This is a genomic window from Streptomyces sp. NPDC052773, assembly GCF_044547145.1.
Classification (GTDB): Bacteria; Actinomycetota; Actinomycetes; order Streptomycetales; family Streptomycetaceae; genus Streptomyces.
On the sequence record NZ_JBITZX010000001.1, the window covers coordinates 621869 to 735413 of the forward strand.

Genomic DNA, 113545 nt, shown 5'->3' on the forward strand with positions numbered 1-113545 from the left:
ACTTCAACCGCGACTTCATCCGCAAGACCCGCGACCAGCTCGACGAGCTGGGCGTGCGGGTGCGCTGGGTGGGGCGGATGCCCAAGCTGTGGAAGTCGGTCGCCAAGGAGCTCCAGATCGCCCAGGAGCAGACCAAGGACAACGACCGGCTCACCCTGTACTTCTGCATGAACTACGGCGGCCGGGCCGAGATCGCCGACGCGGCGCAGGCCATCGCCGAGGACGTGAAGGCCGGACGGCTCGACCCGTCGAAGGTGACCGAGAAGACCGTCCAGAAGTACCTGTACTACCCGGACATGCCGGACGTCGACCTGTTCCTGCGCCCGAGCGGCGAGCAGCGCACCTCCAACTACCTGCTGTGGCAGAGCGCGTACGCCGAGATGGTCTTCCAGGACGTGCTGTGGCCCGACTTCGACCGCCGTGACCTGTGGCGCGCCTGCCTGGAGTTCGCCTCCCGCGACCGCCGCTTCGGCGGAGCCATCCCGAACGAGGAGCTGCTGGCCATGGAGGGCAAGCAGAGTTGAGCCAGGACGTGCACGGCGCAGGCACCGTCGTCGAGCTGGCCTACCGGCCCACCCGGTCCGACATCGTCGTGGGTATCCGTACGCGCGACCGGGTGCGGAGGATCGCGCTGGTGCGCGGGGTGTTCACCGCGCTGTTCGCCGTCGTCGTGGTGCTCGGCGCGGTCGGCGGCGCCGGTGCGCTCTCGCTGGTGCTGTACACCGTCTGTGCGGCGGTGATCTGGGGTACTCCGTACCTTCAGGCCAACCATGTCTTCCGCACGGTGTCCTGGCAGGGCGAGTACCGCGCCACGGTCGGCGCCGAGGGCGTCACGACGCGCAGCGATCATGCCTCGCTGGAGCAGCGGTGGTCCATGTTCCGCGGGTTCCGCGAGCGCCGGGACCACTTCGTGCTGCTCAGCCGGGACCCGGGCATCCTCGTCGTGGAGATGCTGCCCAAGCGGGGGCTGGGCTCCGAGGCCGACGTGGACCGGCTGCGCGCCCTGCTCGCGCGGCATCTGCCGGCCGTATGAGGGTGGCCCGCGGGTGCGCGGCGGCCGTCGTGTTCGCGTTCGCCGCGCTGGTCGTGCTGTTCTCCTTCGGCGGCACGGTGGAGATGGAGTCGTTCCCGGGGCTGCACGACAACATGGCCCCGGTGGTCGTCGGGATGCTGGTGTTCGCCGCGCTGGTCGCCGCGGGCGGCGTCGCACTGGCCGGCGTGCGGTCGTACGCGGGATGGATCGCCGCCGCCTGTCTTCTGGCCCTCATGGCGCTGCGGATGTGGACGCTCGCGCCGATGCTGCACTGCTGGTCCTACGACAGTGTGGGACGCCACGACGGCGCCTATCACTGCGTCAACCGCAACGCCATGCGGTTCTGAGGGTCACTCCTCGTCGGCCGCGTGGGCGCAGTCGGCGCAGGTGCCGAAGATCTCCACCGTGTGCGCCACGTTCACATAGCCGTGCTCGGCCGCGATCGCGTCCGCCCACTTCTCCACGGCCGGACCCTCGACCTCGACCGCCTTGCCGCAGACGCGGCAGACCAGGTGGTGGTGGTGCTCGCCGGTGGAGCAGCGGCGGTAGACGGCCTCGCCGTCGGAGGTGCGCAGCACGTCGACCTCGCCGGCCTCGGCGAGGGACTGGAGGGTGCGGTAGACCGTGGTGAGTCCGACGGAGTCGCCCTTGTGCTTGAGCATGTCGTGCAGGTCCTGCGCGCTGCGGAACTCGTCGACTTCGTCGAGGGCTGCCGCCACGGCGGCACGCTGCCTGGTGGCGCGGCCCTTCACGGGCGGTCCAGCGGTCGTCACCGGTTGCCTCCTCACGTCTTGCTGCGGTCCGGGCCATTGTGCCAGCCCGGACCGACAGCGGTCAGACGCCGACCTCGTCGTCGGTCCGGCGGCCGGCCGGAATCGCGCACTCCACCGGGTCCCCCGAGGGCTGCGCGGCGGCCAGCGCCCGGGCCCGGCGCCGGGCCAGCGGGGTCGCCAGCGCGGTCAGCACCACGAACGCGCCGATGGTCAGCAGCACGATCGTCGCGCCGGGCGGAACGTCCTGGTAGTACGAGGTCACCGTGCCGCCGAGGGTCACGGCCACCCCGATCGCCACCGCGATCGCGAAGGTCGCGGCGAAGCTGCGGGTGAGCTGCTGGGCGGCGGCCACCGGGACCACCATCAGCGCGGACACCAGCAGCAGGCCGACCACGCGCATCGCGACCGTGACGGTCACGGCCGCGGTGATCGCCGTCAGCAGGTTCAGGACCCGCACCGGCAGGCCGGTGACCCGGGCGAACTCCTCGTCCTGGCTGACCGCGAAGAGCTGGCGGCGCAGCCCCAGGGTGACCAGCATCACGAACGCCGCCAGGAGGCAGATCGCCGTCACGTCCGACTCCGAGACCGTCGACAGCGAACCGAAGAGGTACGAGGTCAGGTTGGCGTTGGAGCCCGTCGGCGCGAGGTTGATGAACATCACACCACCGGCCATGCCGCCGTAGAACAGCATCGCGAGCGCGATGTCGCCGCGGGTCTTGCCGTACCAGCGGATCAGCTCCATCAGGACCGCGCCGAGGACGGAGACCAGGGTCGCCATCCACACCGGGGACCAGGACAGCAGGAAGCCGAGGCCGACGCCGGTCATCGCCACGTGGCCGATGCCGTCGCCCATCAGGGCCTGGCGGCGCTGCACCAGGTAGATGCCGACCGCGGGCGCCGTGATTCCGACCAGGACGGCGGCGAGCAGGGCTCGCTGCATGAAGTCGTAGTTCAGGATTTCCATCAGCTCAGCAGTCCCGTCCGGATCGGTTCGGCGTCGTGAGCCGCGTGCGGATGGACGTGGTCGTGGCCGGGCAGCGCGTGCTGGCCGACCGCCTTCGGGGGCGGGCCGTCGTGCAGCACACAGCCGTCGCGCAGGACGACCGCCCGGTCGATCAGGGGCTCCAGCGGGCCCAGTTCGTGCAGCACGAGCAGCACGGTCGCGCCCTGGGCGACCTGCTCGCGCAGCGTCGCGGCCAGCACTTCCTGGCTGGCGAGGTCCACGCCCGCCATCGGCTCGTCCATGATCAGCAGCTCCGGGTCGGCGGCGAGCGCGCGGGCGATCAGCACCCGCTGGTGCTGGCCGCCGGAGAGCGCGTTCACCGAGTCCCCGGCCCGGTCCGCCATGCCGACCAGCTCCAGCGCCCGGCGGACGGCGTCGCGGTCGGCCTTGCGGAAGACGCCGAAGCGGGTGCGGGACAGGCGGCCGGAGGAGACCACCTCCTGCACGGTGGCGGGCACCCCGCCCGCGGCGGTCGTGCGCTGCGGGACGTAGCCGACCCGCGCCCAGTCCTTGAAGCGCCGGCGCTCCGTGCCGAACAGCTCGATCTCGCCGGCGCTCACCGGCACCTGACCGATGACGGTGCGCACGGCCGTCGACTTGCCGGAGCCGTTCGCGCCGAGCAGCGCGACGACCTCACCGCGGGACACGGTGAGGTCGATACCGCGCAGGACGGGGCGCGAGCCCAGCTCGGCGCGTACGCCGCGCAGGGATATGACGGGCTCGCTCACAATGTGGCCTCCGTAACGATCAGTTCGCGATCACTTGGCGCCGAGGGCCGTCTTCAGCGCGGTGAGGTTGGACTCCATGACCTGGAAGTAGTCGTCGCCCTTGGACCTGTCGGTGATGCCCTCGAGCGGGTCGAGCACGTCGGTCTTCAGGCCGGCGTCCTTCGCGAGTGTCTTCGCGGTCTTGTCACTCACCAGTGTCTCGTAGAAGACGGTGGTCACGCCGTCGGCCTTGGCCTCCTCCTGGAGCTCCTTGATCCGGGCGGGGCTCGGCTCGGAGTCCGGGTCGAGGCCGTTGATGGCCTCCTGGGTCAGGCCGTAGCGCTCGGCGAGGTAGCCGAAGGCGGCGTGGTTGGTGAAGAAGACCTTGGTCTTGGTGTCCTTCAGTCCGTCCTCGAACTTCGTGTCGAGGCCGTTGAGCTTGGCGACCAGCGCGTCGGTGTTCTTCTTGTAGTCGGCGGCGTGGTCCGGGTCGGCCTTCTCGAAGGCGGCGCCGACGCCCTTGGCGACCTCGGCGTACTTCACCGGGTCGAGCCAGAGGTGCGGGTCGAGGGCGTGCTCCTCCTCCTCGGAGTGCTCGCCGGAGGGTTCCTCGGAGTGCGCCTCTTCCCCGGCGTGCTCCTCGCCCTCGTGACCGTGCTCGTGGTCGTGCTCGACGCTGCCGTGGTCCTCCAGCTTCGTGAGGGTGGTGGCGTCGATCTTGGTCTTCACGCCGGCCTGGGCGACGGCCTCGTCGACGGCGGGCTGGAGGGTCTTGAGGTAGAGGACCGCGTCGGCTTCCTGGAGCTGGGCCGTCTGCTTGGTGGAGAGCTCCAGGTCGTGCGGTTCCTGACCGGGCTCGGTGAGGGTGGTGACGTTCACGTGGTCCCCGCCGATCTGCTCGGCGAGGAACTGCATCGGGTAGAACGACGCGACGACATCGAACTTGTCCGTGTTGCCCGCGTTCGCGGAGTCGCTGGAGCAGGCGGTCAGGGCAGCGAGACCCAGGGCGGTCACCGCTGCGGTGGGTATGAGGTGTCGTCGTACGTTCATGAGAGTCATTTTCAACAAAAGTGGAAACCGTTGTCAACAAACGGCCGCCTGCGGCATGAGGGGATCCCGATTTGGTTCAGGGGGAGTGCACGCCGGTAACCTGAAGCATTCGCTGGAAGCATCTCGCTTCGTCGCCCGTCGTCGTAATGAAGAGAGCACCGTGGCCGCCGACAAGATCGACACCATCGTCAGCCTGAGCAAGCGCCGTGGCTTCGTTTTCCCGTGTAGTGAGATCTACGGCGGCCAGCGTGCCGCCTGGGACTACGGGCCGCTGGGTGTCGAGCTCAAGGAGAACATCAAGCGCCAGTGGTGGCGCTACATGGTGACGTCGCGCGAGGACGTCGTCGGTATCGACTCGTCCGTGATCCTCGCCCCCGAGGTCTGGGTCGCCTCCGGCCATGTCGCCACCTTCACCGACCCGCTCACCGAGTGCACCTCCTGCCACAAGCGGTACCGCGCGGACCACCTGGAGGAGGCGTACGAGGAGAAGAAGGGCCGGGTCCCGGAGAACGGCCTCGCCGACATCAACTGCCCGAACTGCGGCACCAAGGGCCAGTTCACCGAGCCCAAGCAGTTCTCGGGTCTCCTCTCCACCCACCTCGGCCCGACCCAGGACTCCGGCTCCGTCGCCTACCTGCGTCCCGAGACCGCCCAGGGCATCTTCACCAACTTCGCCCTGGTGCACACCGCTTCGCGCAAGAAGCCGCCGTTCGGCATCGCCCAGATGGGCAAGTCGTTCCGCAACGAGATCACGCCGGGCAACTTCATCTTCCGCACCCGCGAGTTCGAGCAGATGGAGATGGAGTTCTTCGTCAAGCCCGGCGAGGACGAGAAGTGGCACGAGTACTGGATGGAGCAGCGCTGGAACTGGTACACCGGCCTGGGTCTCCGTGAGGAGAACATGCGCTGGTACGAGCACCCCAAGGAGAAGCTCTCCCACTACTCCAAGCGCACCGCCGACATCGAGTACCGCTTCCAGTTCGGCGGCAGCGAGTGGGGCGAGCTCGAGGGTGTCGCCAACCGCACCGACTACGACCTCACCGCGCACTCCAAGGCCTCCGGCCAGGACCTGGCCTACTACGACCAGGAGGCCGGCGAGCGCTGGACGCCGTACGTCATCGAGCCCGCGGCCGGTGTCGGCCGCACCATGCTGGCCTTCCTCCTCGACGCGTACGTCGAGGACGAGGCGCCCAACGCCAAGGGCAAGATGGAGAAGCGCACCGTGCTGCGCCTGGACCACCGCCTCGCCCCGGTGAAGGCGGCCGTCCTCCCGCTGTCCCGCAACGCGGAGCTGTCCCCGAAGGCCAAGGGCCTCGCCCAGGCGCTGCGCCAGCACTGGAACATCGAGTTCGACGACGCCGGCGCCATCGGCCGCCGCTACCGCCGCCAGGACGAGATCGGTACGCCGTACTGCGTGACCGTCGACTTCGACACGCTGGACGACAACGCGGTGACCGTCCGTGAGCGGGACTCGATGAAGCAGGAGCGGGTCTCCCTGGACCAGATCGAGGGCTACCTGGCGGCTCGCCTGATCGGCTGCTAGTCGTCGCCTGAATCGCCGCACAGTTCCCCGCGCCCCTGGAGGGCGCGGGGAACTTTTGTTTTTCCGCGCCGGGATACGAGGTCGGCGCAGGTGAGGGCTGGGGCAAGGAGCTGCGGTGACCGTTCTGCGGTGACGGTTGACAGCTGACAGATATTGAAATCTGTCAGCTGTCATGTCACTCTTGGGTGCATGACGACGAACCAGACCCGCACCCTCGGAACCACCGGCCCCCAGGTCTCCGCCCTCGGTCTCGGCTGCATGGGCATGTCCGCGCTGTACGGCGAAGCCGACCGCGCCGAGTCGATCGCGACCATCCACGCGGCCCTCGAAGCGGGCGTCACCCTGCTCGACACCGGCGACTTCTACGGCATGGGCCACAACGAGCTGCTGATCGGCGAGGCGCTGCGCTCCGCGCCCCCGGCCCGCCGCGAACAGGCCCTGGTCAGCGTGAAGTTCGGCGCCCTGCGCGGCCCGGACGGCGACTGGCTCGGCTACGACGGCCGGCCCGAGGCCGTGAAGAACTTCGCCGCGTACTCGCTCCAGCGCCTCGGCGTCGACCACATCGACATCTACCGACCCGCCCGGCTCGACCCGAACGTCCCCATCGAGGAGACGGTCGGCGCGATCGCCGAACTCGTCGAGCAGGGGTACGTCCGGCACATCGGCCTCAGCGAGGTCGGCGCCGACACCCTGCGCAAGGCCGCCGCCACCGCGCCGATCACGGACCTCCAGATCGAGTACGCCCTGATCACGCGGGGCATCGAGAAGGAGATCCTGCCGACCGCCCGGGAACTGGGCATCGGCATCACCGCGTACGGTGTCCTCTCGCGCGGCCTGATCTCCGGCCACTTCACCGCCGACCGGCAGCTCGCCGGGAACGACTTCCGCGCCCACTCGCCCCGCTTCCAGGGCGACAACCTCCGGCACAACCTGCGGCTGGTGGACGAGCTGAGGAAGATCGCCGAACGCAAGGACGTGTCCGTGGCGCAGATCGCCATCGCCTGGGTGCTGTCGCGGGGCGAGGACATCGTGCCGCTCGTCGGCGCCCGCCGCCGCGACCGGCTGGCGGAGGCCCTCGGCGCGCTCGACGTGACGCTGGACGCGGCCGACCTCGCGGCGATCGAGGACGCCGTACCGGCGGACGCGGCGGCCGGCGACCGCTATGCCGCGGCCCAGATGGCACACCTCGACAGCGAGCGGTGATCCGCCCGCCCGGTACCGTCTAGGACATGGCCCCGACCAGCGAGACCCTGACCGCCGAGCGCATCCTCGAAGCGACCGAGGAGGTGCTGCGCCGCCACGGCCCGGCGAAGGCCACCGTGGTCGACGTGGCCCGCGCGCTCGGCGTCAGCCACGGCAGCGTGTACCGGCACTTCCGCACCAAGGCGGCCCTGCGCGAAGCCGTGACGAAACGCTGGCTGGACCGCACGTCGGAGGAGCTGGCCGGCATCGTCGCCGAGCGGGACCGCGACCCGGAGCAGCGGCTGCGCGCCTGGCTGCGGACCCTGTTCGACGCCAAGCGCCGCAAGGCGGGCCACGACCCGGAGCTGTTCGCCACGTACATGGTCCTCACCCGGGAGAGCGGCGAGGCGGTCCCCGAGCACATCGCCGACCTCACCGGCCAGCTGACGGACATCGTCCGCGCCGGCCTCGACGCGGGCACCTTCACCGCCGCCGACCCGGCCGCCACCGCCCGCGCGGTCTTCCAGGCCACCGGCCGCTTCCACGACCCCTGCTACGCCAAGGAATGGGAGCAGCCCGGCGTCGAGGAGGAGTTCGAGGCGGTGGTGGAGCTGGTGGTGCGGGGGCTGCGGGCGCGGACCTGAGCCCCCCGGGTCCCGGGAGCCCGGCTACGGCACGAGCCGGACCCGGATGTCCTTCTCGTACGGCAGCACGATCGTCGCGTCCCGGCCGCGCCGCCACTCGGGCGGCACCAGGAACAGCCGCCCGCCGGACGCCAGCAGCAGCCGGAACCCCCGGTAGCGGTGACGGTACGTCCGCGCCTCCTCCCCGGACGTGCCGAGCCGGGACGCGGTCACCCCCCTGGGCGGGTCGTCCAGCGGCTCCTTCGTCTCGACGACGACCTCGGGGCGGTCCTCCAGACCGGCCGCGTCCTCCTCGCCCCGGCCCGTGCCGTACGCCCAGGCCAGCTGCGTGGACGCCCAGACCAGCCCGGCGACGAAGAGGGCGATGACGCCCATCGCGCCGTTCCGGGCCAGCCGCTGCGGGAGCAGCGGGTGCCCGCGTCGCTGCCCGTGGATCCAGACGCCGTACGCCACCGCCGCCGGGCCGAACGCCAGCGACAGCGGGGTGGCGCCGATGACCACACTGACCTCGGGGCCCTGCACGAAGATGCCGATGAGCGCCCTGGCGATCAGCAGGACGCCGACCAGCACGAAGCCGTACGCGACGAAGGCCGTCACGTCCGACGCGCCGTCCCCCTGGCCGGGCCGGTCGCGGGAGAGCAGCCACAGGACGAGGGAGTGGATCGCGACGATCGCGAGCAGGCCGAGGAAGAGCATCGCCGCGGGCACGAAGACGACCTCCAGGCCGTCCAGCATCATGTCCTGGTTGGTCCGGCCGGTCATGTCCACCGGGACGCCGAAGTACTCGTACCGGGCGCGGGTGGCGACGTACCCGAAGTAGATCAGCAACGCGGTCGCCAGCGTGGCCGGCCCCAACGCCTCGGCGACCTGCCGGACACGGGTGGAGACGGCCGGGGTGGACTCGGTGGTCATTCCAGGCCCGGGGAGAGGGACGAGGGTGGGCTGACGGGGGAGGTGTCCGGGGAGGTCTCGGGCTGGGGGTCGTCGCCCCGGTGGTCGTACGCCGTGGGGAGTGGCTCGGACTTTCCATAGATCACGACGGGATCCTGTGGCGTGGGCGGCCGGTCGCCCCAGGCGGCCCGTGGGTCGTTGCATGGATCGATCTCGGCGTTGTCGCACAGGAAGCTGTAGTGAGCCACTGCCTCGATCGTGTACAGCCCGGTGGGGGCGCCGGGAGCGGCGACGGCCCCGGCCGTGCACCGCCCGTCCGCGGCCAGCCGGCGGCCGACGCAGGCCGGATCCGACACACCCGGACCGCCCTGGTCGTTGCCCTTGAAGCAGTGCGCGGTGTCGGGCGAGATCGCCGGCGTCGTTGTCACCGGTGTCTCGACCGGCTCGAACTGCGCCACGGTGAAGGTGACGTTCTCGATGGTCACGGGGATGGTTCTGTCGTTCATGATCGTGACACAGCCGAAGCCGCGGGCGTCGCCGTCGATGCGCAGGCCCCCCAGCTCGATGGACCGCCGGCCGCCGCCGTCCCCGCCGTCTCCGCCGCCGTCCCCACCGCCGTCCCCGCCGTCCCCGCCGTCTCCGCCACCGTCCCCACCGCCGTCCCCGCCGCCGTCTCCGCCCCCGTCGCCACCGCCGTCTCCGCCCCCGTCGCCACCGCCGTCGCCGTTCCCGGTGCGACCGCCGTCGGCTCCCGTCTCGCCCCCCGTACCGCCGCCGTCCGTGCCGGTCTCCCTGCCGTTCCCCGTCTCGGCGGCGCCGTTCGTCCGCTCGCCCGCCGTCCGCTCGCCGGACGTGCTCTCCCCGCCGGTGGTGGCGCTGCGCACCAACCAGACGATGCCGAGCACCGCCACCAGGCCGAGGACCGCCGCGAGGACGCCGATGCGGATACGTGAAGGGGGCATATTCGGAGGATATGGGGATCTTTCGCCCGCTACCTCCCGGGTTACTCCCCCCTCAGCCGCGCACCGCCTCGCGGACCTCCCCGGCCTCCAGTCGCGCGGCCGTGTGCTCGGCGGTGCGCCGGGCCCAGGGGCCGGTGGTCAGCAGGCCGAGCACCAGGACCGCCGCCCCGCACCCCACGAGGATCCACCACCCGGGAACGGCCGCGGAGACGAAGGTGTCCCGGTAGCCGGCGGAGCCGATCCCCGCCGCCAGGACCGCGCCGACGACCGCGACGCCCAGCGTCTGCCCGAGCTGCCGGCTGGTGGAGGCCACCGCCGCGGCCACCCCGGCCTGGGCGCGCGGCATCCCGGAGACCGCCGTGTTGGTGATCGGCGCGTTGACCATGCCGAAGCCGACGCCGAAGAGCACGTATCCGGTGAGGAGCCCCGCGTTGGAGGTCTCCGCCTCGAACGCGGCGAACAGCACCGCGCTCGCGGTCATCGCGACCCCCGCGAGGAGGAGCGGAAGACGCGGACCCCGGCTGCCGACCAGGCGGCCGGACAGGGGCGCGCACAGGAACGTCGGTACGGCCATGGGCAGCATCCACAGGCCCGCGTGCAGGGCGTCGAGGCCGCGCACGTTCTGGAGGTACAGCGTGGAGAGGAACAGGAAGCCGCCCAGCGCGGCGAACGCGGCGATCGCGATCACCGTGGCCCCGCTGAACGGTGCCGACCGGAAGAAGCGCAGGTCGATCAGCGGTTCGGTGCGCCGGGGCTCGTAGACCAGCAGGCCCAGCAGCGCCGCTGCCGCCACCGCCGCGAACGGCAGGACCGCCGCGAGCCCGGCCGCGGGCGCCTCGATGATGGCGTACGTCAGGCCGCCGAAGAGGAGGATGACCAGCAACTGGCCGAGGGGGTCGGCGCGGCGGGCCTTGGCGGCGCGGGACTCGGGGACGTACCGGAAGGTGAGCAGCAGGGCGGCCAGTCCCACCGGCAGGTTGATCCAGAAGATGGCCCGCCAGCCGACCGACTCGACGAGGAGTCCGCCCACCAGGGGACCCGCGGCCATCGAGATGCCGACCACCGCGCCCCAGACGCCGATCGCTCGGGCCCGCTCCCGGGGGTCCGTGAAGGTGTTGGTGATGATCGACATGGCGACCGGGTTCAGCATCGAGCCGCCCACCGCCTGGACCATGCGGAAGATCACCAGAGTGTCCAGGTCCGGCGCCACCGAGCAGAGCGCCGAGCCGATGGTGAAGACGATCAGGCCCGCCATGAAGACGCGCTTGCGGCCGATCCGGTCGGCCGTGGAGCCCGCGAGCATCAGCAGGGACGCGAGGACGAGGGTGTAGGCGTCGATCGTCCACTGGAGTCCGGACGTGGTGGCGTCCAGGTCGTCCTGCATGGAGGGGAGCGCCACGTTCAGCACGGTGTTGTCGAGGCTCACGATCAGCAGGCTCATGCAGCAGATCGCGAGGACGAGCAGACGTCGGCGAGGGCTGAGCTCGGGCATGGGCCCATCGTACTCGATTTCGATAGTGCGGCTAACTAATGAATTTTACCCGTTCATTGCGCTGCACAATGGAGGAATGTCCACGCCCACACAGCCGCCCGCGCAGCCGCTCCGGATCGGTCCCCACACCGTCCAGCCGCCCGTCGTCCTGGCCCCCATGGCCGGCATCACCAACGCGCCCTTCCGCACCCTGTGCCGGGAGTTCAGCGGCGGCAAGGGACTGTTCGTCAGCGAGATGATCACCACCCGGGCACTGGTCGAACGCAACGAGAAGACCATGCAGCTGGTCACCTTCGACCCCACCGAGCAGCCCCGCTCCATCCAGCTGTACGGCGTGGACCCGGTCACCGTCGGCAAGGCCGTCCGCATGATCGCGGAGGAGGACCTGGCCGACCACATCGACCTCAACTTCGGCTGCCCCGTCCCCAAGGTGACCAGGAAGGGCGGCGGCTCGGCCCTGCCCTACAAGCGCAACCTGCTGCGCGCCATCCTCCGCGAGGCCGTCGCCGGTGCCGGGGACCTGCCCGTCACCATGAAGATGCGCAAGGGCATCGACGACGACCACATCACCTACCTCGACGCCGGCCGGATCGCCGTCGAGGAGGGCGTCACCGCCATCGCCCTGCACGGCCGCACCGCCGCCCAGCACTACGGCGGCACCGCCGACTGGGACGCCATCGCCCGGCTGAAGGAGCACGTCCCGGAGATCCCGGTGCTCGGCAACGGCGACATCTGGTCCGCCCAGGACGCGGTGCGGATGGTTCGCGAGACCGGCTGCGACGGCGTCGTCGTCGGGCGCGGCTGCCTGGGCCGGCCGTGGCTGTTCTCCGACCTCGTCGCCGCCTTCGAGGGCCGCCCCGAGGACATCGCCCGCCCCACCCTGCGCGAGGTCGCCGACGTCATGGTCCGGCACGCCCGGCTGCTCGGCGAGTGGATCGGCGACGAGTCGAAGGGCGTCGTCGACTTCCGCAAGCACGTCGCCTGGTACCTCAAGGGCTTCGCCGTCGGCTCCGAGATGCGCAAGCGGCTCGCCGTCACCTCCTCCCTGGAGGAGCTGCGCGCCGGGCTCGACGAGCTGGACCTCGACCAGCCCTGGCCGGCCGGCGCCGACGGCCCGCGCGGGCGTACGTCCGGCAACAACCGGGTCGTGCTGCCCGACGGCTGGCTGAAGGACCCGTACGACTGCGCGGGGATCGGCGAGGACGCGGAGCTGGACACCTCCGGCGGCTGACCGGCCTTCCTCCCCGACCCGCTGGTCAGCCCTTCTTCCGCGAGGGCGTGGAGCCGTACGCGGTGAGGAAGCGGTCCCGGAACGCGTCCATCTTCCACACGGGCGCGTCCCGGGCGGGCTCCAGCCCGTCCGACCAGCCCCAGCCGTCGATCCTCCCCAGCACCTCCGGGTCCTTGGCGACGATCGTCACCGGCACGTCCCGGCTCGCGCCCTCGCCGCTGACCCGGGCGATCGGCTGGTGGTCGCCGAGGAAGACGAGCACGGTGTCCTCGCCGCCGTAGCGCCGCAGCCACTGGGCGAGGCTGGTCACCGAGTACTCCACCGACTTGCCGTACTCCTCCTTCGAGCGGGCCGGACTGGCCACCACGTCCGCCGGATCGGCACCCCGCTCCTCGATCTCCTCGAAGATCCGCCCGTCGCCCAGCTCGTCCCAGCCGACCAGCTCCGGGATCGGCGCCCACGGCTGGTGGCTGGAGGTGAGGATGACCTCCGCCATCAGCGGCTTGTCCCCCTCCTTGCCGTGCTCCAGCCGCTGGAACGCCTCCAGCGCGTACTGGTCCGGCATCGTCGACCAGCTGAACTTCGGCCCGCGATAGCCGAGTCGGAAGGCGTCGTAGACCTTGTCGAGTCCGTAGAACTCCGCCTCCGGCCAGGCCTTCTGCACGCCCGGCATGACCCCGACCGTCCGCCACGCGCCCGTCTTGCGGAACGCCTTCGTCAGGCTGAGATGGTCGCCGGAGGTGACCGTGCGATACCGCTGCTGGTTGTCGATCCACAGGCCCGACAGGAACGTGGAGTGGCCGAGCCAGCTGCTGCCCCCGTACGTCGCCGAGGTCAGCCAGCCGCTCTTCGCCCGGAACCCCGCCTTCTCCAGCGCCCGCGTCTCCCTCTCCAGGGTGCGGTGGACGCCCGGGCGGATCGCCGGGTCCTCGATGGCGCTGCGGCCGTAGCTCTCGATGAACGTGAAGATGACGTCCTTGCCGCGCAGGTCGGGGACCAGCTGTCCGGGCGGTGTCGCGCCGAACGCGTCCGCCTTCGCCTCCCGCGCGAACGCCGCCTCGTCCCGCAGGGTGGCCCGCACCCGCTCCGTCTGGGTCCGCACCGCCGCCGACGCGTGATCCGCGGCCACCGGCACCCCCGCCACCTGCACGCCCAGCGCCGCGGTCGTCGTCCACACGACGGCCGCGGCGAGCGTCGACCGGACGGCGACCGTGCGATGCCGGGCCAGCACCTCGCCCAGCCGGACCGCGGCCAGCGCGAGCAGCGCGCCCAGCAGCAGCACCAGGACGACCGCCCCGGCCGTCAGCCCGAACGCGCCCGCCCGGCCCATCGTGTCCCCGGCGTACGACTGGGCGTCGTCGAGGAGTTCCCAGTCCAGGACCAGGTTGAAGCCCCGGCCCAGATACTCGTGGAACCCCATGTCGAGCAGGTTCAGCACCGTCAGCGCGGCCAGCGCCAGCCCACCCAGGGCCGCCACCACCACCCGGGGCCGCCGCGGCAGCGCCAGCAGCAGCGCCGCCCCGACGACCGCCTCCACCGGTATCCGTACGAACGTCCCCGCCCTCACCGCGCCCACCGTGTTCGGCAGCAGCAGGGCGGCGAGGACCAGCACGGCGGACAACACGGTGAGCGTCCGGCTCAGCACACGCACGGCCGTGGGAGACACCGGGGTCCTTCCGTACGGAACACATCTGACGGCGGACCCGGCGTGGGGGAACGGGTCCGCCGCCGTTACATACGGCCGGACCCGGCCCCTTGTTCAACCCAGGGCGCGGACAGGTCTTTTCAGGGGTGCGGGGCCGTATCGATATGCGGCTCCGCCGCGTGGGCGCGACCAGCCCCCACCAGCCCGCAGTCGCCCAACGACCTTCGCGCCCCCTCCCTAGGCGCCCCCGACCGCGGTCAGCAACGCAAGCGGCGCCGCCGCGGACCGCGACTCCCGCACACACGCATGCGGATACGGCACCGGCTCCCCATGGGTGCCACGGGCGTACCCCGCCAGCACCTCAGGCAACCGATCGCCGAAGGCCCCCGCCGCGTCCACCAGCGCATGCGCCACCGCCCGCGCCTCGTCGTGCAGCCCGTACCGAGCCAGCCCCAGCGCGATCAGCGCGTTGTCGTGCGGCCACACCGAACCGCGGTGGTACGACAGCGGGTGATACGCCGGCTGCCCGGCCGCCAGCGTCCGCACGCCCCACCCGGAGAAGAAGTCCGGCTCGACCAGACGCCGGCCGACGACCTCCCCGTACTCCTTGTCCAGCAGCCCCGACCACAGCAGATGCCCGGCGTCCGAGGCGAGCGCGTCCACCTGGCGGCCCTCGCCGTCCAGCGCGAGCGCCGGGAAGGACCGCTCCGGCATCCAGAAGTCCCGCTGGAACCGGTCCCGCAGATCCCCGGCGGCCTGCTCCAGCAGCGCGGCGTAGGTCTCGTCCGACCACACCGTGCGGGCCAGGTGCGCGGTGCGGCGCAGTGCGTCGTACGCGTACCCCTGCGCGCCCGCCGCCATCACCGGGCCGGTCGGGCGGGTGCCGTCGGCCCAGCAGATCGCGCCGGGGGAGTCCTTCCAGTTCTGGTTGGCGAGACCGCCCTGGTCGGCGCGGTAGACGAGATAGCCGCGTGAGGTCAGCCCGCCGTGGTCCAGCATCCAGCCGACCGCCGCGCGGGCGTGCGGTTCGAGCCGGCGGGCCATGGCCGTGTCGCCGGTCTGCTCGACGTACGCGCCGAGCAGCACGAGGAAGAGCGGGGTGGCGTCCACCGAGCCGTAGTAGCGGCCGAAGGGCACCTGACCGAAGTGGGCCAGCTCCCCGTGCCGCACCTCGTGCACGATCTTGCCGGGCTGCGCCACCGAACCGGGGTGCGCCTCGGCGGCCTGGGTCGCGGCGAGCGCGGGGAGGGTGTGGGCGGCCAGCTGCGGCCGGTACGGCAGCGTGAACAGGGCGGTGAGCAGGGCGTCCCGGCCCAGCAGCGCCAGGAACCAGGGCGCGCCGCCCGCCGGGACGCGCAGATCCTCGCCGTCCGGGCCGGTCGCCGGGATCTGGAGCGAGGCGAGGTCGGCGAGGCCGCGGGCGCAGGCCGCCGCCAGCTCCGGCCAGCCGGTCGGGAAGGCCACGCCCTCCATGAAGCGGCCCTCGCGCGCCTGCCGCTGCTCGCTCACGGCGGCGGGGGAGCGGGGCACCCGCAGCGCCCGGCGCTCACCGTGCGGGCGGGCGATCACCCGCAGGGTCAGCTCCCGCGTGCCGTGCGGCTCCAGCGTGAGGGTCCACACCAGCCGCCGGGCGCCGGTGCCGGTCTCCTCGACGGCGTCCGGGGCGGGCTCGGCGGTGACCGTCGTGCACGAACGCCACTCGCCGCGCTGATAGGTGAACTCCAGCCCGTGGTCGAGGATCTGGCGGCGGCGCACGGCGCCGGGCTTGTCGTAGGTGCGGTGGTCGGAGCGCAGTTCGAACTGGTCGGTGAAGTCGGCGTCGACGGTGATGGCGAGCCGGACCGTGGTCGGCACCGGGCGGTTGCCGGTCACCCGCAGCCGCTCCACGAACGAGCTGTCGCCGACGGCCTGCTCGCGGAAGATCGTGTACGCGGGCGGCTCCTGCCGTCCGCCGCGCGGGACGCGCACACAGCGCGCGGTGTCCCCGTCGGCCACCGGCGACAGCGTCTCGGGCACCGCGCCGTCGACGGTGAGCTGCCAGCGGCTCAGATGCCGGGCATCGCGTACGAAGAGCCCGTCGGGCAGGCCCGGTCGCCCCGCCCCGCCGGCCCGCACCCCGCTGATGTCGCCGCCGTCTCCCACGGCGGCGAACGTCCCGCCGTGCACGAGCGGATGATGCCGGTCCGTCATCCCCGGTCCCCTCCCCTGAGTTCACTGCTGGCGGTGGTCTGGTCGTGCGACAGCTGTTCTTCCGGCTGGTCGTGCAGGTCGTACGACAGGTCGAGGGCGAGCGCGGCGGTCCAGCCGAAGCCGGTCGCGCCGCAGGCCTCGCCGGTGTACGGATCGACGTACTCCGCGAACCCGGAGGCGTCCGCGAGGTCGAGGACCGCCGTGCGCAGCGCGTCCGCCCGCTCCCGCTCCCCGTGCGTGCGCAGCCCGCGCTCCACCAGCCAGCTCGTGTTGAACCAGGCCGGGCCCCGCCAGTACCGGTGCCGGTCGAAGGACTCGCCGAGCAGGTCGTAGCTCGGGACCAGGCGGGTGGTGTCGCCGAGGCCGAAGTGCGGGCCGGCGAGGGTGCGCACCAGGGCGTCGGCGATCGCGCGGGGGAGGGCGGGCAGCAGCAGCGGGATCAGACCGGAGACGCCGCGCTCGGGGATCAGCTCGCCGGAGCGCACGTCACGGCAGAGGAAGATCCCCCGGCGCGCGTCGTACAGGCGGTCGATCAGCACGCCCGTCAGCCGTTCCGCGCGGGCGTGGCGGGCCGTGCCGGTGGCGCCCAGCTCGCGGGCGATCCGGGCGAGCGCGTGCTCGGAGGCGATGAGCAGGGCGTTGAACGCGGGGTCCTCGACGGCGAAGTCGCCGGGGCCGTCGGCGTACCCCCGGTCCCGGTAGTCGGCGGCCAGCCGCACATAGCGGCCGTAGTCCAGGTCCGTCGGACGGTCCTCGGCGGCGCCGTGGTCGAGGTCGGCGCGGCGGAAGGAGCGGGCCGGGGCGGGGGTGACGCGGGCGAGCGGGGCGTCCCAGCAGGGGCTGTTGTCCATGCCCTGCTCCCACGGGTGGACGACCGAGGCGAGGCCGGCGCCGCCCAGGTCGCGCCGGTGCAGCAGGTAGCGGTGCCAGGCGGCCAGCCGCGGATACACCCCGGCGAGGAAGCCGCGCGCCCGGGACAGCACGGGATCCGCGCGGTGCACCAGCCAGGCGGCGAGCGCGTGCACCGGTGGCTGCACGATCCCCGAGGTCTGTACGGTGCGCGGGGCGCCCGCGGTGCGCCCGGCGGTGGAGGAGCGCCAGAAGTCGGGGCTCGGGAAGTAGGCGTCGAGCGGCACGGAGGGGTTGAAGACGATGTGCGGGATCCGCCCGTCGCCCCACTGCGCGGCGAGCAGTGTCTCCAGCTCCGTCTGGGCCCGTAACGGCGACAGACGCCGCAGGCCGATCGCGATGAACGCGGAGTCCCAGGACCACTGGTGCGGATACAGGCCGCGGGAGGGCACGGTGGAGGCGCCCGTCCAGTTGTCCTCCAGGACCCGGACGGCCCTGGCCTGCGGCCCGTCGGGGCCGTGCGGCGGATCGTATGCGATGGCGCGGTCCGCGCCGGGCACGGTCAGTTGGGCAGTGCGATCCACTCGGGGCTCCCCGAAAGGCGTCCGGCCGACCGGTTCGGTCATGGCCACCGTAGAGTTACGTCTATTTAACACGCAAAACTCAATATGTAATGCAAGCTTGAGAAACACAAGGGGGTGCGCATGAGCGGACGGCCGGGAAGGACCGGAAAGGGTGCGAGCCAGGCGAGCGCCGGCGAACTGCTCGAACTGGTGCGCAGTGGCCGCGCGACGACACGGGGCGCGCTCCAGCAGGTCACCGGGTTGTCCCGGGCCACCGTCGGCCAGCGCCTGGACCGTCTCTTCCGTGCCGGCTGGCTGCGCGAGGGCGCCGGCGGACCGGTCGACTCGCCGCTGGGCGGCCGGCCCTCGATCACCCTGGAGTTCGACGACGAGCACGCGGTGGTCCTCGCCGCCGACCTGGACACCCGCCACGCGCGGGCGGCCGTGCTGTCGCTGACCGGCGAGATCCACGCCGAGCACTCCGGCACCCTCGTCGTCGAGGACGGCCCCGACGCGGTCCTCGGGGAGCTGGGCCGCTGGTTCGCCGAGCTGCTGGAGAAGGCCGGCCACCGCGCCGAGGAGGTCTGCGGTATCGGCCTCGCCGTGCCGGGCCCGGTGGACAACGGCACCGGCCGGGTCGTCCAGCCGCCGATCATGCCCGGCTGGGACGGCTACGACATAAGGGGCCGCCTCGCCCGCGCCTTCACCGAGCACACGGGCGCCGCCGAGGTGCCGGTCCTGGTCGACAACGACGCCAACCTCATGGCGTACGGCGAGCAGCGCACCTCCTACCCGGACTGCTCGGCGTTCGTGCTGGTGAAGGTGTCCACCGGCATCGGCGCGGGGGTGGTGGTCGACGGCTCGGTCTACCGGGGCATCGACGGCGGCGCCGGGGACATCGGCCACATCCGTGTTCCGGAGGGCTCGGGCGCGCTGTGCCGGTGCGGTTCCTACGGCTGTCTGGCCGCCGTCGCCAGCGGCGGCGCCGTGGCCCGGCGGCTCGCCGAGAGCGGGGTGCCGGCGGCCTCCGGCTCGGATGTGCGGGACCTGCTCGCGGCCGGGCATCCGGAGGCGGTGGGGCTGGCCCGGGAGGCCGGGCGCCGGGTCGGTGACGTCCTGGCGACGGTGGTGACCCTGCTGAATCCGGGGGTGCTGATGATCGCCGGGGATCTGGCCGGAACCCCCTTCCTCACGGGCGTGCGCGAGCTGCTGTACCAGCGGGCGCTGCCGCGCTCCACCGCCCGGCTGGAGGTCGTGACCTCGCGGCTGGGGGAGCGGGCGGGGCTGGTGGGGGCCGGGGCGCTGGTGGTGGAGCACCTGTACGCGCCGGAGCGGGTGGAGGAGCGGCTGCGGGCGATGGGGGTGTGAGGGGTGTCCGCACGGGTGTCCGCAGGCGTGCGGGAGGGGCTGTGTGACGGCCGTATTTCCATCTCGGGGCCCGTCCGGATGGTGAAATCCGGCAGCTCGTGGCAGCGTGATTCTCGCCACCCTTGATAAGGGTTGCGCTCAGATGAGCGGATCATGGGCGACTGCACTTCTCCAAGGGGTGGCACTCAGTGCCACCCCTTGATCGTTCAGCGACCGAAATCAAGCGTGCTAGAGGCCGCTCATATGAGCGCTAAATCCGGTCTACGGGCGTTGCTGCGTTCAAGAAGTGAAAACATAAGCCGCCGGCGACTTACCAAGCCTTGACTTTCGATCCGCTGGCGGACGAGTGGTTACAGGCGTATGACGCGCAAGTGGACGTACCCAGCAGCCTTCGATCTGGGTATGTTCCTCGCCGTCAGGGCAGCCACCGCGTCCTCGAGGAGTCGAGACCCGTGTCGGAAAACAAAGATCAGCAGGCAGCCGCGCCGGCCGGCAGCGTTGAGGGCGTGAAGTTCGTCTACGACTTCACGGAGGGCAACAAGGACCTCAAGGACCTCCTCGGCGGCAAGGGCGCGAACCTCGCCGAGATGACCAACCTGGGCCTTCCCGTCCCCCCGGGCTTCACCATCACCACGGAGGCCTGCAAGGTCTACCTGGAGAGCGGCGAGGAGCCGGCGGCACTGCGTGACGAGGTGAGTGCGCACCTCGAAGCGCTGGAGCAGCGGATGGGCAAGAAGCTGGGCCAGCCCGACAACCCCCTCCTCGTGTCGGTCCGCTCCGGCGCCAAGTTCTCCATGCCCGGCATGATGGACACCGTCCTCAACATCGGTCTGTCCGACAAGTCGGTGCAGGGCCTGGCCAAGCAGGCCGGCGACGAGCGGTTCGCCTGGGACTCCTACCGCCGCCTCATCCAGATGTTCGGCAAGACCGTCCTCGGAGTCGATGGCGACCTCTTCGAGGAGGCGCTGGAGAAGGCCAAGGAGGCCAAGGGCGTCACGGTCGACACCGAGCTGGAGGCCGCCGACCTCAAGAAGCTCGTCACCGCCTTCAAGAAGATCGTCAAGAAGGAGGCGGGCCGGGACTTCCCGCAGGACCCGCGCGAGCAGATGGACCTCGCCATCAAGGCGGTCTTCGACTCCTGGAACGGCGACCGCGCCAAGCTGTACCGCCGCCAGGAGCGCATCCCGCACGACCTCGGCACCGCGGTCAACGTCTGCTCCATGGTCTTCGGCAACCTCGGCCCGGACTCCGGCACCGGTGTCGCCTTCACCCGCGACCCCGCCTCCGGCCACCAGGGTGTCTACGGCGACTACCTCCAGAACGCCCAGGGCGAGGACGTGGTGGCGGGCATCCGCAACACCGTCCCGCTGGCGGAGCTGGAGAAGATCGACAAGAAGTCGTACGACCAGCTCATGCAGATCATGGAGACCCTGGAGAACCACTACAAGGATCTCTGTGACATCGAGTTCACCATCGAGCGCGGCAAGCTGTGGATGCTCCAGACCCGCGTCGGCAAGCGCACCGCCGCCGCGGCGTTCCGCATCGCCACGCAGCTGGTGGACCAGGGCCTGATCGACGAGGCCGAGGCCCTCCAGCGCGTCACCGGCGCCCAGCTCGCCCAGCTGATGTTCCCGCGCTTCGACGAGAAGGCGCAGGTCCAGCAGGTCGCCCGCGGAATCGCGGCCTCGCCGGGCGCGGCGGTCGGCAAGGCGGTCTTCGACTCGTACACCGCGGTGAAGTGGTCCCGCTCCGGCGAGAAGGTCATCCTCATCCGCCGCGAGACCAACCCCGACGACCTGGACGGCATGATCGCCGCCGAGGGCATCCTCACCTCGCGCGGCGGCAAGACCTCCCACGCGGCCGTCGTCGCCCGCGGCATGGGCAAGACCTGTGTCTGCGGCGCGGAGGAGCTGGAGGTCGACACCAAGCGCCGCCGGATGAAGGTGCCGGGCGGCCACGTCGTCGAGGAAGGCGACCTGATCTCCATCGACGGCTCGACCGGCAAGGTCTACCTGGGCGAGGTCCCGGTCGTCCCGTCCCCGGTCGTCGAGTACTTCGAGGGCCGGATGCACGCCGGCGCCGACGACGCCGACGAGCTGGTCGCGGCGGTCCACCGCATCATGGCCTTCGCCGACCGCAAGCGCCGCCTGCGGGTGCGCGCCAACGCCGACAACGCCGAGGACGCGCTGCGCGCCCGCCGCTTCGGCGCCCAGGGCATCGGCCTGTGCCGTACCGAGCACATGTTCCTCGGCGACCGGCGTGAGCTGGTCGAGCGGCTGATCCTGGCCGACACCGAGGAGGAGCGCGAGGAGTCGCTGAAGGAGCTGCTGCCGCTCCAGAAGCAGGACTTCGTCGAGCTGTTCGAGGCGATGGACGGCCTCCCGGTCACGGTCCGTCTCCTCGACCCGCCGCTGCACGAGTTCCTGCCCGACATCACGGAGCTCTCCGTCCGGGTGGCGCTCGCGGAGTCCCGCCAGGAGCCGCACGAGAACGACCTGCGCCTCCTCCAGGCGGTCCACCGCCTGCACGAGCAGAACCCGATGCTGGGCCTGCGCGGCGTACGCCTCGGCCTCGTCATCCCGGGCCTGTTCACCATGCAGGTACGGGCCATCGCCGAGGCCGCGGCCGAGCGCAAGAACGCCAAGGGCGACCCGCGCGCCGAGATCATGATCCCGCTCGTCGGCACCGTCCAGGAGCTGGAGATCGTCCGCGAGGAGGCCGACCAGGTCATCGCGGAGGTCCAGGAGGCGACCGGCACCGAGCTGAAGCTGGCGATCGGCACGATGATCGAGCTGCCGCGCGCCGCGCTCACCGCGGGCCAGATCGCGGAGGCGGCCGAGTTCTTCTCCTTCGGCACGAACGACCTGACCCAGACGGTGTGGGGCTTCTCCCGCGACGACGTGGAGGCCTCGTTCTTCACGGCGTACCTGGAGAAGGGCATCTTCGGCGTCAGCCCGTTCGAGACGATCGACAAGGACGGCGTCGGCTCCCTCGTCGCCGCGGCGGCGAAGGCGGGCCGCGAGACCCGTCCGGACCTGAAGCTCGGCGTCTGCGGCGAGCACGGCGGCGACCCCGAGTCCGTCCACTTCTTCCACGAGGTGGGCCTGGACTACGTCTCCTGCTCCCCGTTCCGCATCCCGGTCGCCCGCCTCGAGGCCGGCCGCGCGGCGTCCACCTCGGAGGGCAGCGACCACCGCTGAGCCCAGCGGAACTCGATGCTCCGGAGCCGCCGCTTGTCACCCGACCCTCACCGATCGGCGGCGGCTCCGGCCTCGTGAAAAGAGGGGCGGCACCCTGTGCGGGGGTGCCGCCCCTTCGGCGTGCGCGGGGTCAGATGGGCACGGCCACCGCGTTGAACGTGGTCTCCGGGGTCTGCGGGCTGGTGAAGCGGGCGTTGACCAGGTAGAGGCGGTTGCCGTAGCGGGCGGCGGTGGTGGGGACGTCGAAGCGGGGGTCGGTGATCGTGGCGGTGAGGGTGGCGCTGGTGCCGGTGGCGTTCAGATGCCAGACCGAGACCTTGTTCAGACGGTTCTGGACGACGTACAGCGTGCGGCCGACGCGGTGGAGGCCGTCACCGTTGAGGACGGTGTCCTGGCCGGACAGGGCGATCTCGACCGCCTTCCCCGTCTTCAACGAGACCCGGTACAGCGTGCCCGGTGTGCTCTTCACGACGATCAGGTCCCGGCCGTCGGGGGTGGCGACGATCCCGTTGGCGTTGATGACGTCGGGGAGCTGCTCCCAGGCGCCGGTGAGGGGGAGTTCGCGTACTTTGCCGACGCCGTGGCGCGGGACGCCGTAGAGGACGGGTGCGCGGGAGTCGGTGAACCAGGCGCGGTCCTCGTGCAGGATCACGTCGTTGACGAACTGGCCGGTCGGGGAAGTCAGTTGGTACGTGTGGACCAGGTCGCCGGTGTGCGCGTCCACGATCCTCGCCGTGCCGCCGCCTCCGCCCGCCACGTACAGCAGGCCGTCCCGGTCCAGTTTCAGGCCGATGGACGCGGTGCCCGGGGCGCCCGGGTGGAGGATTCCGCTCGCTCCGGTGCGCAGATCGGTGCGGAGGATGCCGCCGTGGGCGCGGGAGCCCAGGTAGGCGTACGGCTTCGCGCCGATGGTGATGCCTTCGGGGAGCCAGCCGTCGGGGAGGGGGAACTCGGTCGGCCAGCTGGGCCGCGGGGTGGCGGCCCGGGCCGGGGCGGTGCCGGTGGCCGCCGTGAGCGCGGTGACGGCGGCGGCGCCGAGGAGCGCGCGCCGGGACGGCCGGGGACGGTTCCGGGTCATGGTGGTGGCCTCCGTGAGGAGTGAGGCGTACAGGGGTGGTGGGACTCGAGGAAACGTCATTGCGCCGGCCGGATCGACCGATGCGGGGAAGTCGACAGCAAGTCGACAGCCCATGCCGGTTCTCCCGGGTCCCACCTTGCCCGCGTCCGGGCGCCTAGGCGCGGAACGGCCCCGTCACCTCATAGGTGATTCCGCCGGACGAGGTGCCCGTGGTGCCGCGCTGGCTGGAGAAGTACAGGCGCCGGCCGTCGGGGGAGAACGCCGGGCCGGTGATCTCCGAGCCGGACTGGTTGTCGATGCGGAGGAAGGGGGCGATGACGTCGTCGGGGGTGATGACGCAGATCTCCATGTTGCCGCCGTCCTCGGCGACGTAGAGGTCACCGGAGGAGGCACCGGTGACGTTGTCGACCCCGGTCAGCGGGGCGGTGCCGGACGTGACGAGCGAGTCGTCGTAGGCCAGCTCGATCGTCTGGGCCGCCGCGTTGTACTGCCAGACGCGGTTGTCGCCCTTGGTGGTGAACCAGCAGGTGTCGTCGGCGTAGTAGCAGCCCTCGCCGCCGTTGAAGCGCTTGGCGCCGGAGACCTGGTTGCGGGTCGCGGTGGCGCCGGTCGGGTCGGGGACGCGGGCCCAGGTGACCGGGCCGGAGGTGCCGGTGCCGGCGACCATCACCTCCAGGGTGCCGGAGGAGAGGTTGCCCCAGGTGGTGGGCCGGAAGCGGTAGAAGCAGCCGTCGGAGACGTCCTCGGTCATGTAGATGACCTGGCGGACCGGGTCGGCTGCGGCGGCCTCGTGCTTGAAGCGGCCCATCGCGTCGCGGCGGACGGCCGCCTTGGCGCCCCACGGGTCCGTCTCGTACACGTACCCGCGGTCGACCTCCTCGCAGGACAGCCAGGTGTTCCACGGGGTCTTGCCGCCCGCGCAGTTGGTGCGGGTGTTGGACAGGATGCGGTACGCGCCCGTGATCGCGCCGGTGGACGAGAACTTCACGGCGCTCGCGCCGCCGCCCGGGTTGATCTCCGAGTTGGAGACGTAGATCCAGCCGGTGCCGTCGGCGTAACAGGCGCCGCCGTCCGGGGCGTTGTGCCAGGTGTACGAGGTGCCGGGGACCGTCTGCCCGGAGCGGGCGACGACCCGGCTGGTGAAGCCGCTGGGAAGTCTGATGCCGTTGGCGTCCGGGCTGCCCAGCGGCCCGTACGGGCCGGCCCCGGGCTGCGCGGGCGCCGCGTACGCGGCCCCACGCCACAACGTCCCGCCGAGCGCGGCCGAAGAGCCGCCGATCAGCGCCGCACGCAGAAGGCTACGACGTTCCACTCTCACTCCAGAGGTGCCGTGTCCGCCCCGCCACCGGTCGACGACGGGGTCGCGCGATCCGGGACCCTAGGGGAGCCGGATGGATTGTCCATGGACAGACAATGACGGCTGGGCGGCGGGTTCGGAGTGTTCGAAGCCGGCCACTCTCAGCCCGCGTGCGGGGACCAGGTGGTGCCGCCGGATTTCCGGTGGCCGGAAGGAGGAGCGATGGGCGGGGTGCCTGCTTATCGGGTCGTGGTCGGGAGCGAGGGGCTCGGCGGGCCCGCGCGGGATTCGGTGGGGGGATGGCCGTACCTGGAGGAGGGGCAGGGGTGGCCGGAGTGCTTCTGCGGGGCGCGGATGGCCTTGTTCTTTCAGGTCGACGTGCCGCGGGACGTCGAGATCTTCGGTGGGGATCACCTGCTGGTCTTCCACTGCGGGGCGCACAATGACGCGACCGATCCGCCGGTGGCCGAGGGGCGGCTCGTGCCCCGGTACTGGGAGGCGCCGCAGCCGCCGTATCCGGGGACGTTCTGGCGGGTGCTGATGCAGGGGCCGGGGGCGCGGGCCGTGGAGGAGGCCGAGCCGGCGGTGTGTGCGCGGCCGTTGCGGCTGGTGGCCTTCGAGGACAGTTTGGAGCGGGCGGACTTCAAGGTGGGGGGTGAGCCGTCGTGGGCGCAGTTCCCCGAGTCGTACCGGTGTGCCTGCGGGGCCGAGCTGGCGTTCGTGTGCCAGGTGCCGGAGGGGGTGGAGTTCGCCGTCCGTCCGGGCCTGCCGGAGCAGCCGTACAGCATCGGCGCCGACACCTACAACCTGTTCCTCGGCAACGAGGTCTATCTGCTGGCCTGCCCCGACCGGTGTGATCCGGCGGCGGTCTGGCCGGTGAACCAGCACTGACGGGCGGCACGCCGGCGGCCGTGGGAACGCCGACGCCACCGTCTCACCGGCCAGAGGCAGGGCAGGCCAGGGCCGGCCGGTGAAACGGTGGCGAGCGGCGGTCCGGGGCGGTGCGGCTCAGGCGGCCCGGACCTCGTACGCCGTCACACGTACGGTCTCGTCGTCCAGGCACTGCCCGGACTCCAGGTCGAACCGCTGCTTCAGCAGCGGCGAGGCGACGAAGGGTCGGCCCTGGTGGCTGCCCGTCAGGCCGCGCGAGAGGACGGCCGCGCCGGTGAACGGGTCGCGGTTGTCGATGGCGTAGAGGTTGCCCTTGCGGTCGCGGAACAGGGCCACCTGGCGGCCGTCCGGCAGCAGGGCCGCCACGCCGCGCCCCGGGAGCAGGACGGTCAGGTCACAGACCGTGAACCACTCGTCGTCCGCCAGCCGGAGCTGCACTTTCAGGTCGGTCGTCTCGGGTGCCAGAGTCATCGCTGGGCGCTTCCTTCCAGAACATCTTCGTCGGCGGGGCGTCGCAGGCCGATCGACAGCAGCGGCAGGTCCGGCTTCATCTGGTCGCGCTCGGGGACGAAACCGACCACCGGGTCGGGGGTGTCGGGCGCGTTGACGAAGGACACGAACCGGGCCAGCTTCTCGGGGTCGTTGATGGTCTCCGCCCACTCGTCGCGGTAGTTCGAGACGTGCGCGGCCATCAGGTTCTCCAGCTCCTCGCAGATGCCGAGGGAGTCGTGGACGACCACGTCGCGGACGTGGTCCAGGCCGCCCGGGATGCGTTCCAGCCAGGTGCTCGTGCGCTCCAGGCGGTCGGCCGTGCGGATGTAGAACATCAGGAACCGGTCGATCAGGCGGATCAGTTCGGCGTCCGACAGGTCCTGGGCGAGGAGGTCCGCGTGGCGCGGCGTCGCACCGCCGTTGCCGCCGACGTACAGGTTCCAGCCGTTGGACGTGGCGATGACGCCGAAGTCCTTCGACTGGGCCTCCGCGCACTCCCGCGCGCACCCCGACACCGCCGACTTCAGCTTGTGCGGGGACCGCAGGCCCCGGTAGCGCAGTTCCAGGTCGATCGCCATCCGCACCGAGTCCTGCACGCCGTAGCGGCACCACGTCTGGCCGACACAGGACTTCACCGTGCGCAGCGACTTGCCGTAGGCGTGGCCGGACTCGAATCCGGCGTCGACCAGGCGGGCCCAGATCGACGGGAGCTGCTCCACCCGCGCGCCGAACATGTCGATCCGCTGACCGCCGGTGATCTTGGTGTAGAGGCCGAAGTCCCGGGCGATCTCCCCGATCACGATCAGTTTCTCCGGGGCGATCTCACCGCCGGGGATTCGAGGGACGACGGAGTACGACCCGTTCTTCTGAAGGTTGGCCAGAAAGTGGTCGTTGGTGTCCTGGAGCGCCGCCTGCTCGCCCTCCAGGACATAGCCGTCGGCGCCGATCGTGGGCGCGAGGGAGGCGATGATCGACGCCACCGTCGGCTTGCAGACCTCGCAGCCGTCACCGCCGCGCGCGCCGTCCCGGCCGTAGCGGTCCAGGAGGTCCTGGTACGAGGTGATGCGCAGGGCGAGGACGATCTCGTACAGCTCCTCGCGGGTCTGCGAGAAGCAGCCGCACAGGCCCTTGTCGACCTCGACGCCGGACGCCTCCAGCTCCGCCTCGACCAGCTGGCCGAGCACCTTGACGCAGCTGCCGCAGGTCGTACCGGCCTTGGTGCACTTCTTCACCTCGGGCACGGTGTTGCACTTGTGCTCGGTGACCGCCTCGCGGATCGTGCCCTTGCGGACGTTGTTGCACGAGCAGATGATCGCGTCGTCCGGCAGCGCGGCCGGGCCGAGCTGGACGGGCGCGCCCGCACCGGCCGGCAGCACCAGCGACTCCGGCGAGACGGGCGGGACCGAGCCGGTGAACGCCTTCAGCGTGCCGTACGCCTCCGCGTCGCCGACCAGGATGCCGCCGAGCAGGGTGCCGTCGCGGCCGATGACCAGCTTCTTGTACAGACCCGCGCGGGAGTCCGAGTAGACGACGTCGAGACAGTCCTCGGTGGTGCCGTGCGCGTCGCCGAAGGACGCCACGTCCACGCCGAGCAGCTTCAGCTTGGTGGACAGGTCGGCGCCGGTGAAGCTCGCCTCGTCCGCCGCGATCGTCGCCGCCGCCGTCTCCGCCTGCTCGTAGCCGGGCGCCACCAGGCCGTAGACCCGGCCGTCCGCGGCCAGCGCGCACTCGCCGATGGCGAACACGTGCGGGTCGGTGACCGTACGGCACTGCTCGTCGACGGCGATGCCGCCGCGCTCGCCGACCTGAAGGCCGCAGTCGCGGGCCAGCTGGTCGCGGGGGCGGACACCGGCGGAGAAGACCACCATGTCGGTGGCCAGCTCCGAGCCGTCGGACAGCTTCATGCCGGTCACCACGCCCGCGGCGTCGGTCACGATCTCCTGGGTGCCCACGCCCGTGTGCACGGACAGGCCCATGTCCTCGATGGTGCGCAGCAGCGCCGCGCCGCCGCCCTCGTCGACCTGCACCGGCATCAGCCGCGGCGCGAACTCCACGATGTGGGTGTCGACGCCGAGGCCCTTCAGCGCGCCGGCGGCCTCCAGGCCGAGCAGGCCGCCGCCGACCACCGCGCCGGTCGTCGCCCTCGTCTTCGCGTACTCCTCGATCGCCAGCAGGTCCTCGATGGTGCGGTAGACGAAACAGCCGGTCGCGTCCTTGTTCGGCACCGGCGGCACGAACGGGTAGGAGCCGGTGGCCAGCACGAGGACGTCGTAGTCGACGACCAGACCGGAGCGGGCGGTGACCTTGCGCGCCTCGCGGTCGATCGTCTCGGCCGGGTCGCCGATGTGCAGCTCGATCCCGTGGTCCTTGATGAACTCCATGTCGGTCATGGAGAGGTCTTCCGGCGTCTTGCCCGAGAAGTACGAGGTGAGCGCCACGCGGTCATAGGCGGGACGCGGCTCCTCGCAGAGCACCACCACGCGGTGCGTGGCGGTCAGGCCGCGCGCGGCGAGCGCCTCCAGGAAGCGCTGGCCGACCATGCCGTGGCCGACGAGCAGGATCGTGGGGGTAGCCCCCTGGGTGGCGGTCATCAGGAGCCTCCGTCGTTGGTGAGCAGGTGGAGCAGGGGGCCGCCGTCAGAGGGGAGCGGCTCTGCTCCCTCCCAGGCGCGGGCGAGCGCGCCGACGGTGCCGAGTTCGCCGACGAGCACCCCGCCGACCAGGCGGTCGTCGCGGACGACGACCTTGCGGTAGGTGCCCCGGGTGGCGTCGGCGAGCTGCACGACGTCGTCACCGGGGCGGGGTTCCGTCTCGCCGAACGCGGCGAGGTCGAAGGGGGCCTGACCGGAGAGGGTGAGGCGGGTGAGGGAGCGGGTGCCGGTGTAGCGGGCGGTGTCGTTCCCGGTGAGCAGGGCGGCGAGCACGTCGGCCTGTTCGAGGGCGGGCGCGGCGAGGCCGTACACGGTCCCGTCGTGCTGGGCGCAGTCCCCGATCGCGCGGATGTGCGGGTCGGAGGTGCGCAGCTCGTCGTCGACCAGGACGCCCTTGTGCACGGCGAGCCCCGCGGCCTTGGCGAGGCCGACGCGCGGGTGGACCCCGCAGGCCAGGACGACGAGGTCGGCGTCGAGGGCGTATCCGTCGGCCATCTCCACCGAGCGGACCGCGCCGCCGACCACGCGCACGTCGCGGACCCGGCACTCGGTGTGGACCTCGACCCCGAGGTCGACGAGGTGGCGCCGGACCAGCTCGGAGGCGGCCGGGTCGAGCTGGCGCTCCATCAGCCGCTCGGACTGCTGGGCGAGCATGACCTGCGCGCCGCGCATCGCGAGGGCGCGGGCGGCGGAGACCCCGAGCAGCCCGCCGCCGATGACGACCGCCTTCACACCCGGCCGGACCGCCTTGGACAGGCCCAGGCAGTCGTCCATGGTGCGGAAGGCGTGGACGCCCTCGGGCAGCTCGTGGTCCGGGGTGAACAGTCCGCGCAGCGGCGGCAGCACCGGGTTGGAGCCGGTGGCCAGGACCAGCGTGTCGTATGCGATCTCCGAGCCGTCCGCGCAGTGCAGCGTGCGGCCCTCGCGGTCGATACCGGTGACCCGGGCACGCGTCAGCTCCGCGGGCGCCGGGAGGGCGATCACATCGGGGCTGTAGCGTCCGGCCAGCACTTCGGCGAGCAGCACCCGGTTGTACGGACGGTGCTCCTCGTCGCCGATCAGCAGCGCGGGCGTGCCGAGCTCACCGAGCCGCCGGGCGAGCCGTACGCCCGCGAGGCCGGCGCCGATCACCACCACACGCGAATTCGAGGTCATGCTCCTGAGCGTGCGGTGCGGGTGTTACCCGGCCGCATCGCATCTGTTTCACGCGGGGAACTCTGCCCTCAGCGGGGGTGGGGGGTGGATGTGAGGGGGGTTGGTGTCGGGGGGTGGGGGGTTGTGAGGCGGGGGATGGGTGGAGCAGAGGCAGAGGCATCGGCAGCGGCAGCGGTTAGGGCGGCGGCAACGGAGAGGGCGGCGGCGCGGTGACGGTGTGCCGCCCGCCGTCCGCTGTCCGCCGCCCGCTGTCCGCCGTCCGCCGCCCGCGCTGAGCGAGCGTCCGCACCGCTTCGGCGCGCTGCCCGGGGTGACGGAGAAGGTGCTCGCGGCGCATCTGCGGGAGCTGGAGGCGGACGGGATCGTGCACCGGGAGGAGTACGCCGAGGTGCCGCCACGCTGAACGCGGCGCTGGAGCCGCTGGCGGTGTGGGGGAAGGTGAACGTGCTGGGCCGGACACCGGAGCCGGAGGCGGTGCCGGTGCCGGAGGGGGCGCCGCAGCCCTCACCGATGCCAAAGCCACAACCCTCGCCGATGCCGCAGCCGGTGCCGTGACCGAGGTCAGCGGCTGCCCGTCAGATGGGCGAAGACGACCACGTTCCCCTGGTAGCCGGTGGCGCGCGAGTAGCCCCCGCCGCAGGTGATCACCCGCAGCTCGGGCCGGCGGGCCGGGCCGTACACCTTCTCGTCGGGGAAGTCCTTCGCCTGGTACACCTCGACGGCGTCGACCGAGAACACGGCGACGGAGCCGTCACGCCGGTCGACCTCGATGGTGTTGCCGCGCTTGAGGGCGCCGAGGCCGTAGAAGACGGCGGGCCCGTCGGCGTTGTCGACGTGCCCGGCGACGATCGCGGTGCCGCGCTCGCCGGGCGTGGTCCCGGCCTCGTACCAGCCGGCGAGGTTCGGCTTGTCGGCCGGCGGCGCGTCCAGGCTGCCGGTCCGGGTCAGTCCCAGGCCCGTCAGCGGGGCGTTCACCCGGATCGCGGGGATGCGGATGCGGTCGGGCGGGGACGGCGGCAGCGCCGGGGCCGCCGAGCGCCGTGCGGCGGGGTCGGTGTGCGCCGGGGCGTGGGCCTCGGCGGCGGAGGGCTGGGGCGGGGCGTGCGAGGCGGCGCCGTTGTGCAGCAGCCAGGCACCGGAGCACAGGGCGACGGCGGTGACGGTGGCTATGACGGTGTTGCCGTGCCTGCGCATGGGAGCCTCCCTGGGACCGGTGAGACCGATGGGACGGGACGAGAGGAAACAGACGATCGGGCCCGTACCCCCTCCGGGCCGCGAGGGGCGTCGGACCCGGAGGGGGAGGGGCGTGCGGTACCGGCGAGAACGGGCAGCGGAGGGTGCCCGTCAGATCCCGTCGCCTCTCGCCCGGCGATGCAGGAGCCAGGTACCGCCCGCGGCGGCGACGGCCAGAGCCGCCACGCCGGCCGCGGTCTGCACGGGATCGGGGCCCAGTGCGCCGCCGACCCCCGTCTTGACACTCCCCCGGGGATGCACCGGCTGGGCCGAGGTCAGCGTGACCACCAGGTCGCCCCGGACCTCCCGGCCGTCCCCGGTGCACCGCGCGACGATCTCGTACGTCCCCTGCTGCGCGCTCGGCGGCACCCGGAACCGGCCGATCACGTTGCCCTCGTGGCCGCCGGGCGCCAGCGTGAAGTGCCCGGAGCCGACCGCGCTGGCGTCGCCCGCGGCGGCACCGTCGGCTCCGCATGCCGTCGTGTTCACGCTGACCGAGCCGCCGGGCACGACGGAGGACGGGTACACCTCCAGGCCGCCGGTGTCGTCGGCGTACGCGGGCGCGGCGAACGGGCCCGCGGCGGCGACGGCGAGCGCGGTGCCGGTCAGCAGCCGGGCGATACGGCGCATCGGTGTTCCCCCTCGACGGAGTGGTGCTGTTGGGTGCCCTGCACTTCCGAGGTAAGTGGCAGCGGGCCGGGCGCGCTTCCTGATGGTCCGTCAGAAATACGGTGAACGGGTGCCGGGGCGTACCGTCGCACCGCCGCTGTCCGGCTCGTTTCAGCAGGTCACCGGCGTGCGTCGGGGCTTGCGGGAAGACGACCCGAAGGATGCACGGGGAGCGTGTGAACGGGTGACCGGGACTCCGGGGCGGCCGGGCTTGACCTCAACCAAACTCGAGGTACGAGCCTGTTCGGCATGCAGAGCATGAAGAACGCGACCGCTGAGACCGTGACCCCCGCGACCACCGAGACGCCCCTGAACGTGGCCGTCGTCATCGGCAGCAACCGCCACGGCCGCTTCGGCCCCGTCGTCGCCGACTGGCTGCTGGACCGGATCCGGGAGCGGGGCGACCTGGCCGCCGAGGTCGTCGACGTCGCCGATGTCACCCTGCCCACGACCATGGAACCCGGCCCGCACGCCACCGCCGCCGCGGACGCGGTCGGCGCCCGCCTCGACGCGGCGGACGCGTTCGTGGTCCTCACCCCCGAGTACAACCACTCCTACCCGGCCGCCCTGAAGAACCTCATCGACTGGCACTACACCGAATGGCGCGCCAAGCCCGTCGCCTTCGTCTCCTACGGCGGCATCTCCGGCGGCCTGCGCGCCGTCGAGCACCTGCGCCAGGTCTTCGCCGAACTGCACGCCGTCACCGTCCGCGACACCGTCTCCTTCCCCAACGCGGCGGCGGCCTTCACCCCCGACGGCCGCCTCAAGGACCCGACGGGCCCCGACACCGCGGCGAAGACGATGCTGGACCAGCTGTCCTGGTGGGGCCGCGCCCTCCGGGAGGCGAAGCGGCGCCGCCCGTACGGGAGTTAGCCGCGCGACCCTTCCGGGCCCCGCCTCCACCGCGCCCGGCCCCGCCCCCTCAGCGCCCGGACTCCCCCGCCTCCACGGCGACCAGCCCGCGGAAGTTCCGGACCACCGGGCTGGTCTCTCCGCGCCGCCACACCAGCCACATCGACAGCGGCTCGGGCTCGGGGGTGAGCCGGCGGAACGCGACCTCGGGCTGGCGCAGGGCCGCCACCGTCCGCGGTACGACCGACACGCCGACCTCGGCGGCGACCAGTCCGACGATGGTCTGCATATGGGCCGCCTCCTGCACCACCCGCGGCTCGAAACCGGCCGCCCGGGCCAGCCGGGTGACCCTGTCGTGCAGGGCCGGACCGAGGCGGCGGGGGAAGAGGACGAACGGCTCGCCGGCGAGGGCGGCGACGGGCAGGGGAGCCTGCGCGGCCAGCGGGTGGCGGCGGGGCAGGGCCGCGACCAGCGCGTCCCGGAACACCTCCTCGCCGGCCAGCCCCTCGGGCACCGCGCTCTCCTCCAGGGCGTGCACGATGCCCAGGTCGAGGCGCCCGGCGAGCAGTTCCTCGGCCTGGCGGGCGCTGGGCATCTCCTGGACCTGCACGTCGACGCCCGGATAGGCGCGGCGGAAGCCGCGCAGCAGGCGGGGGAGGAGTTCGGGCACCGCCGACCCGACGAACCCCAGCGACAGCTCGCCCACCTCGCCGCGCGCGGTCCGCAGGGCCGCGGAACGGGCCCGCTCGACGTACCGCAGGGCGTGTCCGGCCTCGGCGACGAAGGACCGGCCGGCCGCGGTGACGGTGACCTCGCGCGTGCTCCGCTCGAACAGGGAGACACCCAGCTCGTCCTCCAGCTTCCGCACCTGCTGGCTCAGGGTGGGCTGCCGGATCCCGAGACGGCGCGCGCTCCGGCCGAAGTGCAGCTCCTCCGCCAACACGACCACGTAGCGCAGCTGTTCGAGATTCATACGGCCATATTCATACGCGCGGGCAATCACTGGCGGCGGATCCGCGGAACAACCGCCGCCAGGCGCGGACCCGCCGAGCAGACTGCCGTCCATGCGCCGACCCCGACCCCTCGCCGCCCTCGCGCTCGCGCTGCCCCTCGCCCTGCTGCCGGCCGCGCCGGCCGCCGCCCACCACGGCTGGGAGCACTACGACACCACCACACCCCTCTACGCGTCCGGCACCGTCACCGAGGTGACCTGGGGCAACCCGCACCCCGAAGTGACCCTCCGGGTGGACCGGACCCGGGTGCCGTCCGGCTGGGCGGACCGGGAACTGCCCGCGGAGCTGGAGCAGATCGGCGGCCGAGAGGTGCTGGCGGCCACCCGCGCGTACCCCGGCACCGGCGAGCGGCTGACCCTCGTCCTCGCACCGATCGAGCGGCTGTCGGCCTGGGGCCTGGAAGGCCGGCTGGAGACGGGCGAACGCCTGGAGGTCGTCGGCTACCCGGCCCGCGACCACGACGACGAACTGCGCCCCGAACTGATCGTCCGCGACGACGGCCGGACCGTCCGGCAGCGCTCGGTTCCGCTCCCGGAGCCCCCCGAGCCCGCGCCCGGGGGAGCATCGGACGCCCCGGCGGCCACCCGCACCGCCGGCACGCCGGCAGCGGCCCCCGACAGCCCCTCGGCCGCGACCGTCTGGCTGCTGACCGGCGGCGGCTTCCTGCTGCTGCTGATCGCGGGCGGCTTCCACGTCGTCCGCCGCGCCGGCCGGAGCTGACCGGTGGACGCGTTCTTCTCCTGGCTCGAAGGCTCCGCCCCGGCCGAGGCGGTGCGGGCGACCCCCTTCGTCTACGCGGCGCTCGAAAGCGTCCACATCCTGGGCATCGCGCTCCTCGTCGGACCGGCCGCAGCCTTCGACCTGCGGCTGCTCGGTGTCGGGCGCCACCGGCTGCCCGTCACCGTCGCCGCCCGTCACCTGCTCCCGCCGGCCCGTCTCGGTCTCGCGCTCGCCGTCACGAGCGGCTCGGTGATGTTCGTCTCCGGCGCGGCGACCGTGGGCTCCAGCGCCGCCGCGCCCTGGAAACTCGCCCTCCTGCTCGTCGCCGCCCTCAACGTCGCCGTCTTCCACACCACGGCCTACCGCACGGTCCACCGGTGGGACACCGCCGCCCCGCCTCCCGCCGCCGCGAAGGCCGCCGCCACCGTCTCCCTCCTCACCTGGGCGGCGACCATCACCGCCGGCCGTCTCCTGGCGTACACCTGAAACGGGCGTACACCGGAAGGGCGTGTGCCCGGCGCGCGGGGAAGGGTCAGCTCACGCCCACCGCCCGCCACGCCGCCCCCACCGCGCGGTACTCGGCGCTGTCCGTGCCGTACAGGTCGCGGGCCGCGGCGAGGGTGGCCTTGCGGGCGCCGGCGTAGGTCGTGGAGGAGGTCATGTAGACGGTCAGCGCGCGGTACCAGATGGCGCCCAGCTTGGCGCGGCCGATGCCGGTGACGGAACTGCCGTCGCAGGTGGGGGAGTTGTGGGCGACGCCGTTGATGGTCTTGGCGCCGCTGCCCTCGGCCAGCAGGTAGGCGAAGTGGTTGCCGATGCCGGAGGAGTAGTGGACGTCGAGGGTGGCGACGGTGGGGCTCCAGCAGTCGGGGGAGTCGCCGTCCTTCGACGGGCGGTCCATGTAGCGCAGGGCGCCGCGGCCGAAGCCGGGGCGGACGATCTTCTCGCCGATCAGCCAGTCGCCCGGGTCCCGGGGGTTGGCCGCGTGGAACTCCACGAGGGTGCCGAAGATGTCGGAGGTGGCCTCGTTGAGGCCGCCGGACTCGCCGGTGTACGTCAGGTTCGCGGTCTTGGAGGTGACGCCGTGGCTCATCTCGTGCCCGGCGACGTCCAGCGACACCAGCGGGCCGAACGTCGTCCCGTCACCGTCGCCGTACGTCATGCAGAAGCAGCTGTCGTCCCAGAAGGCGTTGTTGTAGCGGTTGCCGTAGTGCACCCGGTTGTACGACCCCTTGCCGTCGCCCGCGATGCCCGCGCGGCCGTGCCGGGCCTTGAAGTAGTCCCAGGTCACGTTGGTGCCGTACTGCGCGTCCACCGCCGCCGAGGCGCGGTCCGCGGTCGTGCCGTCGCCCCAGTGGTTGTCGGCGTCGGTGAGGACCGTGGCGGGCGCGCGGGTGACGCAGAGGGTGCCCAGCAGACACAGGTCCACCTGGTTCGCCGCGTCGCCGGTGTAGGTGCCGCCGCGGGTCGGGTCCTTCAGGGCGTACGAGGAGCCCGTCGGGGTCGTCTGCAGCGGGACCGTCCCGCCGTACAGCGAACGCCCGTCCCCGGCCGCGGACTCCAGGGTGTCCCAGGCGTCGATCCGCGCCCCGCTGCGCGCGTCGGTCAGCACCGTGCGCGCCACCGGGTTGCCCCGCTCGTCCAGTGCCGCCGCCCGCGTCCGCCACGCCAGCCTGGGCGCCCCGTGCAGCGCGTCGACCACCAGCTCCGGCCTGGCCGTCAGCCGCTTCAGCGTCTCGCCCGGGTGCAGGGCCCGCAGCGCGTTCGCCGCCGCGTCGGCGGCCTTCGGGGCGGGCAGCGCAGGGGTCACGCTCGGCAGGGAGATCGGGGCGGTCGTCGCGCGGTCGGCGCCTTCGTACGCGCCGCCGGGGGTGACGTGGAGGACGAAGTCGCCGCCCAGGACGGGCAGTTCGCGATACGTGCGGTCGTAGCGGATGTGCCGGCCGCCGTCCGCGTCGATGACGACGTCCCGCACCGTCGTCTCCTGCCCGGGGCCGAGCCCCAGGCTCCCGGCCCGTTCGGCGAGGATCGCGGCGGCGTCCGCCAGCGCGGCGGCCCGCGTCGGCCGGTCGGCCGCGCCGGCGGTGGGGGTGAGCGCCGTGGCCAGCAGGGCGGCGGCGGTCGTGGCGGCCAGGGCGTACGGCCGTATCCGGCTCATGAGGCTCCTTGAACTGATCACACTGAGGGTGACCAAGATTCAAGGGGGCGTGGACATGCCAGGGCCAGGGAGAGGACGTGGAGGTGTGTGAGGGGAGAGAATCACTTCTGTGAGTGCTGTGCGGTCCCGTCTCCGGCTCCCCTTCTTCGTCTACGGCACCCTCCGCCCCGGCGAGCCCAACCACGACCTGTTCCTGCGCGGCCGGACCCGCGCCGAGGAGCCCGCGCGGCTGGCCGGGGCCGTCCTGTACGACGGGCCCGGCTACCCGTACGCGGTCGAGGAACCCGGCGGAGCGGTCAGCGGTGAGCTGGTCACCGCGCACGACGAGGCCTACGACGAACTGCTCGCCGTACTCGACCGGTTGGAGGAGTGCACGGCGCCGGGCGATCCGCGCAACCTCTACGAGCGGGTCGTCCGCGAGGTCGTCCGCACCGCCGACGGGACCGCCGTGCGGGCCTGGGTGTATCTCGCCGCACCGCCCGTCGCCGCCCGCCTGCGCGCCTCGGGCAAGCTCATCGAGGGCGGCGACTGGCGGGCACGGCGCCCCTGAGCGACCCGGCTCAGTCCGTGCCCGGCGCTCCTGAGCGTCCCCGGCTCAGTCCGTGCCCGGCGTCTTGCGCGTCGTCACGTTCATCCGGTTCCAGGTGTTCGCGGTGAAGATCAGCGCGATCAGCTGCGCCAGCGTCGCCTCGTCGAAGTGGCGCGCGGCCTCCTCGTACACCTCGTCCGACACCCCGCCGGGCAGCAGCGTGACCGCCTCCGTCAGCGCCAGCGCGGCCCGCTCCCGCACCGTGTACAGGCTCGACTCCCGCCATGCGGACAGCTGGTGCATCCGGTCCTCGGTCTCACCGGCCTTGCGGGCGTCGGTGGTGTGGTAATCGAGGCAGTAGGCGCAGTGGTTGAGCTGCGCGGCCCGGATCTGGACCAGCTCCACCAGCACCGGGTCGAGACCCTCGACCGCGGTGGCGTGGAGGTTCAGGACCGCCTTGAACACCTTCGGTGCGACGGCGGCGAAGTTCATGCGCTGAGGTACCCGGTAGGTCGTCATGCCTCGAACCTACGAGGCACACAGACCCCCTGAGAGGTGCATTTCCGCACCGGAATCAGGGGTCAATCCTCCACCGCGCCGACCGCGCTCGCCGGGCCCGCCGCGGGCACCGCCTCCAGCCGCACCGCGCACGCCTTGAACTCCGGCATCCGCGACGTCGGGTCCAGCGCCGGGTTGGTGAGGGTGTTGGCGCGGCCCTCGCCCGGCCAGTGGAACGGCATGAACACGGTGTCCGGCCGGATGGCGTGGGTGATGCGCGCCGGTGCGACGGCCCGGCCGCGCCGCGAGACGACGGCCACCGGATCGCCCTCGGCCGCGCCCAGGCGGGCCGCCAGCCGCGGATGCAGCTCCACGAACGGGCCGGGCGCCGCGGCGTTCAGCTCGTCCACGCGCCGGGTCTGCGCGCCGGACTGGTACTGGGCGACCACCCGGCCGGTGGTCAGCAGCACCGGGTACTCGTCGTCGGGCTCCTCGGCCACCGCCCGGTGCGAGACGGGCACGAACCGGGCCCGGCCGTCCGGCGTGGCGAACCGGTCGAGGAACAGGCGCGGGGTGCCGGGGTGCACGCCGGTGGCGAGGTCGCCGTCCCGCGCCGGGTCGTCGGAGCCGGCGGCCACGTCCAGCGAGGCGTCCTCGGAGTCCCCGCCCGCGTCCCCCGCCGCCGGACACGGCCAGAACACCCCGTTCTCCTCGACGAGCCTGCGGTAGGTGATCCCGGAGTAGTCCGCGGGCCCGCCCGCGCTCGCCCGGCGCAGCTCCTCGAAGACCTCCTCGGGGTCGGTCGGGAACCCCTTCTCCACACCCAGCCGCGCGGCCAGTTCGTGCATGACCTCCAGATCGCTGCGCACGCCCTCCGGCGGGGTGATCGCCTGCCGGCGCAGCAGCACGCGCCCCTCGAGGTTGGTCGTCGTGCCGGTCTCCTCGGCCCACTGCGTCACCGGCAGCACCACGTCCGCCAGCTCCGCCGTCTCCGACAGCACGACGTCGCACACCGCGAGGAAGTCCAGCGACCTGATCCGCTCCTCGATGTGCGCGGCGCGCGGCGCCGACACCACCGGGTTGGACCCCATCAGCAGCAGCGTGCGGATGTCCGTGCCGAGCGCGTCCAGCAGCTCGTAGGCGCTGCGCCCCGGCCCCGGCAGCGAGTCCGGGTCCACCCCCCACACCTCGGCCACGTGCCGCCGCGCCGCCGGGTCGTCCAGCTTGCGGTAGCCGGGCAGCTGGTCGGCCTTCTGGCCGTGCTCGCGCCCGCCCTGCCCGTTGCCCTGCCCGGTCAGGCAGCCGTAGCCGCTGTACGGCCGGCCCGCCCGCCCGGTCGCCAGGCACAGGTTGATCCACGCGCCGACCGTGTCGGTGCCCTTGGACTGCTGCTCGGGCCCGCGCGCGGTGAGCACCATCGCGGACTCGGGCGCGCAGAACATCCGCACCGCCTCCCGCAGCTCGGGCACCGGCACGCCGGTGATCCGCTCCACGTACTCCGGCCAGTGCGCCATGGCCGCGGCCCGCGCGTCCTCCCAGCCGCTGGTCCGCTCGGCGATGTACGCCTCGTCGGTGCGGCCCTCGGCGACCACCAGGTGCAGCAGGCCCAGCGCGAGCGCGAGGTCGGTGCCGGGCCGGGGCGCCAGATGCAGATCGGCCTGCTCGGCGGTCTTCGTGCGGCGCGGGTCGACGACGATGAGCGTGCCGCCGTTCTCCTTCAGCTCGGTGAAGAACCGCAGCGACGGCGGCATGGTCTCGGCGAGGTTCGAGCCGACGAGGATCACACAGCCCGTCTTCGGGATGTCCTCCAGCGGGAACGGCAGCCCCCGGTCCAGCCCGAACGCCTTCATCCCGGCCGCCGCCGCGGACGACATGCAGAACCGGCCGTTGTAGTCGATCTGCGAGGTGCCGAGCACGACCCGGGCGAACTTGCCGAGCGTGTACGCCTTCTCGTTGGTCAGCCCGCCCCCGCCGAACACCCCCAGCGCGTCCGCGCCGTGCTCCGCGCGGGTGCGCCGCAGCGCGTCCGCGATCCGGTCCAGGGCCTCGTCCCAGGAGGCGGGCACCAGCACGCCGCCCTCCCGCACCAGCGGCGAGGTCAGCCGCACCCGCGACGAGAGCACCGCCGGCGCCGTACGGCCCTTGCCGCACAGCGCCCCCCGGTTCACCGGGAAGTCGGCGCGTTCCAGCACCTCGACGCCCCCGTCCGGCGTGGGCGACAGGTTCATCCCGCACTGCAGGGCGCAGTACGGGCAGTGGGTGGGCGTCGAGGTGCTGTTCATGCCCTTCAGGGTGGATCGGTCGTGTTACGTGCGGGACGGCTCCCTGTTACACATGCCGCACGGCGACCTCCCCGCCACCCCGCCGCCACCGTGAGGGGCCCTCACCGCCCGGCGGCCAGCGCCCGCTCGACCCCCGGCTCCTCCGGTCCGAGGAACCGCGGATCGGGCTCGATCACCGCGTCCAGCGCCGCCTTGCCGCTCGCGAAGACCTCCCGGACCCCGCCGTAGTACCAGGTCGCGTCCCGCCGGGCGGGCACCCCGACGCCGTACGCCGCCACGCCCGCCTCCCGGCACAGCGCCACCGCCCGCCGGATGTGGAAGTCCTGGCTGATCAGCACCGCCTCGTCCACGCCGAAGATCTTCTTGGCCCGCACACAGGAGTCCCACGTGTCGAAGCCGGCGTAGTCGCTGACGATCCGCGCGTCCGGGACGCCGTGCCGGGTCAGATAGGCGCGCATCGCGTCCGGCTCGTCGTAGTCCTTCCGGCTGTTGTCCCCGGTCACCAGGACCACCTCGATCCGCCCCGCCCGGTACAGCTCGGCCGCCGCGTCCAGCCGGTGGGCGAGATACGGCGACGGCTCGCCGTTCCACAGCCCCGCGCCGAACACCACGGCGACCTCGGTGCGCGGCACGTTCGCGGTCGTGCGCAGCCGGTCGTCCGTCGACACGTACAGCCACGTCGACGGCAGCAGCGCCAGCACACACCCCGCCATCAGGGTCTGCACCAGCCGCCGCCGGCCGGCCCGGGTGCGGGGGAGACGAGGTCGTACGATCTTCATACCGAAAGGGACGGAAGGGGAGCCGCCCCGGTTGCGAGCCGCCCCCGTTCACGAGTCGCCCTGGTTTGCGAGTCACCCCGGTTGCGTCCCCCTCACACACCCCCCGCCCCGCGCCGTGAACCCACGGAAAACGCCTGTGATGCCCAGGCAACGGCCCGGCAACGTCCCCGCGTCACCCTCGATGCATGGACAGCCAGCTCAGCCCCGCCCCCGGCCCGCCCGCGCTCGTCGTCGTGGCCCACGGCAGCCGTGACCCGCGCGCCCTCGCCACCGTCCGCGCCCTCCTCGACCGGGTCCGCGCGCTGCGCCCCGGCCTGCCGGTCCACCTGGGGCACATCGAGCTGAACGAGCCCCTGCTCCCGGACACGCTCGCCGCCCTCGGCGACCGCGAGGCGGTCCTGGTCCCGCTCCTCCTCAGCCGCGGCTACCACGTCAAGCAGGACATCCCCGAGATGGCCGCCGCCGCCCCGGCCCGCACCCGCCTCGCCGCCCCCCTCGGCCCGCACCGCCTCCTCGTCGACACCCTCCACACCCGCCTGACCGAGGCCGGCTGGCGCCCCGCGGCCACCGACGCCGAACGCCGCACCAGCGCCGTCATCCTCGCCGCCGCGGGCTCCCGCGACCCCGACGCGGCCACCGACACCGGCCGCACGGCCGCCCTCCTCGCGGCCCGCCTCGGCGTCCCGGTGCTCCCCGCCTACGCCTCCGCCGCGACCCCCACGGTGGAGACGGCCGTCCGCTCCCTCCGAGCGAGGGGCCGCCACCGCATAGCCGTCGCCTCCTACTTCACGGCCCCCGGCCGCTTCGCGACGGAGTGCGCGAAGGCAGCCCCGGGAACAGCGTCGGACCCCCTCGGTGCCCACCCCCTGATGGCGGAACTACTCCTCCACCGCTACGACGAGGCGACAACTCGGGGAACGCTCAAACCCGCGCTGGCGACCACTGGTTAAGGGGCGCGGGGAACTGCGCGACCAGCCAAAAACGACCCGCACCCGCACGACAACCCGAACCCGGCAGACGCATCTGCGCTTACTGTCGACACATGGAAGGCACCACATACCCCGCAGCCGCAACCGAACGATGGGCCCCCGAGCCCGACAAACGCCCCGGCCGAACCGCCTTCCAACGCGACCGCGCCCGCATCCTCCACTCCTCCGCGCTGAGACGCCTCGCCGGCAAAACCCAGGTCGTCACGCCCGGCGAGCGCAGCGCGAACGCCTGGGACCCCAGCCCCAGAACCCGCCTCACCCACTCCCTGGAGTGCGCCCAGGTGGGAAGGGAACTCGGCGCCGCCCTGGGCTGCGACCCCGACCTCGTCGAGGCGGCCTGCCTCGCCCACGACCTCGGCCACCCGCCCTTCGGCCACAACGGTGAGGAAGCCCTCAACGAATTCGCCGAGGACTGCGGCGGCTTCGAGGGCAACGCCCAGTCCCTGAGACTCCTCACCCGCATCGAACCCAAACGGTTCACCCCGGAGGGCTCCGTCGGCCTCAACCTCACCCGCGCCACCCTGGACGCCGCCACGAAGTACCCCTGGCCGCGCGGCGCCCACCCCACGAACCCGGCGTCCTTGAAATTCGGCGTGTACGAGGACGACCGCCCGGTCTTCGACTGGGCCCGCAAGGACGCCCCGTCCACCCGGACCTGCTTCGAGGCCCAGGTCATGGACTGGTCCGACGACGTGGCGTACTCCGTGCACGACGTCGAGGACGGCCTGCACGCCGGCCACATCGACCCCAACCTCCTGCACGCCGAACCGGAACGCCAGGAGATCTTCCGCGTCGCCATCGGCCGGTACGTCCCCGCCGGCACCGACCCCGCCGAACTCGCCGCCGCCCTCGACCGCCTCCAGGACCAGGAGTGGTGGCCGGACGGCTACGACGGCTCGGCCGTCGCCCAGGCCCGTCTGAAGGACGCCACCAGCCAGCTCATCGGCCGCTTCTGCCTGGCCGCCGAGGGCGCCACCCGCGAGGCGTACGGCGGCGGCCGGCTCACCCGGTACGGCGCGGAGCTGGTCGTACCGCGCGAGACCCGGATGGAGTGCGCGGTGCTGAAGGCCGTCGCCGACCGGTACGTCATGCAGCGCGCCGAGCAGACCCGGCTCCGCGCCGACCAGCGCATCTGCGTGGCCGAACTCGCCGAGGCGCTCACCGCGCGCGCTCCGGACGGACTCGACCCGCAGTTCCGCGCGCTGTTCGACCAGGCCCCCGACGACCGGGCCCGCAAACGGGTGATCGTCGACCAGATCGCCTCCCTCACCGACGCCTCGGCCCGCTCGCTGCACGCGAGACTGACAGGACGGATGTGACATCAGGGGCGGTCACGGGCGCTCCGATGTGACCCTGCGTGGCCTGATCGGGTCACCCCCTCTTCCCCCCTCACGCTCCGTGCGGGAGGCTCGCATCTGGCGGCACAGTGACGAGGAGGCATCAAGTGGTCGACGCGGATCAGACATTCGTCATCGTCGGAGGAGGGCTCGCCGGCGCCAAGGCGGCCGAGACGCTCCGCGCGGAGGGCTTCACCGGGCGGGTGATACTGATCTGCGACGAGCGCGACCACCCGTACGAGCGGCCGCCGCTGTCCAAGGGCTTCCTGCTCGGCAAGGAGGAGCGCGACAGCGTCTTCGTGCACGAGCCCGCCTGGTACGCGCAGCACGACATCGAGCTGCACCTCGGGCAGACCGTCGACGCGATCGACCGCGCCGCGAAGACGGTCCGCTTCGGCGAGGACGGCACGATCGTCCGCTACGACAAGCTGCTGCTGGCCACCGGCGCGGAACCCCGCCGCCTGGACGTCCCGGGCACCGGCCTCGCGGGCGTCCACCACCTGCGCCGACTCGCCCACGCCGAACGGCTCAAGGGGGTCCTCACCCACCTCGGCCGGGACAACGGGCACCTGGTGATCGCGGGCGCCGGCTGGATCGGCCTGGAGGTCGCGGCGGCGGCCCGGGAGTACGGCGCGGAGGTCACCGTCGTCGAGCCGTCGCCCACCCCGCTGCACGGGGTGCTCGGCCCCGAGCTGGGCCAGCTCTTCACCGAGCTGCACCGCGAGCACGGGGTGCGCTTCCACTTCGGCGTGCGGCTGACGGAGATCGTCGGGCAGGACGGGGTCGTGCTCGCGGCCCGCACGGACGACGGCGAGGAGCACCCCGCGCACGACGTGCTCGCCGCGATCGGCGCCGCACCGCGCACCGCTCTCGCCGAGGCGGCCGGGCTGGAGATCGCCGACCGGGCGCACGGCGGGGGGATCGTGGTCGACGAGCGGCTGCGCACCTCCGACCCCGACATCCACGCGGCGGGCGACGTCGCCGCCTTCCCGCACGCGCTCTTCGGCACCCGGATGCGGGTGGAGCACTGGGCGAACGCGCTGAACGGCGGGCCGGCGGCGGCGCGGGCCATGCTCGGGCAGGACGTGGTCTACGACCGGGTGCCGTACTTCTTCTCCGACCAGTACGACCTGGGCATGGAGTACTCGGGGTGGGCGCCGCCCGGGTCGTACGACCAGGTGGTGATCCGGGGGGACGCGGGGAAGCGGGAGTTCATCGCGTTCTGGGTGAAGGAGGGGCGGGTGCTGGCCGGGATGAATGTGAACGTGTGGGACGTCACAGAGCACATCCAGCGGCTGGTGCGTTCCGCGGTGCGGGTGGATGTGGAGGCGCTGTCGTCTCCGCGTGTGCCGTTGGAGTCGTTGGGCGCGTAGGCGTCTGCCGGGGTCCGTCGTCTCGCGGGTGCGGGTTCGCTGTGGCTGGTCGCGCAGTTCCCCGCGCCCCTGAGCGAGTCACAGTGGCCCCGGGGATGTCGGTGGACCCCCGTAGAATTCACGCGTGGCAGGACGGATCAACGACGAGGACGTGAAGGCGGTACGGGACGCGGTCCCGATCGACGCCGTGGTGTCCGAGTACCTCCAGCTGCGCAACGCGGGCGGCGGCAACCTCAAGGGGCTGTGCCCGTTTCACGACGAGAAGTCGCCGTCCTTCCAGGTCAGCCCCAGCAAGGGCCTCTTCCATTGCTTCGGCTGCCAGGAGGGCGGCGACACCATCACCTTCGTGATGAAGGTGGACCACCTCTCCTTCTCGGAGGCGGTCGAACGCCTCGCCGCGCAGGCGGGCATCACGCTGCGCTACGAGGAGGGCGGGTACAACCCGTCCCACCAGCGCGGCGAGCGCATCCGCCTGGTCGAGGCCCACAAGATCGCCGCCGAGTGGTACGCGGAACAGCTCGCGACCAGCCCCGAGGCCGAGACCGGCCGGATCTTCCTCGCCGAGCGCGGCTTCGACCAGGCCGCCGCCGTCCACTTCGGCGTCGGCTACAGCCCGCAGGGCTGGGACCACCTCACCCGCTATCTGCGCGGCAAGGGCTTCACCGACAAGGAACTGATCCTCTCCGGGCTCAGCCAGGAAGGCCGCCGCGGGCCCATCGACCGCTTCCGCGGCCGGCTGATGTGGCCGATCCGGGACATCGGCGGCGACGTCGTCGGCTTCGGCGCCCGCAAGCTGTACGAGGCGGACAACGGGCCGAAGTACCTGAACACCCCCGAGACCGCGATCTACAAGAAGTCCCAGGTCCTCTACGGCATCGACCTGGCCAAGAAGGAGATCGCCAAGACCAGCCGGGCGGTCGTCGTCGAGGGCTACACGGACGTGATGGCCTGCCACCTCGCCGGGGTGACGACCGCGATCGCCACCTGCGGCACCGCCTTCGGCAGCGAGCACATCAAGATCCTCAGACGGCTGCTGATGGACAACGGCTCGGCGCGGGTCATCTTCACGTTCGACGGGGACGCGGCCGGCCAGAAGGCCGCCCTGCGCGCCTTCGAGGACGACCAGAAGTTCGCCGCCGAGACGTACATCGCCATCGCGCCGGACGGCATGGACCCGTGCGACCTGCGCCTGGCGAAGGGCGACGAGGCGGTCGCCGAACTGGTCGAACCCCGCACCCCGCTCTTCGAGTTCGCGCTGCGCCAGATCGTCTCCCGCTACGACCTCGACACCCCGGCGGGCCGTGCGGCGGCGCTGGACGAGGCGGCGCCGGTCGTCGCCCGCATCAAGAACAGCGGCGCCCAGCACGAGGTCGCCGTGCAGCTCGCGGGCATGCTCGGCATCCTCGACACCCAGTTCGTGGTGAAGCGGGTCGCCCAGCTCGCCCGGTGGGCGCGCGACCGCGGCGGCAAGGGCCCCGCCCCGGCCCGGGGCCCGCAGCAGCCGTCGTACGACGCGGCCCCCCGCCCCACCGCCTCCGGCCCGGCGCTCAACCTCCGCAACCCGGTGTACGCCACCGAACGCGAGCTGCTCAAACTCGCCCTCCAGCGCCCGGAGTTGGTCGCCCCGGCGTTCGACGCGTACGGCGTCGACGAGTTCACCGCCCCGCCCTACGCGGCCGTACGCCAGGCCATCCTCGACGCGGGCGGCGTCGAGTACGGCGCGCAGGACCCGCAGGGGTACCTGGTCCGGGTCCGCGAGGCGGCCCCCGACGACACGGTTCGCGCCATGGTCACCGAGCTGGCCGTCGAGGCGATCATGCGCCGCACGGTCGACGAGGCGTACGCGGGCGAACAGCTGGTCTGGGTCCGCCGCCGCGCCGTCGACCGCCGCATCCAGGACGTCCAGTCCACCCTCACCCGCCTCGCCAACGGCGGCGACCCGGCCCGGCTGACCGCCGTCCAGAACGAACTCTGGGTCCTCCAGCAGTACGGCCAGGCCCTCCGGGAACACGGCGCCGCGGCGTTGTGATCGCCACCTGAGTAACCGACCGGTCACGCACCGGACTCAAAAAGTGCGCGCACGCCCCTCGTGGCGGAGATGTGTCTTACTCCACACTGGGTGCGGTGCCTGAGTCCTCGGAGCGCGGCCGGTCCGTCCCCCCACGGGTCCCTGCCCGCGGTTCCGCCACCTCAGCAGCGATCACCTGGAGGTCGCCCCCGTGCAGACCCAGACCCTCGTCCCTACCGACAGCGCCACCACCGCGGAGCACGATCCGGAGCCGGACGTGCTGATGGCCGTCCCGCCGCAGAGCCGTGCCGCGCACCACCCGGAGACACGGCCGCAGACGGAACCGGAGCCCGGGCCGCCCCCCGAGGCCGACGCGGAGGCGGAGGCGGAGCCCGAGGCCGAGGTCGTCGAGCCGGCGCCCGGCCGGGTCGCCGACACCGGCGGCCCCACCTCCGACCTGTTCCGGCAGTACCTGCGGGAGATCGGGCGGATCCCGCTGCTCACCGCCGCCGAGGAGGTGGAACTCGCCCGCCGCGTCGAGGCCGGCCTGTTCGCCGAGGAGAAGCTGCTCAACACCCCCGACCTGGACAGCCGTCTCGCCCTCGACCTGGACCGGCTCGTCGTCATGGGCCGGATGGCCAAGCGCCGGCTGATCGAGGCGAACCTGCGGCTGGTGGTGTCCGTCGCGAAGCGGTACGTCGGCCGCGGACTGACCATGCTCGACCTGGTGCAGGAGGGCAACCTCGGCCTCATCCGGGCGGTCGAGAAGTTCGACTACGCCCGCGGCTACAAGTTCTCCACCTACGCCACCTGGTGGATCCGCCAGGCCATGTCCCGCGCCCTCGCCGACCAGGCCCGCACCATCCGCGTCCCGGTGCACGTCGTCGAGCTGATCAACCGCGTGGTGCGCGTCCAGCGGCGGATGCTGCAGGAGCGCGGCTACGAGCCCACGCCCGAAGAGGTCGCCGCCCACCTCGACCTGCCGCCCGAGCGGGTCGGCGAGGTGCTGCGGCTCGCCCAGGAACCCGTCTCCCTGCACGCCCCCGTCGGCGAGGAGGACGATGTCGCGCTGGGCGACCTGATAGAGGACGGCGACGCCGCCTCACCCGTGGAGTCCGCCGCGTTCCTGCTGCTCAAGGAGCACTTGGAGGCGGTCCTCTCCACCCTCGGCGAGCGCGAACGCAAGGTCGTGCAGCTGCGCTACGGCCTGGTCGACGGCCGCCCGCGCACCCTGGAGGAGATAGGCCGCATCTTCGGCGTGACCCGGGAGCGGATCCGCCAGATCGAGTCCAAGACCCTCAACAAACTCCGCGACCACGCCTTCGCGGAGCAGTTGCGGGGTTACCTGGACTGAGGGAAGGGGCCGCTCCCGAGACGAGAGCGGCCCCCCATGTCGCCCCGCGTCGTTAGTCGACCTCGGCCACCGCCTGCGCGAACTGCGCCTTGTACAGCCGTGCGTACGCGCCGTCCGCCGCCAGCAGCTCCGCGTGCGCGCCCTGCTCGACGATCGCCCCGTTCTCCATCACCAGGATCGTGTCCGCGTCCCGGATCGTCGACAGCCGGTGCGCGATGACGAACGACGTACGCCCGTGCGCCAGCTTGGCCATCGCCTTCTGGATCAGCACCTCGGTACGGGTGTCCACCGAACTCGTCGCCTCGTCGAGGACCAGGATCACCGGGTCGGACAGGAACGCCCGCGCGATGGTGATCAGCTGCTTCTCACCGGCGCTGACCCCGGACCCCTCGTCGTCGATCACGGTGTCGTACCCGTCGGGCAGGGTGCGGATGAACCGGTCGGCGTGGGCCGCGCGCGCCGCCTCCTCGATCTCGCCCCGGGTGACCTCCCGGGCCGCGCCGTACGCGATGTTCTCCGCGATGGTGCCGCCGAACAGCCAGGTGTCCTGGAGCACCATGCCGATCCCGGCGCGGAGTTCGTCCCGGGACATCGTCGCGATGTCGACGCCGTCGAGGGTGATCCGCCCGCCGGTCACGTCGTAGAACCGCATCAGCAGATTGACCAGCGTCGTCTTGCCGGCGCCGGTCGGGCCGACGATCGCGACCGTCTGCCCCGGCTCCACCGTCAGCGTCAGGTCCTCGATGAGCGGCTTCTCCGGGTCGTACCGGAAGGACACGCCCTCCAGCGCGACCCGCCCGCGCAGCTCCTCCGGCCGCACGCCCGGCACCGGGTCCGCCGACTGCTCCTCCGCGTCGAGCAGTTCGAAGATCCGCTCGGCGGAGGCCACCCCGGACTGCACCAGGTTCGCCATGGACGCGATCTGCGTCAGCGGCATCGAGAACTGCCGCGAGTACTGGATGAACGCCTGCACGTCGCCGATCGACAGCGACCCCGACGCCACCCGCAGCCCGCCGACCACCGCGACCAGCACATAGTTGAGGTTCGACACGAACATCATCAGCGGCTGCATGATGCCGCTGTTGAACTGCGCCCGGAACCCGGCCTCGTACAGCGCCTCGTTCTGCTCGGCGAACTGCCGCGCCGACTCCTCCTGCCGCCCGAACACCTTCACCAGGGTGTGCCCGGTGTACATCTCCTCGATGTGCGCGTTGAGCGTGCCGGTGGAGCGCCACTGCTGCACGAAGTGCGGCTGCGACCGCTTGCCGACCCACGTCGCCACGTACAGCGACAGCGGGACCGTGACCAGCGCGACCAGGGCGAGGATCCACGACACCCAGAACATCATCGCGAGCACGCCGATGATGGTCAGCAGCGAGTTGATCAGCTGGCCCATCGACTGCTGGAGCGTCTGCCCGATGTTGTCGATGTCGTTGGTGGCGCGGGACAGCACCTCGCCGCGCTGCCGCTTGTCGAAGTACGACAGCGGCAGCCGCGACAGCTTCGTCTGCACGTCCTCGCGCATCCGGTACATCGTCCGGTTCACGACCCGGTTCACCAGCCGCGTCGCCACCGCCATCAGCAGCCCCGCGACCACGAACACGGCGAGCGCGAACAGCAGGACGTGTCCCACGGCGGTGAAGTCGATGCCCTCGCCGGGCGTGAAGTCGGTCGAGCGGAGCATGTCGGCGACGTCCCCGTCACCGCGCTCCCGCATCGCCTCGAGCACCTGCTCCTTGGTGGCGCCCGGCTCCATCTCCCGGCCGACGATGCCCGCGAAGACCAGGTCGGTGGCGTCACCGAGGATCTTCGGACCGGCCACCGACAGGCCCACGCTGAGCAGCACGCACAGCAGCAGCGCGTAGATCGTGAACCGCTCCGGCCTGAACCGCGCGACGAGCCGCCGACCCGACCCCCTGAAGTCCAGCGAGCGGTGATCCGGTCCGGTTCCGGCCATCATCCGCCCCATGGGCCCGGCCATCAGGCAGCCTCCGCTTCCGTCAGCTGGGAGAGCACGATCTCCCGGTAGGTCTCGTTGTCGGCCATCAGCTCGTGGTGCCGTCCGGTGCCGACCACCCGGCCCTCGTCGAGGACGACGATCCGGTCGGCGTCGCGGATGGTGGCCACCCGCTGGGCGACGATCACCACGGTCGCCTCCGCGGTCTCCTCGGCGAGCGCGGCGCGCAGGGCCGCGTCGGTGGCGTAGTCGAGGGCGGAGAAGGAGTCGTCGAAGAGGTAGATCTCCGGGCGCTGCACCAGCGTGCGCGCGATGGCGAGGCGCTGGCGCTGACCGCCGGAGACGTTCGTGCCGCCCTGCGCGATCGGCGCGTCAAGGCCGCCCTCCAGCCGCTCCACGAACTCCTTGGCCTGCGCCACCTCCAGCGCGTGCCACAACTCCTCGTCGGTGGCGTCCGGGTTGCCGTAGCGCAGGTTGGTCGCGACGGTGCCCGCGAACAGGTACGGCTTCTGCGGGACCAGTCCCACGGTCCGCGCCAGCACCTTCGGGTCGATGGTCCGTACGTCCTCGCCGTCGACGAGGACCTCTCCGTCGGTCGCGTCGAACAGCCGCGGCACCAGGCCCAGCAGAGTGGACTTGCCGCTGCCCGTCGAGCCGATCACCGCGGTGGTCTCGCCGGGCCGGGCGACCAGGTCGACGGCCTTCAGCACCGGCTCCTCGGCACCCGGGTAGCGGAAGCCCGCGCCCCGGATCTCCAGATGCCCGTGCCGGCGCAGCTCGGTCACCGGCGCGGCCGGCGGGACCACGCTGGAGGAGGTGTCCAGCACCTCCCGGATCCGCTCGGCGCAGACCTCCGCGCGCGGCACCATCATGAACATGAAGGTGGCCATCATCACGGACATCACGATCTGCATCAGATAGGCGAGGAACGCGGTCAGATCCCCGATCTGCATCCCCCCGCTGTCGATCCGGTGCGCGCCGAACCACACGACGGCGATCGACGACAGGTTCACCACCGTCATCACGATCGGGAACATCAGCGCGAGCAGATTGCCGGTGCCCAGCGCCATGTCGGTCAGCCCGGCGTTGGCCTTCCGGAACCGCTGCTGCTCGTACTCGTCGCGGACGAAGGCGCGGATCACCCGGTTGCCGGTGATCTGCTCGCGCAGCACCCGGTTCACCGTGTCCAGCCGCTCCTGCATGGTCCGGAACAGCGGCCGCAGCCGCCGCACGATCAGCGTCACGCAGATGCCGAGCACCGGCACGACGGCGACCAGCACCCCGGACAGCGGCACGTCCAGGCCCAGCGCCAGCACGATGCCGCCGACGCACATGATCGGCGCCGACACCATCAGCGTGAACGTCATCAGCGCCAGCATCTGCACCTGCTGGACGTCGTTGGTGGTCCGGGTGATCAGCGAGGGCGCGCCGAAGTGCCCCACCTCACGCGCGGAGAAGGACTGCACCCGGTCGAAGACGGCGGCCCGCACGTCCCGGCCGAGCGCGGCGGCCGTGCGGGCGCCGTAGTACACCGCGCCGATGTTGCAGACGACCTGGACCAGCGAGATGCCGATCATCAGGGCGCCGAAGGACAGGATGTAGCCGGTGTCGCCGTGCACGACACCGTTGTCGATGATGTCCGCGTTCAGGGTCGGCAGATAGAGGGTCGCGCAGGTCTGCAGGAACTGCAGCAGCACCAGCACGGCGATGGGTTTTCGGTAGGGCCTGAGATAGGTCCGCAGGAGTCGTATGAGCACGCTGGTCTCTCGGAGTCGGCGGCGAGAGGGGCCGGATGGTTGCCCCTGGCCCCTATCGTCGAACACTCCACCCGCGTTACCTCAACCGATTAACCCATCGGGCGGCCCTCGCGAGGGCGGGGGCGGGGCCCTACGCCCGGAACGCCCCCGGATGCGTCTGCTCCCGCACCGACACGAACTGCTGGCGCACCGCCTGACCCACCGCCAGCTCCTCGCCCGGCTCCAGCACCTGCGCCGCCGCCCCCTGCCAGGCCGGCGGGACATGCGGGTCGAGGGTGCCCTGCGACACCCCGAGCGCCCAGGCGGCCTGCCGGGCGGCACCGATCGCCGCGTAGTCCGCGGGCTGCGGTACGACGACCTGCGCGCCGAACAGGGACGGCGCCGAGGCCTGCACGGCGGGCAGCGCGGCGGCCGGGCCCAGCAGGAAGATCCGCCGTACTTCCACGCCCCGCCCGCGCAGCACGTCCAGCGCGTCGGCGAGCCCGCACAGCATGCCCTCGAACGCGGCCCGCGCCAGATGCTCCGGCTTCATCGCCTCCCGCCGCAGGCCCGCCAAGGTGCCCGCGGTGTGCGGCAGCGCCGGCGTCCGCTCGCCCTCCAGATACGGCAGCAGGACCAGCCCGTGCGCGCCCGGCGTCGACTTCAGCGCCAGGTCGGACAGGGTCTCCAGGTCGGGCAGGCCGAGGAGTTCGGCGGTGCCGCGCAGGGTGCGCACCGCGTTCAGCGTGGTCACGACCGGCAGATGCATCCCGGTCGCGTCGGCCAGGGTGGTGATCGTCCCGGACGGGTCGTGCAGCGCCTCGGGGTGGACGGCCATGACGGACCCGGACGCGCCGAGCGAGACGACCGCGTCCCCGAGACCGAGGCCCAGCCCGAACGCGGCGGCCATGGTGTCCACGGTCCCCGCGGAGATCAGCAGCCCCTCCGGGGTCGTACCGGCCGCGTCCGACGGTCCGATGACCTCCGGCAGCATCGCCTGCCGGCCGAGCGCCAGCTCGACGAGATCGGGCCGGTAGGAGCCGGTGGCGGCGGACCAGTAGCCGGTGCCGGAGGCGCCGCCGCGGTCGGTGGTCCGGCGCACCGGCCGGCCCAGCAGCTGCCACACCAGCCAGTCGTGCGCCTGGAGGAGTACGGCGGTGCGCGCGGCGGCGTCCGGCTCGTTCTTCGCGAGCCAGCGCAGCTTGGTGACCGGGTGCGCGGCCTGCGGAACACAGCCGACGGCCTGCGCCCAGGCCTCCCGGCCGCCGAGCGCGTCGATCAGATCGGCCGCGGCGACCTGTGCGCGCTTGTCGCCGCCGGTCAGCGCCGGGCGGACGGTGTTGCCCTGCGCGTCCAGCGGGATCACCGCGTTCGCCTGCGCGGAGACGCCGATCGCCTGGACGCCCTCCAGCAGGCCGCCGGCGGCGGCCTCGCCGAGGGAGAGCAGCCAGGCTTGCGGATCGACGTCGCTGGGACGCCCGCCGTCGGGGCTCTCCAGCGGATGGGGGGCATATCCCTGCTTGAGCACGGCCCCCGTGTCCGTGTCGCAGACGACGATACGAGTGAAATCGGGTGAACTGTCCAACCCGGCGACTATCCCCATGCAACAGATTGTGCCGTAGCGCTGCACCGGCTCGAGCCGGGTCGCCCCGGGGGACGGGCGCCGGGAGTGGCGGTTCCCCTGGGATGAGAAGGAGCCTCAGGTGTTGCTCGTGCCCCAGTCGTCGCCAGCCGAGCCGTTCGAGCGGTCGCGGACGGCGCGGACGCGGTGGGCGACGGAGTCGGGCATGCGGTCGCCGACCTTGTCGCTGACCACGTGGTACGCCTTGCCGGCGAACTGACGGCCCTGCTGGGCGGCGGTCTCGGCGGTGTTGCGCACGGCCGGGTTCTGGGAGAGTCGCTGAGCGGACTTCTTCAGCTGTTCGTAGCGCTCTCGCCCGGCCCGTGTGCCCAGGACGTAACCCAGAGCGAGTCCGACGACGAACGTGAGCCGGTAACGCATGGCGGCCACCCTTTCCTTGCGTAGTCCCTGGCACGGTTCCGGTGCGGCATCGGGCCCGGAGGTACCGATTGGCGGAGCACCCCCCTGCTTGCGCTAATGTATGTGTCGCAGCGAGCGAGCGCCCCCTGGCGAATACCCAGGTAGGTACGTTCGATGCAACGAGGCATTCCTCCGTAGCTCAATTGGCAGAGCAGCCGGCTGTTAACCGGCAGGTTACTGGTTCGAGTCCAGTCGGGGGAGCTCGGTCCTCCGTAGCTCAATTGGCAGAGCAGCCGGCTGTTAACCGGCAGGTTACTGGTTCGAGTCCAGTCGGGGGAGCATGCTGAACGAGGACCCTCCGGGGTCCTTTTTCATGTCCGGGGGAACCGTTCGGGCCGCGGCGGAGTCCTCATGGTCGTGCGATGCCGACCATGCCGGAGCAGGAGATCGTATGAGCGGCTATGCTGCGGCAGACGGCGCGCACAAATGTGCGCGACGCGCCGTGAGGGGCGGTAGCTCAGCCGGTTAGAGCAGCGGACTCATAATCCGTCGGCCGTGGGTTCGAGTCCCACCCGCCCCACCGAGGCGCTCCGCCGCAGAAACGTTCTCACCTGCGGCGGAGTGTGAAACCCCGGCGCGCCGAGAGGTCACTCGGGGGCATCAAGATCGTTTGCCGGGCCGTGCTCGCCCGCCGCTCGCTCGAAGCGCGGGGCACCGCCCGTCGTCCGCCTCCGGTGTGCCGTGGATCACCTCACCCGCCCGCCCCGGACACCGCCGCCGGCCCCGTGGCCACCACGTCCTCGCCGCGACCCAGCAGGGTGCGCTGCATCCCGGACGTGGCCGACAGCAGGGGCTCGCGCCAGCGTTCGGCGCGTTGCGGGGACCGTACCGACAGGCCCAGGGCCGCGACGGCGTGGCCGTTCGCGCCGAGCACCGGTGCGGCGATGTTCACCGCGCCCCGGTCGGCGGCGTCGGGCAGGACGACGCAGCCCTGGCGGCGGGCCCGGCGCAGCAGATCCGCCAGTGCCGCCGAATGCGTACGCCCCAGCGGGCGCGGCTGCTGTTTCCGGCCGTGGTAGGCCAGCAGGGCCAGGCCCGCCGCCGACTGCTCCATCGGCTGGCGCACCGGCAGCCGCGGCGCGGACTCCCACGGCGCTCCGGCCGAGCCGAACCGCTCCACGTACACCACGTCGCCCTCGTCGGCGACCGCCACGAACACCTGGGCGCGGGTCGCCTCGTGCAGGGCGTGCAGATAGGGCAGCGCCACCTCCCTGAGCCGGGTGCGGGCAGAGGTCAGGCTGCCCAGCTCCCACAGCCGCAGGCCGATGCGGTACCGCCCGTCGGACCCCCGTTCCACAGCGCGCCATTTCTCCAGTTCCGACAACAACCGGTGGACGGTGGTGATGGGTATCCCCGCCCTCCGGGCGATCTCCGTCAACGACAGACTCGGGTGCCGTACGTCGAACGTTCCGAGGACTGCCAGAACCCGACTCGTGACCGATACGCCGACCTGATTGGTGTTGCCCGCCATCCCCCTGGCCTCTCTCCTGAGCGTGTGACGCCCAGGGGTGGGCGTGGTTCGCACAGCCACTGACTACCCCTGGCGAAGCTGAGACGAGCACGGGGGATCGAACCCCGCTGCGGGCGAACGTACGTCCGTCGACGGGCGCCCGCCACCGTCTCTGAACACACGTCGCGCGGTGCCGCTCCACGCCTCCCAAACGTTCGGTGCGCACCGCGCCCCACTTGTCGCGCTCTGAACGTTCGACGGGGCCACCGGCCCCTCAGCCGCCACCCCCGCCACGCCCCCCGTGCCCCCGGGCGGGGGATGTGATGGTCCGCCATGCCGGACCGCCGCGGGTGGTGACGCCCGCTCAGCGGAACAGCGCACGCGGGGTTTTCGATGAGTGGAAACCGCCGCCGCACGCCCGGCGCCGCTACCCAAGATGACCCGTCGGAGCAGTCCGAGGTGGAGGTGTGTGCTGTGGCGACGGAAGTGGTGAGGGCGGCGCGGCTGCTGCTCGACGCGGAGGCGTCCGCGACCGCGCTGACCCCGCTGACCGACGAATGGCCGGAACTGGACGCGCAGACGGCGTACCGGGTGCAGGACACCGCGCTGCGCCTGCGGCTGGCCCGGGGGGAGCGGCTCGTCGGCGTGAAGCTGGGGCTCACCTCGCGGGCGAAGCAGCAACGCATGAAGGTGGCCGAGCCGCTGGTGGCCTGGCTCACCGACCGGATGGTGCGGCCGGCCGGCGCGACCGTCCCCGTGGGCGGTCTGATCCAGCCGAGGATCGAGCCGGAGATCGCCTTCGAGATGGCCGCCCCCCTGGACGGCACCGCCGACGAGACGGCGGCGCGCCGGGCGATCGGGCGGGTCCGGGCCGGGCTGGAGGTCATCGACAGCCGGTTCCTGGACTACCGGTTCACGCTGCCGGACGTGGTCGCGGACAACGGCTCCAGCGCCCTGTACGCCCTCGGCGACACCGCCCGCCCCGCCGACGACGGCCTGCGCGAGGAGAGCTGCCGGATCGACGTCGACGGCGTCACCGCGGGCAAGGGCGTCGGCGCGGACGTGCTCGGCGACCCGGTGGCCGCGCTGCTGTTCGCCGCCCGGCTGCTCGCCCGGCGGGGGCTGCGCGTCGAGGCGGGCTGGACCGTGCTGACCGGCGGGGTGACCGACGCGGCGCCCTTCCCGGCCGGCACGACGGCCACCGCGGTCTTCTCCACCCTCGGAACGGTTTCGCTCACTGCTGCGGAGGGACGGTCATGACCGGGCAGGACGAGGACTTCTACGGACATGTGATCGACGGCAAGGAGACCGAGTCCGAGGACGGGCGCCGGTTCACCTCCGTCGACCCCTGGCAGGGCCACGCCTGGGCGGAGGTCGCCGAGGGCGGGCCCGCGGACACGGACCGGGCCGTCGGCGCCGCCCGGCAGGCCTTCGACACGGGGGAGTGGCCCCGGATGGGCCACGCCGCGCGCGGGAGGATCCTGCACCGGCTGGCCGCCCTGATCGAGGAACACGCCGCCGAACTGGCCGCCGCCGACAGCCGCGACATGGGACGGCCGCGCGCCCAGGCCCTGGCCAAGGACGTGCCCCGGGCCGCCGCCAACTTCCGCTTCTTCGCCGACCACGCGCGGCTGACCGCCGCCGAGCACCTGCCCGCCGACAACGGCACCCACGTCTACACCCGCTACGAACCGGCGGGCGTCGTCGCGGCCATCGCCCCCTGGAACTTCCCGCTGATGCTGGAGAGCTGGAAGATCGCGCCGGCCCTCGCCCACGGCAACACGGTGGTCCTGAAGCCGGCCGAGCAGAGCCCGGTCTCCGCGACCCTGCTGGCCCGGCTCGCCCTGGACGCGGGCATGCCGCCCGGCGTGCTCAACGTGCTGCACGGGCACGGCCCCGCCGCGGCCGGCGAGTTCCTGGTCTCCCACCCCGGCGTCGACCGGATCACCTTCACCGGCGAGTCCGCCACCGGCCGGGCCATCGCCCGCGCCGCCGCCGACCGGCTGACCCCGCTCAGCCTCGAACTCGGCGGCAAGGCGGCCAGCCTCGTCTTCGCCGACAGCGACCTGGACCGCGCGGTCGACTGGTCGGTGACGGCCGCCTACACCAACGCGGGCCAGGTGTGCCTGGCCGGCAGCCGCGTCTACGTCGAGCGCCCCGTCTACGACGCGTTCCTGGAGCGCTTCACCGCCGCCGCGGACGCCCTGCGGACGGGCGACCCCGCCGACCCCGGCACCGACATCGGCCCGCTGTCGTCGGCGGAGCACCACGCGAAGGTGCGCGGCTTCCTCGACCGGCTCGACGGCGGCCCCGAGGGGCGGCTGCTGACCGGCGGCCCCGACCCCGGCGACCCACGGCTGATGCGGCCCACGGTGGTGGTGGACGCCGCCGAAGAGGCCGCCGTACTGCGGCAGGAGATCTTCGGGCCGGTCGCCACCGTGCTGCCCTTCGACACCGAGGAGGAGGCCGTGGCCCGGGCGAACGCGACCCCGTACGGGCTCAACGCCATGGTGTTCACCGAGGACCTGCGGCGCGCCCACCGCACCGCCGCCGCCCTGCGCGGCGGCACCGTCTGGGTCAACTGCTTCTTCGTACGGGACCTGCGCGCCCCCTTCGGCGGTGTCGGCGCCTCCGGCATCGGCCGCGAGGGAGGCACCCACAGCAGGGAGTTCTTCACCGAGCCGAAGGCCGTCGTGATGGACATCGCGGGAGCCGTCGGACCCGAGGCGACGGGGGCGGCCCGATGAGCGGCTCGATGAACGCCCCGATGAGTGCCCCGATGAGCGGCCCGAGCGAGGCCCGCGCACCCCGGACGCGGGACAACTACCTTCTCCAGCGGGCCGTGTTCGACCGGCTGCGCCACGGCGAGGCGGCCGTCCTCCCGGCCGGTCTGCCGGAGTCCGACGCCGCGCTGCTGCGCGCCGGGGACCTGCGCGGACTGGCCGACCGGGGCGTGCACCCGGTGCTGATCAACGCGTTCGCCCGCGCCCTCGGCATGACCCGCGCCGACTACCGCCGCCTGCTGGCCGCCGGACGCCCCGCCGCCCGAAAGGGGGTGGCGCGATGGCGCGCATCGTAGCCGCGTTCGCCGCCTCCCACGCGCCGATGCAGCTGGCCGCCGCCGACTCCGCGCCCGGCGACCAGGCGAAACGGTTCCTCGAGGCGCTGGGCGACGCCGCCCGGCGGGTGCGCGAGGCAGGCGCGCAAGCGGTGGTGATGCTCTCCAACGAGCACTTCACCAACTTCTTCCTGGAGAACTTCCCGCAGTGCTGCGTCGGCCTCGCCGACCGGCACACCGGCCCCGCCGAACCCTGGCTGCCGATTCCCCGGGGCAAGATCCCCGGCCACGGCCCGCTGGCCCGCTCGCTCGCCGACGGACTGCTCGGCGACGGCTGGATGACGTCCTTCTCCGAGCGCCTGGACCTCGACCACGGCGTCATGACGCTCTATCACGCCCTGGCCCCCGACGGCGATCTGCCGCTCGTGCCGGTCCTCCAGAACTGCGCCGTCGCGCCGATGATGCCGCTGCCCGCCTGGTACGACTTCGGGCGCGCGCTCGCCCGGGCCGTCGAGAACTGCACCGCCGTCGACCGGGTCGCCCTGGTCGCCGCCGGCGGACTGTCCCACTGGATCGGCGTCGACCGCACCGGCGACATCGACGAGGAGTTCGACCGCTGGTTCCTCGACCGGCTGCGGCGCGGCGCCCTCGACGAGGTGCTGAGCCTCACCGACTCCGAACTGGAGCAGGCCGGCAACGGCGCCCACGAGATCCGCAGCTGGCTCGCGCTGGCCGGCGCCGTGGACGCCCCGGTGACCGTGACGGCGTACGAGCCGATCCACGCCTGGGTCACCGGCATGGCCGTCGCCGAATGGCATCCGGCGACCCACGGAGGCCGCACATGACGCCGCACACGAGCGGTGCCGGCCGTGCCTACGACGTACACGCCCACGCCATGCCGCTGCCCGTGCTGCGGTTCCTCGCCGACCGGGGCCTCGCCGACCTGTCCGCGCTGCCCTCCGGCGTGGTCCGCCTCGACCACCGGGTGTCGGGGCTCGGTCAGGACGACGTCCCCATCCCCTGCCCGCCGGAGCAGTACGACATCACCGCGCGGCTCGCCCGCATGGACCGCGAGGGCGTGGCCCGGCAGGCGGTGTCCCTGCCCCCGTTCCTGACCTGCTCCACCACCCGGCACGAGGTGTTCGTCCGGGAGATCGTCACCGCCGGCAACGACGCGCTCGCCGCGTTCTGCGCCGCGGCCCCCGACCGGCTCACCCCGCTCGGCACCGTGCCCATCGGCTCCCGGGCCGCCGCCGCGGAGGCCGAACGCTGCCTCGGCGAGCTGGACATGCCCGGACTGGCCTGCGGCACCCGCGGCATGGGCCGCGAGTGCGACCACCCGGTCAACGACCCGCTGTGGGAACTGCTCGGCCGCACCAAGGTCTTCACCCTGCTCCACCCGTCCACCGCGCCCGCCCTCGACCGGCTGGGCGACTACTGGCTGCCCCAACTCGTCGGCTACCCCATGGAAACCGCCCTCGCCGTCTCCCGGCTGCTGCTCGGCGGCACCCTCGAACGCCACGAGCCCGTGCTGTGCCTCGCCCACGGCGGAGGCTGCCTGCCCGCGCTGCGCGGCCGGCTCGACCTCGGCTGGCACACCAAGCCCGTCGCCCGCCACACCCGGCGGCCACCCCGCCACGGCCTGGACGCCCTCTACTACGACACCGCCGTCTTCTCCACCCCCCAACTCACCTCCCTCGTCGCCGACGTGGGCCCTGGGCACGTCCTGCTCGGCACCGACTCGCCGTTCGACCTCAGCGACACCACCCCGCTGCGCACCGTCGGCGACCTGGGCCTGCCGGCCGACCACGCCGCCCTGATCCTGCACCGCAACGCGACCCGGCTGCTGCACCGGCCGCCGGCCGCCCCGCCCGGCCCCGCCGCCACCGGCGACGCCCGGCGGTCCGTACCCACCCCCGCGGCAGCGCCGCGACCGACACACCAGGAGGCCGTACGATGAACAGCCCGCTTTCCGCCGGACGACGCCCCGCCTTCGACCTGATCCGCGGCCATGTGCTGGTCTCCACCTTCGCCGCGCTCGACATGACCGGCTCCCTCACCCGGCTCGCCGAGCAGGGACTGACCGTCGAGGAGGCCGGAGCCAACCGCTTCCTGTCCGAGGGCGTCTTCCGCTATCTGTCGCAGCGCGGCGTGCTGCGCACCGACGGCGACCGCTACCACCTCACCGAGCTGGGCCGCAGCCTCTACGAGGACCGCGGCTACCTGGTGTGGCTGGCCGGCGGCTACAGCGAGCCGCTGCGCCGCTTCGGCGACCTGCTCACCGGCACCGCCACCTACCGCGAGGACGTGCTGCGGGACGGCAAGTGGGTCGCCGTGGGCTCGGCGCTGCTCGGGAAGCAGGACGTGCAGCCCGAGGTGGTCAAACTGCTCGGCGGCCTGGAGTTCGACCGGGTCGCGGACATCGGCTGCGGCAACGCGCACTTCCTGATCACCCTGCACGACCAGCTCGGCTGCGAGGGGCTGGGCATCGACATCAGCCCCGAGGCGGTGGCCGAGGCGCGGCGCGAGGTCGAGGCCGCCGGCAAGAGCGGCGTCATCGACGTCATCGAGGCCGACGGCAGCGACATCGCCTCCATCCCCGGCCTGGAGGACGTCCAGCTGGCCATCACCTTCTTCTTCCTGCACGAGGTGTACGAGAAGGGCTTCGACGCGCTCGTGGACTACCTGCGCGCGCTCGCCGACCGCCTCCCGGCCGGGGCGCACGTGCTGGCCGCCGAGGTCACCGCGGCGCCCAGCTCCACCGCCACCGACGACGTCTTCGGACCCGAGTTCGCCCTGGTGCACGCGGTGATGGGCCAGTACCTGCTGGACGAGGAGGGCTGGGCCCGCGCCTTCACCGAGGCGGGGCTGACCGTGAAGGGGCTGGTCCGGCCGGCGATGCCCGACGGTCTGCTGATCCTCGCGCAGAAGGCCGCCTGACCCGTGCCGGCCACCTCTCCCACGAGGCGCACGCGGGCCGGTTCCGTCCTCAGCGCGATGACCCTGCGCTCCTGTGAACTCGGCGACCGGGTGCGCGCCGCCGCGGCCGCCGGGTTCGACGGAATCGGCCTGCGGGTCGACGACTACCTGCGGGCCCGCTCCCAGGGCTGGACCGACGAGGAGATGCGCGACCTGCTCGCCGTCCACGGACTGCGGGTGAGCGAGGTGGAACTGCTGCGCTCCTGGGGCCGGCCGGACGAGGCGGCCCGGCGGGAGGAGGACCTGGTCTTCCACATCGCCGCCGTCTTCGGCGCCCGCAGCGTCAACGCGGGCCTGCCCGACATCGAGGCCGAGGTGGACCTGGCGCCCGAGTACGCCCGGCTGTGCCGGCGGGCCGAGGCGGCCGGTGTCGTCGTACCGCTGGAGTTCATGCCGTACGGCGCGATCCCCTCGCTGGAGCGGGCCCTGGACCTCGTCGAGCGCGCCGGGCGGCCCAGCGCGGGCCTGCTGATCGACACCTGGCACTGCCATCGCACCGGGCTGGGCGCCGCGGACATCGCGGCGCTCGCGCCGGACGCGGTGCTCTCGGTGCAGATCTGCGACACCCGTCCCGAACCGCACCCCGACCCGCGCCACGAGGCCCGGCACCTGCGGCTGCTGCCGGGCGAGGGCACCGCCGACATCCACGGCGTCCTGCGGGCCCTGCTGCCCTCCCGCCGCCTGGAGTCGGTCGCCGTGGAGGTGATGTCCGACGAACTGGACGCCATGGACGGCGCGTCGGTCGCCCAGCAGGCCCGGGTCGCGCTGGACAAGGCACTGGCGGGCGGCGGCTGGACCCGCTAGGGGAGTCACGCGCGAAGTCGCGGCACCCGCCCGCCGTCGGGAGCCCGGCATGATCGGCGAGACACCCCCTAGCGGCGGCGCCCCCGGGTGGGGGGTTCCGCGCGGGGGCCGTGCGGGGGGCGGGGTGGGGGCTCCGGGCGGGGGGCGGGCTGTTCGCGTTCGGGTTTGCCCTCGCCGAGGGGGAGCAGGATGCGTGTCTCCAGCCGTTCGTAGACGATGGAGGTGCGCACGTCGGCGACCTCGCGGCGCTCGGTCAGCTGGTCGATGACGAAGTCGTACAGGTAGTCCGTGTCGGGCACCGCCATGTGGATGAGGAAGTCGTCGCTGCCGGTGGTGACGAAGATGCCCACCACCTCGGGGCGCATCCGCACCCACTCGCGGAACCCCTCCAGCACCTTGCGGGACGGCGGTCGTATCCGCACCGCGATCAGGGCCTGGATCGGGCGGCCGATGGCCTCCAGATCGACCTCGGCCGTGAATCCCTTGAGGACCCCCTTGCGCTGGAGGGCGCGCAGGCGTTCCAGGGAGGTGGACGGGGCGACCCCGGCGGTGGCGGCCAGTTCGCGGTTGGTCTGCCGGCCGTCGCGCTGGATCTCGCGGAGCAGCAAGCAGTCGAGTTCGTCCAGTTCCATCCGGTTCCCCCTGGGTTGTGGACGCTATCTACCCCTCTCGCAAAAGGATGCCCGACGATGCATATTCACACATACGGTCTTCCGTGCGGTCTTCAACTCTGACGGAAAGACGTCACGGCCGTTCGGCGGGGACGGCCGGGGCGGGCAGCGCACCGTCCACGGGGGCGCGCGTCGGGTCGGTGATGTCGGCAATGCTCGCCGGTGACCGATGTGTCCGCGGTCGCAGCCGGTTCAGCAGGCCGGGCGGGACGCTCACCGATACCAGGCCCACCAGCAGCAGGGCCATTCCCGTTTCGGCCAGCGCGGACAGCCGCTCGTCCAGCACCAGCAGGCCCAGCACGGCCGCCACGAGGGGCTCCGCCAGGCTGAGCGTGCCGGCCGTGCCGGCGGTCACCCGGCGCAGCCCGCCCACGAACAGCATGTACGCCACGGCGGTGGCGGCCACGCCCAGCCAGAGCAGCAGCAGCGAACCGGAGCCGGTGGCCAGCCCCCCGCTGTCCCGCACCACGGCCGGCAACAGGACGACACCGCCGGCCAGCAGCGTCGCGGCGACCGCGGCGGGCATGTTCGCACCGCGGTCGGAGAGCTGCTTGGCGGCCACCGTGTACAGGCCGTAGCAGACACCGGAGACGATGCCGAACACCACACCGGCGACCGCCACTTCGGCGCTGCCCGGGGCCAGCAGCAGGACACAGCCGGCGATGGCCGCCGCGGTGCCGACCGCCCAGGCGGTGGTGAGCCGTTCCCCGGTGACCACGCGCGAGCAGATCCCGGTGGCGACCGGGGCCACCCCGAGGGCCACGGCGGTGGCCAGCGCGGCGCCCGTGCGGTCGACCGCGAACATGAACCCGGCCTGGTAGACGGCGGTCGCGAGGGCGGCCAGGGCGATCCACGGCCACACCGGCCGGGTCAGCAGCAGCCGCAGCCCCGAGCCGCGGCCGGTCATCAGCAGGGCGGCCAGCGCCAGCACCAGGCCGCCGATGAGCAGACGTAACGCCCCCAGGGACACCGGATCGGCGCCGGTGTCGGCCCACACCTGCGCGGGCCCCACGGTGCCCCACAGGCAGGCCGCGGCCAGCACGGGCAGGGTCCCCCGGGTGAAGTGGGAGCGAGCATGAGGTTCGGTCATGGCTCACGACGCTAGGTATCCGTTGGGCCCATGTCGACAGACGCCGAACTTCCTTCGGCAGCAGGGGAGATGGCCCGCAGATCCTCGAACCGCCGCCCGCGGCACGCCCCCGGCGGGGCAACGAAGTGCGGTCGGTGTACGGCTCACGCGGCGGGTTCCGCGTCTCACAGGGTGCGCGGCAGCCACGCGGGCCGGCGCCGCTCGAACGCCCCGATCCGGTCCTCGTGCAGCAGGGTCGCGCCGATCTCGTCCAGCCCGTTCAGCAGCCGGAACCGGCTGTAGTCGTCCAGGGCGAAGGCGGCGACCGCCCCGCCCGCCTCGACCCGGCACCGCTCCAGGTCGACGGTGAACACGGTCGCCGGGTCCGCCTCCGCGACCGCCCAGAACCGCTCGGTGTCCGCCTGGCCGAGCCGCACCGGCAGCAGCCCGTTGCCGATGGCGTTGCCCCAGAAGATGTCGCTGAACGACGGCGCCAGCACGGCCCGGAACCCGTGGTCCATCAGCGCCCACACCGCGTGCTCACGCGACGAGCCGATACCGAAACCCGCCCCCGCGACCAGCACGCTCCCGCGCGCGTACTCCGGGCGGGCCAGCAGATAGTCCGGGTCGTCCCGCCACTCGGCGAACAGCGCGTCGGCGTACCCGGTGCGGCCGACGCGCTTGCAGTACTCGCCCGGGATGATCTGGTCGGTGTCGACGTTGGTGCGGCGCAGCGGCACCGCCGTCCCCTGGTGCACGGTGAACTTCCGCATGTCTCCCGCTCCTCGGCTCTCCACGGCGTTCCGCGCGCCGTACGCGGCACGAACCTAGGAGCCGCGCGCCGCCCGCGGCCGAAGGTCTTGCACTGAGCGGAAAGGCCTTGCCGGGGCCGGCGGCCGGCGTGCTCCACTGTGGTGGCCCGGGGCGTGCCCTCCATCCCTCCCCCTCCGCCCCCTCACCCCAGCCGTGGAGCCGCACATGCCGCTGATCGAGGTCACCGTGGCCGAGGGCCGCTCCGCGGAACGGCTGCGCGCCCTGATGGCCGCCGTGCACCGGGCGGTCCGGGAGTCGCTGGAGGTGCGGGACGAGCAGATCCGCGTCCTGGTCCGCGAGGTCCCCGCGCACCTGTGGTCGGCGGGCGGTGTGACGCTCGCCGAGCGGGCCGCGCCCGGCCGCGCCCCGCAGGACGCCCCCTATGAGCAGCCGACCGGAAGGTGAGTTGCCCGGTATGAGGAACGTCGCGATCCAACGGCCCAGCGGTATGCCCGTCCACCGGTACCGGGCCTACCCGCCGATCGACCTTCCGGACCGCAGCTGGCCCGACACCGTCATCACCCGGGCACCCCGCTGGTGCTCGGTCGACCTCCGGGACGGCAACCAGGCGCTGGCCGACCCCATGGACCCGGAACGCAAACTGCGCATGTTCCGCCTCCTGGTGGACCTCGGCTACAAGGAGATCGAGATCGGCTACCCGACGGCGAGCCAGGCGGACTTCGACTTCGCCCGCACCCTCGTCGAGCGGGACCTGATCCCCGACGACGTCGTCGTCCAGGTCGTCACCCCGTCGCGGGAGGACTTCATCGAGCGCACCTTCCAGGCCGTGGAGGGCGCCCCGCACGCCATCATCAACCTCTACAACTCCACCTCGGCGCTCCAGCGCAGGGTCGTCTTCCAGCTCGACCGGGACGGGGTGCGCGACCTCGCGGTGGCGGGCGCGCGGCAGTGTGTGAAGCAGGCCGAGGCGACACCGTCCACCGAGTTCACCTTCCAGTACTCGGTGGAGTCGTACACCGGCACCGAACTCGACTTCGCGCTGGAGATCTGCAACTCCGTCAACGAGGTCTGGCAGCCCACCCCCGACCGGCCGACCATCATGAACCTGCCCGCCACGGTGGAGACGTCCACGCCCAACGTGTACGCGGACTCCATCGAGTGGATGCACCGGCACCTGGACCGCCGGGACGCGGTCGTGCTGTCGCTGCACCCGCACAACGACCGCGGCACCGGCATCGCGGCGGCCGAACTGGGCTATATGGCGGGCGCCGACCGGATCGAGGGCTGCCTGTTCGGCAACGGCGAGCGCACCGGCAACGTCTGCCTGGTGACCCTCGCGCTGAACCTGTTCACCCAGGGCGTCGACCCGATGATCGACCTGTCCGACATCGACGCGGTCAAGCGGGAGGTCGAGGCCTGCAACCGGCTGCCGGTCCACCCGCGCCACCCCTACGGCGGCGAGCTGGTGTACACCGCGTTCTCCGGCACCCACCAGGACGCCATCAAGAAGGGCATGGACGCCCTCGCCCGGGACGCCGAGGCCGCGGGCGTCCCCGTCGACGAGCACCCCTGGGAGGTGCCGTACCTCCCGCTGGACCCGAAGGACGTCGGGCGCACCTACGAGGCGGTGGTGCGGGTCAACTCCCAGTCCGGGAAGGCCGGTCCGGCTTACGTGCTGCACCGCACGCACGGCTTCGACCTGCCGCGCGGCCTCCAGGTCGAGTTCTCCCGCGCGGTGCAGCGGCGCACCGACGAGCTGGGCGGGGAGGTCACCGCGCAGGAGCTGCTGGAGCTGTTCGAGCGGGAGTACCTGTTCCCGCTCCCGGACGCCGGCACGCCGGGCGGTGACGCGTCCGACGTGACCGTGCTGGAGTCGCACACCCGCCCGCGCACCACCGGCACCCGCCCGCAGACCGCCGCATACGTCCGCTACGCCGCCGGCGGCCGGGAGCGGTGGAGCGTGGGCCTCGGCGACGGCCCCGACCAGGCCCTGACCGCCGCCCACGAGCGGGCCCGGCACACCGCCGCGCGGCTCATCCCGGGCTGATCCCCGCAGAGTTCGGGCCGGCCGGCGGCGGCACGTCACGCCGCCGTGCCCCGCCGGACCGGCACGAGCAATCCCGTCCCGACGACCACGCAGGAGGGAGGTACGCCATGAAGATCGAGCGTGTTCACGAGGAGGGCCTCGTCAAGGAGTGGCACACCAACGTCATCTGACGACGGCCGCAGCGCACCGCCGTGGCGGGGAGGCGGCCGGCCGCCTCCCCGCCACGGCGGCGGCCCGGACCCGTCCCCGCTCCCGACCACCCGCCACCAGAACAGGAGACGCCGGATGCGGCGACCCAGGGTCAAGGAGTTCCTGCGGATCTACCACGTCGCGGGGGAACCCCACCTGTACATAGGGATCGGACCGGAGAAGTTCCGGATCATGGACCCGACCGAGGAGATGGTCTCCTTCGTGCTGGACCTCGACGGGACCCGCACCCGTGAGGAACTGCGCGAACGCTACCCCGAGTCCGAGGACTGGCTGGCCGTCCTCGACTCCCAGGGCGTCCTCGACGACGCCGCCGTCACCCCACCGCTCGACCCGGACGACCTGCGGCGCTTCAGCCGCCAGATCAACCACCTGCGGCTGTACGACCGGGACGGCTGGAACGGCTACGAGGGCATGCGCCGGCTGCGCGAGGCCCGGGTCGTGATCATCGGCACCGGGGCGGGCGGCACCACCCTGCTGCGGCTGCTCAACGCGGCGGGCATCGGCACCCTGGAGGCGGTCGACTTCGACACCTTCGCCGAGGAGAACCTGCCCACCCACCCCACCTTCGACGAGCAGGACGTCGGCGTGCCGAAGCTGGACGCGCTCGAACGCCACCTCGCCCTGCAGAGCTCCCGCTCCCGGTTCATCGCCCACCACACCCGCATCGAGTCCGCCGACGACATCGTCAAACTCGTCGACGGCGCCGACTTCTTCTTCAACGCCTACGACCGCCCCCGCAACAAGGCGATCCGCTGGTCCAACGAGGCCAGCCTGCGCACCGGGGTGCCGTTCGGGCAGATCGGCATCACCAACAAGGGCGCGCGGGTCGGCCCCACGATGATCCCGGGGCGCACCCCCTGCATGGAGTGCGTCGGGATCCGCGACCTGGACGTGCTGCGGCCGGAGAAGTCCGGCAGCCTCACCGGCACGCTGGTGTCGATGGTCGCCGGAATCGCGGTCAACGAGGTCATCGGCCTGGTGTCCGGCGCGAAGGACACCTCCCGCACCGCGGGCCAGAGCCTCTACGTCAACGCGGAGACCCTGACCTTCGACTTCACCCCGTTCGCGTTCCGGGACGACTGCCCGTGCCGGGAGGGACGACCGCCCCGGTGACCGCGACCCACGACAACGCGCCGCCCGCCACTCAGTGGGCCGGAGTGCGGCGGCTGGCCCGCTCCTGGGTCCCGACCGCGCTCGGCTCCTCCATGCTGGCCTGGGAGATCCCCCTGGTCGCGGCGATCACGGCCCGGATGGCCGACGGGGCGAGCGCGCTGGCGGCGCTCGGCGCGGGACTGTCCGTGCTGTTCGTCGTCAACTCCCCGGCGCTGGCCCTGGCGCCGCTGATCGTGGCGGAACTCGCCGGGCAGGGCTCACGCAGGCTGCTGCGCTGGGCCCTGGGCACCGGCCTGGCGGGCTGCGCGGCGCTGCTGGTGCCGGCGGCCCTGCCCGGTGTCGCCACGGGCTTCCCCGGACTGCTCGGGCTGCCCGCGAACCTGCACGACGCCTTCCGCACCTGCCTGCTGTCGTTCGCGACCGCGCCGCTCGCGGTCGCGCTGCGCCGGTATCTGCACGGCCGGCTGATCGCCGCCGACACCACCCGTCCCATCGCCGTCGCGACCGGCATCCGCATCGCGGCGACGACCCTGATCGCGCTCGCCGCCTGGCAGACGGACCTGCCCGCCGCGGCCACGGGCGGCATCGCCCTGTCGGCGGGCGCCTGGGCGGAGACGGCGTACCTGTCCGTGGCGGCCCGCGCGCTGCCGCCCGCACCGGCCGGCGCCGGCCGCCGGCTCGCCGTCCAGCACGCCCGGATCACCTCCACCGTGCTGCTCAACATGAGCCCCTCGCTGATCACCACGGTCGTCCTGACCCGCTCGGCGTCCGCCGAGGACTCGCTGACCGTCTGGCCGGTGCTCTACGGGCTGGTCTCCCTCGGCATGGTCCCGCTCTCCGACCTGGACACCGTCGGCGCCGCGTTCCTGCGCCGCTCGGGCCGCCCGCGCGACCTGCTCCGCTTCACCGCCCTGCTGACCGCCACCCTGCTCGCGCTGTCCGCCCTGGTGGCCCTGACACCCGTGGCCCGCTGGTACGTCGTGGACTTCAGCAACGTCCCCGACGGCCCCGCCGATCTCGGTCTGCGCTGGATCGCCGTCCTCGCGCTCGTACCGGCGCTGTGGGCGGTACGCGGCCGGCTGCGCGCCCTCGTCATCGCCGGCGCCGACACCCGCACCCTGCCCCGCGCCGCCGTCCTCCACCTCGCGGGCCTGATCGGCTGCGGCCTCCTGCTCACCCTGACCCCGCTCCCGGGCGTGGCCTGCGCCTCCCTGTCCCTGACGGGAGCCCTCCTCCTGGAGATCGCGGCGCTCACCCGCCGCCGCTCCCCGGAGGACGCGACACACCCGGCCCCCTGACCGGAGGCGGGCGACCGCGCTCCGGTCAGCCGCGAACCCGGGCGATGGCCGTGCGCAGAGCCTGGTGCACGGGCTCCGGGACGGGCGACGAGGCGTTCTCCGCGCTGGCGGTGACCGTCGCGGCCACCGTGCGCAGCTTGGTGTTGGAGAGCTGGGAGGCCTCGCGGAGGATGTTCCAGGCCTGCTCGGAGGTGCAGGCCTGGGTGGCCATCAGGATGCCGCGGGCCTGGTCGATGACCGGGCGGGTCGCCATCGCCCGGCGCAGCTGCTCCACCTCACGGCACAGCTCCCAGAAGTCCCGTGGCTGGCCACGCCAGTTGACCGCGGCCACGGGGATCATGTGACGTTCGCCGTAGTCGCGCAGCAGGTCCAGGAAGCGGCGCCCGGCCGTGTCCATGAAGTCCACCCCGGACATGTCCACCTCGACCCGGCGGGTGCCGGCGGGCAGCTCGGCCAGGGCCCGGGCCAGGATGGCGGTACAGCCGTGGACGAGTTCACCGCGCGCGGCGAGCAGTGCCCGGCCGGTGTCGTCCGTACGGCACTCGATGATCAGCGGGTTCGACTCGGCAGTCCTCACAACCGTCCTCGACTCAACCGTTCTCGTCCGTTCGGCGGGGCCGTCCTCAACCGTCGGCGTGTCTTTCGCCTCTTTTGGCGACACCGTGCGCCTTCCCGGTGCGCGGCGTGGTACACCCACTGAAGTGACGTCGAACCCGGCATGACCTTTGCTGACCGCGGGTACGTGCGTTGACGTCCGGGACGGAGTGCGGAGACAGGTGTGCAGCTGACGGTGTACCCGCTGGCCGAGGGGCGCGGGGTACGGGCGGCCGGGGAGGTCGGCCTGGCCACGTACCCCGTCTGGGAGCGCACGCTGGAACGGATCGTCCGGGACGGCGAGGGGGTGTGCCATCTGGAACTGTCCGCCGTAACGTTCGTCGATGTGGCGGGCGCAGGTGCGCTCGTGGCCGCCGCCCGGCGGTTGCCCGGGGGGCGGCGTCTCGTGTTGCACAGGCCGCCGGCCGCGCTGTGCCGCACCCTGGAACTGTTCTGGCCCGACCTGCCGGCGATAGAGGTGTCGATGTCATGAGTGCCGATGCCCTGGCTGCCCGCGCCGCGGACGCCACCGGCGACCCGTTCGTCCACCCCGCGCTCTTCTATCGCGACGACCGTGAATACCTGGCCGGAACCGTCCCCTTCATCCTCGACGGCCTCACCGCCGGGGAACCCGTCGCCGTGGCCGTGCCCGGGGAACGGCTGGAGCTGGTGCGCGACGGGCTCGGCGACGCCGCCTCCGAGGTACGGCTGCTGGACATGCGCGAGGCCGGCCGCAACCCGGGCCGGATCATCCCCGGCGTGCTGCGCGCCTTCGCCGACGCCCAGCCGCCCGGCCGCCGCGTGCGGATCATCGGCGAACCCATCTGGGCGGGCCGCAGCGACACCGAGTACCCGGCCTGCGTCCAGCACGAGGCACTGATCAACGCCGCGTTCACCGGCCGCCCGGTCACCATCCTGTGCCCGTACGACCTCACCCGCCTCGACGCCGACGTCCTCGCCGACGCCTACGCCACCCACCCGACCGTCGTCCACGCCGACACCGGCGCGGTGACGGCGGAGCAGATCAGCGACGCCTACGACCCCGACGGGATCGTCGCCCGTTACAACCGGCCGCTGCCCGTCGTCGCCGACGCCCTGGCCTTCGCGTTCGACTCCGAGACGCTGCCCGACGCCCGGCACACCGTCACCGCCGCGGCCGAACGCCTCGGCCTCACCGGGCTGCGCCTCGCCGACCTCGCCCTCGTCACCGCCGAGCTGACCACCAACAGCGTCGTGCACGGCGGCGGCACCGGCACCGTGCGGGTGTGGGCCGAGGACCGGTACGTGGTGTGCGAGGTGCGCGACAAGGGGCGGCTCGGGGACCCGCTCGCCGGACGCCGGCCCGCCCCGCAGGAGCAGCGCGGCGGGCGCGGGCTGCTGCTGGTGAACCTCGTCGCCGACCTGGTGCGGCTGCACACCGGGGACGAGGGGACGACGGTGCGCTGCTGGTTCGCGCTCTGATCCGCCGGCCGGCCGGGCCGCGGCGGGCCCGGACGCTCAGGTCGACAGCGGGTCCAGCACCAGCGGCTCGATCTTGCCCTCCAGCATCGCGCCCAGCCCCTGCACCGCGCACACGTCGGGCCGCTCGGCGATGTGCACCGGCATACCGGTCGCCTGCCGCAGCATCTGGTCCAGGCCCGGCAGCAGCGCGCTGCCGCCGACCATCATGATCCCCCGGTCGGCGAGGTCGGCGACCAGGTCCGGCGGGCAGTCCCGCAGCACCTTGCCGATCCCGTCGAGCACCGCGGTGAGCGGCGTCTGGATGGCGTCCCGGACGGCGGCCGTGTCCACCTGCACGGACCGGGCGAGGCCCGTGGCGACGTCCCGCCCGTGGATCTCCGTCGAGGTGGGCCCCTGCGGGGTGAGCCCGTTGCCCGACAGCGCGATCTGCAACGGCCGTACGGACTGGCTCGGCAGCATCAACTCGTGCTCGTGGCGCAGATGCTGCACGATCGCGTGGTCGACGGCCTCCCCGCCGACCGGAATGCGCTCCGCGGTCACGATCGACCCGAGCGACAGCACCGCGACCTGCGTGGCCGCCGCACCGCAGACCAGCACCATCGTCGCCTCCGGCTGATCCACGGGCAGCCCGCAGCCGACGGCGGCGGCGATCAGCGTGTCGACGAGTTCGACCCGGCGGGCGCCGAGACCCACCAGGGTCTCGATGGTCGCCCGCTGCGCCAGCGGGTCCGCGTCGTGCGGGGTGCAGGCGGCGGCACGCAGCCGGGGCTTGCGGCGCAGACTGCGGCGGATCTTGTCACCGAGGAGGTGACGGAGCATCCGCTGCGCCATCTCGATGTCCACGACCGTGCCGCCGGAGACCGGCCGTACGACGCGGATGTAGCCCGGGGTACGGCCCGTCATCTTCTCCGCGAACTCGCCGACCGCGATCAGCGCGCCGGTCTTGGTGTTCACGGCGGCAACGGACGGCTGATCGACGACCAGCCCGGCGCCCTTGACATACACCCGCGTCCTCGCCGCGCCCAGATCGACGGCGAAGTGGCAGCGGCGCAGCTGCTCCAGACTGGCGGTCATGGCAGGTCCTCCCGAGAGCACAGACCGTGGCCACCGGACGGCGGCCTCTGTTCGCATCGTGCGGGCGCGGGGGAGGGGGCGCCTTTTGTGGGGGGCCGGGAGGGGAGCGGCTGAACGGGGGATTCGGGGGGTGTCTACAGCTCGCGGGCGGCGTGGAGGAGGGGGCGCAACGCTCTGGGCAGGTAAGAGGCGCCCGCCGCGCGGGCCGCCTCCTCCTCGGCGGCCGTCGTACCGATCACCAGGCACGCGGCGGGCGGCACACCGAGCCCGGCGATGGCCCGCCTGACGGTGTCCGGGTCGGGCGGCAGCGGGGTACGGCCGCTGTCACGCCCGTGCACGCCACCGTCGAAGCAGTCCAGCAGGCCGTGGCGTTCCAGGTGGTCCGCCGCGACCCGCGGTGCCGTGTCGGTGACCACGGCCAGCCTCCTGCCCTTGCCGGCGAGCGTGCGGACGAGGAGGTCGGCGTTGGGGGAGGGCATCGCGGCGCGGGCCGCCACGCGCTCGGCCGCGGTCAGACGGTTGTGCAGCGCGTGCGCCTGCGGGCTGTCCCTGAAGGCCCGCAGGAGGTCCAGGGGATGCAGGCGGTACCCCTGCGGAGCGACCTGGACCTCCGGCGGCAGCAGGGGGTGCCCGGCGAGCGCGTCGTCCGGGCTCCTCTCCTCGGCCAGCAGCCGGGCGAGGTCCCGCAGGGTCTCGGAACGGCTGTCCTCCGTGTAGAGCCGCGTCAGCGTGCCGTCGAACCCGAAGATCACCGCCCGCGCCGCGCGCAGCGCCCGGACGGCGGAGGAGCCGGAGCGGCGGGGCGGCGCGGGGGCCGCGTCCGGGAACAGGCTCTCCGGTACCTCGTCCCGTGGCAGTGGCCGGTCGTCCCGGGACTCCTCGTCCTGGGCCAGCAGCGACGGCAGGTCCTCCTCCGTGGGGAAGGAGCCCGCCGGCAGGTCGTCCGGCTCGGTGCGGGCGTCGTCGTCGAGCACCGCCACGCCGTCCTCGTCGGGCGGTCCGCCGTACTCCTCGCGCAGTTCCCGGCCCAGCGCCAGCAGCTCGGGGCTGCGGCCGCCGGAGAGTTCGTACTCCTCGAAGACCTCCAGGGCCTCCTCCAGCCGCCCCTGCCGGCGCAGGGCGATCAGATACAGGCGGCGGAAGTCCTCCCGGGAGGGGTGCGCGCGGACCAGCCCGGCGAGGTCGTCCGCCGCGCGGTCCACCTCCCCGAGGTCCAGATCCAGCTCGGCGCGTCTGCGGCTCAGGGTGAGGCGGAGCTGGAGGAGGCGGGTGCGGGCGGTCTGGGCGGCGGGGCCGGGGACGTTGGAGAGGGGGTCCTCCGTGCCCCAGAGGGCGAGGGCCTGGTCGTAGAGGTCGCGTGCCTGCCGGGCGTCCTGCCCGTCGGCCCGCGCGACCAGGCGCTCGCACTCGACGAGGTCGACGTGGTCGGCGCTGGTGTGCAGGGCGTAGCCGTCGGGGAGGGTGGCGAGCGCGGCGTCGGGGCCGAGGAGGGTGCGCAGCCGGGACGCCGCCCTGCCGAGGGCGGCCATGGCGTCCCTCGGCTCGTCGCGGCGCGCCCACAGGCCCGCCCGCAGCTCGTCGTGGGTGACCGCGCGGCCGTGCTTGAGCAGGAGCATGGCGAGCAGGGCGCGGGCGTCGCGCGGGAGCTCGGGACCACCGTCGGGGAGTTCCACGCGCAAGGGGCCCAGGACGTGGTAGAAGCGCCGGTCGTACGCCTGTGCCGGGCCGTTCGTCCCCGACGCCAGCTGCCCCAGCATGTCGGACAGCGCCCGCAGATCCGCCGATCGTCCCGCGTCGCCGGAGGCCTTTCCCAGCTCGAAGAGGCTGAGCTTGACCGTGCCGTCGGGCAGCACCACGACCCGTGACATGCCGATGCCGCCGTGGACGAGGCCCGCGCGGTGCACGGCCGTGAGGGCCTGGGCGAGCTGGGCGTCGATCCGCCCGCGCAACGGCATCGGGAGCCGGTACCCGTACGGCGCCGCCAGGCAGTTCAGCGGGATGCCGTTCAGGTCCTCCATGACGACGTACGGGATGTCGTCCTCGATGCCGAAGTCGTGCACGCGCACCACATGCGGATGGCGGATCTCGCGGAGCGACTCCGCGTCCCGCAGGAACGCCTCCCGCCGCGCCGCATCGGTGACCGGGCGGTGCAGCCGGACGACCACGGTCCGGTTGGTTTCGGTGTCCTTCGCCCGCCACATCCTCGCGGGTGGATTGAGCAGCCGTCGCAGCAGCCGGTAGCGCCGCTTCAGCCCCGGTGGGACGGGCACCCCGCCCCCCGTCAGCCGCCGCACGCTCTCCTCGCTGACGGTCGCGAACGCCTCGGCCTCCACCCCAGTGGACGCCGTGCCGCCCTCCGCCGGGGTGGACGCCAGGAACTCGCCGGGGGCCCGGCCCGCGCGGGTGTCGATCAGGGCGCCGACCTGTTCGAGGAGTTCGGTGGTGTGGGCGCGGGCCGTGCGGGGGAGGCCGCGGAGCAGCAGTTCACGGACGCCGGGGCGGAAGGCGTACGAACCCGGTGAGCCCGGTACGGCCGTCAGCATGCCGCTGAGGATGATTTCGGCCAGGTGCCGCGGGCGCGGGTCGGGCTCCACGGCCGCCTGGACCAGCCGCATCACCGGCAGGTCGGGGCGGCCGAGGGCCAGATGGCCGGCCAGGCGGAACGCCTCCGGGGAGGCCGTCGCGCGAAAGCGCAGGACCAGTTCCTCGGGGGTGAGGAGGGCGAGGTCCGTACGGTCGTCCGGGGCGGCCGGGGCGCTGTCGAGGCGGGCCACCGCGGCCGGGTGGCGGGTGCCCCCGGAACTCGCCGTCAGCCCCGCCCAGTTGGCCAGCCAGTGCGGGTCCGCTTCCAGGACCGGGAGGAAGAGGGTGCCCTCGGCCGGGGCCTCCTCCGCGTCGTCGTACGGGGTGAACCGCAGCGTCGCCGTCGGGGCCGCCGGGCCGGGCGCCGACAGCCGGCCCGGGGTCGTCGGGAGCGCCGTGTCCCGCCACAGGTGTTCCGGGAGCGGCTGGACGACCGCGAGCGGCATCCGGTGCGCCCAGCGGCGCAGGGTGGCGTACCAGCGGTCGGCCGCCGGGCCCTTGCGCCACTGCGGGCCCATGCAGTCGCTGACGAGGAGGACGACGGTGCGTCCGTCGGCGGGGGTGTGCGCGGCCTGGGCGGGCACCGTGCCGTCGGGGGCGGCGGGGTGCAGGGTGACGGTGCGGAAGACGCCGGACTGGGCGAGGACGGCGTACAGCTCGCGGACCAGGGGCCACCAGACCGGCATGGTGGGGCCCGTGTCGTGGACGAGCCGCAGCGACAGCCAGCGCTCCCGGGCCGGGCGCATGACCGGCAGCCACGCGTCGGGGGCGCCGCCGAGGCGGGCGATGCGCTCGGCGGTGGCCCGCTCGTCCAGCTCGTGGCCGAGGGGCGCTTCGGTACGGCGCTTGAGGGGCCGCAGGGCGCGTTGCAGGGCGAGCGGGTGGCGCAGCATCGGGGGCGCCGGGGCGAGGAGTGAGGCGTGCCGGGTGGTCGTCACCGTCCCCCCGGGGGCCGGGAGGTGGAGTCGGGCCCTCGGGGGTTCCGGCCGCCGCTCCCCGGGTGCGGGCGGTGGTGTGTCGTCCCCGGGCGGCGGGGGTACGGGCCGCTCCGCGATCGGCGTCCGGTCCTCGGCCCGCTGCCCGGCCCCCGTTCCCGCGCCCGCTCCCGGTTCGCCTTCCGGCTCCGGCGGTGCCTCCATGTGCCCGGCCAGCCACAGCAGTTCCGCCAGTTCGCGCGGGCTGGGGCGGTCGCCGGAGGACGCCTCGGCCAGCAGGTCGGCCAGGCGGGCGAGGGCGTCCGCCGAAGGGTGCTCAGAAGGCATCGGGCTGGGGGCTCCGGCCGAGGTACGGCATGAGCTGTTCGGCCAGTTCGTCCAGGGACTCGGCGCCCAGGTCGGAGGCGCGGGCCAGGTAGATCGCGTTCAGGAGCTGGTCGGTGGCCAGTTCGCCGCCGCCCACCCGGGACAGGAACCGCTCGATCAGCCGCTGCGCGTGGTCGTCCGGCTCGCCCAGGTGCGCGCGGACGATGTCGGCGAGGTGCCGGTCGTCGGGCTGGCGCAGCCGCAGGGTGACGCAGCGGCGCAGGAACGCGGGCGGGAACTCGCGTTCGCCGTTGCTGGTGAGGACGACGAACGGGAAGGCCCGGCAGCGGACCCGGCCCCGGGTGACGGGCACGCGCGCGTCGGTGCCGTCCGCCAGTACCTCCGCGACCGGAGTGCGGCGGGCGGCGCGCACCAGCTCGGGGATCTCGTACTGGCCTTCCTCCAGCACGTTCAGCAGGTCGTTGGGCAGGTCCAGGTCGCTCTTGTCGATCTCGTCGATCAGCAGGGCGCGGGGGCGGGTGTGGGGGAGGAGCGCGGTGCCCAGGGGGCCGAGGCGCAGGTGGTTCTCGATGCCGGACTCGCCGGGGCCGCCGTCGAGGTTCTGCCGGGCCGCGTACAGGCGGGACAGCGGGTCGTACTGGTAGAGCCCGTCGTGCAGGGTGCTGCGGCTGGTGATGTTCCAGCGCAGCACCGGGCCGAGCCGCAGTTCGCGCGCCACCGCGTACACCAGGGAGGACTTGCCGGTGCCGGGCGGGCCGGTGACCAGCAGCGGGCGGCGCAGATAGAGGGCGGCGTTGACCAGCTGCACGGTCTCGGGGGTGGCCTGGTAGGTCTCCGCGCGGTGGGTGCGGTCGGGTGAGCCGGCGGAGGCGTCGTCGGCGTCGGACGGCGGGTCGAGCACCGGGCCGCCGTCGAAGTGCCGCCACGGCGGCGGCGGGGGCAGCCTGAGGATGCCGTCGTGCGGCTCGTTGGTGCCGGTGTAGACGGGCCACAGGGGCATGACGGGTCCTTCTCGTGAGGCGGGGGTTCAGGCGATGGACGCGGCGGGTTCCACGGGCGAGTGCAGGCAGGCCGCCGGCTCGGGGAAGCAGCGCGGGTCGTCCCACAGCAGCTGGAGGCCGTGGGCCCAGTGCCGGTCGGGTTCGTCGGCGGCCTCCGCGGTCTCGCGCAGGGTGCGGACATACCGGGGCAGGTCGCCGGGCGGCACGTCGGTGACGGACGCGGTCAGCTCGTCGAGGAAGGCGTCGCCCCCGCACGGGCCGTCGTGTTCCATGCCGGGGCAGCCGGCGCGCGGCCACAGCAGGACGGGCACGGGCAGGTTGAGTCCGGCCTCGAAGTGCTGCCGTACGGCGGTGGGCGGGGCGGCGTAGGCGGCCACCCCGGCCTCGTGGTCGCGCAGCCGCTTGCGCAGGCTCGGCGGGCGTTCCGCGGTGGCGCAGTCGACCCGGTGCGGGGCGCTGCCGTCGCGCGCGTCGAGCTTCTGCCACCTCTTGGCGAGCTGGTGGCGCAGCCGGCCGCTGCGGTGCCGGGCGCGGTCGGCGACGACGAGGGGATAGGCGCAGCCCAGCGGGGTCGGGTCGTCGGGGCTGCACTCCCAGCGGGCCACCGGCTCGTTGAGCCACTCCCTCGGCAGGACGAAGGTGATCAGCTCCTCGGCGTCCGGGGCGAGCTGGGTGAACGCCTCGTCGATGCGCTCCTGCACGAAGGCCCGCACCCCGGTGCGCGGCAGGCGGCGCGCCCCGACGGGGCGGCGGTGGCCGTCGCGGTACGCGGACACCTCGACGGTGACCTGGTCGGCGCCCGCGCCGCTGTGCTCGATCTCCACGACGATGGGCGACCAGGCGGCGGGCGTGTCCGCCGCGCCCGGGAACGGGAACGGGACCGGGTCCGGGACCGGGTCCGGGGCCGAGTCCGGCGCCGACGACGGCTCGGCCCCCTCGGCCCCCTCGGTCCGTTCGGCCCCCTCGGTCCGTTCGGCCCCCTCGGCCAAATCGGTCCGTCCGGCTCCCTCGGTCCCGTCGGTCCGTTCGGTCCGCGTGGCCAGCAGTTCCGCCAGCCGGTCCGCGAACACCGTCACCGCCTCCGGGTCCGGCACCTCCCACTGCACATACGCCGCCGCCCGCGCCGGCGAGTCGAAGCCGCCCTCCGGCAGCGGCGGTCCGAACGGGCCGACCGCGTCGACGTACAGCCGGTCGGGGTCGCACGGCAGCCCGGCCGCCCCGACCTGCCGGACCAGTGTGTACAGCCTGCGCCGGGCGTCCGCGTGATGCCCGGGCGTGGGCACCAGCTCGCCCAGCTCGTCCCAGTAGCGGGCCATGACCTCGGTGGGCAGCATCCGGCCCACCCGTACGCCCCGGTCGCCGGCGATCGCCGAGACCATGCCGACCACGGTGCCGTCGGCCAGGGTCGCCGCTGCCCCGCTGAACCCGGCGGCCAGCGGCTGCCCGTGCCCGGTCAGGGCCTCCAGCTGCACCCACTCCCCGGAGATCAGCGGCCCGGGCAGCGCCCGGTACTCGGCGAGCATGCCCTCGTCGTAGCCCTTCGGGAAGCCGTACGCCACCAGCCGGTGGCCGTCCCGCTCGGCGCCGGGCGGGGCGAACTCGGCCGGGGCGACCGGCACGTCCCGGGCCAGCTCCAGCACGGCGAGGTCGCCGGGGTCGGTGACGCCGCCGCGCCAGCCGCCGTGCACGGCCACGGAGGCCGGGACGGTGCCCAGGTCGCGCCGGCCCGGGAAGGTGACGGCGATCTCCGCGGTGTCGCCGAACCGTACGACGTGCGCGCAGGTGAGCACCCGGCGCGCGGAGACCAGGAAGCCCGCGCCGACCTCCTTCCCGCACACGATCCGGGCGTGCCAGGCGGACCCGCTCACGGGCGTCCGGCGGCCCGGTCCGGCGTCCAGCTCAGCCGGACGATCAGATGACCCTCCGCGGCCCCCTTGGCGATCACCGCCCCGGACTCCGCGCTGAGCTTCACGCCGAACTCCAGCTCCACCGCGTCCGGCCGGAGCGTGCCGTCCCGGAACACCCGCAGCGCGGACTCCGCCGCCGCGCGCACCCCGCCGAGCGCGCCCTCGAAGGTGCGCGCCGCCCGTGCGGGACCGTCGCCGCGCGCGACCAGCCGGGCGCCGTACTCGTCGTCGACGCCCTCCACGACGACCAGCGCGCCCTCCTCGGTCGTGAACTCCACCAGACCGTCCATGCGTTCGCTCGCTCCCCCGTGTGTGTGACGTGTGACCTCGGTGAACTCCATTGTTGCCGAGGCCCCTTGGCGGTGTCCCGGCTTCCGGTCCGCACCGTCCGCCCCACTGGCGGAAACCCGCCACAGCGCGAACCCGCCACGCACGGCCGACTCCCCTGCGGAGCACGCCCGTCGACACTCGTCCCAGCTACTCGACCGAGAGGGGCCTGGGGTGAGCAGAGGACCAGTGGGGCGCGGGGCGATCCTCCTGGCGGCGGGGCTCGTGCTCCCGCTGCTGCCGGCCGTGCGGGCGAGCGCGGCGGACCCGCCGGACCCGGCGGCCTCCCGGACGGCGAGCCCCACGCCCGCCACCCGGACGGCGAGCCCCCCGCCCGTCACCCGGGAGGCCGACGCCGCCCGCACCGTCACCCTCGTCACCGGCGACCGCGTCACCGTCACCGAACTCGGTGGCGGGAAGCGGACCGTGGAGGTCGAGCGGCCCCGGGGCGCGACCGGCGCGGTGCACACCCGCACCGCGAACGGCGCCCTGACGGTCGTACCGGAGGAGGCCCTGCCGTATCTGCGCGCGGGCACTCTCGACGAACGGCTCTTCGACGTCGACGCGTTGCTGCGGCAGGGACTCGCCGACGACCGCGCGGGGGCGCTGCCGCTGATCGTGACGTACGAGAAGGGCGCACGGGCCGTCACCCCGCGCGGCACCGAGCGGACCCGGGCGCTGCCCTCCGTGCGCGGGGCGGCCGTCGAGGCGGACAGGGGACGGGAGTTCTGGCGGGCGTTCACCCGGCGGGACGCCGGGATCGACGGTGTCTGGCTGGACGGGCGGGTCACGGCCGACATGGCCGAAAGCAACGCCCGGATCGGCACCCCGGTGGCCTGGCAGGCCGGGCTGACCGGCAAGGGCGTCACCGTCGCCGTCCTCGACACCGGCGTCGACGCGACCCACCCGGACCTCGCGGACCGCGTCGTGACGAGCCGGAACTTCGTCGAGGGGGAAAACCGGGAAGAAGACGTCGCCGACCGCAACGGCCACGGCACGCATGTCGCGTCCACCGTCGGCGGCAGCGGCGCCGCCTCCGACGGCGCCGAGCGGGGCGTCGCACCCGGCGCGGACCTCGCCGTCGGGAAGGTGCTCGGCGACCAGGGGTCGGGCAGCGAGTCGCAGATCATCGCCGGGATGGAGTGGGCGGTCCGCGAGGCCCGCGCCGACATCGTCTCGATGAGCCTCGGCTCCACCGAGCCGAGCGACGGCACCGACCCGATGGCGCGGGCCGTGAACACTCTCTCCGCCGAGACCGGCGCCCTCTTCGTCGTCGCCGCCGGGAACACCGGCGCCCCGTCCTCGATCGGCTCGCCCGGCGCCGCCGACGCGGCCCTCACCGTCGGCGCCGTCGACTCCGCAGACGAGGCCGCCTACTTCACCAGCGCGGGCCCCCGTCACGGCGACCACGCCCTCAAACCGGACCTCGCCGCCCCCGGCGTCGGCATCCTCGCCGCCCGCTCCTCGCTGAGCCCGGGCAGCGGCGCCTACACCTCGATGAGCGGTACGTCCATGGCGACCCCGCACGTCGCGGGCGTGGCCGCGCTCCTCGCCGAACGGCACCCCGACTGGACGGGCGCCCGCCTCAAGGACGCGCTGATGTCGACGTCCACGCCGCTGGACGCGTCCGCGTACACGCTGGGCGCGGGCCGGGTCAGCGTGCCCGACGCCCTGCGGTCCCCGGTGACCGCGACGGGCAGCGTCGACCTCGGCTTCCTCCGCTGGCCGTACGAGGCGAACGAGCCGGTGACGAGGACCGTCACCTACGCCAACTCCACAGACCGGCCGGTGGAGTTGAGCCTGTCCGTCGAGGGCGCCCCCGGTGTCGCCTCCCTCGCGGACACCACCCTCACCGTGCCCGCGCACGGCACCGCGTCCACCACCGTGACCGGGGACGGGACGAGGGCACCGGTCGGGAACACCAGCGGACGGATCGTGGCCGCCGTCGCCGGCACCCCGGTCGCGCACACCGCGTTCGGGCTGGTGAAGGAGGACGAGCGGTACACGCTGACCGTCCACGTCAAGGACCGCGACGGCGCCCCGGCCCCCGCCGACCTGCTGGTGCAGCGGCTCGCCGAGGGCGCCGACCCGGCACCCGCCCACGTCGGCGACTCGGGCACCCTGTCGCTGCGCCTCGCGCCCGGGACGTACAGCCTGACGTCCTTCCTCGACGTCCGCGGCGGCCACGGCGCCGACTCGCTCGGCCTCGGCTTCCTCGCCGACCCGGAGATCGTCCTCGACCGGGACCGTGAAGTCACCCTCGACGGACGCGAGTTGCGGGAGATCGCGGCCCGCGTCGACCGGCGCACGGAGACCCGGCAGCTGATCATGGAGTACGACCGCCGCGCGCACGGCGCCGAGCTGTTCGGCGCGGTGATGGTGCCGGTGAAGTACGACAGCGTCTTCGCCGCGCCGACCCGGAAGGTCACCCGGGGCGGCTTCGAGTACCGGACGGTGTGGCGGCTCGGCAAACCGCCGCTGGAGGTGCGGGGCGTACGCGACGCGCTCGCGCAGCCCGGCGGCACACTGCCGGAGGGGCGTGTCCGGCTGCCGCTGGCCGACGCCGGTTCCGGCCCGTTGGACGACGTGCGGGGCAAGGCGGTGCTGGCCGAGCTGACCGAGGGCACCGCACCGGCCGCGCTCGCCCGGGCCGCGCAGGAGGCGGGCGCCCGGGCGCTGTTCGTGACGGACGACGTGCCCGGCCGGCTGAACGCCTGGTGGGGCACCGACGACGGCGCCGACCGCCCCTTCCCCATCGCGACCCTCGACGCGGCCGACGCGGCCCGGCTGCGGGACACCGGGAGCGTCGACATGACGGGCACGAGGAACACGCCGTACGTCTACGACCTGTCGAAGGGCTACCCGGACGCCGTCCCCGACCGCGACCTCACCTACGCTCCCGGGTCCGGTGACCTCGCGGCCCTGCGGACCGGGTTCCACGCGCCGGAGCCCGTCCCCGGCGCCGAGTTCCGCTACTCGATCACCGACACGTTCCCCGTCGGCCTCGGCTTCAAGGAGCGCGTCGACCTCCCCGCCGAGCGGACCGACCACGTCTCCACCGAGCCCGGGCAACTGTGGCACGAGTCGGTGGACCTCGGCGACGGGGAGCTGGAGCAGCGCAGCGGGCTCGTCCGCTACCGGGGCGGCACCCGGCCCGTGCTGAACTGGTTCAGGCCCGTCTGGCACCCCTGGCTCGGCACCGGTCTCGGCTGGGGCCAGCAGCGCACCGGGAACCAGCTGCGGTTCAACACCCCCGGCTGGGGCGACTCCGGACCCGACCACACCGGCTTCGGCGCGGTGTGGGGCGGGGAGACCGGCATGTCCCAGACCACCGAGGTGTATCTGGAGGGGCGGCTGGTCGACCGGCGCGAGGGCAGCGCCGCGTATGTGTGGGACGCGCCCGCCGGGGAGCGCGTCTACACGGTGGTGACGGACACCGCGCTCGATCCGGCCCGCTGGGACCCGGCGACGAGGGGCCACACCGAGTGGACCTTCCGGTCCGCCGAGACGCCGGGGGACCGGAGCACGCTGCTTCCGCTGATCAACCTCGCCTTCGACCTCCCCACCGACCTCGCGGGGCGGGTGCGCGACGGGCGGGTGCCGGTGCGGCTGACCGCCGAGTACGTGCGGGGCGCGTCCGGCACCGGGACGCTGGGCGCCGGCGCGCTCGAAGTGTCGTACGACGAGGGGAAGTCGTGGCGCGAGGTCCCGCTGACCGGTGACGGGGGCCCCGCCGCCTGGCGGGGCGCGCTGAACGTGCCGGAGGGGGCGGCGTACGTCTCGCTGCGGGCGTCGGCGCGGGACGACCGGGGCGGCTCGGTGGTGCAGGAGATCGTCCGCGCGGCGCGCGTGCGCTGACACGCGGACGGCGCCGCCTCCGTGGGACGGGGAGGCGGCGCCGCTGCTCTCTATCGTTCGTCACGCGAGTCACATGCGATCTCAGGAGCGACGATCACCCGTTCCAGGGGACAACTGCTCGCCTGTTCGGACCCGGGCCACGCCCAGTCGCTCCAAGTCCTGTGGCCGGATGAGGAGTTGGTCCGCCGTGGCCTCCACTTCCGCCGGCGGGCGCTTGAGGATCGCCGCCGCCAGCTCCGGCGCGATGACGGAGAAGTAGCTGTCCGGCGTGGCCCAGGTGTTGCCGGGCGCCGCCAGCGCCAGCGCACCGCCCGAACCGCCCTCGCCGATCACCAGCGTCGTCACCGGCGTACGGGCGGCGGCCACCGCGCCGAACAGCTCCGCGATCGCCGCGCCCGCGCCCTGCCGCTCCGCCTCCGCGTCGTTGGCGGCACCCGGCGTGTCGACCAGCGTCAGCACCGGGATGCCCAGCCGGTCCGCGAGCCGGATCAGCCGGACGGCGGTGCGGTATCCGGCCGGGCGGGTCGCCGTGCCGGTCTGGGCGGCGTAGGCGACGGTACGGCCCTCGTGCGTACCGAAGCCGCACAGCATCCCGTCGTCGGTGCCGCCGCAGCGGTCGCCGCCGATCGCGACGCGCTCGCCGAAGTAGGCGTCCAGGTAACGCTCCGCGCGGGGGCGGTGGGGCGCGCGGGCACGCAGCACGGCGTCCCACCCCGTGGCGGGGAGATCGGTGGCGCCGAGGGGAAGGGGAGGAGGCGCGGGCCGGGCGGAGGGCGCCGTCAGCAGGCGCAGCCAGCGCCCGAGCGTCGCCCGCAGCTCCCCGGGCGGTACGACGGCGTCCGCCGCGCCCGCCGCGACCTGCGCCTGAGCCGTGTACGCCGCCGGGTCCGCGTCCGCCGGCCGCACCCGGGAGCCCGCGAAACCGACCTGGGCACCCGGCAGCGCGAGCACCACGTCCGCGCCCGCGCCCAGGGTGGCCCAGCCGCCGCCCGTCGTCGGATCCCGCAGGACCGCGATCTGCGGCAGCCCGGCCTCCCGGGTGAGCACCGACTGGCGGGCCACCCGCTGGAGCTGGGTGAGGGCGAGCATGCCCTCCTGCATCCGGCTGCCGCCGGTGGCGATCAGCGGCACGACCGGCAGTCGGTGCTCGCGCGCGTACGTGTACGCCGCCTCCAGCCGGTCCCCGGTGCGCTCGCCGAGCGAACCGCCGAGGAATCCGAACTCGAAGGCGATCAGCACGGCCCGGGTGCCCTCGACCTCCGCGGTGCCGCACACCACCGACTCGTCCTCGCCGGTGCGTTCGGCGGCGCGGGCGCGGGAGGCGTCGTAGCCGTGCCAGCCGAGGGGCCCGTCGGGCGCGGAGTCGCGCACCGGATACGGGAGTTCGCGGAAGGCGTCGGTGACGAGGCCGATGACCGCGCGGGCGCTTGGACGCGGATGCTCAGCCACGGCCCAGCGCCCGCTTCATGATCTTGCCCATGTCGTTGCGGGGCAGCACGTCGAGGTGGTGCACGACCCGGGGCCGCTTGTGCGGGGCGAGCCGCCGGGCCACGTGATCGGCCAACTCCTCCGGAGACGGCGGCCGTCCGGCGTCGGCGGGGACGATCCAGGCGACGATCCGCTCACCCAGATCCGGGTCGGGCTCCCCGGTGACGGCGGCCTCCCGCACCCCCGGGTGCTCGAGCAGGGCGTTCTCGATCTCCCCTGCGCCGATCTTGTAACCGCCGCTCTTGATCACATCGGTGGCCTTGCGTCCCACGATCCGCACATACCCGTCCGCCTCCCGCACCGCCATGTCCCCCGTGCGGAACCAGCCGTCGGCGGTGAAGGCGGCGGCCGTGGCGTCGGGCCGGTTCAGGTACTCGGTGAACAGATTCGGACCGCGCACCTGGATCTCCCCGACGGTTTCCCCGTCGTACGCCGTGAGAACCGTGCCGTCCTCCTCCACCAGCCGCAGCTCCACACCGGGCAGCGGCACCCCCACGGTCCCGGCGCGCGCCTCGCCGTCGGCGCGCACGCTGGTGTTCATCAGCGTCTCCGTCATGCCGTACCGCTCGACGACCCGCCGGCCCGTCGCCGCCGCGATCCGCTCGTGGTCGTGCACGGGCAGCGCGGCGGACCCGGACACCAGCAGCCGGGCGTTGGCCAGCGCCTTGACCAGCTCCGGATCGCCGGGCAACGCCTCCGCGATCCGGTGGTACATCGTCGGCACCCCGAACAGCATGGTCGCACCGGAGTTCAGCTCCCGGGCCACGCCGTCCGTGCCGAACCGCCCCAGATGCCGCACGCTCCCGCCGCGCCGAAGCGGCCCGAGAATCCCCAGCACCAGCCCGTGCACATGGAACAGCGGCAGCCCGTGCACCAGCACGTCCTCCCCGGTCCACTGCCAGGCGTCCGCCAGCGCGTCCAGGGTCGCGGCGATCGCGCGGCGCGGGATGACGGCGCCCTTGGGCGGGCCGGTGGTACCGGAGGTGTAGACGATCAGGGCGGGGGCGGCGTCGTCGGCGGGCTCCTCGGGGAACGGCCCGGCGGCGCCGGCATCGACGTCGATCCGCCGCAGCGTGCCCAAGGGGCCGGGGAGTTCCTCACCGGGCGCCGCGAGGACCGCCGCGGGCGCGCTGTCGCCGAGGATGTGCGCCAGCTCCTTCTGCCCCGACTTCGGATTCAGCGGCACCACCGGCACCCCGGCCAGCAGCGCGCCCACCACCCCGACGGCCGTCTCCAGCACCGGCGTCGCCCACACGGCGACCCGCCGCGCACCCCCCACCCGCCCGGCCACGGCACCCGCCGCCGAGGCGAGCTGCGCGTATGTCAGCGAACGGTCACCGAATCGAAGAGCGGGACGTGCACCGGCCGCACCGTCGGCGAGTGCGGGGAAGAGGGAGGACACGCGGCGTACTCCTTGCGACTAGGGGACGACACCACCGTTCCTATCAGGGACGCCTCCGTCACGTCCGGACGGTTGTTAGCCTGCGCCGGTCAGCCGTCGTCTCGGCCGCCGTCCGGGCCGCCCATCTCAGCAGCCGTCTCGGCAGCCGTCTCAGCGGTCGTCTCAACTGTCGCCCCGGGAGGGAAAGCAGTCATGTCGCCCCGAATAGCCCTCGTCACCTGCCGTCCCGGCCCGGAAGTGGCCGTCGACCGAGACCTGCCGGAGCTGGAACGGGCCCTGCGGGAGGCCGGCGCGGACGCCCGGGCCGTGGCCTGGGACGACCAGGACGCCGACTGGTCCGCCTTCGACCTGGCGCTGATCCGCTCCACCTGGGACTACAGCTGGCGGGCGGAGGAGTTCCTGGAATGGACGCGGAAGTGCCAGGCGGCGACCCGGCTGGCGAATCCGGCGGACGTGGTGCGGTGGAACGCCGACAAGCGGTACCTGGGGGAGCTGGCTGCGGCGGGCGTCCCGACGGTCCCCACCCGCTACCTGACCCCCGGCGACCCGGTGGACCTGCCCGACTCGCACGACTACGTCGTGAAGCCGACCTCCGGCGCCGGCGCCCGCTTCGCCGCCCGCTACACCCCCGACGAGCGGGACACGGCCCTACGGCACCTGGAGCGGATGCACGCGGAAGGCTTCACGGCGATGGTGCAGCCGTACATGCCGGCCGTCGACGTCAACGGAGAACGGGCGCTCCAGTTCTTCGGCGGACGCCTGCTGCACGCCAGCCGCAAGGGCGCCGTGCTCGCCCCCGGGACGCCGTACGACGCCCGCAAGGTGGCCCATCCGAGCCTGGAGCCGTGGGCCCCGACCCCCGCCGAACTCGCCGTCGCGGAACGCGCCCTGGCCGCCGTACCGGTTCCGTCGGCGGGTCTGCTGTACGCCCGCGTCGACCTCGTGGACGGGGAGGACGGGCGTCCGGTGGTGATGGAACTGGAACTGGTCGAGCCGAACCTGTTCCTGGGGCTGCATCCGGGGTCGGTGGCGGGGGTGGTGGAGGCGGTGCTGGGCGCTGCCCGGTGAGCACCGCGGCGGCCACCGGGTGAACACGGCGGGCGGGCGTCGCGATCACCCGCCCGGCGCGGCCTCGTACACCCGCAGCGGGTCGAGATGCAGCTCGTACGGCCCCATACAGTCGGCGGCGATCGTGGCCACCAGCGCGCCGCACCCGCAGGCCAGGTTGCGGCTTCCCGTCCCGAGGGGGCCGCAACATCCGTGGTGCGGCCCGAGATCCCCGGCCGGCCGCAGACCCGGCACGTCCGCCGGGTGCACGATCACGGAGTTCCGGGGCCCCGCGGAGACCATGCCGGTCATGTCGGCCGGCATGAGCAGAGCCCGCCCACCGCGCGCGGTCACCGCCCCGGACTCCGGCACCACGAAGGGCGCACCCCAAGGCTCGGGATCGACGGCGTAGCTCCCCCGAGGCACCGTGGAGGGCGCGAGCCCGGTCTCACGGTCCCGGTCCTTGTCGTGAACGGAGACGTCGGGGATGCGCGGCAGCCGGCGCAGGTCGGGAGTGAGGGGAGCGCCGCACCTCGCGCAGTGGAAGACCGTCATGGGGGCCGTTGTAACCCGTCGACGGCGTCGGTGGCGACGGGGATCCGCCGGTTTCTGTCAGTGAGTGGGGCGGATCATGACGGTGAGAACCGGGGAGGCTGGTGAGGGCTGGCTGTGTCCGATGTCCTCGTACCCCCACGACCGGTACACCGCGTGGACCTTCCCGTCACCAGCCGCTGGGTTGACCATGAGCGTTACGTACGGCTCCTCGCGGGTGGCGAGGAGGACGTCGTGAATGCGGCGTGCGGTTCCCGTGCCGCGCCAGGCGGGGCGTACGCCGATCTCTTTGAGAGCCACGGCTGGACGCTTGGTGTACTCGTCCGCCGGCGCCGGGGTGGTGCGCTGCCAGTAGCGGTCGCCGTGCTCGATGGTGTTTCCGTAGGCGTAGCCGACCGGGTGGCCGTCCGCGTACGCGAGGACGGCCATGAAGCCGGGCTCATCGCCGTGCCGGTCCAGGCGCTCACCGAATGCGGTGACGGCGTAGTTCGGCAGGTGGAGCAGCGGGGCGCGAACCTCGGCGTAGACATCGATCAGGTCGCCGCGGACATGGTCCAGTGTGGTGAATGTTCGGAGTTCGACGGCGGGGGCCGTGGTCATGCTTTGGTCCTCCAGGCGGCGACGTGCTCGGTCCAGGTCTGCACGGTGGGGCTACCGGGCGCGGTTGCGCGCAGAGCGGCCCCGAACTCTTGCAGCATGCGGGAAACCCGGGGGTGTTGGGTAGCGGCGTCCGCAGGGATCTTCATAGCGGTTGCCGTAGCGGCGTCGGCTTCGCCTTGGGCGAGCTGGGCGTGGGCGAGGCGGGTCGTGGCGATGGCGCGGGACCGGACCATGTAGGGCCGCAGGGCGGACAAGCACCGATGGGCGTGGAACTCCGCCGTGGGGTAGTCGCCGAGCGACAGGTACGCCGACAGGGCCAGGGAGTGCAACTCGGCCTCGTCGTAGAAGGCGAGCATCCACACCGGCCGGTATTGGTCGGGGTCGGCGCGGTACATGGCGTCGTGAGCCTGGTCGAACGCCCGGCGGGTGCCGGTGCGGTCTTGTGCCGTGCCAAGGATGGCTGCCTGACGGGCCAGGCCGAGAGACGCGAACATGGGATCGCTCCGCGTGATGTGCAGACCACGCGCCACATCGTTCGCGGCGAGGGCATCGGCAGGGCGGCCCATGTGCCGGTACATGGTTCCCGCGTGGCTCCAGATACGGAACTTGATCGCCTGGTCGCCGGACATCTCGGCGAGGGCTTGGGCCTCGCGCATGTGCCGCCGAGCGTCGTCGTACCGGCGGCCGTCGATCGCCGCCCACATCGCCGAGGAGCGGAATGAGGCCGCGCACGCGTACAGGCTGCTGCGTACGCGCTGGGTGGCGCTGCCGGCGTTCTGGAGGTTCAGCGCCTCGTCGGCCAGCGCGGCGGCCTGGTGTTCGATGCCGAGTTGTCCGCCGTGACGGTGGTCGCTGGCGATGATCTCGGCGAATCGGTGCCGGAGGCGGTCGACGTCGCTCATGCCGACACGGCGGGGTGCTGCGGTGCTGGGAGCGACCGCTGCTGCGGCGGCAGCGGTGATGCCGCCGACCAGGGTACGGCGCTTCAGTCGGGGTCCTCCTGCGGTGAGGCGGGGGTGGACTGAGCCCGGCGCCGTGGCACGAACCCCAAGGCGGTCGCGGGCAGGCCGGTGACGTCCTCAAGGGCCTTGCGGGTGGCCGACTTGGGCCATCGAACGCGACCTGCCTTCCAGGCGCGGATTGACGAACCGTCGAGGCCGCCGGGGCGTCCGGTCAACCGCTCCTGGGCCATGTTGACGGCCTCGGCCAGGCTGTTGGAGCTGTGGCCGTGTTCCTTCATCCACGCCTCAAGAACGGTATTGCGCGTGGTGTCCATGCACGCACCGTAGCCTCGCGGTTCCCATCCGTCAGCTCAATGATGGGTCAAATCGTCCTAGGAGACTCGCCGGCTTCCCTCCGAATAGTCCTAAGTCCCGCGCCGGACAAGGGGGTTGTCTAGGCGTCGGCGGCCCTGCCTTCGTCCCCCCCCGGCTGGCGGGGTTCGCCTTCTTCCGCTCTCACATCAAGGCGTGACGATGACCAGTTCAGGAAGTACGCAGGAGCAAGCCGCAGCCGCTGCGGCTGCCGGCACCGCCGACGGCATGAGCGTGGGATGGTCGAGTACGGCACGGAGCCTCGCCCTCGTCCCGCCCACGGGAGTCGTCCACACACGAGCGGTACGCGAGGCGGCCGTGGCCACCTGGTTACTGAGCTCTGCCGACGACCGGGCCCAGGCGCGCGCCGAGTGGGACGAGACCGGTCTCGCCCTCCTCAGGTGCGGAGGTCTGTTCACCGCCGTACGCATCGAGGCGGACCTGGTGCACGCCGCGGCAGGCACAACCGAGTCGGCGGCCGTCGACGCCTACCTGGACGCGGCGTTGCTCGGCGGCCCTGTATTCGCCGACCGGGGCAGCGGCCGCTTCTACGTCCTCGTGCCCCCGAGCGCAGCGCGGCGCCTGGAATGGGTCCAAGGCCGACACCCGGGGGCGACATGCCTCGCCCCGGGCACGTACCTGGGTGTGCCTCGCCCCGACCTGGTCGGCCCTGTACCGGCCTACCCGTCCTGGTGGTGTGTGCAGATGGATGGCCCGGGAGCGCTGTGCGACGCTGACGCCGTTTCCCGGCTCTGTGGCTATGCCCGCCACCGGCTGCTGATGGCCGAAGCCCGCGACGGTGGTGATGAGACGCCACCGATCGATGTGGAGTGCGTCCGGAGTACGTGCCAGCGCGCCCTGTGGGACCCGACGCCGACCGACCGAGCGGAGACGGCGGACCTCATTCGGACGCTCGAGGGGCACATCCGGCAACTCTCGCCGCTGGTGGCCGCTCTCGTCCCGCGGCTGCGGCGGAAGGCGATCCGGGACACGGCGATCGTGGTGCTGCGCAAGGTCGATGAGGTGCTCGGTGAGCGTGAGCCGTCCGTGGATGCCACCCGCCGACTCCACGACGTGGGCGTGGTCGCGCGGACGCTGGTCGCGATGTTCGAGCATCCCGGCGACCTGGAACCGTGCAGTACGCGCTTGGACTTCCGCTGACGGTCACCTTCCGGGCGAGGTCGCGCAAGGAACAAATCGAGAGAAGAGGCCATGGAGAACGAAGTGCAGGACGATCGGATCACCCCTTGGGGAATCGGCCGTATGAGGCCTTTTCCTGCCACGGCCTTCCTGCCCGCCGTCCGCGCCGTCCTGGACGCCGGGACGCAGACCGCCCTGTGGGTGGGGCCGGACGGCGTCCCGGCCCCGGGTCTGGACCGGCACAAGCGGTCGGAGACGTCGAAGGAGACGGCGACGAGGACCAGTCTCGACGGCACCCCGGACCAGGGCAGCGACCAGCAGGGGGACAACGACTGATGGCCTGGGGTGGGCGGCCCGTCCTCGTCGTCTCCCGCTTGGACGACGCGACAGCCGATGAAGTGATCACCGAGCTCAACCGGCGGCGCGTTCCCGTCGTACGCCTGGACCCCGGGGACTTCCCCGCGGCCGTCACCGTGAACGCGACCTTCGGCGGTTTCGGGTCCGCGGGCACTCTGGTCACCGAAACCCGCACCGTCGACCTCGACGGTGTGCGCTCGGTGTACTGGCGGCGGCCCACCCCTTACACCGCGGACCTCGCCATGAGCGAGCAGACCGCCCGCTGGGCCGTGGAAGAGGCCCGTTACGGGCTCGGCGGCACGCTGGCCGCCCTTCCCGGTGCCCACTACGTCAATCACCCCTGGCGCAATCGGGACGCCGAGTTCAAGCCCGCGCAACTGGCCACGGCCGCCCGCTGCGGGCTGACCGTACCCGCGACCCTGATCACCAACGACCCCGACAAGGCGCGTGTCTTCGCGCTCGCCCACCGGCCGGTCCTGTACAAGCCGTTCCGGCAGACCGAGTACACCGACGCCGGCGGCCGGGCACTCACCGTGTGGATCGAGGATGTCGACCCGGAACAGATCGACGACCGAGTCCGCCATACCGCGCATCTCTTCCAGCGGCGGGTGCCGAAGACGGCCGACATCCGCCTGACCGCTGTCGGCGAGCACTTGTTCGCCGTCCGGATCGACGGCTCACCCGGCGTTGACTGGCGACGCCACTACGACAGCCTCACCTACACCCCTGTCAGGGTCCCATCCGAGGTCGCGAAGGGAGTACGCGCCTACCTCGACGCCTTCGGACTGGTCTTCGGCGCCTTCGACTTCGGCCTGGACCCGGACGGCCGATGGCACTGGTACGAGTGCAATCCCAACGGCCAATGGGCCTGGTTCCCCGACCACATCACCTCCCCGATCACCGCCGCCCTCGCCGATCAGCTCCAGTACGGAGGCAACGCATGACCGCTGACACGGCCCGACTCCGCCGTGCGCTCGCCGAGTCCGTCCCCGTGGACGACCCCGCCTGGCGTGACGCCCTGGAAGCGGTCCCGCGCGAACTCTTCCTCGGCCAAGCGGTGTTCCGACCGTCCGGTACCCGATGGGAGCCCGTGATCCGCGAGTCGGTCGGTGACGAGGAATGGCTTCGTCTCGTCCACCAGGACACCACGTGGGTCACGCAGATCGACGGCATCGCGGCGGCCGACGCCACGGGCCCGCTGTCCGGTCGCCCGACCTCCTCGAGCACCCTGCCGTCACTGGTCGTCCGCATGCTCGACCTCGCGGGGATCCGTGAGGGAGACAGGGTTCTGGAGATCGGCACCGGGACCGGTTACTCCACTGCCGTTCTCTGTCATCGTCTCGGCGACCAGAACGTGTACTCCATCGAGTACGACCCCCGGCTCGCCGCCGCCGCGGCCGAGCACATCCGCAGCGCCGGGTACTCTCCGACACTCCTCACCGGCGACGGACTCGCCGGTCACCGGGACGCTGCCGACTACGACGCGATCGTGGCCACGTGCGCGGTCCGGTACATCCCGCCGGCGTGGCTGCACCAGGTACGGGACGGGGGAACGATCACCACAACCCTCAGCGGATGGATGCTCGCCTCCGGCCTGATCCGTCTCACCGTCCACGACGACGGCACTGCCACCGGACGCTTCGCCGACGACCGGATCGGCTACATGCTCGCCCGCCCTCATGAGCGACCGCCCCGGCCCACCTTCCATCAGCGCCCCGGACACACGCGCCCCACCCGCCTGGACCCCGGGCTCCTCGAGGACTGGACCGGTCACTTCGTCGCGCAGCTCGCCGCGCCCTCCGCCGAGCTGATGACCACCGGTGACGGCGTGATCCTCGTCGACGTGGCCACCGGTTCGCAGGCGTGGACCGAGACCGCCGGGAACGGGTGGCGGGTGCACCAGCACGGGCCCTTGCGTCTGTGGGACGCCGTGGAGGAAGCCCTCACGACCTGGCGGGCGGCCGGGGCACCGCCGCAGTCCCGGTTCGGCATGAGCGTGGAGGGTGACGGCACCCAACGTGTCTGGCTCGGGGAGCCAACCGGACCGGGATGGGACCTGCCCGTCTGACACGCGCAGGCCGGCACCGCGGGCTACTCCGGCAGCAACCGCTGGAACAACCCCCAGGTGAACTCCGCCACCGCCTCCCGTCCGTCCGGCCCGGTGACGGCGAGGCCCCAGCGGGTGGGGGCCGTGCCCTGGAGGGGGCGGGCCGGGGGGAAGGCGTGGGCGGCCTCGTCGACAGTGCAGGACCAGGGAGTGAGGTCGTCGAGGGTGTGGAGGCGGGGGGAGGGTGCCCCGGGGGCGCGTACGAGCCATTCGTTCCAGACGGCGTTTCCCTCGCCGACCAGGATCTCGAACCGCAGGTCTGGCCAGAGCGGGACCGGCCACTGCCAGGCCTCGCAGGTGAGGTCGCCGATGCGGCGGGGGGTGCGGGACTCGGGGGTGCCGAGGACGGAGCGGTAGCGGGCGGCGGCGGAGCGGACGCGGGGGGAGCGGAGCATGGCCTGCCAGCGCTTGTTGGCCTCCCGCATGTCGGTCAGGGAGACACCGAGGGTGCGGCGGGCGTCGGCGACCAGGTCGGGGTTGTGGTCGGCCATGCGGCGCAGCAGGACCAGCTGGAAGTCGAGGGGGGTGAAGGGGCGTGCGGGACCGCTCATGGGGCGAGTTTCGCAGACGGGAGCTTACGGGGCGGCTGCTCGATCCGGAGTTCGTCGGGGGAAGACGGCGACGCGGGCCGGCGGTGTACTACCACGGTGTACTACCACCAGGCGACCCGGGTGCCGCCCGGCGTCCACCAGGCAAGCGGAAGGGTCTGAATCGGTTGCCGGGGTGATCTTCACTGCGTAGGGTCCCCGGTGGGGGATCGGGGATCGGGCGGCTGTTCGAGTCGTACTGCGAACGACGCTCCCGGGAGAGAGGGAGTGGACACAGGGATGCAGCCGACGTTTGTGCTGGTTCATGGAGCCTTCGCGAATTCGTTCTCCTTCGCGCCGTTGCAGGCCGAGCTCGGGCTGCTCGGGCATCGGTCGGTCGCTGTCGATCTTCCCGGGCATGGGTTCCAGGCGAGTTATCCGCGGGCCTATCAGGCGCCGCAGGATCCGGAAGGACTCGCCACCGCACCCGGCTCGATCAAGGGGGTGACGCTCGCGGACAACGCCGCGCATCTGATCGGGGTTCTGGAGCGGGCCAAGGAGAACGGGCCGGTGATCCTCGTCTCGCACAGCCGGGGCGGTATCACGGCCACCGCGGCGGCCAACGCACGGCCGGACCTGATCGACCGCATCGTCTACGTGTCGGCCTGGTGCCCGGTCGACCTGGACGTCAACGACTACTACGCCGAGCCGGAGATGGCCACGGTCGACGCCTCCTCGCTGCGCCTGGCCCTCGCCGGGAACCCGGCCGAACTCGGGCTGCTGCGCGTCAACTTCCGCACCGCGGACCCGGCCGCCCTCGCCGCGTTCAAGGCGGCCTTCCTCGCCGACGGCACCGACGACGAGTTCCTGACCTTCCTGAACACCTTCCAGCCCGACGAGAACCTGGACGTCGGCACCTCCGCCGACCGGGCGCAGGCGGCGACCTGGGGCCGTATCCCGAAGACGTACGTGCGTCTCGCCGGTGACGCGAGTCTGCCGCTCGCGATGCAGGACCGGCTGATCCGCGAGGGCGACGCGCTGACGCCGGAGAACCCGTACGACGTCCGCACCCTCGAAGGCAGCCACCTGAAGTGGCTCATCGACCCGGCCCCGGCGGCCCGGACCCTGGGGGAGCTGGCCGCGCTCACGGGAGCCAGTTCCTGAACTGGGCGACGCGACTGGTAAGTTGAGCGTATGGCCGTTTTCGTGAAGTGACTCCGGTGTGCCGCCACGCCCCCGTGACGGGGTGGTGGCACGGAAGCGTCGTGTCTTCCGTTGCCCCGTTGCCGACGGCTTCGGGGCCGATCTGGAGTACCCGTCTTCATGAACGCCTTTTCCGCGGCCGCGGACGGTTCCGTCCGCCCCGTGCGTGACCGGCGCCCCTGGGCGCTGGCGCTGCTCTCACTGCTTCAGTTCCTCATCGCGGTCGATGTGACCGTGGTGAACGTCGCTCTACCGTCCATCGGCGCGCAGTTCCGGTCGGACGTCGCCGATCTGTCCTGGGTCGTCACCGGGTACACCCTCGTCGGGGGTGGCCTGCTGCTGCTCGGGGGGCGGCTGACCGATCTGCTCGGCAGGCGGCGGATGTTCCTGCTCGGCGCCGCGCTGTTCGGGCTCGCCTCGCTGGCCGCCGGGCTCGCCCCGGATCTGCCGACGCTGGTCGCGGCCCGGCTGGCGCAGGGCGCGGGGGAGGCACTGGCCTCGCCCGCCGCGATGTCCCTGATCGCGTTGTTGTTCCCCGGGCCCGAGGAGCGGGCGAAGGCCCTCGGCGTGTGGGGGGCCATCTCGGCCGCGGGGCTCGTGGTCGGGGTCGTGCTGTCCGGGGCGATCGTGCAGCTGCTGCACTGGCGCTGGATCTTCGGTGTGAACGTGCCGATCGTGGCCTTGGTGCTGGTCCTCACGCCGGGGCTGGTGCGCCGTGACGGTAGCGGGGCGCGCGAGCGCCGGCGGCTCGATCCGGCCGGTGCCGCGCTGCTCACCTGCGGGCCGCTCGCCCTGGCCTACGGGCTGCTGCGGCACTCCGCCGCGGCGGCGGTGGCCGGCCTCGTCCTGCTCGGCGTCTTCGTGCTCGTCGAGTCGCGCACGCGCCATCCGCTGGTGCCGCTGTCGTTCTTCGCCCACCGCGTCCGGGCCGTGGCGAACGCGGCGACCGTGCCGCTCAGTGCGGCCCTGTCCGCGACGTTCTTCCTGCTCACCCTCTATCTGCAAGACGTGCTCGGCTTCAGGCCACTTCAGGCCGGGCTGGCGTATCTGCCGTTCTGTGCGGCGCTGATGCTCGCCATCTCGCAGGTGTCCCGGCTCATCGGCGCGATCGGCGTCAGGCGCACCAGCGTACTGGGGCTCGTGCTGACGGCCGCGGGCCTGGCCTGGCTGGCGCGCCTGCCCGATCACGGCGGCCTGTGGGCCGATGTGCTGCCCGGCATGCTGGGCGTGGCGGGCGGCATGGGGATCGGGCTGGTGGCGTTGCAGAACGCGGCCCTGGCGGACGTCACCGAGGACGACGCCGGTACGGCGTCCGGCGTGCAGCGGTGTGTCGACCAGCTCGGCGGCTCCCTGGGCCTCGCGGTGCTGGTGGGCGCTGCCCTGGGCGGCGGCGCGGTGCGGGTCGCCGAGTTCCGTACGGCCTTCGCCTGGGCAGCCGCCGCCCTGGTGGCGACGGCGGCTGCCGTGGCGCTCACGGCGAGGGACACACGGCAGCGCGGGTGACGAGCCGCCCTCGCTAGCGCAGGGACCCGCGCCGCCTCAGGGACCCGCGTGGGCGCGCGCGGGTCCCTGAGGCGCCCGGGGTGCGGCCGTCCGGGAGGAACAGGACCGAGTTGACGTACCGGGGGCGGTGCGTGAGGGGGAGGACGCGGCGCAGGAGGCCGTGGGTGGCGACATGGGCGGTGGCCGCCTGGTGGGACTCCAGCGGGAAGGCGGACAGCGGCATCCACCGGTCCGCGGGGAGGACCCAGCCGTCGTAGCCGAGCACCCCGAGGTACGTCACCACCGGCGCGATCGGCTGGATACGGGACTCCAGTTCCACGAGGAGGGCCGGGCGGTCGCGGGCCAGGAGCGCCGTCGCGCCCCGCAGCACCGGCAGTTCGCCACCGTCCACGTCGATCTTGATGAAGCCGACGTCCCGCAGGCCCAGGTCGTCCAGGGCCACGCAGACGACCTCCAGGGCGTGGGCGTGGATGTCCCGGCGGATCAGGGACGACACACCGCGGCTGCCCGAGCCGTCGCGCGGGGGCAGCCACAGGCGGGCGGTGCCGGGGCGGTCCGCGGCGGCTGCCCGGACGACCCGTACGTTCGCGGGGGCCGTCGCCGACAGCAGGTCCGCCAGGTGCGGAACCGGCTCCACGGTCACCACCCGGCGGGCGCGGCGGCTCAGCCGGCGCGTCCACGGGCCGTACCAGCCGCCCACGTCGACGGCCGTGCCGCAGCCGGGCGGGCACAGGTCCGCGATCCTCGCCAGCTCCGGCTCGAAGCGCGGGTACACGGCGCGGGCCGCCGCGGCGACCAGGCGGCGCGGGAGGAAGGGGGCCAGACGGGCCGCCGGGGTCGTCGTCATGGGGTCATCCGGCGCAGCAGCTCCTCGTGTTCCTCTTCCGACACCTGCTCCCCGGACGACGGCAGCAGCTGCGGTATGCCGTCGACGACGGGGTAGCGGCGGCGCAGACGGGGGTTGTACAGCGTCCCTTCCCCCGTACCCTCGCGTGCTTCCGCCTCCGGTGTCAGCAGGTGCAGCGGGCCCTTGTCCAGCGGGCACGCGAGGATCTTCATCAGGGGGTCGTCGGGGGTCATCACGGGGTCAACTCCTCGCGGGCGGACTCGGATCGGGGTGTCGCGTCGTGTTTCGGCATCGTCAGCAGGACCGCCACCGCCAGCGCCGTGCCCGACAGGCGCAGCGCCAGCCGCAGCGGGTCGCCGGGCAGGGCCTCGCCGAACGACAGCGTGCCCAGGACGGCCGTGAACAGGCAGGTCACCGTCGTGCACACCGGCACGATCAGCGAGGCCCGGCAGCGTTGCAGCGCGGCCTGCGACATGACCAGGCCGAACACGCCGGTGAACAGCAGCAGGTAGGGGTACGGCGAGCGCAGGACCGCGGTCAGGGTGCCGGGGAGGTCGCTCGGTGCCCAGTAGCCGGACACGCCCTTGATGGCCAGCGAGCTGACCCCGTAGAGGAGCCCCACCGCCACGCCGTACTCCACGCCCGTCGTCGGCAGCCGGTGGCGGCGCGCGGCGCGGCGCTCGGCGGACCGGTAGAGCCAGACGCCGGCCGCCAGGGACGGTACGCACAGCAGGAGCAGCAGCGGGTACGGTGCCCCCCGGCCGACCGTGTCCGTCTTCTCGTCCAGGGACAGCACGACCATCAGCAGCGCGGCGAGGATCGCGGCCAGCGCGTACCGCTCCCGCCCGCTGGTCTCCTCGCCCAGCAGCCGCGCGGACAGCAGCACCAGCACCACCAGCCCGGACACGAACAGGCCCTGCGCGGCGGCGATCGGGAGAGTGCGGTAGACGACGAGCTGGGCGGCGAACCCGGCGGCCAGCGCCAGCGAACCGGCGATCCACAGCGGGCTGCCCAGCACCAGCCGCAGCAGCCGGCCCGGCGCGCGCACGGTCACCTCCGGCAGCCTGCCCAGCGCCCGCTTCTCCAGCACGAAACCCCCGCTGTACAGGACGTTCGCCAGCAGCGCGGCGGCCACTCCCCACCACACGGCCTACGTCCTTCGCGCGTGCAGGAGGAGGATCGACGCGAGCGGTGGTCTCGCGCAGGCCAGCCGGTCCAGGGCGCGCAGCGGGCGCGGTACGCCGTGGAAGGGCGCCCCGGCCAGCCGTACGACCCCGAAGCCCGCCGCCGTGACGAACTGCCGCAGCGCGCGGGCCGTGTACAGGCGCAGGTGACCGACCACCTCCCGGCCCGGCCGGCCGTGGACCGCGCGCAGGCTGACCTCGGAGAACACCGGCTGCACCCCGACGGCCAGCAGACCGCGGTTGTACCAGGCGGCCAGGTTCGGGGTGGACAGCATCAGGTGGCCGCCCGGGCGCAGCACCCGGCGGATCTCGTCGAGCGCGGCGTCCGGGTCCACCAGGTGCTCCACCACCTCGCTGAACAGCACCGCGTCCACCGAGCCGGTGCGGAACGGCAGCCCGCCGTCCGTGAGTTCGCCGCGGATCGCGTACGGCAGGCGGGTGCGGGCGCGGATCAGGGCGTCCTGGGACCAGTCGACGCCGACGACGCGGTGGCCGGGGAGCAGGGGGGCCGCGGTGGCGGCGGCGGTGCCGTCGCCGCAGCCGATGTCGAGGACCGTGCAGCCGCCCCCGGGCGCGGCGGTGCCGAGCGCGGCGGCCAGCATGCGGGCCTGGCGCAGCGAGCGTGCGGGGCCGGAGGCGACCGGGACGGCGGGGTTCTCGTAGAAGTCGCGCAGTCCGTCGCGCCGGTCGTCGCGCCGACTGTCACGCCGGTCGTTGCGCCGACTGTCGCGCCGGTCGTCGCGTCGGCTGTCGCGCCGGTCGTCGCGTCGGCTGTCACGCCGGTCGTCGCGTCGGCTGTCGCGTCGGCTGTCACGCCGGCCGTCGTGCGGGCCGTCGTGCGGGCCGTCGGGCGGGCCGTCGGGCCGTTCGTCGTGCCTGCCGTCGCGAGGGTGCGTGGGGAGGGTCATGCGGGGTGTACCTCCGTCGCGTGCAGGTAGTGCGCGAACAGGTCCCGCAGGCGGGCGCCGTCCGCGTCGCCGAGCAGGGCGCGGGACCAGCGCAGGGCGAGGTGCAGCCGGCCGGCCGTGGAGGCGGTGGTGACCGTCAGTCCGCGCGGCATCCGGGCGGGCGCCGAGAACCACACCGCCCGCGCCCGCCCCGCCTCCGCGCCGAAGTCCAGCGGGTACGGAATACGGCCGATGTTGCTGAGCAGGGTCGTCGACGTCCACGGGGACGCCGCCCGGCGCAGCCCGCGCGTGACGGCGGCCCGCCACGCCACCGGTGCGACGGGCGCCGTCAACAGGGCGGCACCGTGGCCGAGTTGGGGGCGGGAGAGGGATTTCAGGGCGCGGGTGCGGGTGGCGGTGCGGTGGAGGAGGGCCACCGTGTCGGTCGCGTCCGGGTCCGCCAACTCGCTGTGTGAGAAGGGGACTTCGACCAGCCTCGTGCCGTTCCCGATGGGCATCGTGTGGTCGCGGGGGCGGTCGTCCACGGGCATGGTGATGCGGAGGGGGCGGGGGCGGGCGCCGTGCTCGCGGTTCCAGTGGGCGAGGGTGAGTGCGGTGGCCACCATCAGTTGGTCGTTCACCGTGTACGTGGCGCTCTTGGGGCGGTGCGGGACGGGGAGTTCGGCTACGAGCATGCCGTTGCCGTTGCCGTTGCCGTTGCCGTTGCCGTGGGCAGGGTCCGGGGTGCCCTGGGCGACGCGTGTGGGGCGGGACCAGGGGGAGGGCGTGTCGGCGGGGACCCGCGCGGGTTCGGCGGGCCGTACCGGGGGCGGCGCGGCGGGGGAGTTGTCCCGGCCGCCGTACAGCTCCGCGGCCGTGGCCAGCACCCGCAGACAGGCCGGGCCGTCCAGGGCCGTGTGGTTGAGGGTGAGCAGCAGCACCGTGCCGCCCGCCTCCGGTATCGCCTCCAGCCGCACGGGTGGCGCGAGCGTGAGCGGCGGGGCCTGCGTCAGCGCCCGCGTCCGCGCGTCCCGCACCGCGTCCGGCCCCGCCTCGGGGAACGTCACCACGTCCCCGTCCGGTCCGTCCGTCAGCTCCCACTCGTACCGGCGCCGGTACCAGGGCCCCGGGGCCTCCCGCATCAGGACCCGTGGATGCCGGCGCAGTGCCTCCCCGAAGGCCTTCCGCAGCCGGTCCGGGTCGACCGGGCCCGGCAGCCGCACCTCGATGTGCACCGTCTCCGGCTCCTCGTCCCGCACACAGTGCCGGGTGATCTCGTCCACGACCGGGAACGGCACGCGCTCCAGCGGCCGGGGGCGTGGTCCGGGGTGCGCCGGACGCTCGACTGCGCTCATGGGCGGTCGCCTCCGGGGGAGTCGTCGAGTGGAGCCCGTGGGGCTGGTGGGCCTGGTGGTGGGTCTGTTCGGACCACTGGGCCGGGCGGTCCGGGCGGTTCCGGCGGCAACGTCTCCCCGCCGTACGCGGTCCCCGTCGACGCCGACCCCGCCGACGCGGACCCCGCCGACGCGGACCCCGCCGACGCGGACCCGGTCGCCGGCAGCACCGCCGTAGTGCCCGTCTCCTCGCCCGCACCCCGCCCCTGCTCTCGCCCCCGCACACTCACCACCGCCGCGAACAACCCCACCAACGCCAGCAGTTGAGCCGTACGCCCGAACGCGCCCGCCCCCTCCGCCACCGGCTCCCCGGCCCCGGCCGCGGCGACGGCACCCGCCGCCGCGAGACTCAGGAACGCCACCGGCACGAGCACCGCGTGCCGCCGGTGCGCCAGCACCGCGAGTACCGGGATCAGCAGCGCGAGCCAGCCCGCGATCAGCACGCCGACCACCGTCACCGCCACCGTGCCCAGCCACAGCCCCGGCGCGGGCGGCAGTGGCTGCGGCGGGTCGGGGTTGGCGGCGCGGCGGCGCCACAGGGCCAGGCCCGCCAGTACGGCCAGGCCCACGCCGCTGCCGATCAGCGCGGCCTCGTACGTCGTCGCGGGTTCGTACGTCAGCCGGATCGTGCCGCCCGCCCCGGCCGGGACGTGCCAGCCCTGCTGCCAGCCGTCGAGGCGGACGGGGGTCAGCTCCTCGCCGTCGAGGGTGGCGCGCCAGCCGTCGTTGTGGTTCTCGTACGTCGTCAGATAGGCGGCGGCCCCCGGGCCGACCGCCAGTTCGCGGCGGTCGCCCAGCCAGTCCCGCACGCGCAGGTCGCGGTCGGCGGTGACCGGCCGCGGGGCGGTGCCGCGGGTGAGGGTGACGTCGGTGACGACGAGGGGGCCCGCGTCGGCCGCGTCGACCCGGTGCGCGCCCGCGGTCAGGTCCAGGCCGTCCGCGCCGCACAGCGTGACCTCCACGGGCCGCCGCTCCACCAGGTCGCGCACCGTGCCCTTGACGCTCGTGCGGTGCCGCTCGCCGTCCACGGTCAGCACCGGGCCCTTGCCGCACGGCAGGGTGAAGGCGCGGGCGGGGGAGGGCTGCGGGGTGCGGTAGTGGTCCAGGGACGGGATGTACGCCTCCGTGAGGCCGACGGGGAGTTGCAGGTCCTCGTCGACGACCGGGTTGTGGAGGGTGAGGGGCGCGGTCCTGGTGATGGTGATGTCCAGGCGGTCCGTCGTGATCGGCGGGAAGCGGACCCAGCCGTTGTCGTCGACGGCGGCGATCGCCGCGCCGTCCGGGGAGCCGAGGTGCACCTCGGCCGGCCGGGACGACAGCCCGCCCGCCGCGGCCAGCACCAGCCCGTCCACCGGCTGCTTGTCCGGCCAGCGCAGATGGAGCGTGGGCCGGTCGCCCGCGATCCACGCGGTGGTCAGGTCGCCGTCGGTGAGGTTGCGGGCGGCGAGGCCGGTGCCGAGGCGGGCGGTGGAGTCGGCGGTCGCGGTGACGCGCTGCCGCTGCCCGGGCGCGGCCTCGTACAGCAGCCGGTCCAGCTCCGGGCCGGGCACCACCACCGCGCTCGCCGCCACCCTGTACGTGCCGGCCGTGCCCGTGGTGAAGCGGCGGTGCAGTCCCGGCTCGGTACCGGTCGGGGACATCCCCGCGGGGTCGGCGACGCGGTGCAGGGAGACGATCTCCGTGGCGGCGGTGGTGCGGGCCGCGTCCACCGGCAGCCGCAGCGTCCGCGTCACCCGCACCCCGGGCAGCTCGATCTCTGCGAAGCCCGCGCCGAGCAGCCCGGCCCGCCGCGCCACCGAGTCGACGACGGTCAGCTTCATCCAGCGGGTCCCGCCCCGCGGGGCGCGCACGGTCTGCGTCGTGCCGTCCGGGCGGAGGTGGCTGGTCACCCGCCCCCGCTCGGTCTCCACCCGCACCCGGGTCGGCGCCGACCGCACGCCCTCCTGCGGCAGCGGGGTCACGGCGAACGACGCGGGCATCGTGTAGCCGTCGCCCGCGAAGCCGATCCGCAGCCACTCGCCGTCCGGGGAGCCGTCGGAGCCCTCCGTCCACACCGTCCCGGGGTCGCCGTCGAAGGCGTTCACCGGGTCGAACTGCGGCAGGTGGAAGAACCAGCTTCCGTACGACGAGGCGGTCACCGACCGCGCGCCGCGCAGCTCGGCCACCGTCTGGTGGTCGAGGCCGGTCACCGGCAGGATCTGGTGCGGCGGTTCGCCCGCGTCCTGGTGGGCGCCCGGCGCGTTGCGCTCGTCCCGGGTGTACGGGTACGACGTGTTGGCGTTGACCAGCCCGAACCGGGTGTCCGCGCGGCGCAGCCCGTCACCGGTCAGCTGGACGTCCGGGGTGCCGGGCCCGGGGTGGGGGTCGCCGGTGAGGACGGTGGCCCGGCCGCGCAGTCGGGTGGCGACCGGCAGCAGCGCCTCGGGGCCGCCCGAGACCCGGACCGTGCCCGTGACCGGCCGCAGCGCCGCCTGCCCGGGGCGCGGCACGTCCGGGTCGGCGGGCCGGTAGATCTCCACCGCCCGCTGCCTCGGATACAGGCCCTCCACCTGGAGCGGGGTGTCGTCGGCGATCCGGCCGCCGGTCATGACGGGGCCGAGTCCGGTGACCCGCTCGTAGCCGGACTGTTCGAGGGCGCGCTTGACCGTGGTGGTCGGCGTGTGGCCGATCTGGTCGGGGTCGAGGTCGTTGCGGACGACGACGTAGTGGATGCCCGCCCGGCTCAGGTAGTCGGCGAGGCCCGGCACTTCGCCGCCCGTCCGCAGCGCCTGCTCGACCGCGTCCATGGCGCGCCGGTTGCCGGGGGTGCCGAAGGGGACGTAGTCGCGCTGGGCCCAGCGGGAGTCGGCGAGCACGTCGAGGGGGTGGTCGATGGTCGAGCCCCAGGTGTAGATGCCATGCGCGGTGGCGGGGACGACGAGGGCGCGGGAGTCGGGCGAGTACTTCTCCAGCCAGTCGGCGGTGGCCTGCCAGTAGCGCGGGATCTCCGTGAAGGAACCCGGGTTGAGGATCGACCCGTTGAGATACGGCCACACCAGGCCGGGCAGCACCAGCACGGCGGCGGCCAGCGGGACGTACCGGCGACCGCGCGCCGGGTGCGCGCCCCTTGCCCCGTGCGCCCCGCTTGCCCCTTGTGCCCCGCTTGCCCCACGTGCGCCGCGCGGCTCCGCGGCCACCGCGACGAGATGCGCGAGCCCCAGCGCCAGCGCCAGCGCGAGCCCCGTCTGGAACTTGTAGATGTTCCGGAAGGGCGCCAGCCAGCCGTTCAGCCAGTCCTGCACGGCCGCGTGGAAGGGCGCGCCGAACCCGCCCCCGTACCCGGCGAGCAGCACCAGCGCGCACACCAGCACCGTCAGCACCAGCCAGCGCCGCTCCGGCATGTCCCGCCGCGCCAGCCCGGCCAGCCCCAGCCCGGCCGCGAGCGCCGAGCAGACGATCACCACCGCCGAGGCGGCCACCGTCCACCCGGCGGGCAGCCACGCCTCGCCGAAGTTCAGATACGCCACCCAGTTCCCGGCGCCGCGCAGCGCCTCCGTCGCCGACATGGTGGCCGTCGTCGTCTGCGAAGTCTCCACGTAGGGCAGGAAGTTCTCGCCGTACGCGCCGAGCAGCAGCAGCGGGATCCACCACCACGCCGTCGCCACGAGCACCGCCGGCGCCCACCAGGCGATCAGCCGGCGCCGCCGGGGACCGGGCGGCCGGGACAGCAGATACAGCCCCACCGGCAGCAGCGACGCCAGCGTGGACGCCGCGTTCACACCGCCCATGAACGGCACGAGCAGCGCCGAGCGCAGCGCGGCCACCCGGGCGGTGTACCGCTCGTCCGCCAGCGGCAGCAGCACCCACGGCAGGAACGCGCCGGGCAGCGCCGCCGCCGACGTGGAGCCGACGACCGTGGTGAACACCGGCCACAGCGCGTACGCCACCGCCGCGAGCAGCCGCGACGCCGGGCCGCCCACCCGCAGCCGCTCGGCGAGGCGCAGCGCGCCCCAGAACGCGGCGGTCACCACCAGCGACAGCCACAGCCGCTCGGCGATCCACACCGGGATCTCCACGGCCCGGCACAGCCAGTGGAACGGCAGCATCGGCCACAGATAGCCGACGTACTGGTCCTGGATGCCGCCGAACCCGGCCCGGTCGTGCCACAGCTGCCCGAGATCGGCGAGGAAGCGCCCCGGGTCGACCGTCACACCCAGCTTGGTGTCGAAGGTCTGCCGGCCGGGCCGCACGGCCAGGAACAGGACGAAGACCACGGCCCAGAACCCCAGCGGCCGGCGCCACGACCGGGGCCCGTGGGGCGGGCCCGCGGTGGTCGCGGAGGTGGGGACGGCTGCCGGGGGAGGGGCCTGGACCGTGGTCGTCATACGGGACACCGCCGGAGGATGAGAAGGAGGTTCCAGGTGGCCACCTCGCGCAGACCGGGGACCTTCACGATCGCCTCGCCGAGGAACGGCCAGTAGCGGGAGCGGGCCGAGACGAGCGTGATGTCGTCGCGGGCGCGCACCTGCCGCAGGGTGGGGCCGATGTGCACGGCGAACAGGTTCTCGCCGAGGGTGTGCTTGGGCTGCCGCCCGGTACGCCGCTCGTGGCGGGCCCGGGCCCGCTCCGCGCCGAGGTAGTGCCAGGGCGCCCACTCGTGACCGCCCCACGGGGACAGCCAGTTGGTGAACGACACGTAGATCAGCCCGCCGGGCCGGGTGACCCGCACCAGCTCGCTCAGGAACGTCTGCGGATCGGCCACGTGCTCCAGCACGTTGGAGGAGAACGTGACATCGGCGACGCCGTCGCGCAACGGCAGCAGATACCCGTCGGCGACCACCGCCCCCTCGGGCGGCTTCTCACCCAGCTCCCGCACATCCGGCTCGAACAGCCACGCCTGCGCGCCGCGCCGCCGGAACTCCGCGGTGAAGTATCCACTCCCACCGCCCACGTCCACGACGGTCCGCCCGGCCACACTCCCGTCGTACGCCTCGACCTGATCGACGGAGTGACGGGCGAGCAGCGCGTAACAGCCGTCGGGGTCGTCCTGCTCCCGCAAGAAGGCCCGGAACAACTCGAGCGACGCGCACACCGAGGCACCCAGGGGGCGCGGGGCTGTCACATGTGCGGCTCCGCCGCGTGGGCGCGACCGGCCACGACGCACCGGCACTCGCGCGACCGCGTCACGGATACGGCGCATAGGCGTCACCGAACCGCCTCACAGGCAACCGCACGGAACTGCCGCACGGTCCGCTCCCACCGATACCGTGCCGCCCGCTCCCGCGCCGCCTTGCCCATCATCTCCCGGCGCCGCTCCGACAGGGCCAGCGCGCACCACGCCGCGGCGAACGAGGACTCGCCCTGCGCCAGCACCCCGGTCTCCCCGTCCACGACGGAATCCCGCAGCCCCGGCACGTCGAAGGCGACCGACGGAGTCTCCCGCGCAGCCGCCTCCGTCACGACCAGCCCCCACCCCTCGACCGCCGAGGGATGCAGCAGCAGCCACGCCGCGCACAGCAGCCGGTGCTTCTCCGCCTCGGAGACATGCCCGGTGAACTCCACACCGGGCCCGGCCAGCCGCTCCAGGCGGGCGCGTTCGGGGCCGTCCCCGACGATGACGAGCCGCCCGCCGGTGACGGGCCGTACCCGCTCCCACAGCCGCAGCAGCAGATCGATCCGCTTGTACTCGACGAGCCGCCCCACCGCCACGAACAGCGGCTCGGGCGAGCGTTCGGCGCGGGGACCCGGGTCCTCGACCCCGTTGTGCACGACGCGGATACGGTCCCGTTCGACACCGATCGCGCGCAGCGCGTGCGCCGTCGACGGGGAGACGGCGACCAGCAGACCGGGGGAGCGGGACCCGGTCAGCGCCCAGTGCTCGAGTCTGCGGCCGAGGCGGGCGGCGGGCGCGAGGGGGCCGCCGAACCGCATCTTCCACAGGTCCGTGTGGACATGGTTGACCAGGCACAGCGTCGGCCCGCGATGCCACAGCGGCGCCAGGTACGGCATGCCGTTGCACACCTCGACCAGCAGGTCGGTCTCGCCGACCTGGCGGGCGAAGGCGGAGCGGGCGCGCAGATAGTGGTCGTAGGGGCCGCCCATGGAGACGACGCGGTAGTCGCGGTAGGACGCGGGCCCGCCGCACAGCAGTGTGACCTCGTGACCCAGCCGGGTCAGTCCCTCGGCGAGGCGGTCGACGAGCAGCTCGGAGCCGCCGGCGGCCGGGTTGCCGAGGTCGCGGTGGGCGAGGAAGACGATCCGGCGCGGTGGTGGGGGGAGCGCCGAAGGACGGTGCTGCGGCGGCCTGGGGAGGGCGGCGCGCAGCGGTGGCACGTGCTGGGGCATGGGTGCTCCAACTCGTCTCGGGGTGCGGAACTCGGTGTGGGGGAAGGGGTGTTCCGGGTGGGGTTGCCTGCGAGGTGGGGGGCGGGGGACGGCTGTGGACAGGCTGTGTCCGGGGTGGGTGGACAGTTTTGGCCGAGCGCATCGCCACGGCTACTCACGGGGATGACAATTTCGGCGGTTGTCGGAGCTGACGTCACATCAGTTCGTGAGTGTGCGTCGGTCACCCCTCCCCTTGACGCCGCGTGACCACGTTGTCGACACTGTGCAGCGACAGGCAGGGGCGGGACTCCCGGGGTGGGACGACCTTCGGACGATCTCCGGTCTCCGGACCAGGGAGGCAGACCCCGCATGTCCAGACTGCTCGCCGCCACCGTGACCGTCGTGGCCGCCGCCGCGCTCGCCGTCGCCGCCGCCTTCGGCATCGTCGCCCTGCTCGACGCCACCCCCGACCAGCCCAACACCCCGCTGATCACCTACGAGCAGGCGGGCGGGGGGAGCCGGCCGTGACCGCGCAGCCGGCGGCGACCGTGCCGCCCCGTTCCGCCTGGCACGACGTGCCCCGGCTCCAGGTGCGCCGGTTCGCCGCGCTCGCCCTGGCCGAGGCGCCCGCGCTCGCGGAGGAGATCATGCGCGAGATCCGCCGCGAGTACCCGCACCTGCCCGTCGTCCTCGACGAGAACGGCGAGCCGATGGCGCTGGTCGGCATCCGCCGCGCCGTCGAGTCCTTCGTACGGCACCTGGAGCACGCCCACGACGCGCCGGGCAGCCCCACCGTGCCGCCCGGCCTGTTCGAGAACTTCGGCCGCGGCGAGGGGCTGGGCGGTCGCAGCCTGGACTCGCTCCAGGCGATCTACCGGATGGGCGTACGGCTCGCCTGGCGCCGTTTCGCGGAGATCGGGCAGCGGGTGGAGATCCCGCCGCCCGCGATGTACGAACTCGTCGACGCGGGCTACGAATACCTCGACGGCCTCGTCGACCAGTCCGTGCGCGGCTACGCCGAGGCAGCCGCCCGCCAGGCCGGGGAACGGCTGCGCCACCAGCGCCGCCTGCTGGAGGTGCTGCTCGCCGAGAGCCACCGCGACGACCCCGCCGACGCCCTCGTGGAACGGGCCGCGCGGATCGGCTGGCCGCTGCCCGAGAAGGTCGCCGTGGGCGTCCTGCTGCGCCCCGCCCGGGAGGCGGTCGCGCCCGCCGTCGGGCAGGGGGTGCTGCTCGACATGGAGTACGAGCGGCCCCGCATGGTCGTCCCCGAACCGGACGCCGCGGGCCGCCCCGAACTGCTCCAGCGAGCGCTGACCGGCTGGGCGGGCGCGATCGGCCCGCCCGTTCCGCTCGCCGAGGCCGCGAAGTCGCTGAGCTGGGCGGAGGCGGCCGTAGGGCTGATGGAGCGGGGGCTGCTGCCGGCCGGGGAGGTGCTGCTGTGCACCGAGCACACCGAGGCGCTGGTGCTGCTCCAGCCCGAGGAGCTGATCGACGATCTCGCCGTACGCTGCCTGGCCCCGCTCGCCGGCTGCGGGCCCGCCCACGGGCGGCGGCTCGCGGAGACCCTGCTGGCATGGCTGGAGACCAGGGGCGGGGCGCCCGAGGTGGCCGCGCGGCTGGGCGTCCACCCGCAGACCGTCCGCTACCGCTTACGCCAGATCCGGGAGCTGTGGGGCGACGGCATCGACGACCCCGACCGCCGTTTCGAACTGGAGCTGGTGCTGCGCGCCCAGCGCCTGCGCGGCGAGATCGGCCGCCTCGGACCTCAGCCACGCCGCACCCGGCCCACCGGCAGGCGCACCAGGTCCCGGCCGACGACGACCCGCCCCGAGTAGCCCCGCTGCACCTTGGCGTGCCAGGTGGCGTCGGAGACGAGGTTGACCGCCCCCGGCACCAGATGACTCAGCACCAGCGTCTTGACCCCCGCCCGCTCGGCCAGCGGCCCCAGCTCGGTCGCGTCGGTGTGACTGATCTCCATGTGCCGCAGCTGGGCGGGCTTCAGCCCGCCGAGCTTCAGGGTGGCCAGATCCATCACCTCGTGCACGAGGACGTCCGCGCCCCGCGCCAGCCGCTCGACGTTCCGGCAGGGCGCGGTGTCCCCGCTGAACACGACCGACCCGTCGGCGGTGTCGAACCGGAACGCGAAGGAGGGAAAGACGGGCGGATGCTCGACGAGCACCGCCGTCACCCGCACCCGCTCGTCCCGCATCACCTCGAACGGCCGCATCGCCGGCGCCATCATCCGACCGGGCCCGGCCCCCCGGGGCATCCGGAACGCCACATCGTGCGCCACCACCAGCTCCCGGATGTCCGGCCACCCCTCACTGCGCATCCGGACGTTGATGTCGTACGCCGTCCCCTCGATGTGCCGCCGCAGCAACTCCGCGGTCCCCGGAGCGGGCGACTTTGGACATACGGTGTCCACCTCCCGCCCGGCCGGCCACACCCTCGGCAACTCCCCCGCCGACCCCGGCCCGTACACGTGCACCGGCCCGCCCAGCGGCTGGAACCCCCCGAACCGCAGCCACAGCAGCGGATACAGATCGGCCAGATGGTCCGAGTGCAGATGCGTCACGAACACCGCCCCGAGCTGCCCGGCGGCCAGCCCCGCCTCCGCGTACCGCCCGAACGCCCCCGGCCCGCAGTCCACCAGATACACCCGCCCGTCCACCACCAACGCGGACGAGATCCCGGCCCGCCCGAACATCGGCACCGGCCCCCCACTGGTCCCCAGCAGCACCAACTCGGTCCGCGCCCTGCCCCCCTCCGCCGCCCCGGCGCCCGGCGCGCCCCGCACACCCAACGCGGCAGCCGCGGTCAGCCCCGGCGCCGCGACGGCGGCACGCAACACGCTCCGACGGCTGCGAGCGCCCCGAGCGACAGAAGTGAAAGACACGGAACGGAAGTTGGGCATGGCGCATCCCGAGGGGTGAGGAGACGGACGGACAGCGAGCCCGCGACGCGAACACGTCACCGGAAGCTCCACCTGCCAGCAGTCAACGACTCCGCTTCCCCCCGGGCTTTGGTCCCACCGCCCAAACTCCGGGGGGTGTTTGGGATCGGGGTACATCGTCGGACGGGATGCGCTAGGCGAGGTCCCGCTCAGTTCGAGATCATCGGGTGGGACCGGTCGCCCCCGGTGGCCCCAGCAGATGGGTGATCTCCAAAGCCAGGCGGAGGTCCAACGGGTCCGGAGGGAGGGGGCCGCCCAGGAGTTCTGTGGCTCGGCGGACTCGGTAGGTGACCGTGTTGCGGGCGATGTAGAGGCGTTCGGCGGCGCTTTGGGGGCTGCGGCCCTCGGCGAGGTAGACGCGGAGGGTTTCGCGGAGGTCGGCGAGGCGGGGGTGGTCGGCGGCGAGGGGGCCGAGGACTCCGGTGGCGAACCAGCGGGCGTGTTCGGGGTCGGCGGTGAGGAGGGCGGCGGTGGCGACGTCGGCGTAGTCGCAGAGCCAGCCGGTGTGGCCCAGGCGGGCCATGCGGGCGGCCTCGCGGGCGCCGCGGTGGCTGCGGCGGAAGCCTTCGGGGCCGTAGCCGAGGGGGCCGACGGCGACCTTCAGCGGTCTGCGTTCGGGGATCAGGTGGGGGAGGCGGGCCAGGGCCTCGCGTGGGGGTGGTGCGGGCCAGCTCGTCCAGGCCCACAGTTCCGTGCCGCCCGCGGCCACCGTCAGGAGGTTCTCGCCGCCCACCGCGCGGGACAGTTCGGCGGCGAGGAGGCGTAAGGCCCGGTCGGAGGGGTCGGGGGCGGGCGAGGTGATGATGAACGCCGCGTGGTGGCGGGCCAGGTCGTAGCCGAGGGTGCGGGCGGCGACGGCGCCGCCGCCGACGGGGCGGCCGGCGAGCAGGTCGTCGACCGTGCGGCGGCGGGCCGCCTCGGTGCTGCGCCGCCAGCGGTCGCGTTCGGCGACGTACTCCTCGGCGAGCCGGCTGGCCTGGAGGTCGGCGTAGACGAAGAGGAGTTCGCTGACGCGGTGGGTCTCGCGGGCCCGGGTCGCCGCCTCGGGTTCGCGGTTCAGGGCGTCCATGAGGCGGGCGTGCAGGTGGGCGTGACCGAGCCGGACGCCGCGCAGGACCCGGTCCAACGGGACGTTTCTGCGGGCCAGTTCCGCGTTGCCCGCGACCGCCTCCGGCGGGACCAGGTCCGTGGTCGGCCGGGGCTCGGTGAGCAGGGCGTGCAGCGCGGTCAGGACGGTGGCCTCCACCGCGCGGCGGAACGGCGGGAGGGCGCCGGGGGTGCCGTGCTCCGGGACCTGGCGCACGATCTCCGCCGCCATGTCCCGGGCGACCTCCACCGCCCAGCCGACCGGGCCGGGGCCCAGCTCCGCCTCCGCCGCCGCGAGCGTGCCGGGAGGACAGGCGGGCTCCGGGGGCGCTCCGCCGGGGGCGAGCCGCAGCAGCCAGGCCTGGGCGGAGCCGGGGGTCGTCGTCACCTGGTCAGTACAGCGGTCAGGGGCGGGCGCCCGCCAGGCCCCGGGAACGCAGCATCCGGCGTTCCAGGGGCGCGAAGAGCAGCAGGTCCACGGCGACGCCCACGACCAGGATCTCCCCGATCGTGGCGAGGACCAGCGCCATGTCCTGGTACGAGCGGGCGTTCTCCAGGAGCTGCCCGAGACCGAGCCCCAACTCCGGGGAGCTGGCGATGAGTTCGGCCGCCATCAGGGAACGCCAGGAGAACGCCCAGCCCTGCTTCAGGCCGGCCAGGTAGCCCGGCAGCGCGGCGGGCAGCAGCACGTGCCGCACCCGCGCGGCACCCGTCGCGCCCAGCACCCGGCCCGCGCGCAGATACAGCGGCGGCACCTGGTCGACGCCCGCCAGCAGGCCGTTCGCGATGGACGGTACGGCGCCCAGCAGGACGACGGCGTAGATCGTGGCGTCGGTCAGCCCGAACCACACCACCGCGGCCGGCACCCACGCCACGGACGGCAGGGACTGGAGCCCCGACAGCACCGGCCCGAGCGCGACGCGCACGGGTCGTACCGCGCTCAGCAGCAGGCCCAGCGCGGTGCCCAGCGCCACCGCCGCGACGAAGCCCAGCGCGCCGCGCTCCATGCTCGTCCACACCGTGGAGAACAGCGTCCCCTCGTACCACTGGTCCGCCAGCGCGCCTCCCACGTCCCCGGGCGACGGCAGCAGATAGTCCGGCTTCAGCTCCGCCGCGTACGCCGCCTGCCACAGGAGGAGGACGAGGACGAGGGCCACCACCGGGGGCAGCACCCGCTGCCGCAGGATCCGCCGCAACGGCAGCCGGTCCGGCCGGGAGGGCACGCTGTCCAGCGCGTCCAGCCCCGCTCCGACCGCCGCGGTCTCGGCGCCCGGGGCCTTCCTCGTCACCGTGTCACCGTCACCGGCGCCCATGGCGGCGGATCTCCTCCCGCAGGGCCTCGGTGACCTGGGCCGTAAGCGTGGCCTCCGGGCCGCCCGGTTCGGAGGCCCACTCGCGCACCACCCGGCCGGGCCGCGACGACAGCATCACCACCCGCTGCCCGAGCCGCACCGCCTCACGCACGTTGTGGGTGACGAACACGACCGACAGCGTGTTCTCCGACCAGATCCTGGTCAGCTCCTCGTGCAGCACATCGCGGGTGATCGCGTCGAGCGCGGCGAACGGCTCGTCCATCAGCAGTACGTCCGCGTCCTGCGCGAGGGCCCGCGCCAGCGCCACCCGCTGGCGCATCCCGCCGGACAGCTCGTGGACGCGCTTGCCGTACGCGTCCTTCAGCCGCACCAGCTCCAGCAGCCGCCGCGCCTCGCCCGCCCGCTCCCGCCGGGGCACTCCCCGCAGCCGCAGGGCGAGTTCGACGTTCCGCCCGGCCGTCAGCCACGGGAACAGGGCGTGGTCCTGGAACATCAGCGCGGCCCGCCGTCCGCCCGGCACGTCGATGGCCCCGGCGGACGGCCGGTCCAGGTCCGCGACCAGGTTCAGCAGCGTCGACTTGCCGCACCCGGACGCGCCGAGCACACACAGGAACTCGCCGCGGTCCAGGGTCAGGCTGATGTCGTCGAGGACCGTCTGGCGCCGGCCGCCGACGTCGAACCACTTGGAGACATGGGTGAGCCGTACGGCGGGGGGTTCCACCCCGGCCGGGGCGAGGACGGGACGGGCCGGTGCGCCGGCCCGCAGCACCGTTTCTGACATGAGATCAAATCCTTCGGTTCAGGGAGTTCGGTGATCGCGACCGGTGTCTGCGGCCGGGTCCGCGACCGGTGTCTGCGGCCGGGTCCGCGACCGGTGTCTGCGGCCGGGTCCGCGGCTGGTCGTCCCGGCCTGATCCGCGACCGGTGTCTGCGGCGGGGTCCGCGACCGGAGTCTGCGGCCGGGTCCGCGACTGGTCGTCCCGGCCCGGTCCGCGGCCGGTCGTCCCGGCCGGGTCCGTGACCGGTCGTCCCGGCCTGATCCGCGACCGGTGTCCGCGACCGGTCGTCCCGGCCCGGCCCGCCTCACGTGCCCGTCCGGACGCCGAGGCCCGCGTCATCCACCGCCGGTTCGCCCCGGTGCGCGCGGACCCGGTTGAGGATGCTGAGGTCGAAGATGCCGCGCAGGCCCGTCGGCCGGCCGCCGAGCAGGCCGAGGCGGTGCGCCCGGTCGGCCTCCTCGGCGAGGGTCGCGGCGAGCGGGTCGGCGGTGAGACGGACGTTGCGCCAGGCCCGGTCGAGGACGTCCTGTGGCAGAGGGCGGCCGGTCGCCGCCTCGATGGCGTCGTTCACGCCCGCCTTGCCCTCGCGGGGGCTGCGCG

General features: G+C 73.3%; 98 protein-coding genes, 3 tRNA genes and 2 pseudogenes (2 of these 103 cut by a window edge). 46 read left to right on the plus strand and 57 right to left on the minus strand.

Annotated elements, in window-relative coordinates; translation table 11 throughout:
- The 3 genes in view from ACIG0D_RS02915 to ACIG0D_RS02925 are tightly spaced (each overlapping or abutting the next) and all read left to right on the plus strand, a layout consistent with a single transcriptional unit that may run on beyond the window.
- Positions 1–524 carry the 3' portion of an isoprenyl transferase gene (locus ACIG0D_RS02915; protein ID WP_365758964.1) on the plus strand. It extends 310 nt beyond the left edge of the window, so the window shows 524 of its 834 coding nt (coding positions 311–834); its start codon lies beyond the left edge, outside the window; its stop codon occupies positions 522–524.
- Entirely contained in the window at positions 521–1033 is a 513-nt protein-coding gene (locus ACIG0D_RS02920) for a YcxB family protein (RefSeq protein ID WP_399795878.1), read from the plus strand. The genes ACIG0D_RS02915 and ACIG0D_RS02920 overlap by 4 nt, the downstream gene beginning before the upstream one ends.
- Entirely contained in the window at positions 1030–1380 is a 351-nt protein-coding gene (locus ACIG0D_RS02925) for a hypothetical protein (protein ID WP_399795879.1), read from the plus strand. Before ACIG0D_RS02920 ends, ACIG0D_RS02925 begins: the two co-directional genes overlap by 4 nt.
- A 3-nt stretch (positions 1381–1383) precedes the next feature.
- On the opposite strand, the gene ACIG0D_RS02930 is transcribed toward ACIG0D_RS02925, so the two are convergent.
- From ACIG0D_RS02930 to ACIG0D_RS02945, 4 genes are all read right to left on the minus strand, one after another.
- Positions 1384–1806 carry a Fur family transcriptional regulator gene (locus tag ACIG0D_RS02930; RefSeq protein WP_399795880.1) on the minus strand — a complete coding sequence of 141 codons (423 nt, stop codon included), beginning with the start codon at positions 1804–1806 and terminating at the stop codon, positions 1384–1386.
- A gap of 61 nt (positions 1807–1867) precedes the next feature.
- On the minus strand, positions 1868–2770 hold the full coding sequence (locus tag ACIG0D_RS02935) for a metal ABC transporter permease (protein WP_399795881.1): 903 nt from the start codon (positions 2768–2770) through the stop codon (positions 1868–1870).
- Positions 2770–3540, minus strand: coding sequence for a metal ABC transporter ATP-binding protein (locus ACIG0D_RS02940; RefSeq protein WP_399796346.1), 771 nt, complete (start codon positions 3538–3540; stop codon positions 2770–2772). Before ACIG0D_RS02940 ends, ACIG0D_RS02935 begins: the two co-directional genes overlap by 1 nt.
- Positions 3541–3567: 27 nt before the next feature.
- Entirely contained in the window at positions 3568–4566 is a 999-nt protein-coding gene (locus ACIG0D_RS02945) for a zinc ABC transporter substrate-binding protein (protein WP_399795882.1), read from the minus strand.
- A gap of 160 nt (positions 4567–4726) precedes the next feature.
- Here ACIG0D_RS02945 and ACIG0D_RS02950 point away from each other — a divergent pair, with 160 nt between their 5' ends.
- The 3 genes from ACIG0D_RS02950 (at position 4727) to ACIG0D_RS02960 (ending at position 7935) form a co-directional block, all read left to right on the plus strand.
- Positions 4727–6109, plus strand: a complete 1383-nt coding sequence (locus ACIG0D_RS02950) for a glycine--tRNA ligase (protein WP_365758980.1) — start codon at positions 4727–4729, stop codon at positions 6107–6109.
- Between the two features lie 189 nt (positions 6110–6298).
- On the plus strand, positions 6299–7312 hold the full coding sequence (locus ACIG0D_RS02955) for an aldo/keto reductase (RefSeq protein ID WP_399795883.1): 1014 nt from the start codon (positions 6299–6301) through the stop codon (positions 7310–7312).
- A gap of 26 nt (positions 7313–7338) precedes the next feature.
- A complete protein-coding gene (locus ACIG0D_RS02960) occupies positions 7339–7935 on the plus strand; it encodes a TetR/AcrR family transcriptional regulator (protein WP_399795884.1) in 597 nt (198 codons plus the stop codon).
- A 24-nt stretch (positions 7936–7959) separates the two neighbouring features.
- Here ACIG0D_RS02960 and ACIG0D_RS02965 read toward each other — a convergent pair whose 3' ends face one another.
- The 3 genes from ACIG0D_RS02965 to ACIG0D_RS02975 are packed head-to-tail and all read right to left on the minus strand — an operon-like array spanning position 7960 to position 11280.
- Positions 7960–8847, minus strand: a complete 888-nt coding sequence (locus ACIG0D_RS02965; protein ID WP_399795885.1) for a hypothetical protein — start codon at positions 8845–8847, stop codon at positions 7960–7962.
- A complete protein-coding gene (locus ACIG0D_RS02970; RefSeq protein WP_399795886.1) occupies positions 8844–9788 on the minus strand; it encodes a hypothetical protein in 945 nt (314 codons plus the stop codon). Before ACIG0D_RS02970 ends, ACIG0D_RS02965 begins: the two co-directional genes overlap by 4 nt.
- 52 nt (positions 9789–9840) lie before the next feature.
- Positions 9841–11280 (minus strand): MFS transporter, encoded by a 1440-nt coding sequence (locus tag ACIG0D_RS02975; protein ID WP_399795887.1) that lies wholly within the window; start codon positions 11278–11280, stop codon positions 9841–9843.
- Between the two features lie 76 nt (positions 11281–11356).
- Here ACIG0D_RS02975 and dusB point away from each other — a divergent pair, with 76 nt between their 5' ends.
- Positions 11357–12511 carry a tRNA dihydrouridine synthase DusB gene (gene dusB, locus ACIG0D_RS02980; protein WP_399795888.1) on the plus strand — a complete coding sequence of 385 codons (1155 nt, stop codon included), beginning with the start codon at positions 11357–11359 and terminating at the stop codon, positions 12509–12511.
- A gap of 25 nt (positions 12512–12536) precedes the next feature.
- Here dusB and ACIG0D_RS02985 read toward each other — a convergent pair whose 3' ends face one another.
- The 3 genes from ACIG0D_RS02985 to ACIG0D_RS02995 form a co-directional block, all read right to left on the minus strand.
- Complete coding sequence (locus ACIG0D_RS02985) at positions 12537–14177, minus strand: CDP-alcohol phosphatidyltransferase (RefSeq protein WP_399795889.1); 1641 nt, start codon at positions 14175–14177, stop codon at positions 12537–12539.
- A 216-nt stretch (positions 14178–14393) separates the two neighbouring features.
- The gene (locus tag ACIG0D_RS02990) at positions 14394–16346 is read right to left on the minus strand and encodes a glycogen debranching N-terminal domain-containing protein (protein WP_399795890.1); all 1953 of its coding nucleotides are present in this window, start codon (positions 16344–16346) and stop codon (positions 14394–14396) included.
- A complete protein-coding gene (locus ACIG0D_RS02995) occupies positions 16343–17779 on the minus strand; it encodes an MGH1-like glycoside hydrolase domain-containing protein (protein ID WP_399795892.1) in 1437 nt (478 codons plus the stop codon). Before ACIG0D_RS02995 ends, ACIG0D_RS02990 begins: the two co-directional genes overlap by 4 nt.
- A gap of 120 nt (positions 17780–17899) precedes the next feature.
- Here ACIG0D_RS02995 and ACIG0D_RS03000 point away from each other — a divergent pair, with 120 nt between their 5' ends.
- Positions 17900–19126, plus strand: a complete 1227-nt coding sequence (locus ACIG0D_RS03000; RefSeq protein ID WP_399795894.1) for an ROK family protein — start codon at positions 17900–17902, stop codon at positions 19124–19126.
- Between the two features lie 452 nt (positions 19127–19578).
- On the plus strand, positions 19579–22326 hold the full coding sequence (gene ppdK / locus ACIG0D_RS03005) for a pyruvate, phosphate dikinase (protein WP_399795896.1): 2748 nt from the start codon (positions 19579–19581) through the stop codon (positions 22324–22326).
- 130 nt (positions 22327–22456) lie between these two features.
- On the opposite strand, the gene ACIG0D_RS03010 is transcribed toward ppdK, so the two are convergent.
- Positions 22457–23404, minus strand: coding sequence for an SMP-30/gluconolactonase/LRE family protein (locus tag ACIG0D_RS03010; RefSeq protein ID WP_399795898.1), 948 nt, complete (start codon positions 23402–23404; stop codon positions 22457–22459).
- Between the two features lie 154 nt (positions 23405–23558).
- Complete coding sequence (locus tag ACIG0D_RS03015) at positions 23559–24716, minus strand: alkaline phosphatase PhoX (RefSeq protein ID WP_399795900.1); 1158 nt, start codon at positions 24714–24716, stop codon at positions 23559–23561.
- 339 nt (positions 24717–25055) lie between these two features.
- Here ACIG0D_RS03015 and ACIG0D_RS03020 point away from each other — a divergent pair, with 339 nt between their 5' ends.
- Complete coding sequence (locus ACIG0D_RS03020) at positions 25056–25592, plus strand: hypothetical protein (RefSeq protein WP_399795902.1); 537 nt, start codon at positions 25056–25058, stop codon at positions 25590–25592.
- 117 nt (positions 25593–25709) lie between these two features.
- Here the strand turns inward: ACIG0D_RS03020 and nirD are convergent, their stop codons facing one another.
- The 3 genes from nirD to ACIG0D_RS03035 are packed head-to-tail and all read right to left on the minus strand — an operon-like array spanning position 25710 to position 29889.
- The gene (nirD, locus tag ACIG0D_RS03025; RefSeq protein WP_399795903.1) at positions 25710–26063 is read right to left on the minus strand and encodes a nitrite reductase small subunit NirD; all 354 of its coding nucleotides are present in this window, start codon (positions 26061–26063) and stop codon (positions 25710–25712) included.
- Complete coding sequence (gene nirB, locus ACIG0D_RS03030; protein ID WP_399795905.1) at positions 26060–28675, minus strand: nitrite reductase large subunit NirB; 2616 nt, start codon at positions 28673–28675, stop codon at positions 26060–26062. The genes nirD and nirB overlap by 4 nt, the downstream gene beginning before the upstream one ends.
- Positions 28675–29889 (minus strand): NAD(P)/FAD-dependent oxidoreductase, encoded by a 1215-nt coding sequence (locus ACIG0D_RS03035; RefSeq protein WP_399795907.1) that lies wholly within the window; start codon positions 29887–29889, stop codon positions 28675–28677. Before ACIG0D_RS03035 ends, nirB begins: the two co-directional genes overlap by 1 nt.
- Before the next feature lie 268 nt (positions 29890–30157).
- On the opposite strand from ACIG0D_RS03035, the pseudogene ACIG0D_RS03040 reads away from it, so the two are divergent.
- Positions 30158–30444, plus strand: a pseudogene (locus ACIG0D_RS03040) (winged helix-turn-helix transcriptional regulator); the annotation flags it as partial.
- A 6-nt stretch (positions 30445–30450) separates the two neighbouring features.
- On the opposite strand, the gene ACIG0D_RS03045 reads toward ACIG0D_RS03040, so the two are convergent.
- Together ACIG0D_RS03045 and ACIG0D_RS03050 are read right to left on the minus strand one after the other, a co-directional pair.
- The gene (locus ACIG0D_RS03045) at positions 30451–31083 is read right to left on the minus strand and encodes a class F sortase (RefSeq protein ID WP_399795908.1); all 633 of its coding nucleotides are present in this window, start codon (positions 31081–31083) and stop codon (positions 30451–30453) included.
- A 150-nt stretch (positions 31084–31233) separates the two neighbouring features.
- Positions 31234–31752, minus strand: coding sequence for a hypothetical protein (locus ACIG0D_RS03050; protein WP_399795909.1), 519 nt, complete (start codon positions 31750–31752; stop codon positions 31234–31236).
- 288 nt (positions 31753–32040) lie between these two features.
- Here ACIG0D_RS03050 and ACIG0D_RS03055 point away from each other — a divergent pair, with 288 nt between their 5' ends.
- Positions 32041–32664 (plus strand): NADPH-dependent FMN reductase, encoded by a 624-nt coding sequence (locus tag ACIG0D_RS03055; RefSeq protein WP_399795911.1) that lies wholly within the window; start codon positions 32041–32043, stop codon positions 32662–32664.
- 49 nt (positions 32665–32713) lie between these two features.
- On the opposite strand, the gene ACIG0D_RS03060 is transcribed toward ACIG0D_RS03055, so the two are convergent.
- Positions 32714–33616 carry a LysR substrate-binding domain-containing protein gene (locus tag ACIG0D_RS03060; RefSeq protein ID WP_399795912.1) on the minus strand — a complete coding sequence of 301 codons (903 nt, stop codon included), beginning with the start codon at positions 33614–33616 and terminating at the stop codon, positions 32714–32716.
- 91 nt (positions 33617–33707) lie between these two features.
- Here ACIG0D_RS03060 and ACIG0D_RS03065 point away from each other — a divergent pair, with 91 nt between their 5' ends.
- Positions 33708–34376 (plus strand): DUF6152 family protein, encoded by a 669-nt coding sequence (locus ACIG0D_RS03065; protein ID WP_399795913.1) that lies wholly within the window; start codon positions 33708–33710, stop codon positions 34374–34376.
- A gap of 3 nt (positions 34377–34379) precedes the next feature.
- Positions 34380–34862 carry a DUF6644 family protein gene (locus ACIG0D_RS03070; RefSeq protein ID WP_399795914.1) on the plus strand — a complete coding sequence of 161 codons (483 nt, stop codon included), beginning with the start codon at positions 34380–34382 and terminating at the stop codon, positions 34860–34862.
- 46 nt (positions 34863–34908) lie between these two features.
- Here ACIG0D_RS03070 and ACIG0D_RS03075 read toward each other — a convergent pair whose 3' ends face one another.
- On the minus strand, positions 34909–36534 hold the full coding sequence (locus ACIG0D_RS03075) for a M4 family metallopeptidase (RefSeq protein ID WP_399795915.1): 1626 nt from the start codon (positions 36532–36534) through the stop codon (positions 34909–34911).
- 109 nt (positions 36535–36643) lie between these two features.
- On the opposite strand from ACIG0D_RS03075, the gene ACIG0D_RS03080 reads away from it, so the two are divergent.
- Positions 36644–37084, plus strand: a complete 441-nt coding sequence (locus tag ACIG0D_RS03080) for a gamma-glutamylcyclotransferase family protein (protein WP_399795917.1) — start codon at positions 36644–36646, stop codon at positions 37082–37084.
- Positions 37085–37129: 45 nt separating this feature from the next.
- On the opposite strand, the gene ACIG0D_RS03085 is transcribed toward ACIG0D_RS03080, so the two are convergent.
- The 3 genes from ACIG0D_RS03085 to ACIG0D_RS03095 form a co-directional block, all read right to left on the minus strand.
- Positions 37130–37582 carry a carboxymuconolactone decarboxylase family protein gene (locus tag ACIG0D_RS03085; RefSeq protein WP_399795918.1) on the minus strand — a complete coding sequence of 151 codons (453 nt, stop codon included), beginning with the start codon at positions 37580–37582 and terminating at the stop codon, positions 37130–37132.
- Positions 37583–37644: 62 nt separating this feature from the next.
- Positions 37645–39843, minus strand: coding sequence for a molybdopterin oxidoreductase family protein (locus tag ACIG0D_RS03090; RefSeq protein ID WP_399795920.1), 2199 nt, complete (start codon positions 39841–39843; stop codon positions 37645–37647).
- Positions 39844–39944: 101 nt separating this feature from the next.
- Positions 39945–40622, minus strand: coding sequence for a vancomycin high temperature exclusion protein (locus ACIG0D_RS03095; RefSeq protein ID WP_399795921.1), 678 nt, complete (start codon positions 40620–40622; stop codon positions 39945–39947).
- A 185-nt stretch (positions 40623–40807) separates the two neighbouring features.
- On the opposite strand from ACIG0D_RS03095, the gene ACIG0D_RS03100 reads away from it, so the two are divergent.
- From ACIG0D_RS03100 to ACIG0D_RS03120, 5 genes are all read left to right on the plus strand, one after another.
- A complete protein-coding gene (locus ACIG0D_RS03100) occupies positions 40808–41572 on the plus strand; it encodes a sirohydrochlorin chelatase (RefSeq protein WP_399795922.1) in 765 nt (254 codons plus the stop codon).
- Between the two features lie 92 nt (positions 41573–41664).
- Positions 41665–42930: a deoxyguanosinetriphosphate triphosphohydrolase gene (locus ACIG0D_RS03105; RefSeq protein WP_399795923.1), complete on the plus strand. Its 1266-nt coding sequence runs from the start codon at positions 41665–41667 to the stop codon at positions 42928–42930.
- Between the two features lie 125 nt (positions 42931–43055).
- Positions 43056–44321, plus strand: coding sequence for an NAD(P)/FAD-dependent oxidoreductase (locus ACIG0D_RS03110; protein ID WP_399795924.1), 1266 nt, complete (start codon positions 43056–43058; stop codon positions 44319–44321).
- 124 nt (positions 44322–44445) lie between these two features.
- Complete coding sequence (gene dnaG / locus ACIG0D_RS03115; RefSeq protein ID WP_399795925.1) at positions 44446–46350, plus strand: DNA primase; 1905 nt, start codon at positions 44446–44448, stop codon at positions 46348–46350.
- Between the two features lie 190 nt (positions 46351–46540).
- A complete protein-coding gene (locus ACIG0D_RS03120; protein ID WP_399795927.1) occupies positions 46541–47683 on the plus strand; it encodes an RNA polymerase sigma factor in 1143 nt (380 codons plus the stop codon).
- Between the two features lie 52 nt (positions 47684–47735).
- Here the strand turns inward: ACIG0D_RS03120 and ACIG0D_RS03125 are convergent, their stop codons facing one another.
- The 4 genes from ACIG0D_RS03125 to ACIG0D_RS03140 form a co-directional block, all read right to left on the minus strand.
- A complete protein-coding gene (locus tag ACIG0D_RS03125; RefSeq protein WP_399795928.1) occupies positions 47736–49664 on the minus strand; it encodes an ABC transporter ATP-binding protein in 1929 nt (642 codons plus the stop codon).
- On the minus strand, positions 49664–51397 hold the full coding sequence (locus ACIG0D_RS03130) for an ABC transporter ATP-binding protein (protein ID WP_399795929.1): 1734 nt from the start codon (positions 51395–51397) through the stop codon (positions 49664–49666). Before ACIG0D_RS03130 ends, ACIG0D_RS03125 begins: the two co-directional genes overlap by 1 nt.
- Positions 51398–51527: 130 nt before the next feature.
- Positions 51528–52979, minus strand: coding sequence for an FGGY-family carbohydrate kinase (locus ACIG0D_RS03135; protein ID WP_399795930.1), 1452 nt, complete (start codon positions 52977–52979; stop codon positions 51528–51530).
- A gap of 96 nt (positions 52980–53075) precedes the next feature.
- Positions 53076–53378 (minus strand): YtxH domain-containing protein, encoded by a 303-nt coding sequence (locus tag ACIG0D_RS03140; RefSeq protein WP_365762545.1) that lies wholly within the window; start codon positions 53376–53378, stop codon positions 53076–53078.
- Between the two features lie 167 nt (positions 53379–53545).
- Here ACIG0D_RS03140 and ACIG0D_RS03145 point away from each other — a divergent pair.
- The 3 genes from ACIG0D_RS03145 (at position 53546) to ACIG0D_RS03155 (ending at position 53937) form a co-directional block, all read left to right on the plus strand.
- Positions 53546–53618, plus strand: a tRNA-Asn gene (locus ACIG0D_RS03145).
- Positions 53619–53623: 5 nt separating this feature from the next.
- A tRNA-Asn gene (locus tag ACIG0D_RS03150) sits at positions 53624–53696 on the plus strand.
- Between the two features lie 167 nt (positions 53697–53863).
- Positions 53864–53937 (plus strand) — tRNA-Ile (locus ACIG0D_RS03155).
- A gap of 171 nt (positions 53938–54108) precedes the next feature.
- Here ACIG0D_RS03155 and ACIG0D_RS03160 read toward each other — a convergent pair.
- Complete coding sequence (locus ACIG0D_RS03160; protein ID WP_399796364.1) at positions 54109–54714, minus strand: IclR family transcriptional regulator; 606 nt, start codon at positions 54712–54714, stop codon at positions 54109–54111.
- Between the two features lie 3 nt (positions 54715–54717).
- A pseudogene (locus tag ACIG0D_RS03165) lies at positions 54718–54888 on the minus strand (helix-turn-helix domain-containing protein); the annotation flags it as partial.
- A gap of 453 nt (positions 54889–55341) precedes the next feature.
- On the opposite strand from ACIG0D_RS03165, the gene ACIG0D_RS03170 reads away from it, so the two are divergent.
- Genes ACIG0D_RS03170 through ACIG0D_RS03200 form a run of 7 tightly spaced genes read left to right on the plus strand, consistent with a single transcriptional unit; the run spans position 55342 to position 61708 of the window.
- Complete coding sequence (locus ACIG0D_RS03170) at positions 55342–56127, plus strand: 2-keto-4-pentenoate hydratase (protein WP_399795932.1); 786 nt, start codon at positions 55342–55344, stop codon at positions 56125–56127.
- Positions 56124–57614, plus strand: coding sequence for an aldehyde dehydrogenase (locus ACIG0D_RS03175; RefSeq protein ID WP_399795933.1), 1491 nt, complete (start codon positions 56124–56126; stop codon positions 57612–57614). The genes ACIG0D_RS03170 and ACIG0D_RS03175 overlap by 4 nt, the downstream gene beginning before the upstream one ends.
- Before the next feature lie 32 nt (positions 57615–57646).
- Positions 57647–57946: a hypothetical protein gene (locus ACIG0D_RS03180; protein ID WP_399795934.1), complete on the plus strand. Its 300-nt coding sequence runs from the start codon at positions 57647–57649 to the stop codon at positions 57944–57946.
- Entirely contained in the window at positions 57931–58770 is an 840-nt protein-coding gene (locus tag ACIG0D_RS03185; RefSeq protein ID WP_399795935.1) for a hypothetical protein, read from the plus strand. The genes ACIG0D_RS03180 and ACIG0D_RS03185 overlap by 16 nt, the downstream gene beginning before the upstream one ends.
- A complete protein-coding gene (locus tag ACIG0D_RS03190; protein WP_399795936.1) occupies positions 58767–59885 on the plus strand; it encodes an amidohydrolase family protein in 1119 nt (372 codons plus the stop codon). Before ACIG0D_RS03185 ends, ACIG0D_RS03190 begins: the two co-directional genes overlap by 4 nt.
- Positions 59882–60865, plus strand: coding sequence for an SAM-dependent methyltransferase (locus tag ACIG0D_RS03195; protein ID WP_399795938.1), 984 nt, complete (start codon positions 59882–59884; stop codon positions 60863–60865). Before ACIG0D_RS03190 ends, ACIG0D_RS03195 begins: the two co-directional genes overlap by 4 nt.
- 57 nt (positions 60866–60922) lie before the next feature.
- Entirely contained in the window at positions 60923–61708 is a 786-nt protein-coding gene (locus tag ACIG0D_RS03200) for a sugar phosphate isomerase/epimerase family protein (RefSeq protein WP_399795939.1), read from the plus strand.
- 68 nt (positions 61709–61776) lie between these two features.
- Here the strand turns inward: ACIG0D_RS03200 and ACIG0D_RS03205 are convergent, their stop codons facing one another.
- The 3 genes from ACIG0D_RS03205 to leuD all read right to left on the minus strand — a co-directional run bounded on the left by ACIG0D_RS03205 (position 61777) and on the right by leuD (position 64221).
- Positions 61777–62340 (minus strand): Lrp/AsnC family transcriptional regulator, encoded by a 564-nt coding sequence (locus tag ACIG0D_RS03205; RefSeq protein WP_399795940.1) that lies wholly within the window; start codon positions 62338–62340, stop codon positions 61777–61779.
- Between the two features lie 112 nt (positions 62341–62452).
- Positions 62453–63469 carry a DMT family transporter gene (locus ACIG0D_RS03210; protein ID WP_399795942.1) on the minus strand — a complete coding sequence of 339 codons (1017 nt, stop codon included), beginning with the start codon at positions 63467–63469 and terminating at the stop codon, positions 62453–62455.
- Positions 63470–63633: 164 nt separating this feature from the next.
- Positions 63634–64221: a 3-isopropylmalate dehydratase small subunit gene (leuD, locus tag ACIG0D_RS03215; protein ID WP_399795943.1), complete on the minus strand. Its 588-nt coding sequence runs from the start codon at positions 64219–64221 to the stop codon at positions 63634–63636.
- A 205-nt stretch (positions 64222–64426) separates the two neighbouring features.
- Here leuD and ACIG0D_RS03220 point away from each other — a divergent pair, with 205 nt between their 5' ends.
- The 4 genes from ACIG0D_RS03220 (at position 64427) to ACIG0D_RS03235 (ending at position 68890) form a co-directional block, all read left to right on the plus strand.
- Positions 64427–64666 (plus strand): 4-oxalocrotonate tautomerase family protein, encoded by a 240-nt coding sequence (locus ACIG0D_RS03220; RefSeq protein ID WP_399795944.1) that lies wholly within the window; start codon positions 64427–64429, stop codon positions 64664–64666.
- Between the two features lie 10 nt (positions 64667–64676).
- Complete coding sequence (leuA, locus tag ACIG0D_RS03225) at positions 64677–66269, plus strand: 2-isopropylmalate synthase (protein ID WP_399795945.1); 1593 nt, start codon at positions 64677–64679, stop codon at positions 66267–66269.
- A 285-nt stretch (positions 66270–66554) separates the two neighbouring features.
- Entirely contained in the window at positions 66555–67592 is a 1038-nt protein-coding gene (locus tag ACIG0D_RS03230; RefSeq protein ID WP_399795946.1) for a HesA/MoeB/ThiF family protein, read from the plus strand.
- Positions 67589–68890 (plus strand): hypothetical protein, encoded by a 1302-nt coding sequence (locus ACIG0D_RS03235; RefSeq protein WP_399795947.1) that lies wholly within the window; start codon positions 67589–67591, stop codon positions 68888–68890. Before ACIG0D_RS03230 ends, ACIG0D_RS03235 begins: the two co-directional genes overlap by 4 nt.
- Positions 68891–68915: 25 nt before the next feature.
- On the opposite strand, the gene ACIG0D_RS03240 is transcribed toward ACIG0D_RS03235, so the two are convergent.
- The gene (locus ACIG0D_RS03240; RefSeq protein WP_399795949.1) at positions 68916–69467 is read right to left on the minus strand and encodes an ANTAR domain-containing protein; all 552 of its coding nucleotides are present in this window, start codon (positions 69465–69467) and stop codon (positions 68916–68918) included.
- A gap of 201 nt (positions 69468–69668) precedes the next feature.
- Here ACIG0D_RS03240 and ACIG0D_RS03245 point away from each other — a divergent pair, with 201 nt between their 5' ends.
- The gene (locus ACIG0D_RS03245) at positions 69669–69977 is read left to right on the plus strand and encodes an STAS domain-containing protein (RefSeq protein ID WP_399795950.1); all 309 of its coding nucleotides are present in this window, start codon (positions 69669–69671) and stop codon (positions 69975–69977) included.
- On the plus strand, positions 69974–70945 hold the full coding sequence (locus tag ACIG0D_RS03250) for an anti-sigma factor RsbA family regulatory protein (protein ID WP_399795952.1): 972 nt from the start codon (positions 69974–69976) through the stop codon (positions 70943–70945). The genes ACIG0D_RS03245 and ACIG0D_RS03250 overlap by 4 nt, the downstream gene beginning before the upstream one ends.
- A 36-nt stretch (positions 70946–70981) precedes the next feature.
- Here the strand turns inward: ACIG0D_RS03250 and ACIG0D_RS03255 are convergent, their stop codons facing one another.
- The 5 genes from ACIG0D_RS03255 to ACIG0D_RS03275 all read right to left on the minus strand — a co-directional run bounded on the left by ACIG0D_RS03255 (position 70982) and on the right by ACIG0D_RS03275 (position 79062).
- Positions 70982–72019 (minus strand): rod shape-determining protein, encoded by a 1038-nt coding sequence (locus ACIG0D_RS03255; protein ID WP_399795953.1) that lies wholly within the window; start codon positions 72017–72019, stop codon positions 70982–70984.
- A 134-nt stretch (positions 72020–72153) separates the two neighbouring features.
- The gene (locus ACIG0D_RS03260) at positions 72154–75864 is read right to left on the minus strand and encodes an SAV_2336 N-terminal domain-related protein (protein WP_399795954.1); all 3711 of its coding nucleotides are present in this window, start codon (positions 75862–75864) and stop codon (positions 72154–72156) included.
- Positions 75854–76864, minus strand: a complete 1011-nt coding sequence (locus ACIG0D_RS03265; RefSeq protein WP_399795955.1) for an AAA family ATPase — start codon at positions 76862–76864, stop codon at positions 75854–75856. Before ACIG0D_RS03265 ends, ACIG0D_RS03260 begins: the two co-directional genes overlap by 11 nt.
- Positions 76865–76891: 27 nt before the next feature.
- Positions 76892–78733 carry a trypsin-like peptidase domain-containing protein gene (locus ACIG0D_RS03270; protein WP_399795956.1) on the minus strand — a complete coding sequence of 614 codons (1842 nt, stop codon included), beginning with the start codon at positions 78731–78733 and terminating at the stop codon, positions 76892–76894.
- Complete coding sequence (locus ACIG0D_RS03275) at positions 78730–79062, minus strand: CU044_2847 family protein (RefSeq protein ID WP_365763635.1); 333 nt, start codon at positions 79060–79062, stop codon at positions 78730–78732. Before ACIG0D_RS03275 ends, ACIG0D_RS03270 begins: the two co-directional genes overlap by 4 nt.
- A 211-nt stretch (positions 79063–79273) precedes the next feature.
- Between ACIG0D_RS03275 and ACIG0D_RS03280 the strand changes: the two genes are divergently transcribed.
- Positions 79274–82957, plus strand: coding sequence for a S8 family serine peptidase (locus tag ACIG0D_RS03280; RefSeq protein ID WP_399795957.1), 3684 nt, complete (start codon positions 79274–79276; stop codon positions 82955–82957).
- Between the two features lie 81 nt (positions 82958–83038).
- Here the strand turns inward: ACIG0D_RS03280 and ACIG0D_RS03285 are convergent, their stop codons facing one another.
- Positions 83039–84406, minus strand: a complete 1368-nt coding sequence (locus ACIG0D_RS03285; RefSeq protein ID WP_399795958.1) for a carboxyl transferase domain-containing protein — start codon at positions 84404–84406, stop codon at positions 83039–83041.
- The gene (locus tag ACIG0D_RS03290) at positions 84399–85847 is read right to left on the minus strand and encodes an acyl-CoA synthetase (protein ID WP_399795959.1); all 1449 of its coding nucleotides are present in this window, start codon (positions 85845–85847) and stop codon (positions 84399–84401) included. The genes ACIG0D_RS03285 and ACIG0D_RS03290 overlap by 8 nt, the downstream gene beginning before the upstream one ends.
- Before the next feature lie 192 nt (positions 85848–86039).
- Here ACIG0D_RS03290 and ACIG0D_RS03295 point away from each other — a divergent pair, with 192 nt between their 5' ends.
- Positions 86040–86915: a RimK family alpha-L-glutamate ligase gene (locus ACIG0D_RS03295; RefSeq protein ID WP_399795960.1), complete on the plus strand. Its 876-nt coding sequence runs from the start codon at positions 86040–86042 to the stop codon at positions 86913–86915.
- A 45-nt stretch (positions 86916–86960) separates the two neighbouring features.
- On the opposite strand, the gene ACIG0D_RS03300 is transcribed toward ACIG0D_RS03295, so the two are convergent.
- Genes ACIG0D_RS03300 through ACIG0D_RS03315 form a run of 4 tightly spaced genes read right to left on the minus strand, consistent with a single transcriptional unit; the run spans position 86961 to position 89322 of the window.
- Positions 86961–87449 carry a hypothetical protein gene (locus ACIG0D_RS03300; RefSeq protein WP_399795961.1) on the minus strand — a complete coding sequence of 163 codons (489 nt, stop codon included), beginning with the start codon at positions 87447–87449 and terminating at the stop codon, positions 86961–86963.
- A 57-nt stretch (positions 87450–87506) separates the two neighbouring features.
- Complete coding sequence (locus ACIG0D_RS03305) at positions 87507–88046, minus strand: GNAT family N-acetyltransferase (RefSeq protein WP_399795962.1); 540 nt, start codon at positions 88044–88046, stop codon at positions 87507–87509.
- Positions 88043–89035, minus strand: a complete 993-nt coding sequence (locus tag ACIG0D_RS03310) for a hypothetical protein (protein WP_399796347.1) — start codon at positions 89033–89035, stop codon at positions 88043–88045. The genes ACIG0D_RS03305 and ACIG0D_RS03310 overlap by 4 nt, the downstream gene beginning before the upstream one ends.
- Positions 89032–89322 carry a hypothetical protein gene (locus ACIG0D_RS03315; RefSeq protein ID WP_399795963.1) on the minus strand — a complete coding sequence of 97 codons (291 nt, stop codon included), beginning with the start codon at positions 89320–89322 and terminating at the stop codon, positions 89032–89034. Before ACIG0D_RS03315 ends, ACIG0D_RS03310 begins: the two co-directional genes overlap by 4 nt.
- A gap of 199 nt (positions 89323–89521) precedes the next feature.
- On the opposite strand from ACIG0D_RS03315, the gene ACIG0D_RS03320 reads away from it, so the two are divergent.
- From ACIG0D_RS03320 to tgmC, 4 genes are read left to right on the plus strand one after another with little or no spacing between them, the layout of a single operon-like run.
- Complete coding sequence (locus ACIG0D_RS03320; RefSeq protein ID WP_399795964.1) at positions 89522–90520, plus strand: DUF6415 family natural product biosynthesis protein; 999 nt, start codon at positions 89522–89524, stop codon at positions 90518–90520.
- Between the two features lie 51 nt (positions 90521–90571).
- On the plus strand, positions 90572–90835 hold the full coding sequence (gene tgmA / locus ACIG0D_RS03325; protein WP_399795965.1) for a putative ATP-grasp-modified RiPP: 264 nt from the start codon (positions 90572–90574) through the stop codon (positions 90833–90835).
- The gene (tgmB, locus tag ACIG0D_RS03330) at positions 90835–91800 is read left to right on the plus strand and encodes an ATP-grasp ribosomal peptide maturase (RefSeq protein ID WP_399795966.1); all 966 of its coding nucleotides are present in this window, start codon (positions 90835–90837) and stop codon (positions 91798–91800) included. Before tgmA ends, tgmB begins: the two co-directional genes overlap by 1 nt.
- Complete coding sequence (gene tgmC, locus ACIG0D_RS03335; protein ID WP_399795967.1) at positions 91797–92924, plus strand: ATP-grasp peptide maturase system methyltransferase; 1128 nt, start codon at positions 91797–91799, stop codon at positions 92922–92924. The genes tgmB and tgmC overlap by 4 nt, the downstream gene beginning before the upstream one ends.
- Positions 92925–92947: 23 nt before the next feature.
- Here tgmC and ACIG0D_RS03340 read toward each other — a convergent pair whose 3' ends face one another.
- Complete coding sequence (locus ACIG0D_RS03340) at positions 92948–93514, minus strand: hypothetical protein (protein WP_399795968.1); 567 nt, start codon at positions 93512–93514, stop codon at positions 92948–92950.
- Between the two features lie 276 nt (positions 93515–93790).
- Here ACIG0D_RS03340 and ACIG0D_RS03345 point away from each other — a divergent pair, with 276 nt between their 5' ends.
- Both ACIG0D_RS03345 and ACIG0D_RS03350 read left to right on the plus strand, forming a co-directional pair.
- Entirely contained in the window at positions 93791–94654 is an 864-nt protein-coding gene (locus tag ACIG0D_RS03345) for an alpha/beta hydrolase (RefSeq protein ID WP_399795969.1), read from the plus strand.
- Between the two features lie 159 nt (positions 94655–94813).
- A complete protein-coding gene (locus ACIG0D_RS03350) occupies positions 94814–96196 on the plus strand; it encodes an MFS transporter (RefSeq protein ID WP_399795970.1) in 1383 nt (460 codons plus the stop codon).
- 13 nt (positions 96197–96209) lie between these two features.
- Here the strand turns inward: ACIG0D_RS03350 and ACIG0D_RS03355 are convergent, their stop codons facing one another.
- The 8 genes from ACIG0D_RS03355 to ACIG0D_RS03390 all read right to left on the minus strand — a co-directional run bounded on the left by ACIG0D_RS03355 (position 96210) and on the right by ACIG0D_RS03390 (position 106832).
- Positions 96210–97043 (minus strand): FkbM family methyltransferase, encoded by an 834-nt coding sequence (locus ACIG0D_RS03355; protein ID WP_399795971.1) that lies wholly within the window; start codon positions 97041–97043, stop codon positions 96210–96212.
- The gene (locus ACIG0D_RS03360) at positions 97040–97276 is read right to left on the minus strand and encodes a Trm112 family protein (RefSeq protein ID WP_399795972.1); all 237 of its coding nucleotides are present in this window, start codon (positions 97274–97276) and stop codon (positions 97040–97042) included. Before ACIG0D_RS03360 ends, ACIG0D_RS03355 begins: the two co-directional genes overlap by 4 nt.
- Positions 97276–98178, minus strand: a complete 903-nt coding sequence (locus ACIG0D_RS03365; protein ID WP_399796348.1) for a hypothetical protein — start codon at positions 98176–98178, stop codon at positions 97276–97278. The genes ACIG0D_RS03360 and ACIG0D_RS03365 overlap by 1 nt, the downstream gene beginning before the upstream one ends.
- Positions 98179–98193: 15 nt before the next feature.
- Positions 98194–98901, minus strand: coding sequence for a class I SAM-dependent methyltransferase (locus ACIG0D_RS03370; protein WP_399796349.1), 708 nt, complete (start codon positions 98899–98901; stop codon positions 98194–98196).
- Positions 98902–99131: 230 nt separating this feature from the next.
- Positions 99132–100469 (minus strand): condensation protein, encoded by a 1338-nt coding sequence (locus ACIG0D_RS03375; protein WP_399795973.1) that lies wholly within the window; start codon positions 100467–100469, stop codon positions 99132–99134.
- Positions 100466–104872 (minus strand): alpha-(1->3)-arabinofuranosyltransferase family protein, encoded by a 4407-nt coding sequence (locus ACIG0D_RS03380; protein WP_399795974.1) that lies wholly within the window; start codon positions 104870–104872, stop codon positions 100466–100468. Before ACIG0D_RS03380 ends, ACIG0D_RS03375 begins: the two co-directional genes overlap by 4 nt.
- Positions 104869–105651: a class I SAM-dependent methyltransferase gene (locus ACIG0D_RS03385; RefSeq protein WP_399796350.1), complete on the minus strand. Its 783-nt coding sequence runs from the start codon at positions 105649–105651 to the stop codon at positions 104869–104871. Before ACIG0D_RS03385 ends, ACIG0D_RS03380 begins: the two co-directional genes overlap by 4 nt.
- 41 nt (positions 105652–105692) lie before the next feature.
- Complete coding sequence (locus ACIG0D_RS03390; protein WP_399795975.1) at positions 105693–106832, minus strand: glycosyltransferase family 4 protein; 1140 nt, start codon at positions 106830–106832, stop codon at positions 105693–105695.
- A gap of 348 nt (positions 106833–107180) precedes the next feature.
- Between ACIG0D_RS03390 and ACIG0D_RS03395 the strand changes: the two genes are divergently transcribed.
- Both ACIG0D_RS03395 and ACIG0D_RS03400 read left to right on the plus strand, forming a co-directional pair.
- A complete protein-coding gene (locus ACIG0D_RS03395; protein WP_399795976.1) occupies positions 107181–107339 on the plus strand; it encodes a hypothetical protein in 159 nt (52 codons plus the stop codon).
- Positions 107336–108649: a helix-turn-helix domain-containing protein gene (locus tag ACIG0D_RS03400; protein WP_399795977.1), complete on the plus strand. Its 1314-nt coding sequence runs from the start codon at positions 107336–107338 to the stop codon at positions 108647–108649. Before ACIG0D_RS03395 ends, ACIG0D_RS03400 begins: the two co-directional genes overlap by 4 nt.
- Here ACIG0D_RS03400 and ACIG0D_RS03405 read toward each other — a convergent pair.
- The 5 genes from ACIG0D_RS03405 to ACIG0D_RS03425 all read right to left on the minus strand — a co-directional run.
- Entirely contained in the window at positions 108580–109665 is a 1086-nt protein-coding gene (locus ACIG0D_RS03405; protein WP_399795978.1) for an MBL fold metallo-hydrolase, read from the minus strand. The genes ACIG0D_RS03400 and ACIG0D_RS03405 overlap by 70 nt on opposite strands.
- Positions 109666–109927: 262 nt before the next feature.
- Positions 109928–111241, minus strand: coding sequence for a PucR family transcriptional regulator (locus ACIG0D_RS03410; RefSeq protein WP_399795979.1), 1314 nt, complete (start codon positions 111239–111241; stop codon positions 109928–109930).
- A 16-nt stretch (positions 111242–111257) separates the two neighbouring features.
- The gene (locus tag ACIG0D_RS03415; protein WP_399795980.1) at positions 111258–112166 is read right to left on the minus strand and encodes an ABC transporter permease; all 909 of its coding nucleotides are present in this window, start codon (positions 112164–112166) and stop codon (positions 111258–111260) included.
- Complete coding sequence (locus tag ACIG0D_RS03420; protein ID WP_399795981.1) at positions 112153–112947, minus strand: ABC transporter ATP-binding protein; 795 nt, start codon at positions 112945–112947, stop codon at positions 112153–112155. The genes ACIG0D_RS03415 and ACIG0D_RS03420 overlap by 14 nt, the downstream gene beginning before the upstream one ends.
- Before the next feature lie 302 nt (positions 112948–113249).
- Positions 113250–113545: the end of an ABC transporter substrate-binding protein gene (locus ACIG0D_RS03425; RefSeq protein WP_399795982.1), read on the minus strand. It continues 823 nt past the right edge of the window; the window shows 296 of its 1119 coding nt (coding positions 824–1119); its start codon lies beyond the right edge, outside the window; it ends in the stop codon at positions 113250–113252.

Coding starts and splice junctions, on each gene's coding strand:
- ACIG0D_RS03190 (WP_399795936.1), top strand. CDS start 58,767: ATGACGCCGCACACGAGCGGTGCCGGCCGTGCCTACGACGTACACGCC.
- ACIG0D_RS03315 (WP_399795963.1), bottom strand. CDS start 89,322: ATGGACACCACGCGCAATACCGTTCTTGAGGCGTGGATGAAGGAACAC.
- ACIG0D_RS03100 (WP_399795922.1), top strand. CDS start 40,808: ATGGACAGCCAGCTCAGCCCCGCCCCCGGCCCGCCCGCGCTCGTCGTC.
- ACIG0D_RS02945 (WP_399795882.1), bottom strand. CDS start 4,566: ATGAACGTACGACGACACCTCATACCCACCGCAGCGGTGACCGCCCTG.
- ACIG0D_RS03255 (WP_399795953.1), bottom strand. CDS start 72,019: ATGACCGCCAGTCTGGAGCAGCTGCGCCGCTGCCACTTCGCCGTCGAT.
- ACIG0D_RS03320 (WP_399795964.1), top strand. CDS start 89,522: ATGACCAGTTCAGGAAGTACGCAGGAGCAAGCCGCAGCCGCTGCGGCT.
- ACIG0D_RS03230 (WP_399795946.1), top strand. CDS start 66,555: ATGCGGCGACCCAGGGTCAAGGAGTTCCTGCGGATCTACCACGTCGCG.
- ACIG0D_RS03380 (WP_399795974.1), bottom strand. CDS start 104,872: ATGACGACCACGGTCCAGGCCCCTCCCCCGGCAGCCGTCCCCACCTCC.
- ACIG0D_RS03205 (WP_399795940.1), bottom strand. CDS start 62,340: ATGGAACTGGACGAACTCGACTGCTTGCTGCTCCGCGAGATCCAGCGC.
- ACIG0D_RS03350 (WP_399795970.1), top strand. CDS start 94,814: ATGAACGCCTTTTCCGCGGCCGCGGACGGTTCCGTCCGCCCCGTGCGT.
- ACIG0D_RS03075 (WP_399795915.1), bottom strand. CDS start 36,534: ATGAGCCGGATACGGCCGTACGCCCTGGCCGCCACGACCGCCGCCGCC.
- ACIG0D_RS03260 (WP_399795954.1), bottom strand. CDS start 75,864: ATGCCTTCTGAGCACCCTTCGGCGGACGCCCTCGCCCGCCTGGCCGAC.
- ACIG0D_RS03065 (WP_399795913.1), top strand. CDS start 33,708: ATGCGCCGACCCCGACCCCTCGCCGCCCTCGCGCTCGCGCTGCCCCTC.
- ACIG0D_RS02925 (WP_399795879.1), top strand. CDS start 1,030: ATGAGGGTGGCCCGCGGGTGCGCGGCGGCCGTCGTGTTCGCGTTCGCC.
- ACIG0D_RS03140 (WP_365762545.1), bottom strand. CDS start 53,378: ATGCGTTACCGGCTCACGTTCGTCGTCGGACTCGCTCTGGGTTACGTC.
- ACIG0D_RS03420 (WP_399795981.1), bottom strand. CDS start 112,947: ATGTCAGAAACGGTGCTGCGGGCCGGCGCACCGGCCCGTCCCGTCCTC.
- ACIG0D_RS02990 (WP_399795890.1), bottom strand. CDS start 16,346: ATGACGGACCGGCATCATCCGCTCGTGCACGGCGGGACGTTCGCCGCC.
- ACIG0D_RS03340 (WP_399795968.1), bottom strand. CDS start 93,514: ATGAGCGGTCCCGCACGCCCCTTCACCCCCCTCGACTTCCAGCTGGTC.
- ACIG0D_RS03200 (WP_399795939.1), top strand. CDS start 60,923: ATGACCCTGCGCTCCTGTGAACTCGGCGACCGGGTGCGCGCCGCCGCG.
- ACIG0D_RS03095 (WP_399795921.1), bottom strand. CDS start 40,622: ATGAAGATCGTACGACCTCGTCTCCCCCGCACCCGGGCCGGCCGGCGG.
- ACIG0D_RS02960 (WP_399795884.1), top strand. CDS start 7,339: ATGGCCCCGACCAGCGAGACCCTGACCGCCGAGCGCATCCTCGAAGCG.
- ACIG0D_RS03020 (WP_399795902.1), top strand. CDS start 25,056: ATGGCCTTGTTCTTTCAGGTCGACGTGCCGCGGGACGTCGAGATCTTC.
- ACIG0D_RS02975 (WP_399795887.1), bottom strand. CDS start 11,280: ATGCCCGAGCTCAGCCCTCGCCGACGTCTGCTCGTCCTCGCGATCTGC.
- ACIG0D_RS02970 (WP_399795886.1), bottom strand. CDS start 9,788: ATGCCCCCTTCACGTATCCGCATCGGCGTCCTCGCGGCGGTCCTCGGC.
- ACIG0D_RS03295 (WP_399795960.1), top strand. CDS start 86,040: ATGTCGCCCCGAATAGCCCTCGTCACCTGCCGTCCCGGCCCGGAAGTG.
- ACIG0D_RS03345 (WP_399795969.1), top strand. CDS start 93,791: ATGCAGCCGACGTTTGTGCTGGTTCATGGAGCCTTCGCGAATTCGTTC.
- ACIG0D_RS03060 (WP_399795912.1), bottom strand. CDS start 33,616: ATGAATCTCGAACAGCTGCGCTACGTGGTCGTGTTGGCGGAGGAGCTG.
- ACIG0D_RS02965 (WP_399795885.1), bottom strand. CDS start 8,847: ATGACCACCGAGTCCACCCCGGCCGTCTCCACCCGTGTCCGGCAGGTC.
- ACIG0D_RS03180 (WP_399795934.1), top strand. CDS start 57,647: ATGAGCGGCCCGAGCGAGGCCCGCGCACCCCGGACGCGGGACAACTAC.
- tgmC (WP_399795967.1), top strand. CDS start 91,797: ATGACCGCTGACACGGCCCGACTCCGCCGTGCGCTCGCCGAGTCCGTC.
- leuD (WP_399795943.1), bottom strand. CDS start 64,221: ATGCGGAAGTTCACCGTGCACCAGGGGACGGCGGTGCCGCTGCGCCGC.
- ACIG0D_RS03220 (WP_399795944.1), top strand. CDS start 64,427: ATGCCGCTGATCGAGGTCACCGTGGCCGAGGGCCGCTCCGCGGAACGG.
- ACIG0D_RS03010 (WP_399795898.1), bottom strand. CDS start 23,404: ATGACCCGGAACCGTCCCCGGCCGTCCCGGCGCGCGCTCCTCGGCGCC.
- ACIG0D_RS03305 (WP_399795962.1), bottom strand. CDS start 88,046: ATGACCACGGCCCCCGCCGTCGAACTCCGAACATTCACCACACTGGAC.
- nirB (WP_399795905.1), bottom strand. CDS start 28,675: ATGACCGCCACCCAGGGGGCTACCCCCACGATCCTGCTCGTCGGCCAC.
- leuA (WP_399795945.1), top strand. CDS start 64,677: ATGAGGAACGTCGCGATCCAACGGCCCAGCGGTATGCCCGTCCACCGG.
- ACIG0D_RS03360 (WP_399795972.1), bottom strand. CDS start 97,276: ATGACCCCCGACGACCCCCTGATGAAGATCCTCGCGTGCCCGCTGGAC.
- ACIG0D_RS03055 (WP_399795911.1), top strand. CDS start 32,041: ATGCAGAGCATGAAGAACGCGACCGCTGAGACCGTGACCCCCGCGACC.
- ACIG0D_RS03265 (WP_399795955.1), bottom strand. CDS start 76,864: ATGCCCCTGTGGCCCGTCTACACCGGCACCAACGAGCCGCACGACGGC.
- ACIG0D_RS03375 (WP_399795973.1), bottom strand. CDS start 100,469: ATGAGCGCAGTCGAGCGTCCGGCGCACCCCGGACCACGCCCCCGGCCG.
- ACIG0D_RS03050 (WP_399795909.1), bottom strand. CDS start 31,752: ATGCGCCGTATCGCCCGGCTGCTGACCGGCACCGCGCTCGCCGTCGCC.
- ACIG0D_RS02955 (WP_399795883.1), top strand. CDS start 6,299: ATGACGACGAACCAGACCCGCACCCTCGGAACCACCGGCCCCCAGGTC.
- ACIG0D_RS03085 (WP_399795918.1), bottom strand. CDS start 37,582: ATGACGACCTACCGGGTACCTCAGCGCATGAACTTCGCCGCCGTCGCA.
- ACIG0D_RS03195 (WP_399795938.1), top strand. CDS start 59,882: ATGAACAGCCCGCTTTCCGCCGGACGACGCCCCGCCTTCGACCTGATC.
- ACIG0D_RS03045 (WP_399795908.1), bottom strand. CDS start 31,083: ATGCGCAGGCACGGCAACACCGTCATAGCCACCGTCACCGCCGTCGCC.
- ACIG0D_RS03395 (WP_399795976.1), top strand. CDS start 107,181: ATGTCCAGACTGCTCGCCGCCACCGTGACCGTCGTGGCCGCCGCCGCG.
- tgmA (WP_399795965.1), top strand. CDS start 90,572: ATGGAGAACGAAGTGCAGGACGATCGGATCACCCCTTGGGGAATCGGC.
- ACIG0D_RS03210 (WP_399795942.1), bottom strand. CDS start 63,469: ATGACCGAACCTCATGCTCGCTCCCACTTCACCCGGGGGACCCTGCCC.
- ACIG0D_RS03185 (WP_399795935.1), top strand. CDS start 57,931: ATGGCGCGCATCGTAGCCGCGTTCGCCGCCTCCCACGCGCCGATGCAG.
- ACIG0D_RS03135 (WP_399795930.1), bottom strand. CDS start 52,979: ATGGGGATAGTCGCCGGGTTGGACAGTTCACCCGATTTCACTCGTATC.
- tgmB (WP_399795966.1), top strand. CDS start 90,835: ATGGCCTGGGGTGGGCGGCCCGTCCTCGTCGTCTCCCGCTTGGACGAC.
- ACIG0D_RS03125 (WP_399795928.1), bottom strand. CDS start 49,664: ATGGCCGGGCCCATGGGGCGGATGATGGCCGGAACCGGACCGGATCAC.
- ACIG0D_RS03000 (WP_399795894.1), top strand. CDS start 17,900: ATGAGCGGACGGCCGGGAAGGACCGGAAAGGGTGCGAGCCAGGCGAGC.
- ACIG0D_RS03415 (WP_399795980.1), bottom strand. CDS start 112,166: ATGGGCGCCGGTGACGGTGACACGGTGACGAGGAAGGCCCCGGGCGCC.
- ACIG0D_RS02935 (WP_399795881.1), bottom strand. CDS start 2,770: ATGGAAATCCTGAACTACGACTTCATGCAGCGAGCCCTGCTCGCCGCC.
- ACIG0D_RS03275 (WP_365763635.1), bottom strand. CDS start 79,062: ATGGACGGTCTGGTGGAGTTCACGACCGAGGAGGGCGCGCTGGTCGTC.
- ACIG0D_RS03090 (WP_399795920.1), bottom strand. CDS start 39,843: ATGAACAGCACCTCGACGCCCACCCACTGCCCGTACTGCGCCCTGCAG.
- ACIG0D_RS03175 (WP_399795933.1), top strand. CDS start 56,124: ATGACCGGGCAGGACGAGGACTTCTACGGACATGTGATCGACGGCAAG.
- nirD (WP_399795903.1), bottom strand. CDS start 26,063: ATGACTCTGGCACCCGAGACGACCGACCTGAAAGTGCAGCTCCGGCTG.
- ACIG0D_RS03300 (WP_399795961.1), bottom strand. CDS start 87,449: ATGACGGTCTTCCACTGCGCGAGGTGCGGCGCTCCCCTCACTCCCGAC.
- ACIG0D_RS03035 (WP_399795907.1), bottom strand. CDS start 29,889: ATGACCTCGAATTCGCGTGTGGTGGTGATCGGCGCCGGCCTCGCGGGC.
- ACIG0D_RS03390 (WP_399795975.1), bottom strand. CDS start 106,832: ATGCCCCAGCACGTGCCACCGCTGCGCGCCGCCCTCCCCAGGCCGCCG.
- ACIG0D_RS03355 (WP_399795971.1), bottom strand. CDS start 97,043: ATGACGACGACCCCGGCGGCCCGTCTGGCCCCCTTCCTCCCGCGCCGC.
- dusB (WP_399795888.1), top strand. CDS start 11,357: ATGTCCACGCCCACACAGCCGCCCGCGCAGCCGCTCCGGATCGGTCCC.
- ACIG0D_RS03105 (WP_399795923.1), top strand. CDS start 41,665: ATGGAAGGCACCACATACCCCGCAGCCGCAACCGAACGATGGGCCCCC.
- ACIG0D_RS03250 (WP_399795952.1), top strand. CDS start 69,974: ATGAGTGCCGATGCCCTGGCTGCCCGCGCCGCGGACGCCACCGGCGAC.